98 protein-coding genes (2 of these 98 cut by a window edge) are annotated in these 115,343 nt (G+C 34.4%); 62 read left to right on the plus strand and 36 right to left on the minus strand.

The features are described from left to right. The 8 genes from C3L50_RS03555 to C3L50_RS03590 all read right to left on the minus strand — a co-directional run. Positions 1-742, minus strand: partial view of an MSEP-CTERM sorting domain-containing protein gene (locus C3L50_RS03555; protein WP_103804771.1) — the 5' end (the start) only. It extends 2,075 nt beyond the left edge of the window; 742 of the gene's 2,817 nt are visible here — the first part of the coding sequence; it begins with the start codon at positions 740-742; the stop codon falls past the left edge of the window. Beyond that, positions 726-1,262, minus strand: a complete 537-nt coding sequence (gene xrtK, locus C3L50_RS03560) for an exosortase K (RefSeq protein ID WP_103804772.1) — start codon at positions 1,260-1,262, stop codon at positions 726-728. Before xrtK ends, C3L50_RS03555 begins: the two co-directional genes overlap by 17 nt. A gap of 43 nt (positions 1,263-1,305) precedes the next feature. Next, complete coding sequence (locus tag C3L50_RS03565; protein WP_103804773.1) at positions 1,306-2,694, minus strand: DUF4153 domain-containing protein; 1,389 nt, start codon at positions 2,692-2,694, stop codon at positions 1,306-1,308. 54 nt (positions 2,695-2,748) lie between these two features. Next, entirely contained in the window at positions 2,749-3,042 is a 294-nt protein-coding gene (locus tag C3L50_RS03570) for a winged helix-turn-helix domain-containing protein (protein ID WP_103804774.1), read from the minus strand. Positions 3,043-3,051: 9 nt separating this feature from the next. Then, entirely contained in the window at positions 3,052-3,666 is a 615-nt protein-coding gene (locus tag C3L50_RS03575) for a hypothetical protein (protein ID WP_103804775.1), read from the minus strand. 142 nt (positions 3,667-3,808) lie between these two features. Next, on the minus strand, positions 3,809-4,690 hold the full coding sequence (locus C3L50_RS03580) for a bifunctional 5,10-methylenetetrahydrofolate dehydrogenase/5,10-methenyltetrahydrofolate cyclohydrolase (RefSeq protein ID WP_103804776.1): 882 nt from the start codon (positions 4,688-4,690) through the stop codon (positions 3,809-3,811). Positions 4,691-4,757: 67 nt separating this feature from the next. Next, positions 4,758-6,116, minus strand: coding sequence for a signal recognition particle protein (gene ffh / locus C3L50_RS03585; RefSeq protein WP_103804777.1), 1,359 nt, complete (start codon positions 6,114-6,116; stop codon positions 4,758-4,760). A gap of 142 nt (positions 6,117-6,258) precedes the next feature. Continuing rightward, complete coding sequence (locus C3L50_RS03590; RefSeq protein WP_103804778.1) at positions 6,259-7,293, minus strand: hypothetical protein; 1,035 nt, start codon at positions 7,291-7,293, stop codon at positions 6,259-6,261. Between the two features lie 288 nt (positions 7,294-7,581). On the opposite strand from C3L50_RS03590, the gene C3L50_RS03595 reads away from it, so the two are divergent. The 3 genes from C3L50_RS03595 to C3L50_RS03605 are packed head-to-tail and all read left to right on the plus strand — an operon-like array spanning position 7,582 to position 11,580. Next, positions 7,582-8,100, plus strand: a complete 519-nt coding sequence (locus tag C3L50_RS03595; RefSeq protein WP_103804779.1) for an RNA polymerase sigma factor — start codon at positions 7,582-7,584, stop codon at positions 8,098-8,100. Between the two features lie 45 nt (positions 8,101-8,145). Further along, a complete protein-coding gene (locus C3L50_RS03600) occupies positions 8,146-9,045 on the plus strand; it encodes a FecR family protein (RefSeq protein ID WP_103804780.1) in 900 nt (299 codons plus the stop codon). After that, positions 9,046-11,580, plus strand: a complete 2,535-nt coding sequence (locus C3L50_RS03605) for a TonB-dependent receptor (RefSeq protein WP_103804781.1) — start codon at positions 9,046-9,048, stop codon at positions 11,578-11,580. A gap of 111 nt (positions 11,581-11,691) precedes the next feature. Here the strand turns inward: C3L50_RS03605 and C3L50_RS03610 are convergent, their stop codons facing one another. Next, a complete protein-coding gene (locus tag C3L50_RS03610) occupies positions 11,692-12,153 on the minus strand; it encodes a hypothetical protein (RefSeq protein ID WP_133158843.1) in 462 nt (153 codons plus the stop codon). 105 nt (positions 12,154-12,258) lie between these two features. After that, positions 12,259-13,344, minus strand: coding sequence for a hypothetical protein (locus tag C3L50_RS03615; RefSeq protein ID WP_103804783.1), 1,086 nt, complete (start codon positions 13,342-13,344; stop codon positions 12,259-12,261). Between the two features lie 475 nt (positions 13,345-13,819). Here C3L50_RS03615 and C3L50_RS03620 point away from each other — a divergent pair, with 475 nt between their 5' ends. From C3L50_RS03620 to C3L50_RS03640, 5 genes are all read left to right on the plus strand, one after another. Further along, positions 13,820-14,212: an OB-fold protein gene (locus C3L50_RS03620; RefSeq protein ID WP_103804784.1), complete on the plus strand. Its 393-nt coding sequence runs from the start codon at positions 13,820-13,822 to the stop codon at positions 14,210-14,212. Positions 14,213-14,256: 44 nt separating this feature from the next. Next, positions 14,257-15,117, plus strand: coding sequence for a DUF5777 family beta-barrel protein (locus C3L50_RS03625; RefSeq protein ID WP_103805115.1), 861 nt, complete (start codon positions 14,257-14,259; stop codon positions 15,115-15,117). Positions 15,118-15,135: 18 nt separating this feature from the next. Then, positions 15,136-15,480, plus strand: a complete 345-nt coding sequence (locus tag C3L50_RS03630; protein ID WP_103804785.1) for a hypothetical protein — start codon at positions 15,136-15,138, stop codon at positions 15,478-15,480. Positions 15,481-15,496: 16 nt separating this feature from the next. Beyond that, the gene (locus C3L50_RS03635; protein ID WP_103804786.1) at positions 15,497-16,042 is read left to right on the plus strand and encodes a YceI family protein; all 546 of its coding nucleotides are present in this window, start codon (positions 15,497-15,499) and stop codon (positions 16,040-16,042) included. Between the two features lie 102 nt (positions 16,043-16,144). Continuing rightward, entirely contained in the window at positions 16,145-17,002 is an 858-nt protein-coding gene (locus tag C3L50_RS03640; protein WP_103804787.1) for a T9SS type A sorting domain-containing protein, read from the plus strand. Between the two features lie 66 nt (positions 17,003-17,068). Here C3L50_RS03640 and C3L50_RS03645 read toward each other — a convergent pair whose 3' ends face one another. Continuing rightward, complete coding sequence (locus tag C3L50_RS03645) at positions 17,069-18,076, minus strand: FAD:protein FMN transferase (protein WP_103804788.1); 1,008 nt, start codon at positions 18,074-18,076, stop codon at positions 17,069-17,071. A 236-nt stretch (positions 18,077-18,312) separates the two neighbouring features. On the opposite strand from C3L50_RS03645, the gene C3L50_RS03650 reads away from it, so the two are divergent. Further along, on the plus strand, positions 18,313-19,179 hold the full coding sequence (locus C3L50_RS03650; RefSeq protein WP_103804789.1) for a T9SS type A sorting domain-containing protein: 867 nt from the start codon (positions 18,313-18,315) through the stop codon (positions 19,177-19,179). 83 nt (positions 19,180-19,262) lie between these two features. Here C3L50_RS03650 and argS read toward each other — a convergent pair whose 3' ends face one another. After that, on the minus strand, positions 19,263-21,041 hold the full coding sequence (gene argS, locus C3L50_RS03655; protein WP_103804790.1) for an arginine--tRNA ligase: 1,779 nt from the start codon (positions 21,039-21,041) through the stop codon (positions 19,263-19,265). A gap of 236 nt (positions 21,042-21,277) precedes the next feature. Here argS and C3L50_RS03660 point away from each other — a divergent pair, with 236 nt between their 5' ends. Beyond that, entirely contained in the window at positions 21,278-25,546 is a 4,269-nt protein-coding gene (locus tag C3L50_RS03660) for a T9SS type B sorting domain-containing protein (RefSeq protein WP_103804791.1), read from the plus strand. Positions 25,547-25,669: 123 nt separating this feature from the next. Here C3L50_RS03660 and C3L50_RS03665 read toward each other — a convergent pair whose 3' ends face one another. Beyond that, positions 25,670-26,677, minus strand: coding sequence for a 3-oxoacyl-ACP synthase III family protein (locus C3L50_RS03665; RefSeq protein WP_103804792.1), 1,008 nt, complete (start codon positions 26,675-26,677; stop codon positions 25,670-25,672). 67 nt (positions 26,678-26,744) lie between these two features. Here C3L50_RS03665 and C3L50_RS03670 point away from each other — a divergent pair, with 67 nt between their 5' ends. From C3L50_RS03670 to C3L50_RS03695, 6 genes are all read left to right on the plus strand, one after another. Next, positions 26,745-27,731, plus strand: coding sequence for a T9SS C-terminal target domain-containing protein (locus C3L50_RS03670; RefSeq protein WP_243400331.1), 987 nt, complete (start codon positions 26,745-26,747; stop codon positions 27,729-27,731). Positions 27,732-27,909: 178 nt separating this feature from the next. Then, positions 27,910-29,772 carry an ABC-F family ATP-binding cassette domain-containing protein gene (locus C3L50_RS03675; protein WP_103804793.1) on the plus strand — a complete coding sequence of 621 codons (1,863 nt, stop codon included), beginning with the start codon at positions 27,910-27,912 and terminating at the stop codon, positions 29,770-29,772. Positions 29,773-30,028: 256 nt separating this feature from the next. Continuing rightward, positions 30,029-30,664, plus strand: a complete 636-nt coding sequence (locus C3L50_RS03680) for a hypothetical protein (protein WP_103804794.1) — start codon at positions 30,029-30,031, stop codon at positions 30,662-30,664. Positions 30,665-30,821: 157 nt separating this feature from the next. Next, a complete protein-coding gene (locus C3L50_RS03685) occupies positions 30,822-31,448 on the plus strand; it encodes a hypothetical protein (protein ID WP_133158844.1) in 627 nt (208 codons plus the stop codon). A 160-nt stretch (positions 31,449-31,608) separates the two neighbouring features. Then, entirely contained in the window at positions 31,609-32,562 is a 954-nt protein-coding gene (locus C3L50_RS03690) for a Fic family protein (protein ID WP_103804796.1), read from the plus strand. A 164-nt stretch (positions 32,563-32,726) separates the two neighbouring features. Then, positions 32,727-34,160, plus strand: coding sequence for a glycoside hydrolase family 88 protein (locus C3L50_RS03695; protein ID WP_103804797.1), 1,434 nt, complete (start codon positions 32,727-32,729; stop codon positions 34,158-34,160). Positions 34,161-34,317: 157 nt separating this feature from the next. On the opposite strand, the gene C3L50_RS03700 is transcribed toward C3L50_RS03695, so the two are convergent. After that, a complete protein-coding gene (locus C3L50_RS03700) occupies positions 34,318-37,797 on the minus strand; it encodes a hypothetical protein (protein WP_243400332.1) in 3,480 nt (1,159 codons plus the stop codon). 234 nt (positions 37,798-38,031) lie between these two features. On the opposite strand from C3L50_RS03700, the gene C3L50_RS03705 reads away from it, so the two are divergent. Both C3L50_RS03705 and C3L50_RS03710 read left to right on the plus strand, forming a co-directional pair. Next, positions 38,032-38,493 (plus strand): FKBP-type peptidyl-prolyl cis-trans isomerase, encoded by a 462-nt coding sequence (locus C3L50_RS03705; RefSeq protein ID WP_103804798.1) that lies wholly within the window; start codon positions 38,032-38,034, stop codon positions 38,491-38,493. Between the two features lie 228 nt (positions 38,494-38,721). Further along, entirely contained in the window at positions 38,722-39,975 is a 1,254-nt protein-coding gene (locus C3L50_RS03710; RefSeq protein ID WP_103804799.1) for a BamA/TamA family outer membrane protein, read from the plus strand. Between the two features lie 121 nt (positions 39,976-40,096). Here C3L50_RS03710 and C3L50_RS03715 read toward each other — a convergent pair whose 3' ends face one another. Further along, on the minus strand, positions 40,097-41,647 hold the full coding sequence (locus C3L50_RS03715; protein ID WP_103804800.1) for an SDR family NAD(P)-dependent oxidoreductase: 1,551 nt from the start codon (positions 41,645-41,647) through the stop codon (positions 40,097-40,099). A gap of 204 nt (positions 41,648-41,851) precedes the next feature. Here C3L50_RS03715 and C3L50_RS03720 point away from each other — a divergent pair, with 204 nt between their 5' ends. The 7 genes from C3L50_RS03720 (at position 41,852) to C3L50_RS03750 (ending at position 50,223) form a co-directional block, all read left to right on the plus strand. After that, the gene (locus C3L50_RS03720; protein WP_103804801.1) at positions 41,852-42,631 is read left to right on the plus strand and encodes an O-methyltransferase; all 780 of its coding nucleotides are present in this window, start codon (positions 41,852-41,854) and stop codon (positions 42,629-42,631) included. Between the two features lie 123 nt (positions 42,632-42,754). Beyond that, positions 42,755-43,441, plus strand: a complete 687-nt coding sequence (locus C3L50_RS03725) for an ABC transporter ATP-binding protein (RefSeq protein ID WP_103804802.1) — start codon at positions 42,755-42,757, stop codon at positions 43,439-43,441. Positions 43,442-43,512: 71 nt separating this feature from the next. Beyond that, positions 43,513-44,082 (plus strand): cob(I)yrinic acid a,c-diamide adenosyltransferase, encoded by a 570-nt coding sequence (locus tag C3L50_RS03730; RefSeq protein WP_103804803.1) that lies wholly within the window; start codon positions 43,513-43,515, stop codon positions 44,080-44,082. 180 nt (positions 44,083-44,262) lie between these two features. Beyond that, a complete protein-coding gene (locus tag C3L50_RS03735; RefSeq protein WP_007138072.1) occupies positions 44,263-44,484 on the plus strand; it encodes a DUF2795 domain-containing protein in 222 nt (73 codons plus the stop codon). 85 nt (positions 44,485-44,569) lie between these two features. After that, positions 44,570-47,911 carry a preprotein translocase subunit SecA gene (secA, locus tag C3L50_RS03740; RefSeq protein ID WP_103804804.1) on the plus strand — a complete coding sequence of 1,114 codons (3,342 nt, stop codon included), beginning with the start codon at positions 44,570-44,572 and terminating at the stop codon, positions 47,909-47,911. A gap of 123 nt (positions 47,912-48,034) precedes the next feature. Further along, the gene (locus C3L50_RS03745) at positions 48,035-49,312 is read left to right on the plus strand and encodes a phospholipase D-like domain-containing protein (RefSeq protein WP_103804805.1); all 1,278 of its coding nucleotides are present in this window, start codon (positions 48,035-48,037) and stop codon (positions 49,310-49,312) included. A 215-nt stretch (positions 49,313-49,527) separates the two neighbouring features. Further along, positions 49,528-50,223 carry a hypothetical protein gene (locus C3L50_RS03750; protein WP_103804806.1) on the plus strand — a complete coding sequence of 232 codons (696 nt, stop codon included), beginning with the start codon at positions 49,528-49,530 and terminating at the stop codon, positions 50,221-50,223. A gap of 652 nt (positions 50,224-50,875) precedes the next feature. Here the strand turns inward: C3L50_RS03750 and C3L50_RS03760 are convergent. Continuing rightward, positions 50,876-52,336, minus strand: coding sequence for an aminoacyl-histidine dipeptidase (locus C3L50_RS03760; protein WP_103804808.1), 1,461 nt, complete (start codon positions 52,334-52,336; stop codon positions 50,876-50,878). 108 nt (positions 52,337-52,444) lie between these two features. On the opposite strand from C3L50_RS03760, the gene C3L50_RS03765 reads away from it, so the two are divergent. The 3 genes from C3L50_RS03765 (at position 52,445) to C3L50_RS03775 (ending at position 54,768) form a co-directional block, all read left to right on the plus strand. Then, positions 52,445-53,506 carry a DUF3810 domain-containing protein gene (locus C3L50_RS03765; RefSeq protein WP_103804809.1) on the plus strand — a complete coding sequence of 354 codons (1,062 nt, stop codon included), beginning with the start codon at positions 52,445-52,447 and terminating at the stop codon, positions 53,504-53,506. A gap of 159 nt (positions 53,507-53,665) precedes the next feature. Continuing rightward, positions 53,666-54,160, plus strand: coding sequence for an RNA polymerase sigma factor (locus C3L50_RS03770; protein ID WP_103804810.1), 495 nt, complete (start codon positions 53,666-53,668; stop codon positions 54,158-54,160). 5 nt (positions 54,161-54,165) lie between these two features. After that, complete coding sequence (locus tag C3L50_RS03775; protein ID WP_103804811.1) at positions 54,166-54,768, plus strand: hypothetical protein; 603 nt, start codon at positions 54,166-54,168, stop codon at positions 54,766-54,768. Positions 54,769-54,782: 14 nt separating this feature from the next. Here the strand turns inward: C3L50_RS03775 and C3L50_RS03780 are convergent, their stop codons facing one another. Further along, entirely contained in the window at positions 54,783-55,592 is an 810-nt protein-coding gene (locus C3L50_RS03780; RefSeq protein WP_103804812.1) for a lysophospholipid acyltransferase family protein, read from the minus strand. A 53-nt stretch (positions 55,593-55,645) separates the two neighbouring features. Then, positions 55,646-56,284 (minus strand): NUDIX hydrolase, encoded by a 639-nt coding sequence (locus C3L50_RS03785; protein WP_103804813.1) that lies wholly within the window; start codon positions 56,282-56,284, stop codon positions 55,646-55,648. Between the two features lie 142 nt (positions 56,285-56,426). On the opposite strand from C3L50_RS03785, the gene C3L50_RS03790 reads away from it, so the two are divergent. The 3 genes from C3L50_RS03790 (at position 56,427) to C3L50_RS03800 (ending at position 60,818) form a co-directional block, all read left to right on the plus strand. After that, on the plus strand, positions 56,427-56,870 hold the full coding sequence (locus C3L50_RS03790) for a DUF4268 domain-containing protein (protein ID WP_103804814.1): 444 nt from the start codon (positions 56,427-56,429) through the stop codon (positions 56,868-56,870). A gap of 64 nt (positions 56,871-56,934) precedes the next feature. Further along, on the plus strand, positions 56,935-58,848 hold the full coding sequence (locus tag C3L50_RS03795; RefSeq protein ID WP_103804815.1) for a DUF3857 domain-containing protein: 1,914 nt from the start codon (positions 56,935-56,937) through the stop codon (positions 58,846-58,848). Beyond that, positions 58,848-60,818, plus strand: a complete 1,971-nt coding sequence (locus C3L50_RS03800; protein WP_103804816.1) for a DUF3857 domain-containing protein — start codon at positions 58,848-58,850, stop codon at positions 60,816-60,818. Before C3L50_RS03795 ends, C3L50_RS03800 begins: the two co-directional genes overlap by 1 nt. 141 nt (positions 60,819-60,959) lie before the next feature. Here the strand turns inward: C3L50_RS03800 and rho are convergent, their stop codons facing one another. Continuing rightward, positions 60,960-62,750: a transcription termination factor Rho gene (gene rho, locus C3L50_RS03805; protein ID WP_103804817.1), complete on the minus strand. Its 1,791-nt coding sequence runs from the start codon at positions 62,748-62,750 to the stop codon at positions 60,960-60,962. Between the two features lie 179 nt (positions 62,751-62,929). Between rho and C3L50_RS03810 the strand changes: the two genes are divergently transcribed. After that, the gene (locus tag C3L50_RS03810; RefSeq protein ID WP_103804818.1) at positions 62,930-63,343 is read left to right on the plus strand and encodes a DUF4293 domain-containing protein; all 414 of its coding nucleotides are present in this window, start codon (positions 62,930-62,932) and stop codon (positions 63,341-63,343) included. Between the two features lie 132 nt (positions 63,344-63,475). On the opposite strand, the gene C3L50_RS03815 is transcribed toward C3L50_RS03810, so the two are convergent. Continuing rightward, a complete protein-coding gene (locus tag C3L50_RS03815) occupies positions 63,476-63,970 on the minus strand; it encodes a metallophosphoesterase family protein (RefSeq protein WP_103804819.1) in 495 nt (164 codons plus the stop codon). Positions 63,971-64,200: 230 nt separating this feature from the next. On the opposite strand from C3L50_RS03815, the gene truA reads away from it, so the two are divergent. From truA to C3L50_RS03840, 5 genes are all read left to right on the plus strand, one after another. Further along, positions 64,201-64,938 (plus strand): tRNA pseudouridine(38-40) synthase TruA, encoded by a 738-nt coding sequence (truA, locus tag C3L50_RS03820; RefSeq protein ID WP_103804820.1) that lies wholly within the window; start codon positions 64,201-64,203, stop codon positions 64,936-64,938. A 90-nt stretch (positions 64,939-65,028) separates the two neighbouring features. After that, positions 65,029-66,786 (plus strand): ABC transporter ATP-binding protein, encoded by a 1,758-nt coding sequence (locus C3L50_RS03825; RefSeq protein ID WP_103804821.1) that lies wholly within the window; start codon positions 65,029-65,031, stop codon positions 66,784-66,786. Between the two features lie 39 nt (positions 66,787-66,825). After that, positions 66,826-67,371, plus strand: a complete 546-nt coding sequence (locus C3L50_RS03830; protein WP_103804822.1) for an adaptor complexes medium subunit family protein — start codon at positions 66,826-66,828, stop codon at positions 67,369-67,371. Positions 67,372-67,526: 155 nt separating this feature from the next. Continuing rightward, positions 67,527-68,915, plus strand: coding sequence for a dihydrolipoyl dehydrogenase (lpdA, locus tag C3L50_RS03835; RefSeq protein WP_103804823.1), 1,389 nt, complete (start codon positions 67,527-67,529; stop codon positions 68,913-68,915). Between the two features lie 288 nt (positions 68,916-69,203). Continuing rightward, positions 69,204-69,698 carry a YybH family protein gene (locus C3L50_RS03840; RefSeq protein ID WP_103804824.1) on the plus strand — a complete coding sequence of 165 codons (495 nt, stop codon included), beginning with the start codon at positions 69,204-69,206 and terminating at the stop codon, positions 69,696-69,698. 68 nt (positions 69,699-69,766) lie between these two features. Here the strand turns inward: C3L50_RS03840 and C3L50_RS03845 are convergent, their stop codons facing one another. Continuing rightward, positions 69,767-70,072 (minus strand): hypothetical protein, encoded by a 306-nt coding sequence (locus tag C3L50_RS03845; protein WP_103804825.1) that lies wholly within the window; start codon positions 70,070-70,072, stop codon positions 69,767-69,769. A gap of 415 nt (positions 70,073-70,487) precedes the next feature. Continuing rightward, complete coding sequence (locus C3L50_RS03850; RefSeq protein ID WP_103804826.1) at positions 70,488-72,260, minus strand: MutS-related protein; 1,773 nt, start codon at positions 72,258-72,260, stop codon at positions 70,488-70,490. Between the two features lie 180 nt (positions 72,261-72,440). On the opposite strand from C3L50_RS03850, the gene C3L50_RS03855 reads away from it, so the two are divergent. The 4 genes from C3L50_RS03855 to C3L50_RS03870 all read left to right on the plus strand — a co-directional run bounded on the left by C3L50_RS03855 (position 72,441) and on the right by C3L50_RS03870 (position 75,641). Then, the gene (locus C3L50_RS03855; RefSeq protein WP_103804827.1) at positions 72,441-73,391 is read left to right on the plus strand and encodes an isopenicillin N synthase family dioxygenase; all 951 of its coding nucleotides are present in this window, start codon (positions 72,441-72,443) and stop codon (positions 73,389-73,391) included. A 166-nt stretch (positions 73,392-73,557) separates the two neighbouring features. Further along, positions 73,558-73,887 (plus strand): translation initiation factor, encoded by a 330-nt coding sequence (locus C3L50_RS03860; RefSeq protein ID WP_103804828.1) that lies wholly within the window; start codon positions 73,558-73,560, stop codon positions 73,885-73,887. Positions 73,888-73,972: 85 nt separating this feature from the next. Beyond that, complete coding sequence (locus C3L50_RS03865; protein ID WP_103804829.1) at positions 73,973-74,839, plus strand: nucleoside phosphorylase; 867 nt, start codon at positions 73,973-73,975, stop codon at positions 74,837-74,839. Between the two features lie 271 nt (positions 74,840-75,110). Next, positions 75,111-75,641, plus strand: coding sequence for a GNAT family N-acetyltransferase (locus tag C3L50_RS03870; protein WP_103804830.1), 531 nt, complete (start codon positions 75,111-75,113; stop codon positions 75,639-75,641). 21 nt (positions 75,642-75,662) lie between these two features. On the opposite strand, the gene C3L50_RS03875 is transcribed toward C3L50_RS03870, so the two are convergent. Both C3L50_RS03875 and ung read right to left on the minus strand, forming a co-directional pair. After that, positions 75,663-76,802 carry a serine hydrolase gene (locus tag C3L50_RS03875; RefSeq protein ID WP_103805118.1) on the minus strand — a complete coding sequence of 380 codons (1,140 nt, stop codon included), beginning with the start codon at positions 76,800-76,802 and terminating at the stop codon, positions 75,663-75,665. Positions 76,803-76,812: 10 nt separating this feature from the next. Further along, a complete protein-coding gene (ung, locus tag C3L50_RS03880) occupies positions 76,813-77,484 on the minus strand; it encodes a uracil-DNA glycosylase (RefSeq protein ID WP_103804831.1) in 672 nt (223 codons plus the stop codon). Positions 77,485-77,655: 171 nt separating this feature from the next. On the opposite strand from ung, the gene C3L50_RS03885 reads away from it, so the two are divergent. Both C3L50_RS03885 and C3L50_RS03890 read left to right on the plus strand, forming a co-directional pair. Continuing rightward, the gene (locus C3L50_RS03885; RefSeq protein ID WP_103804832.1) at positions 77,656-79,821 is read left to right on the plus strand and encodes an endonuclease MutS2; all 2,166 of its coding nucleotides are present in this window, start codon (positions 77,656-77,658) and stop codon (positions 79,819-79,821) included. Between the two features lie 173 nt (positions 79,822-79,994). Then, positions 79,995-80,408, plus strand: a complete 414-nt coding sequence (locus tag C3L50_RS03890; protein WP_103804833.1) for a thiol-disulfide oxidoreductase DCC family protein — start codon at positions 79,995-79,997, stop codon at positions 80,406-80,408. A gap of 280 nt (positions 80,409-80,688) precedes the next feature. Here the strand turns inward: C3L50_RS03890 and ettA are convergent, their stop codons facing one another. The 3 genes from ettA to holA form a co-directional block, all read right to left on the minus strand. Next, positions 80,689-82,383 carry an energy-dependent translational throttle protein EttA gene (gene ettA, locus C3L50_RS03900; RefSeq protein WP_103804835.1) on the minus strand — a complete coding sequence of 565 codons (1,695 nt, stop codon included), beginning with the start codon at positions 82,381-82,383 and terminating at the stop codon, positions 80,689-80,691. 74 nt (positions 82,384-82,457) lie between these two features. Then, positions 82,458-82,640 (minus strand): CAL67264 family membrane protein, encoded by a 183-nt coding sequence (locus tag C3L50_RS03905; protein WP_103804836.1) that lies wholly within the window; start codon positions 82,638-82,640, stop codon positions 82,458-82,460. A gap of 48 nt (positions 82,641-82,688) precedes the next feature. Then, positions 82,689-83,693, minus strand: coding sequence for a DNA polymerase III subunit delta (gene holA / locus C3L50_RS03910; RefSeq protein WP_103804837.1), 1,005 nt, complete (start codon positions 83,691-83,693; stop codon positions 82,689-82,691). Between the two features lie 48 nt (positions 83,694-83,741). Between holA and C3L50_RS03915 the strand changes: the two genes are divergently transcribed. From C3L50_RS03915 to C3L50_RS03925, 3 genes are all read left to right on the plus strand, one after another. Continuing rightward, positions 83,742-84,191 (plus strand): type I restriction enzyme HsdR N-terminal domain-containing protein, encoded by a 450-nt coding sequence (locus C3L50_RS03915; protein WP_103804838.1) that lies wholly within the window; start codon positions 83,742-83,744, stop codon positions 84,189-84,191. Positions 84,192-84,264: 73 nt separating this feature from the next. Beyond that, on the plus strand, positions 84,265-85,251 hold the full coding sequence (locus C3L50_RS03920) for a glycosyltransferase family 2 protein (RefSeq protein WP_103804839.1): 987 nt from the start codon (positions 84,265-84,267) through the stop codon (positions 85,249-85,251). An 80-nt stretch (positions 85,252-85,331) separates the two neighbouring features. Beyond that, the gene (locus C3L50_RS03925) at positions 85,332-86,162 is read left to right on the plus strand and encodes an OmpA/MotB family protein (protein WP_103804840.1); all 831 of its coding nucleotides are present in this window, start codon (positions 85,332-85,334) and stop codon (positions 86,160-86,162) included. A 99-nt stretch (positions 86,163-86,261) separates the two neighbouring features. Here the strand turns inward: C3L50_RS03925 and C3L50_RS03930 are convergent, their stop codons facing one another. The 3 genes from C3L50_RS03930 to C3L50_RS03940 are packed head-to-tail and all read right to left on the minus strand — an operon-like array spanning position 86,262 to position 89,754. Next, the gene (locus C3L50_RS03930; RefSeq protein ID WP_103804841.1) at positions 86,262-86,882 is read right to left on the minus strand and encodes an L-threonylcarbamoyladenylate synthase; all 621 of its coding nucleotides are present in this window, start codon (positions 86,880-86,882) and stop codon (positions 86,262-86,264) included. 39 nt (positions 86,883-86,921) lie between these two features. Next, positions 86,922-87,401, minus strand: a complete 480-nt coding sequence (locus C3L50_RS03935; RefSeq protein ID WP_103804842.1) for a hypothetical protein — start codon at positions 87,399-87,401, stop codon at positions 86,922-86,924. Positions 87,402-87,420: 19 nt separating this feature from the next. Next, a complete protein-coding gene (locus C3L50_RS03940; RefSeq protein ID WP_103804843.1) occupies positions 87,421-89,754 on the minus strand; it encodes an ATP-dependent helicase in 2,334 nt (777 codons plus the stop codon). A 220-nt stretch (positions 89,755-89,974) separates the two neighbouring features. Here C3L50_RS03940 and C3L50_RS03945 point away from each other — a divergent pair, with 220 nt between their 5' ends. Then, positions 89,975-90,544: a pentapeptide repeat-containing protein gene (locus tag C3L50_RS03945; RefSeq protein WP_103804844.1), complete on the plus strand. Its 570-nt coding sequence runs from the start codon at positions 89,975-89,977 to the stop codon at positions 90,542-90,544. Positions 90,545-90,805: 261 nt separating this feature from the next. After that, complete coding sequence (locus C3L50_RS03950; protein ID WP_103804845.1) at positions 90,806-92,938, plus strand: elongation factor G; 2,133 nt, start codon at positions 90,806-90,808, stop codon at positions 92,936-92,938. 70 nt (positions 92,939-93,008) lie between these two features. On the opposite strand, the gene C3L50_RS03955 is transcribed toward C3L50_RS03950, so the two are convergent. The 5 genes from C3L50_RS03955 to C3L50_RS03975 form a co-directional block, all read right to left on the minus strand. Then, positions 93,009-94,178, minus strand: coding sequence for an OFA family MFS transporter (locus C3L50_RS03955; RefSeq protein ID WP_103804846.1), 1,170 nt, complete (start codon positions 94,176-94,178; stop codon positions 93,009-93,011). Between the two features lie 202 nt (positions 94,179-94,380). Beyond that, on the minus strand, positions 94,381-95,157 hold the full coding sequence (gene pflA / locus C3L50_RS03960) for a pyruvate formate-lyase-activating protein (RefSeq protein WP_103804847.1): 777 nt from the start codon (positions 95,155-95,157) through the stop codon (positions 94,381-94,383). Positions 95,158-95,254: 97 nt separating this feature from the next. After that, entirely contained in the window at positions 95,255-97,489 is a 2,235-nt protein-coding gene (gene pflB, locus C3L50_RS03965) for a formate C-acetyltransferase (RefSeq protein ID WP_103804848.1), read from the minus strand. A gap of 503 nt (positions 97,490-97,992) precedes the next feature. Continuing rightward, complete coding sequence (locus C3L50_RS03970) at positions 97,993-98,487, minus strand: GNAT family N-acetyltransferase (protein WP_103804849.1); 495 nt, start codon at positions 98,485-98,487, stop codon at positions 97,993-97,995. Then, positions 98,488-99,528: a GMP reductase gene (locus tag C3L50_RS03975; protein WP_103804850.1), complete on the minus strand. Its 1,041-nt coding sequence runs from the start codon at positions 99,526-99,528 to the stop codon at positions 98,488-98,490. 291 nt (positions 99,529-99,819) lie between these two features. Between C3L50_RS03975 and C3L50_RS03980 the strand changes: the two genes are divergently transcribed. Beyond that, the gene (locus C3L50_RS03980) at positions 99,820-100,524 is read left to right on the plus strand and encodes a hypothetical protein (RefSeq protein ID WP_133158845.1); all 705 of its coding nucleotides are present in this window, start codon (positions 99,820-99,822) and stop codon (positions 100,522-100,524) included. A gap of 186 nt (positions 100,525-100,710) precedes the next feature. Here C3L50_RS03980 and glyA read toward each other — a convergent pair whose 3' ends face one another. Continuing rightward, positions 100,711-101,985, minus strand: a complete 1,275-nt coding sequence (gene glyA, locus C3L50_RS03985) for a serine hydroxymethyltransferase (protein WP_103804852.1) — start codon at positions 101,983-101,985, stop codon at positions 100,711-100,713. Between the two features lie 108 nt (positions 101,986-102,093). Here glyA and fahA point away from each other — a divergent pair, with 108 nt between their 5' ends. From fahA to argH, 13 genes are all read left to right on the plus strand, one after another. Continuing rightward, on the plus strand, positions 102,094-103,377 hold the full coding sequence (gene fahA, locus C3L50_RS03990) for a fumarylacetoacetase (RefSeq protein WP_103804853.1): 1,284 nt from the start codon (positions 102,094-102,096) through the stop codon (positions 103,375-103,377). A 128-nt stretch (positions 103,378-103,505) separates the two neighbouring features. Beyond that, positions 103,506-104,687, plus strand: a complete 1,182-nt coding sequence (locus C3L50_RS03995) for a hypothetical protein (RefSeq protein WP_103804854.1) — start codon at positions 103,506-103,508, stop codon at positions 104,685-104,687. 441 nt (positions 104,688-105,128) lie between these two features. Further along, positions 105,129-105,758, plus strand: a complete 630-nt coding sequence (locus C3L50_RS04000; protein ID WP_103804855.1) for a GNAT family N-acetyltransferase — start codon at positions 105,129-105,131, stop codon at positions 105,756-105,758. A 62-nt stretch (positions 105,759-105,820) separates the two neighbouring features. Beyond that, positions 105,821-107,020, plus strand: coding sequence for an argininosuccinate synthase (locus C3L50_RS04005; protein WP_103804856.1), 1,200 nt, complete (start codon positions 105,821-105,823; stop codon positions 107,018-107,020). A 79-nt stretch (positions 107,021-107,099) separates the two neighbouring features. Continuing rightward, positions 107,100-108,077: an N-acetyl-gamma-glutamyl-phosphate reductase gene (gene argC, locus C3L50_RS04010; RefSeq protein WP_103804857.1), complete on the plus strand. Its 978-nt coding sequence runs from the start codon at positions 107,100-107,102 to the stop codon at positions 108,075-108,077. Positions 108,078-108,148: 71 nt separating this feature from the next. Then, on the plus strand, positions 108,149-109,288 hold the full coding sequence (locus tag C3L50_RS04015) for an aspartate aminotransferase family protein (protein ID WP_103804858.1): 1,140 nt from the start codon (positions 108,149-108,151) through the stop codon (positions 109,286-109,288). A gap of 58 nt (positions 109,289-109,346) precedes the next feature. Next, a complete protein-coding gene (locus tag C3L50_RS04020) occupies positions 109,347-110,543 on the plus strand; it encodes a glutamate-5-semialdehyde dehydrogenase (RefSeq protein ID WP_103804859.1) in 1,197 nt (398 codons plus the stop codon). A gap of 89 nt (positions 110,544-110,632) precedes the next feature. Next, entirely contained in the window at positions 110,633-111,394 is a 762-nt protein-coding gene (gene proB, locus C3L50_RS04025; protein ID WP_103804860.1) for a glutamate 5-kinase, read from the plus strand. Between the two features lie 61 nt (positions 111,395-111,455). Then, positions 111,456-111,836, plus strand: coding sequence for a GxxExxY protein (locus C3L50_RS04030; protein ID WP_103804861.1), 381 nt, complete (start codon positions 111,456-111,458; stop codon positions 111,834-111,836). A 138-nt stretch (positions 111,837-111,974) separates the two neighbouring features. After that, positions 111,975-112,925, plus strand: coding sequence for an N-acetylornithine carbamoyltransferase (locus C3L50_RS04035; RefSeq protein WP_103804862.1), 951 nt, complete (start codon positions 111,975-111,977; stop codon positions 112,923-112,925). Further along, on the plus strand, positions 112,915-113,700 hold the full coding sequence (gene argB / locus C3L50_RS04040) for an acetylglutamate kinase (RefSeq protein WP_103804863.1): 786 nt from the start codon (positions 112,915-112,917) through the stop codon (positions 113,698-113,700). The genes C3L50_RS04035 and argB overlap by 11 nt, the downstream gene beginning before the upstream one ends. Positions 113,701-113,773: 73 nt before the next feature. Further along, positions 113,774-114,844: a M20 family metallo-hydrolase gene (locus tag C3L50_RS04045; RefSeq protein WP_103804864.1), complete on the plus strand. Its 1,071-nt coding sequence runs from the start codon at positions 113,774-113,776 to the stop codon at positions 114,842-114,844. An 89-nt stretch (positions 114,845-114,933) separates the two neighbouring features. After that, a protein-coding gene (gene argH, locus C3L50_RS04050; protein WP_103804865.1) for an argininosuccinate lyase crosses the window boundary here: on the plus strand, positions 114,934-115,343 show its start. 871 nt of this gene lie beyond the right edge of the window; 410 of the gene's 1,281 nt are visible here — the first part of the coding sequence; it begins with the start codon at positions 114,934-114,936; its stop codon lies beyond the right edge, outside the window.

Genomic DNA, 115,343 nt, shown 5'->3' on the forward strand with positions numbered 1-115,343 from the left:
CCGAATCAGTTGTTTCAAACTTATTGAATAGAATTCCGTTGTTTATTGCTAAACCTAGTAATGGTAGTACAATTGTAATTGGTATTTTCCAAGCCAATTGGTATTTCTGCCAAACAGTAGCTTTTTTGATCGCAAGAACATAAACAGCTCGAATAATAAAAAACAGAAAAAGTAAAGTTCCAACAATAATAAGAATTAGTAAACTGTGAATTCCAAAAATACCGCTATTTAGTCTCCAAAGTGGTAAAACAATTTGAGAAAATAAATAGCCAGCTAAAGGAATAATAAATGCTATCAAAAAATTATTCCACGATTGATGTTCTTTAGCGTCAGATGTAAAATGATAAACCAATACAAATAATGAATACGCTAGTGTGGGCATCAAAAATGTACCAACATACACTATTATGTTTCCAGACATCATCCATTGCGGAATACTATTAGGAAATATATCATCAATGTGATAACCATATATATAAAGGAATGGTATATAAAGCAACAAAGCTGCTACCCCATACCAAACGGATACACTTTGTTTTTTAATGGTTAGATACAAAGCGTATGCGAAATTTAGGAATCCTAAAATTCCTAAAGTCAAACCAAAGGTTTTCCAGAAATATAAATTTTCATCCTTTAATAAACTCTTAATAATATTGAATTCTCCAGCAAAAAGAAAAAACAACACAACAATTGGCAATGTGTTGATGATAAAAATCCATTTGGGATTAAGTACGTTTTTCATAGTTAGTGTTGTTTTTAAAAAATCGTTCTAATAAGTAATAACCTAGAAGTAAAAAGGATAAATTTGTTATGATTCCAATAGTTTCGTGAACTACTAATTGAGCGTTTTGGGGCAAAAATTGATTTGTTTGATGCTGCAAAACAATGGAAGCAAATATTCTGGACACATTCACAAAAATTGTCATTAGGTAAGCTGACACCAATGCTATCGGAGTTATCAAGGTTTTGCACAAAGGATTCCTAACATATTTTAAACCCAAAATACAAATCATAGAGAAGCATAAAAGCAAAAAATTGAAACCTGAACACGATTTTTCAATAACAACATTTAAGTTTCGATAATAGAACCCTTTATCAGCAAAATAAACCGATTTCGAACTTGTTAATAAACCAACCAATTTGTCGGTTGGTTTAAGTAAAAAAAATAAGTCGTTAGTGTTGGCAATTGTATAGCCAAATTTCAATACGATAAAAAGTCCTATGGCTGTCAGATAATAAAATATGTTTCTATTTGCTATCATATATTTTTTATATGGTAATACGAAAATTTCGAAAAACTAAATATTACTTATTTTTGCTTAACATCTCATAATACAAAGCCTTAGACAAGAATGATTTTTCTTTATAGTCTTCAATATTTTCCTCACGACTCACTTCTTTATCTTCCCCATCTAAATGCTGCAATAGAAAATAATTTCTTCGAGCTTCATCATTAAAATTTAGTTTGCTTAAAAACATAGGCTCTACACCTTTGTTAACCGAAATATTATAAGTAGTAACCAGATTGCCCCAATTGACGTAACTGCACAAAAGTATTGTTCCATAAAAATACCAAACCATTCGATTGAATAAATAAGCATTTGCTTTTTGTTTTGTGATTTTTAAAAAGGTAAAAAACAAACCTATAATGGCCAAAACCAAAAACGCATAAACCCCTAACCTTTTGTAAGTTAATCCAAAGAAAGAAACGTATTCAGAATTTTTAATAAGAGTACAAATTATTAGAATTCCGTTCAATAAAATCCAAATTTTAGATAATTTCTTAAGTCCATTTGCCTTTTCATCAAAATTAAAACCTCCTTTGAAGTAAAACATAATTACACCAACAGCCATCACAATCGAGAAAATTACCGCATTGACTCTTTCGTGAGTAGCAGCACTCAATTTTGATTTTTCGACTACTTCAAAAAATTGCTCGTAATTATAAGTCACGATAAAAACCAAAATCAAAACATTTAAAAGAAACAATGTGATCTCCCCGCTTTTTCGTTCGAAATCAATATCTAAGAACGAAAAAGTCCTATCATTCCTGATTGCATTTTCATCTTGAAAATCATTAGCTAACAGCGAATTCTTTTCATAAAAGACCTCTGGAACCCAATAATTCCAAAAAGTAAACGAGATATAAAATCCCAAAAGAGTAATTAAAATGAGCTGCCAAATATTCAAATCTAAAGTGTAATCTGTAAATAGAGAAGAAAAATGATCACTTCCGAAGGCGTAAACTGTAAAAAACAAAGTCACAAAAACCGTTGGAATAACGAAATAAGCGATTAGTTTCTTGGCAAAATTGCTTTTAACTTCTCGTTTCGGAAGCCATTGGCTAAACATCAGCATACGACCTAAAGATGTGATTCCGTTTATAAAAGCAATCGGAAAAACTTGCAGTATTTTAAGTTCTTTTTCTTGCGTTTTGAATTGTAAAAAACAGACTGACAAGGCTAAAGCCAAAAAAGACACGAAATCACCATACCAAGCAAATGAAATACAAGAAAGTATTGAGGTCACCACAAGAACCAAATGCGTCCGACTCGTGAATCGGTCTTGAAAAAAATAGCAGATGAATCCCGTTAGGACTAATCCAAAAATAGACATATTCAGTCCTACTGATTGATCGTAAAAAAGCAGTGTAAAAATCAAACTGCACACAAAAATGAATTGATGTTTTTTCATAATTTAAAATTTAAAAGTACTTTGTATTTCAAAGTGAAAGGTTAAAAAAAAGGGTTATTTAGTTTTGAATAATTTTTCTAAGCTGTTGAGATGTGAGACAAATGAAACTCTTCCTAAATTAGTCACACGGTAAGATGTTTTGGGTTTTTTGCCCACAAATTCTTTTTTAATTTCGATATAATCGCCCTTCTCCAATGCCGAAGAATGACTCGCTAAATTGCCATCAGTAATATTCAATAGTGCTTTCATTTCGGTAAAATCAACCCAATCATTGACCATCAGAATAGACATAATACCTAATCGGACACGGCTTTCAAAATCTTTATTTAGTTTATCGATAATTCCCATTCGGATGGATTATTTATATTTTTTGAAAACTAGTATTCCGTACAAAATATGCAAAACACCAAATCCCATAATCCAAAATAGCAAACCGTAGCCTAAGAAGAAAAGCGAAATACATCCTAATATTAATTCGCAAAATCCCAAATATTTAATATCCGAAAAAGTATATTTCTCAGCATTAACCAATGCTAAACCATAAAACAACAAAGTAGCTGGAGCGATCAAAACATAGATTTGATGATACAAAAGTGCCAAACAAAACACACCACCAACACTTAAAGGAATAGCCAAATTAAATAGCATGTTCTTCGTAGCCGAAGTCCAAATCGGCAAATTGTACTTTCTACTTTTTCGAATAGTAAAAAAGATTCCAAAGGTCAACGCAAAAAATAAAATTATCAAAGCTATCCAAACCAATTCTGAAACCAAATTGCCAGAATAGATTTTGTGCTCACCGTCAAAATAATCAAGTCCATTGGCTTTAAACAATAGATACACATACAATCCGCCAATCAAGGCAGATAAACCTGCAAATACTCCTGAGAGTCCGCTTAATGAAATAAATCTGGAAGAACGTTCCATCATAGAACGAATGTGTGATAAATCTTCTTGATGCTTCTGATTCATATTTAAAGTACTTTGTAATGCAAAGTTAATTTATATTTTGAATTGACAAACAAATAATTAAAAAAAAATTATGGAAAAGTTTTAAAACAACAAAGCCTATTCGGTTGAATAGGCTTGTTTATTGGCTTAAAGTAAAAATAATTTATTTTCTACTTCTAATTTTTCTAGCTAAAAGTGTATTTTTCAACAACATTGCAATGGTCATTGGTCCTACTCCACCCGGAACTGGCGTGATGAAAGACGACTTTGGACTCACGCTTGCAAAATCAACATCCCCTTTAATCGCGTAGCCTTTTGGATTGGAAGCATCCTCAACACGAGTAATTCCCACGTCAACAATAACCACACCCTCTTTGACCATATCTCCTTTTAAAAATTCAGGAACTCCCAATGCTGTAACAATGATGTCTGCATTTTTGGTAAATTCTTCCAAGTTTTTGGTACGGCTATGAGTCAAAGTGACGGTTGAATCTCCAGGATATCCTTTGCGACTCAACAAAATACTCATTGGTCGTCCTACAATGTGACTGCGCCCAATAACCACGGTATGTTTTCCAGCAGTTTCTACTTTATAACGCTCTAATAATTCCATTATCCCAAAAGGAGTGGCTGGTAAAAACGTTTCCATATCCAAAGCCATTTTTCCAAAATTGGCAGGATGAAAACCATCTACATCTTTGTCAGGATCAATAGCCATTAGTATTTTTTGCTCATCGATGTGTTTGGGTAAAGGCAATTGAACGATATAACCATCTAAATCATCATCTTCGTTGAGTTCTTTGATTTTATCTAACAATTCCTCTTCAGAAATATTTTCTGGTAAAGCCACCAAGGTAGATTCAAAACCAATTTGCTGACACGATTTTACTTTGCTCCCCACATAAGTCAAACTGGCACCGTTTGTACCCACAATAACTGCTGCTAAATGAGGTACTTTTTGCCCATCGGCCTTCATTCTTTGTACTTCGGCAGCGATTTCGTTTTTAATATCTTCCGATGTTTTTTTTCCGTCTAGTAGTTGCATTTTTTCTAGCTTTAGGCTTTAAGCTTTAGGCTTTAAGCTGCATTATTACTGTATTTTTTTAACTTAATTATCTCATTCCTGGCATTCCACCTGGCATTCCCTTCATATTCCCCATCATTTTCATCATATTCTTTCCGCCTGGGCCTTGCATCATTTTCATCATTTTGCTCATTTGATCAAACTGTTTCATCAACTGATTCACTTGTTCGATTTTTGTTCCTGAACCTTTGGCAATTCTAGCTTTTCTTTTAACGTCAATAATAGCAGGTTTTGATCTTTCGATTGGAGTCATCGAATGGATAATAGCTTCAATATGTTTGAAGGCATCGTCTTCAATTTCTACATCTTTCATCGCTTTTGAAGCTCCTGGTATCATTCCAACCAAGTCTTTCATATTACCCATTTTCTTTACTTGCTGAATTTGGGAAAGGAAATCATCAAAACCAAATTCATTTTTGGCGATTTTCTTTTGGATTTTTCTGGCTTCTTCTTCGTCATAATGCTCTTGTGCTTTTTCAACCAAAGACACCACATCTCCCATTCCGAGAATACGTTCAGCCATACGTTCTGGATAGAACACGTCGATGGCATCCATTTTTTCGCCAGTTCCTACGAATTTAATTGGTTTATTGACAACTGTTTTAATCGAAATGGCAGCTCCACCACGAGTATCACCATCTAATTTGGTTAAAACAACTCCGTCAAAATTTAGAATATCATTGAAGGCTTTTGCAGTATTTACTGCATCTTGTCCTGTCATCGAATCAACTACAAACAAAGTTTCGTGAGGTTTGATCGCTTGATGAACATTCGAAATTTCGGTCATCATCGCCTCATCAACAGCCAAACGACCAGCAGTATCGATAATCACAACATTCAATCCTTGATGTTTTGCAAAACTGATGGCGTTTTGGGCAATAATCACTGGATTTGTATTATCGGGTTCTGAATATACATCAATTCCTAATGACTCTCCAACTACGTGCAATTGTTTTATAGCCGCTGGACGATAAATATCACAAGCCACCAAAAGTGGTTTTTTATTTTTCTTAGTTTTAAGATAATTAGCTAATTTTCCAGAAAAAGTAGTTTTTCCAGAACCTTGCAAACCTGACATTAAGATAACGGTTGGATTTCCAGAAAGATTGATTCCAGACACATCTCCGCCCATTAATTCAGTTAGTTCGTCTTTGACTAACTTTACCAATAATTGTCCCGGTTGAAGGGTTGTCAAAACATTTTGACCAATGGCTTTATCCTTTACTTTGGTAGTAAAATCTTTGGCAATCTTAAAGTTGACATCGGCATCCAATAAAGCACGACGAACTTCTTTTAGGGTTTCGGCAACGTTTACTTCGGTTATTTTTCCGTGCCCTTTTAATATATGAAAGGCTTTGTCTAATTTATCGCTTAAATTATCGAACATAATGGTAATTGTCTTTTATTGAGCTGCAAATATAAACTAAAGTTATAAAGTCACAAAGTTACCAACTTGTAAAATACAGCGTATCTTAAAAAAAATAAACCAGTCAATAGACTGGCTTTATTCTTCAATTTATTTATTTAGATTATATTTTTTCTAAATAAAGGTAACTAGCAATATTATTGCTATCTGTATCTCTAAAACGCAACTGTGAATTATTAAATTCGAATACTTTCCAATCTTCGTCCAGTTTTTCTAATACAGGTGCATCCAATTTTATTTTAAACTCCCGAACCCCATTGTCTAATTTAGACGACCAAGTTCCATAATAGGTAACTCCCGATTTTGTGGCAATAACTTTATAGTAAGAATTAAAAACAAAAGTATAGCCATTATAATCCGAGGTTTTTCCGCTTTCGTGAGAATAATAAGAAATTTTCCAAGTATTGGTTGTAAGTATTTGAATAAAATTCAAATTAGCATTTACATTATCTGGACAAGTATCAATAGCGTGTTTGATTGCATTTTCAAATTGTGAATTGTTGGCAATAGAGATAGGAACACTATTATTATCAGATATTGAAATAGGATATTTTAAGGCTATAAACTGGCTTTCGTTTAAATTATTTATAAAACTAAAAAAAGAGGAATCGCTTTCTATTTTTACTGAACTTGCAATTTGATTAGCACTATTATAAATATCAATTGTTATCGGATAATTGATATTTACGCAATTAATTTTAGACAATAAATCAGGGTATTTTGACCAATAAGACAACAATGATTCAAATTCAGTTTGATTTGTAATAACTTTTTCAACATAATTATAGTAAATCATTGTTACAGGAAAAGTTATTTTGACAATATCATTATCATTCGTATAGGCATTGATGTTGTCCAATACTTTTTGATAATCGGCAGCGGTGTTTATTGAAATAGTTGCGTAATTAACTGTAACTTTATAAGGCAATTTTATGGTACAATAACTCGATTTGTCAATAATATTATCTTGAATAGTTTGCACCATCGCAACTCTTTGCAGGTAAGACGTAATTGGAGAAGATTTTGTAATTGTTTCCTGTGTATTATAAACCTGTTCTTCTATTTCACTTTGACAAGAGAAGAGAAGAAACAAACTGACTAGAGACAAATAGAGTAACTGTTTTTTAAAACTTAACATGGTAGTTTTTTAATCAAATGTAATAAAATTCAAATTTAAAGATTTCTTTTTACAATTTATGCATTTGTTATAAGTGCAATATTCATTCAACAACTTCAAAAATAAGTTCGTTATTTTTAACCCAAAACATTAATTTTCTAATCAAAAATATTGTGTCAAAAAACTGATTTTAAATTTTCTAAGCAAACATTAAGCTTGGTCAGACCTCTATAAAACAATTTAGTTTACTTTTACCCTACTTATTGAAAAATAAATATATTTGCAAAGCCCAAACTGTATTTTATAAAAATGTCAAACTACTTAAAATCAAATACTTGTGATGAAATTGTTTTTTCATCTTTTTTTAAAACCCATGCAAAATCTTTGCGAAATTTCCTTTTTTACAAATTTGGCAACAAGGATCAAGCCGAAGATTTAACCCAAGAAGCATTTATAAAACTTTGGCAAAACTGCGCATCTGTTCCTGTCGAAAAAGCTAAATCTTATATTTACACCATTGCCAACAATAGTTCGTTAAACGAAATTAAGCATAAAAAAGTAGTTTTGGAGTATGAGAATAATTTTACTGGGGCGGATAAAACCAATGAAAACCCTGAATTTATTTTAGAAGAAAAGCAGTTTAAAAATAAGCTTCTAAAAGCAATTGAAGACTTAAACGAGACCCAAAGAGTCGCTTTTTTGATGCACCGAATTGACCAAAAAAAATACAGTGAAATTGCCGAAGAATTAAATATTAGTGTTAAAGCAGTCGAAAAACGGATACACTTGGCATTAGTCGAATTAAGAAAAACAATTGATTTTAAGTAGGGTAAAAACAGTGTTGCTTGTTCTATTCATAATAAGATTAAAAATATGGAAAAAAATTACATCTTAACGAAATGGCTCAATGATGAATTGACTGATGCGGAATTAGCAGAATTTAAAGCCGATCCTGATTTTGAAAAATACGAAAAAATAAAAAATTATTCTGCTCAACTAAAAGTCACCGATTTTGATGAAGCAAAAGTTTTAAAAAACATTCTTCAGCATAAAAAAACAACACCTAAAGTGATTCCGTTGTACAAAAATTGGATTTTTAGAGTGGCTGCAATTTTAGTGATAGCATTAGGAATAACATTTACGGTTCAAAATTTTTCGAGTGAAACTCAATTGGCGCTCAATGGAGCTAGAACTACTTTTTCGCTTCCTGATCATTCAGAAGTAGTTTTGAACGCTGGTTCAGAAATTGAATATAAAAAATGGAATTGGGACAATAACAGAAACCTGCAATTAAAAGGTGAAGCCTACTTTAAAGTAGCAAAAGGTGAAAAATTTGAAGTAAAGACTACTCTAGGAAAAGTAACAGTTCTTGGAACTCAATTCAATGTAAAAGCCAGAAAAAATCGTTTTGACATTACTTGTTTTGAAGGAAGAGTAAAAGTCAATTACAAAGACAAAGAAATTATTTTGACACCCGGAAAAAGTGTGGCTTTCGAAAACGGGAAACAAATCAACTTGTTGGTGGACAATCAAAAACCAGAATGGCTAGAAAACAAAATTGCTTTTAGTAAAGAAAATTTACGCAACATATTAGATGAAATTCAAAGACAGTACAACCTAACTATCGAGGTTCAAGCAGATTATCCAAGTGAATTGTTTACCGGAAAAATCCCGCTCAACAACCTTGATGTCGCTCTAGAAATTATTGCAACAACGTATCATTTAGAACCAAATAAAATTAGCCCAAATAAAATAATTTTTGAAGGAAAATAAATGTTTTTTATAAAACGTAATTGTGTTTTGTTTTTTTGCTTTGTTTTTGCCTTGAATCTAAAAGCTCAGGACGGAAGCAAAGCAATTGCATTAAAAACAATCCTGCAATCTATTGAAAAACAACACCATGTTTATTTCAATTATATAGAAAACGAAATTGTTGTTATTAAAATTGAACCACCCAAAAGATCATTATCATTGAATGATAAGATTGTCTATCTCGAAAAAAAAACCAATCTTTTATTCGATAAAGTCGATTCACAGTTCATCACGATTTCTTCAAAAAAAGAAGTCGAACTCATTTGTGGTTACGTATTTTCGAAAAATGACAACTTACCCCAAGAAAGTGCCAACATTCAAATCCTAAATGGCAGTCATACTACCACCGATAAAAAGGGCTATTTTGAAATTAAAAAAGAAAATGCAACTGAAATAGAAATAAGCCATGTTGGTTTTAGATCTCAAAAAATTGCTGTAGCCAATTTAAAGAATAAAAATTGTCTCAAAATTTTTCTGGAACTTGATGTGTTAGAACTTGACAATGTGATGGCCAACCATTATTTAGCTTCTGGAATTTCAAAAACTACAGAAGGAACATTTGTGGTAAAACCCAAAAAGCTTGGAATATTACCCGGCTTAATTGAACCCGACGTATTGCAAACTATGCTACAAATTCCGGGAATCTACACCGCTGACGAGAGTTTATCAAGCATCAATGTTAGAGGTGGAACTCACGACCAAAACCTATTCTTATGGAATGGAATAAAAATGTACCAAACGGGACATTTTTTTGGTTTAATATCGGCATTCAATCCTAATTTGCCTAGTACGGTTTCTATTTCAAAAAATGGAAGTTCAGCTTTTTATGGCGAAAGTGTTTCGAGTGTAGTGGATATTTCTTCTGATCCAAATAAGTTCGAAAAACCACAATTTAGTGCTGGAATTAATATGATTAATGCTGATATTTATTCTAAATTTAACATCAATAAAAATGGTTTTTTAGAAATTGCTGCAAGAAAATCTATTACTGATTTAATAAAAACTCCCACTTATACCAAATACTATAACAAGGCTTTTCAAAACACAACCGTTTCTGATTTTGCCACCAAACAAAATATAGATTACCAGAATGATGAGAAGTTTAATTTTTATGACATTACGCTTAAATATTCCCAAAAAATAGGAGAAAAAGACCATCTAATTTTAGATCTCATTGCCATTAATGACCAACTCGATGTGAATCAAAAAGCAACGATTAATGAAATTGTTCAATCTGAAAACAACCGTTTATATCAAAAAAATCACGGAGCAAATCTTTTGTGGAAACGAAACTGGAACACTAACAATAGTAGTAAAATCAGCGTTTTTAGTTCCTCATACGAGCTAGATGCAGAGAAAAATAAAATTCAGGACAACCAAATTGTAAAACAAGAAAACACACTATTAGACAATGGTCTAAAAATCGAAAACAACCACAGCATCACTTCCAAATTTTCTTTTAATAATGGCTACCAGTTTAACGAAATTGGCTCTACGAATCTCGACCAAGTCAATACTCCAGCATTTTACCGAAAAATCAAAGAAGTTTTGCGCACGCACGCACTCATAGTGGAAGGAAAATACAACGATACACTTTCTAAAATATATTTGAATGTTGGAATGCGTCTAAACTATATTGAAAAATTCAAAAAATATTTGTTTGAGCCGAGATTACAATTCAATTATGGAATTTCAAGCAGCTTGAGTTTGGAAATATTGGGAGAATTTAAAAGCCAAAACTGCTTTCAGGTTATAGATCTTCAAGGCGATTATTTTGGTGTTGAAAAACGACGTTGGATTCTATCAAACAACAGTACAGTTCCCATCCAGAAAAGCAAACAAGCCTCGATTGGGCTTTCTTACAACAAGAACAATTGGTTGATTACTTTAGATAATTTTTATAAAAAAGTAACTGGAATCAACAGTTCGGGGCAAGGGTTTCAAAACCAATTGGAGTTTGCCAAAATAAATGGCGACTATGAAGTTTTTGGTTCTGAAATACTGGTTCAAAAGAAAATAAATCATTTCATCACTTGGTTGAGCTATGCCTATAATGACAACAATTACAACTTTCCAGGCATTGAACAAACTGAATTTTCGAACAATTTTGAATTGAATAATGTGGTGTCTTGGGCTGGAACTTATGATATAGGCAATCTAAAAATAGCATTAGGGTCAAAATGGTATTCTGGAAGACCTGAAACTACTCCAATAGGAATTGACTATAGCGATTCTTTAAATCCTACAATCGAATACAACACTCCCAACAATAAAAATCTTGAGAATTTTTTTCAAGTTAACTTTTCGACAACATACAGATGGGAAAGTTCAAATAATACTCAATATAAACTGGGATTATCTATAATAAACGTTTTCAACAAACAAAATGAAATTAGCGAATATTACAGGATTAATACCCATACCAACTCTATTGAAGATGTAAAAGCCTACTCGCTTGAACGAACTCCTAATTTGAGCTTTAGAGTGATTTTTTAATCCCAACTTTTTAAAAAGAATCATTCGTTTTCCCATAAAAAAAACTGCCTCGAACTAAGAGACAGTTTCTTTTTTAATGCTATTTTCACTATAAAAAGCAAAATACCTTTTCTAGTTAGTCCATATTTTACTTTTAATCACCCCATTGTGACAGCTGTTGCAAGCGCCAGTTTCAATAGGAGTTGACATAGAATACGTTGAAGTGGCTCCTGTAACTGAAGGATACAAACCTCCTGTAAAATCGATAGCTGAAGTGGTATAAAAGTTTCCTTTGGCATCTACTTGAATCGTATATTTCAATATTCCTGTTTCATTTGGACCTGTATAAAGTTTTACAGTAGCATTCGAATTGGTAGCCGTCAATGCTTCGTTATATACCGTTCCAGCAACTTTCCAAGCAGGAGCTTCTCCTCCTCCAGGCTTGTGACAATTCATACAGTTTTGCCCCATATTATGACTTTCAGTACTCCCAGATTTACTATCTGTTATTGAGCCATATTCATTTTCTGTACATGACTGCATTGTAGTAAGCATTAGCATTAATGCAAAAAGCGTAATTGTTTTTTGTTTCATTTTATTGTTTTTAATTATTAATTATTGAAATTATTTTTTGCTATAAAACATAATAAGCAGCAATCAACATACTTTGTATTACTGCTTATTTTTCATCTATTTTAATTAGTTAGCCCAAATTCTGGAAGTCCCTGAACCTCCCGTATGGCAACTGTTGCAAGCTCCATTTGTTATAGGGGAACCCATATATTTTGTGGTCGTTGCTCCAGTAATTGCTGGATATAAGCCTCCCGTAAAATCAACCGAATTGGCAGAATATAGATTTCCAAGTGCATCGCTATTTAGTATATATTTTAAAGTCCCTGTTCCGTTTGGCCCTGTATAAAATTTAATAACCAAATTTTTGGCAATTGAAGACCCAGCAGAACTAGTATAAACCGTCCCTCCAATTACCCATACTCCTTTACTACCTGCCGAAGTCCCGGGGGTATGACAACTCATACAATTTTTCCCTGCATTATGGCTTTTTGTTGAGCCAGAAGAACTACCTGTAAGCGTTATTGCATTTGTAACTGGTGGAGTTGGGTTAACAGTAATAGTATAAGAAGAAGGAGTTCCTTTAAGTCCGTTGACCGTTGGAGTAACCGTAATTGTAGCTACAATAGCTACGGTTCCTGTATTTGTTGCCGTAAAAGAAGGCACATTTCCAGTACCACTTGCGGCTAAACCAATAGCTGTATTTGAATTGGTCCAAGCAAATGTTCCGCCAGCTGGTGTACTAACAAAACTCGATGCAGGCACAATCCCTTTATTGATAACCGTACTGTTTACTGGAACTGTAACTGTTGGTGTCGTAGAACTAGGTGTTGACGGTGTTACTGTAATTGTGTAATAAGAAGGCGTGCCCACAGTTCCACTCAAGGTTGGTGTAACTGTAATGGTTGCTACTAGAGCTGTAGTTCCAGTATTTGTTGCCGTAAAAGAAGGAACATTTCCAGAACCACTGGCAGCCAAGCCTATAGCAGAATTAGAATTTGTCCAAGTGAATGTAGCTCCAGTTGGGGTACTTACAAAATTAGTTGCAGCCACACTACTTCCTTTAACAACTTCAAAATTTGCAGGAACGCTAACTGTTGAAACAGTTGGTGTTGGTGTTGGAGTAATTTCCTCATAGGGATTTGAAACGGTGCAAGATTGCAAAAAAAGTACACTAATAATTGCAGAAATTGTGATTACTTGTTTGATTTTCATTGTTTTTTTTAGATTAAGTTTTTAAATTATTTATGGAACAAGTAATTTTCTTTCAACATACTATTTTTTAAGGTTTCTATACTAAAAACATCCTTAGCGCAAACTACCCTACTTAAATTAAATAATTTTTAGAATTACTGATTTATAACAAACAGGAAAAACTTAAACTGTAGTTTTCCTTTGTTATCCAAAACAAAATTTTAATCCAACTCTATTTTGGATTCATAGAAAAGATTAAAACAATTGATTACTATTTTAAAGTCAGTTGAAAATCAGCTAGATAAAATAGAATAGTATTCTTATATTAATAATTTCACTATTCACTTTGTCGATAATTATTACCCTTAATAGATTGTTTTTAATAAACTTTTGAATTTTTAGGTAGGGTATTCCCTTTTAGAAATGTTTTAATAACAATTAGAGTCAAATAGAGACTTCATTTGTCTTTAAAAACCAAAACCTAAAATCAATAATTATGAACAAAAAATTTAGAATTATTCTTTTTTCAATCGCAGTGGTTGGAATTCTGTCCTTCACGGGATACAATTATATTATGCACGGTGGAGCAAGAAATTTATCTTCAGAAGAAACGGCTTATACGGTTTCCTCAAAAAGCATTGCTAATGAATTTGCTACCAATATTGAAATGTCAAATAAAAAATATCTTGAAAAAGCAATCGCTATCAAAGGAACCATTACCAAAATAACTGGTACCGAAGTGATTATTGATAATTCTATTATTTGCAATTTAAAAGAATTAGACCCTTCTATAACTAAAGACCAAGTCATTACTCTAAAAGGTAGAGTTGTAGGTTATGACGACTTAATGGGCGAGTTAAAATTGGATCAATGTTTTAAAGCTTCTTAAATACAGTTCAAATCAATTAAAATCAAAACAACTAAATTATGGGAATGAAAAAGTTTTTTTCTTTTGTGTTAGTGTTATTCACTATTGGCTATGCCTCAGCACAAGATGATTTATTAAATCAATTAAATGCCGAAAAAACGGACGTAAAAGACAAAGAGAAAACCGCTTTCAAAGGGTTGCAAATTTGCAATATTCAATCTACAAAGATGACGGCAAAAGGCGAATGGTATATGGTGATTTCACACCGTTTTGGTAATTTGACTGAAGGATTAGATAACTTTTTTGGATTAGACAATGCGCTAACAAAAATTGGCGGTATCTATGGTGTTACAGACTGGTTATCGCTGGGTGCATCTAGACATACTTATAATAAAATATATGAGGTGACCGCCAAATATAAATTAGCAGACCAAATCACAAATGGTTTCCCTGTTACTATTGTGGGTTACAACACGATGGACATAAATACAGCGCTAAGTACCGATTTGTATCCTAATTTACAATTCAACAATAGATTGGCCTATTCAACACAATTGTTAGCTTCTAGAAAATTTTCGGAAGGACTTTCTTTTGAAATAGGTGGAGTTTATGTACATAAAAATCTTTATGATGATGCTCAAGAACTAAAAGATCAATATCTGGTAGCTGCTGGAGGAAGATGCAAATTATCTAAAAGATTAAGCGTAAATCTTGATTATGCCTACAAAATAAATCAATTGGAGAATGCTCCTTTGTTTCAAAATCCATTGACTTTAGGATTGGATATAGAAACAGGAGGACACGTTTTTCAGATGGTTTTCTCCAATAGCCAACCGATGAATGATGTTGCTGTTTTCACAAATGCTACTGGAAAATGGAATGGAGGAAGTTTGTATTTTGGATTTAATATGTACCGAGTTTTTTAAAAGATAAAGAAATTAATTATGAAAAAAATAAATATCGTATTGCTAATTATGATTAGTGCATTCATCGTTTCTTGTGAATCAAACACTTATACTGAAATAGCTGAAGTAACCACAAATCCAACCTATACCAAGAACATTGCTCCAATTGTAAAAGCAAATTGCCTCAGTTGTCACTCAGGAAATTCACAATTTCCAAACTTGGAAACATATGCCGAAGTAAAAGAATCAACTCAAAATGGCGACTTAATATGCAGAATAGATCAAACCCAAGCCTGTGGTAGAGTAATGCCACAAAGCGGTCCAATGTCAAAAACCTCAATAGATTTATTTTTGCTTTGGCAACAACAAGGATGTCTCAATTAATTCAAATAACTACATTATGAAAAAAAGAATTATAATAGCAATTGTTTTATTAATGGGTAATGTAATTTTTTCCCAAAAAATGATAACTCGATCAGGAGAAATTAAATTTGAAGCTTCAATGCCAGCTTTTGAAGAAATAGCAGGTACAAACAGTACCGTTTCTAGTATTCTTGACAAAACAACAGGAGATTTAGTCGCTTTGGCTTTGATAAAATCTTTCAAGTTTAAAGCTCCTTTAATGGAAGAACATTTTAACGAAAATTATATGGAATCATCCAAGTTTCCTAAAGCCACTTTTAAAGGCAAGATTGTAAATTTTGATGCTAAAAAATTATCTGCTGCAAAAACAAGCTATGATTTAGAAGGAGATTTAATGATTCACGGTGTGACCAAAAAGATCAAATCGAAAATCAACCTTACATTGAATGGAACTAAAATAATTGCAACAAGCTCAATTTTAGTTAGACCACAAGATTACAACATTGAAATTCCAAGTCTTGTAAAAGGAAAAATTGCTGAAAACGCTAAAGTCAACATCAATTTAGTCCTTGAAGCTAATTAATTAGTCAATGTAAAACTCTATCAATAATTCATTATAGAGTTTTACATTTTTGAACTATTTCTAAATAGTTCTTTTTAGAAACAACAATAAAAATAAAATGAAATGATAACAAAATTACACAACCTAGCAGGAATTGCATTTTTACTTTGCTTTTCGACAATTGTATCAGCACAAACAACTGGTACGTTGACCTTTTCTTTCAACCAACCCGTACCCACTTCTCCAGCACCAACATATACAGGATTTTGTGTAACGGCAGTTTGGATTGAAAACAGTGCAGGAACATTCATCAAAACCAAAATGCGTTATGTAGGAAGCAGCACTCAAGACCATCTACCCACTTTTGCAGTAAAAGCAGGAGGAACAGCATCGAATGCATTAGCTGCTACTGTAAATGTAACTGATGCAGCAACTGGAGCCACTCGAAAAAACACGACAACACCTACAGGTTTTGGTACAAAAAGTTTTGTATGGGATGGCAAAAACGTGGTTGGAGCAACTAATGGCACTACTGTAGCCGATGGCGTTTACAAAATTTGGATAGAAAGCACTTGGGTTGATTCAGGAGCTAATAATCATCAAGAACTTTCCAGTTATTCTTTCACAAAAGGTCCAACTTCTGCAACAACCACTGCCGTAGGAGATACTTATGTGAATACCATTGTAATGAATTGGGTTGCGACTGGACTAGGGTTTGAAGATGTTCAACACAAAGAACCTGCAGTAGTCATTTATCCTGTTCCTTCAACAGGTTTATTCAACCTTGATTTAAAAAATGATATACAAAATATTAAAGTTTATAACTTATTGGGAGAAACAGTCTATTCTGAATCTTTAAGCACTAATAATGCTGAGACCACTAAACAAATTAATCTTTCAAATTTTTCCAATGGTAATTATGTTATTAGCTTATCTAATGATAATGGTGTTTCAAATTATGAAGTTATTTTGAAAAAATAAAGAGAATTGGTTGAATTAGTTTAATTAGTAAAAAAGTACTAGTCAAAATTTGGCTGGTATTTTTTTTTATTCTCCAATTTCAGAAATAATTGCTTTAATACCTGAAGTTTCATAAACCTGATAATTCCCTTTTTCGTCAGAATAAATCAAATATGCTTGCAATTCTGGATGTTTCTTCAAAAACACTTTGGCTTTATCAAGACCCAAGACCAAAACACCCGTTGCATTGGCATCAGAAGAAATACATTCTTTGGCAAATATCGATGCACTCAACAGATTATTTTTTGTGGGATAGCCCGTTTTTGGGTCGATATGGTGCGCATATTTGACACCATCTTCAACAATAAACCGGCGATAATTTCCCGAAGTAGCAATGGCCAGATTTTCTAGTTTCACCATAGCCTTGAATGGATTTTCTGATTCCTTGTTGTCAATGGGTTTTTCAATTCCGATAGTCCAATTTTTTTCGTTGGGTTTCTTTCCTTTGGCATATACTTCGCCTCCAATTTCCACAATGTAAGCCGTTATTCCTTTTGAATTCAAGAAATCCGAAACTACGTCAACGGAATAGCCTTGGGCAAAAGCATTAAAATCCAAAGCCACTCTTGGGTCTTTTTTGACTATTTTGTTCCCTTTTAATTCAATCAATTGAAAACCCACAAATTTAAGGATGCTATCAATCTTCGATTTTTCGATTTTTTGTTTTTTTCCAGGACCAAAACCATAAGCATTGACCAGTGGGTAAACCGTTGGGTCGAAAGCGCCGTTGGTGTTTTTCCAAACTTCCTTGGCTTTTTTGAAACAAGCCGTGAAGTATTTATCGACAATTACATTTTTTTCATTAGCATTGATTCTCGAAATAATCGAATTGGGAATATAAGTCGAAACCGATAAATCAAAATCCTTTAATAGTTGAACAATTTCGGGTTGAAAATCCCTATTTTGAACATCAAAATAAGTGATATGATAGGTGGTTCCTTGTGCTTCTCCAAAAACTTTAATCGGATCTTGTTGTGAATATGTTGTATCCGAAAAGAACAATAAATAAACAATTATACAGCTAATTCTTCTCATACTTTCTGTTTTTTTAATATAGTTAAAGATAGAATTTTTAATTCTAAAGACTTAAAAAACATAATTTTATTTAAGCATTATAAAACTTTAAATCAAAATTCTTTTCTTAAGGAAAAATTAAGGTAATTAATTGATTATATGATAATTATCATAATCTATTTTGATGCTTTTTTCGAAATTTGTAAATATATAATTATAGTGCCCCAATTTTTAAATTAACAACTAACAAAAAAATTATGAAAACAAAATTACTTTCTTTAGCTGTTCTCGTTACAGTTCTACTGTTTTCCGCAAACACATTTGCTCAAACTACTGGTTCAATGACATATACTTTTACAACTGTAAAAATAGGTAGTTATACCAAGCAGGTGATGGGAGTATGGGTTGAAAATGCCACAGGTACATTTGTCAAAACAAGATTACTCTACACAACCTCTACAAAAACAGATGATCATTTTCCTATCCTAAGTGCAAAAAATGGCGCAACTGAAGCTAGTACAGCTGATACCGCTGGAATGGATGTTACTTCCGGTAATAATGTTGGAGCTATTAGTGGTGCGACTCGTTCAGCCACAACTTCCCCAGTTGCTTGGGGTGCTTATTCGGTTTCTTGGGATGGTACCAATTCTTCATCAGTAGCCGTTCCAGATGGGGTATATAAAGTTTGGGTTGAGTTGACTGCGGATGGTAATGCCTCATCCGACACTCATGATTTTATCAATACTGGGTACTCATTTACAAAAGGAGCATCTGTTTATGACACAAATATTTCAGCTCCTATTGCAAATAACACTGTTTTGAATTCAAATAGAATTGTTTGGACACCATCTGCTTTGAGTATTGACAGCGTTTACAAAACAAAAATAGCTATTTATCCAAACCCAAGTAATGGAGTATTTAATGTACAGTACAATGATATTCCTGTTAGTAAAATAGATGTAGTAAACGTTTTGGGGCAAGTAGTAAAATCAATAAAACTAGATGTTTCTCCCTCAAAAACTTTAGAAAGTATTGATATGAATGGAAATGCAAATGGACTTTATATCATTAATGTTTCTACTAATGAAACTTCATCTAGTTATAAAGTAATTTTGGATAAATAATATACACCAAAAATTTAACAAAAAAGCATCTCATAACTTTGAGATGCTTTTTTTATATACATAATTTTCAATATCAACTATAACTACATCCTTTCTGGAACATCAATTCCTAAAAGTTGAAAAGCTAACGCAATAGTTTCGGCCACCTTTTTTGAAAGTTGTACTCTAAATATTTTCTTTTGCAAATCTTCTTCTCCCAAAATAGAAACGGCTTGGTAAAACGAATTGTATTCACGAACCAAATCATAAGTGTAATTGGCAATCAAAGCGGGACTATGATTTTGAGCCGCATTTTGAATTACTTCTGGGAACAATTCGAGTTGTTTTACCAATTCTTTTTCCTTTTCGTGCAAAGCTTTTACAGTGCTTGCAGAAGTAAAATCAAAATTAGCTTTGCGAATAATCGACTGGATTCTCGCATACGTATATTGAATAAACGAACCTGTATTTCCTGCAAAATCAACCGATTCTGCTGGGTCAAAAAGAATTCGCTTTTTAGGATCAACTTTCAAAATGTAATATTTCAAAGCACCCAAACCAATGGTTTTGTACAATTTAGCTTTCTCTTCAACTGAATATTCGTCTAATTTCCCTAAATCTTCTGCAATTTTTTGAGCCGTATCGGTCATTTCTTGCATCAAATCATCAGCATCGACAACGGTTCCTTCACGAGATTTCATTTTTCCAGAAGGCAAATCGACCATTCCGTAAGACAAATGATATAGACTAGAAGCCCAATCGAAACCTAATTTTTTCAAGATTAAAAACAATACTTTGAAATGGTAATCTTGTTCGTTACCTACGGTATAAACCATTCCGCCCACGTCTGGAAAATCCTTTACGCGCTGAATGGCTGTTCCAATATCTTGGGTCATATAAACAGCAGTTCCGTCAGAACGCAAGACAATTTTTCTATCCAAACCTTCGTCAGTCAAATCAATCCAAACCGAACCGTCAGGATCTTTTTCGAAAATGCCTTTTTCTAAACCTACTTGAACGACATCTTTCCCCAACAAATAGGTATTGCTTTCGTAGTAATATTGGTCAAAATCGACTCCTAAATTTTTATAAGTGGTGGCAAAACCATCATAAACCCATTGGTTCATGGTTTTCCAAAGGGCAATTACTTTTTCATCGCCAGCTTCCCAATCCAAAAGCATTTGTTGGGCTTCGAGAATAATTGGTGCTTGTTTTTTGGCTTCGTCTTCGGTTTTTCCTTGAGCAATTAAACCATTAATTTCTTCTTTATACGCCTTATCAAAAGCTACATAATAATTCCCAACTAGTTTATCTCCTTTCAATCCTGTACTTTCTGGAGTTTCTCCGATTCCGAATTTTTGCCAAGCCAACATCGACTTGCAAATATGGATTCCCCTGTCGTTGATGATTTGGGTTTTATAAACTTTTTTACCCGATGCTTTCAAAATTTCGGCAACAGAATAGCCCAAAAGATTATTACGAACGTGTCCCAAATGCAAGGGTTTATTGGTATTTGGAGAAGAATATTCGACCATAATCGCTTTATCTTCTGGACTTGGCGTAACGAAACCGTATTTTTCTTCTTTTCTAATTTCGTTGAAAAAATTCAAATAATATTCGTCAGCAATAACGATATTCAAAAATCCTGAAACTACGTTAAACCGACTTACTTCAGCAACATTTTCGACTAAATAGTTGCCAATTTTATTCCCTAATTCTACAGGATTGCTTTTGATTACTTTTAATAATGGAAAAATTACCATTGTAATATCGCCTTCAAATTCCTTGCGTGTAGTTTGAAATTCAACTTTGTCAAGAGTAACATCAAATAAGGCTAGAATTGCTTTTTCGATAGAAGGCGTAAGAATCTGTGATAAGGTCATTTTTGTACTGATTTTTAAGGCTGCAAATATAGGGATTTCAGCCGAAAATTGATTGCCGTTTTAGTTGAAATAATTTTAATTAAATACCGTTCTATATATCAATGAAGTCTCTAAAAGAATTGAAACTAATTTACATTTTTATCTTTAAACACTTTGTTTGCTGAAAATATGTATTTCATCGATTAAATTAGTCTTTTTGTCGATAAATTTATATTTTTGTATAAAATAAATCTCTAATGAAAAAAATCCTTTTTTTATCATTTTCATTGTTTTGGATAGGATGCTTTTCGCAGGCAATAAAGGTTGATACTAATACATTTACTGTTCCACAATTAGTTACCGATGTTTTAGTTAATAAAGCCTGTGTTCCTGTAAACAACATCACTTGGCGAACAGGTAATACTAATGGATTTGGCTCTTCGAACGGAATTGGTTATTTTACAAATACAAATCCTAATTTTCCATTGACTAGTGGGGTTATTCTGAGTACTGGAAACGTAGCAAACTCATCTGGGCCAAATTCAAGCCAACTCAATGATGGAAATGCCGTTTGGACAGGTGATACTGATTTAGAAGCAGCACTTTTGGCTGACGGAATTACAATGAATTCGACAAATGCGACCGTTTTAGAATTTGATTTTGTCCCATTTTCCTCCAATTTTGACTTTCAATTTTTATTTGCATCGGAAGAGTATGGTAATTTTCAGTGTCAGTTTTCAGACGCATTTGCCTTTTTATTAACCAATAAATCTACTGGTGTAACAACAAATCTTGCGGTTGTTCCTATTACAAATGAACCGATTTCAGTAGTTACAATTCGAAATTCACTATACAATTCTTCTTGTACATCTGAAAATCCTGCCTATTTTGGAGCTTTTAACGGAGGGTCAAATGCTGCTAGTTCGGCAATTAATTTTAATGGTCAAACTGTCGCTATGAATGCTACATCCAACAGTTTAATTCCAAACACTCCGTATCACATTAAACTTGTAATTGCCGATAGACAAGACAATCAATCGGATTCGGCCATTTTTTTGGGTGCCAACAGTTTCAATGTGGGACAAGACGTTTTAGGTCCCGATTTGACCATTACCAGCAATACCGCAATTTGTGACAATGGTTCTCAAGTACTTAGTTCTGGATTGAATCCTGCGATTTATTCTTTTGCTTGGACGTATAACGGAAACCCAATTGGAGGAAATACACCCGACCTTACTGTAACACAACCCGGAGTTTACGGACTTACTTATACCATTATTGCAACGTCCTGTCCTGTAACTACTGATTATATAAACGTAGAATTTTATAATCCAATTACAACTCCAAACCCTGTAGATTTATACAAATGCAATTCCGGATTAGCCAGTTTCACCTTTGATTTATCCTATAATACTCCAATTGTAACGATTCCAGGAACGCAAATAAGCTATCATTCTTCTTTGTCAGATGCCAATTCAAACAGCAATCCGTTACCGAATAATTATGCGGTGGCTGCTGGAAATTTTCCTGCTACAATTTGGATAAGAATTGAGAACACAACAACCAAATGTTTTACAACTAAATCATTTCAATTACTCCTTACCAATGCCCCAATTGCAAACAAACCCTCAGATCTAAGCTTGTGTGAAACTGCTCCGGGAACCAATACAGCCAATTTTGACATTGACACTCAAACTTCTACAATTTTAGGAGGACAAGCCGCAGCAGTTTACTCTGTTAGCTTTTATTCTAATCCCGCTGATGCTAATGCAGGAACTAATCCCATAAATCCTACTATTCTTTACACATCAGGGAACACAACCTTATATGCACGAGTTCAACTACTAACCGATTCTAGTTGTTATTCAGTAACTAATTTTAATCTTACGGTTGTTCCAAGACCTATTCTAGACCAAAAAGCCAATCAAAACGTTTGTACGAGCTATACCTTGCCTCCTCTTATTAATCCCGGAAACTATTATTCAGGATCCAATCAAGGTTTGCCCATACTCAATGCTGGTGATGTTATCTCAACCGACCAAACCATATATATTTATAGTACCACTGCTGGAACTCCAAGTTGTCCTATTGAAAGTAGTTTCAACGTAAAAATAGTTACACCTACAGAAATAAAACCTACAGATGTAATTGCTTGCGACCAATATATAGTACCCGCTTCAGGTTTTGGGCTTCGCTATTTTTCACGTCCTGGAGGACCAACTGGTGGCGGAACCGAAATTATGGGAGGATCAATTATAACAACACCCGGAACTACTACTATTTACACCTATTTTTCATCAACCGATCTTGTCAATCCGTGTATCCTTGAAAGCCAATTTAATATAACTATTAACATCACCCCAACCATAGTACCAATAGCCAATGTTTTTGATTGTGTTTCCTATAATTTACCTCCTCTGGCTGTTGGAAATTATTATACTTTTGATGCATTAACTGGAATTTATACTCCAGCGGTTTCTCCAATTACCACAACTACAACACTATATGTTTTTGCAACTAATAATGGCTGTAGAACACCCGATACTATTTTCACCGTTTACATAAACACTCTTGGAATTGCAGATGAAGTCCACTGTGTTTCCTATAATCTCCCTCCAGCACCTATTGGAGAATATCGTGATGCTCCAAATGGTGGCGGAAATATTATTTTGCCGGGAATAATTTCACAAACGACTAGGGTTTATTCTTACGTTCCCGGAGCTGGAACACCCAATTGTACAGACGATGATTTTTTTACAATTACCATAAATGCTCCGTTTCTAAGCACTCCAACAGATGTAACTAGCTGTGAAAGTTTCTTGTTGCCTATTCAAGTCGATGGTGGCGAATATTATACTTTACCCGGTGGCCCAACAACTGCTGGAAACGTAAACTTGATTCCAAATGCCGATACAATAACCACTACTACAACTGTTTATATTTACAAACCATCAACAACAGTGATAGGTTGTTACAATGAAAAACCTTGGTTGATTACCATCAATCAAAAACCAATAATCGATTCGAGAGCCAATGTAGAACAATGTGATGTTTATGTGTTAACACCGCTTTCAAACGGAAATTATTATGATGATCCCAATGGAGTAAACCCTCTTGCGGCAGGAACTTCTATCAACACCAACAACCGAATTTACATCTATGCAGCTCATCCAAATGACCCAAGTTGTTTCAGCGAAAACTTTTTCGACATTTCTATAAATGGAGTTGAAGCCGATCCTATTCCAACTCAATTATCGTATTGTGATAGTTTCACTTTTCCGCCTTTACCAACACCCAATAATTTTTATTATGATGCTCCTGGAGGACCTTTGGGTGGTGGAAATATAATTCCTTTTGGCACTGTTGTTACCCCTGCAACTGTATTACCCACTTATTACATTTATTATGAAACTGGAAATAGGTTGAATTGTAGCGATGAAAATCCGTTTAGTCTTACCATCGTTCCTAAACCCGTTGCAAATCCTGTAAATCCATTAGAAACCTGTGATACATTTGGTGCAAATGACGGTATTTTCGAATTCGATTTGACTAATTTATCCATTCGAAATCAAGTCTTAAACGGGCAATCTCCTGACACTAATTTTACACTCACCTTTTATACTTCTTTGGCTGCAGCCAATGATATAAATGCAGTTCCAATTGCCAATCCTGCTACTTACCAAAACGACAATCCATTTACGGATAGCGTTTGGATTCGAGTGGCCAACAATATCGTAACAGCTTCTTGTATTGACGTTGTCGAATTAAAATTGATAGTGAATCCGTTACCCAATCCACAATTAGATGCAGAATATTTCATTTGTGAAGATTATCAAACGGGTACATTATTGAATCCAGCCACTTTAAATACTGGAATATTGGCTACCAATAATTTGTTTGAATGGACATTGGATGGAAATCCTTATGGAGGCAACACCGCTTCGATTACAACAAGTCAGATAGGGAATTACACTGTAAAAGTAACCAACATCATTACAAATTGTGTAAATACCGCTGCAACTAAAGTCTCTAAATATGCGCCTTATCTTGAAATTACCTATAGTGATGCTTTCGAAAACCCCACTTTTATTACAGTGACTGTTTTAGGTGCTGGTTCTGGAAATTACGAATACAAACTAGATGATTTTCCGTATCAAGACAGCAATCAATATAATAATATAAAACCTGGAGATCATATTATTGCTGTAAGAGATAAAAACGGACATTGTAATCCAGCCCCAATCAACGCAGTAATCATCAATTATCCCAAATTTTTCACTCCAAACGGTGATGGGTATAATGAAACTTGGAATATTCCCCATTTGTTGTCAACGAATCCAAATGCGCCCATATTCATTTTTGACCGTTACGGAAAATTACTCAAGGAAATAACGCCTGCAACTGCGGGCTGGAACGGAATGTACAATGGACAACCATTGCCCTCTACCGATTATTGGTTTACGGTAGATTATGACGAGAAAGGAACTTCAAAAGTCTTCAAATCGCATTTTACTTTGAAACGATAACAATGAATTAAGCTTGTTATTTTGGCTAACAAACTAAACCAAAAATAAACCGCAAATTCGCAAATTAAACAGACTGGATCTGCATAAATAATTTGCGAATTTGCGGTAAATTAAAACAATTAACTACCACCTAATAATCACGCTTCCCCAAGTGAATCCGCTACCAAAAGCGGCCAAAACCACCAAATCTCCCGATTTGATTTTTCCTTGTTCCCAAGCTTCGGTCAAGGCAATCGGAATAGATGCTGCGGTAGTATTTCCGTATTTTTGGACGTTATTGTACACTTGGTCATCAGTCAATCTGAATTTCTTTTGAATGAATTGCGAAATCCTCAAATTCGCTTGATGCGGAATCAATAAATTGATATCGGAAACCTGCAAATTATTGGCTTCCAAACCTTCATTAATCACTTCAGCAAAACGAACTACGGCATTTTTGAACACAAATTGCCCGTTCATATACGGAAAATAACTTTCGTCATCAGGATTATTGTCTGCCAAAATATCCGTAACCCAACGACCGCCCATTCCCGGAGCTTTTAATACTAATTCCTCAGCGTGCCCCCCTTCTGAATGCAAATGCGTTGATAAAATTCCTTTGGTTTCGTCTTCTTCTCGACTCAAAACGGCTGCTCCTGCCCCATCGCCAAAAATCACCGAAACCCCACGACCTCGTGTTGTCATATCCAATCCTGAGGATTGCACTTCAGAACCAATAACCAAAATATTCTTGTACATTCCAGTTTTGATGTATTGATCAGCCACCGAAATAGCATACACAAAACCCGAACATTGACAGCGAACATCCAAAGCGCCAACGGTTTTCAAGCCCAAATCACGTTGCACCAAAACGCCTGGTCCAGGAAAATAATAATCCGGACTCAAAGTGGCAAAAACTATAAAATCGATATCTTCTTTGGCAATTCCAGAGCGTTCAATGGCGATTTTGGCTGCTTTTACTCCCATTGTTGTGGTGGTATCTTCTCCAGAAATGATGTGTCTTCGTTCCTGAATCCCGGTTCGTTCCTGAATCCATTCGTCGTTGGTATCTATAATTTTCGACAAATCGTTATTGGTGACCACATTTTCTGGAACATAAAATCCCAATCCCGCTATTTTTGAATGATACATATTTTATTATTTTTATTTAAACTGATAGTTCTTCAAAATCAAGTCTAATATAATAATTATTTTTATAATGAACGTTTTAAAACTTACTTTTGACGAAATGAAAAAAGCAATTTTATTTTTCTTTCTGTTCTGCATAACTTCAATCTACAGTCAAATTTCGGGTTGTATGGATTCAAGTGCCAAAAATTATAATCCAAATGCAACTATTGATAACGGAAGTTGTCGTTACAATTCTACCAAAACAAAACCTGAAACTTCAATAAAACTCAGTGATAGCTTAGTAGAAACTTCGGGTTTGATTGCTTTCGACCATTTATTATGGACACACAATGACGACCACGACACCACCATTTACGGATTGGATGCCAATGGAAAAATCCAAAATAAAATCAAACTCGAAAAAGTAAAAAATAATGATTGGGAAGAGATTTCGCAGGACGAAAACTATATTTACATAGGCGATTTTGGCAACAATTATCAAGGCAATCGAAGAAATTTACATATTCTTAGAATCGAAAAAAACTCTTTTTTATCGAATAAACCTCAAATAGATTCTATTTCATTTTCCTATTCCAATCAAACGGATTTTAGCGTTCAAAAACAAAACACGACTGACTTTGATTGCGAAGCTTTTGTGGTTTCGCAAGACAGTATATATTTGTTTACCAAACAATGGAGCCAAAACAAATCGAGCATTTATGTACTTCCAAAAATCCCTGGAAACCACATCGCCCAATTAAAAGAAACCTTGAATATTGATGGTTTAATTACTGGTGCAACCTTATTAACTTCTGGAAAAAGAATTGTGCTTTGTGGATATTCAAAAACACTCCAGCCGTTTTTATATCTTTTATACGATTATAAAAACAATGATTTTTCGACTGGAAACCAGCGAAAAATAAAGCTTTCCCTGCCATTTCACCAAATAGAAGGTATCGCTACTTTTAATGAAAAAATCTTCTATTTAACCAATGAATCCTTTGTTAGAAAACCCATTATCAATACGCCTCAACAAATGCATACGGTAGATTTGAGTTTGTATTTGAAGGATTGAAAAGAGTTAATTTTACCACAAATTACACAAATTCTCACAAATTATTTTTTGACCAATTTGTGAAATAGTACGTAATATAAAATTTGTGGTAATTTGTGTAATTTGTGGCTTTCTTTAATTCAATAAACAATTCGCTTTTAGTCTTATAATAGCTTACTTTTGCCAAAAAATTAGCCTTGTGAATTACCTATCAGTCGAAAATATCTCAAAATCTTTTGGAGAGCGCACGCTTTTTAAAGACATATCCTTCGGAATCAACAAAGACCAAAAAATTGCCTTTATAGCCAAAAACGGTTCGGGAAAAACCACCATTATGAACATCATCAATGGTTTTGACGAACCCGATACGGGACAAGTTGTGCTTCGCAAAAGCATTCGAATGGCTTTTCTTTCGCAAGACAATAATTTGCAAGACGAACTGACGATTGAGGAAAGTATTTTTGCTTCGGACAATGAGACTTTGAAGGTGATTGAAGCCTATGAAAAAGCATTGGAAAACCCAGAAGACGAAGAAGCCTACCAAAAAGCTTTCGACGGAATGGACCAACACAATGCTTGGGATTTTGAAACCCAATACAAACAAATTTTGTTCAAATTGAAGTTGGAAGACTTCAAACTGAAAGTCAAAAATCTTTCGGGTGGACAAAAAAAACGTTTGTCATTGGCCATCATTTTGATTAACCGTCCCGACTTATTAATTCTGGATGAGCCCACGAATCACCTGGATTTGGAGATGATCGAATGGTTGGAAAGTTATTTTGCCAAAGAAAATATCACACTGTTTATGGTGACGCACGACCGTTTCTTTTTGGAGCGTGTTTGCAACGAAATCATCGAATTGGACAACGGAAAAATATACCAATACAAAGGAAATTATTCTTATTATTTAGAGAAAAAAGAAGAGCGCATTGCCTCCGAAAATGCTAGTGTGGACAAAGCTCAAAACCTATTCGTGAAAGAACTAGAATGGATGCGCCGTCAGCCGAAAGCGAGAACGACCAAATCGAAATCGCGTCAGGATGATTTTTATGTGATTAAGGAAAAAGCGCAAAGTCGCCGAAAAGAAAACAAGGTCGAGCTCGAAATCAATATGGAACGAATGGGAAGCAAGATTATCGAACTTCACAAGATTTCCAAGAAATTCAAGGATCACGTGATTTTGGACAACTTCAGTTTCGATTTTCAGCGTGGCGAACGCATCGGAATTATTGGAAAAAATGGAACCGGAAAATCGACTTTCTTGAATTTATTGACCGGAACTATTCCTTTAGATTCGGGAAAAGTAGTCGTTGGCGAAACCATCAAAATTGGCTATTACACCCAAAGCGGAATCAACCCAAAACCGGGACAACGCGTGATTGACGTCATCAAGGAATACGGGGAATTTATTCCGTTGACCAAAGGGCGATTGATTTCGGCTTCGCAATTGTTGGAGCGTTTTCTTTTCGACTCCAAAAAACAATACGATTATGTCGAAAAACTGAGCGGTGGCGAGCTGAAACGTTTGTATTTGTGTACCGTTTTGATCCAAAACCCCAACTTCCTGATTCTGGATGAGCCCACCAATGACTTGGATATTGTAACCCTAAATGTCTTGGAAAGTTTCTTGATGGATTATCCGGGTTGTTTGCTTGTGGTGTCGCACGACCGTTACTTTATGGACAAAATCGTGGATCAATTATTTGTTTTTAGAGGTCAGGGCGAGATTGAAACTTTCCCGGGGAATTACTCCGATTTCAGATCTTACGAAGACAGTGCCGACGTTGCCCAAAAAGAAGACAACAAAGCCGAAAAGAAAGACTGGAAACAAAACAATCCTACAGGAAACCTGACGTTCAACGAGCAAAAAGAATACCAAAAAATCGAGCGTGAAATCAAAGATTTGGAAATTGAAAAAGCCAAAATCGAACAACTATTTTCCGAAGGAAAAGTAGCCGATGCTGATATTGAAAAGAAAGCAAAAGAACTGGAAAACATCATTAAAAAATTAGAAGAAAAAGAAGAACGATGGTTTGAGCTTTCTGCTAAAATAGAAGGGTAGAACCTGCTATTTGTCATTTCTGATAAAACAAAAACCCCAACACTTTTAGCGGTAAAGCTGAAAATGTTGGGGTTGTTTTTTTAAATAAAAACCTATCGATGATTTGTAGGAAAAAAATTTATATATTTGAAGTGTAATACGCTACTCAAAAGCGATAATCTACCCGACCTTGGGTATATAGTCGTTACTTTATAGCTAGAATATACAAGTTAGCAGATAGCTTGAGTGACGAGAATGAAAAGCAAAAAATTAATTGATGAAAAAAATACGAGGAAATAAAAGAAGAATAAAAAAAATTGAAAATTGGAGAATTAATAATCTAAAAATTGATTTAGATTATCCAGAAAAAACTAATAAAGATTATGTAAAAATTAGAATTTTCCCTTGGAATCCAGTTGCAATGTCTATTCATAATTACCCAAATCCAAAAGGGAAAATCCGAAAGAAAATTATTGAATCGTTTTTTGATATTTATGAAAGTTGGAACATTCAACTAAAAGAACTTGGAAAACCATTTTACTTAAAAATTTGGTTATTTGAACCAAATATTTATGACTCACAAGTAGTTTGTGCAATAAATGATAAAATTGAATATTACGAAAATATTTTTTACAAACCAAAAATAGAAAAAAATATCGCGAAATCACATTTTGAGAAAATTTCAAACAGATTGAATAACTTCAATTGGAGTTATAGTATTGAAGAATATCCAATTTTTGAAAACGAATATTTACGTGAAAATTTCACTTCAGAAAAAGATTATTTAGAAGAACAAAAATGTTTAAAACGCGAATTGAAAAAACCTTACAGAGAAATTAACCAAGTAAGAGAAGGAATTAAAGAAAAATTATTTTTAATAAAAGGAAGCGAAGTTTGGCTTGGAGAAAAATAAAAGCCTAGTCAAAGCCCTATATAGTGCATGAAATTAGGTAATACTTATGTTTTTTATAATCAAAAACTTATAAAAATTTCATTCTGAATAATCCCCCAAGCTAGCGCAAGCGTCACGCTTGTGCCTACAAACAAAGCCAACAAACAAATTAAACTTTATGAATAAAACTATTTTTATCCTTACAATTGGCATATTGACAATGCTAACTTCTTGCGGAAAGTCTGACCCAAATAAGACTGTTGACGAAGGAAAAGTTGAAAAAAACACTTACACAAGTGCGGAAATTGGATGGACAATTGAAATTCCTAAAGGTTGGACAGTCATTGATAAAGAAAAAAAGCAAGCAGCAAATGAAAAGGGATTAAAAGCCATAGAAGAAACTATTGAAAGTAAAGTTGATTATAGTGGACTTAAAAATTTGATTGGTTTTCAAAAAAATCAATTCAACATTTTTCAATCTACTTCGGAACCATTTGAACTGGAATATGAAGGAGAATGGGAAGAAAACAATAGCAAATTGAAAGAAATATTGTTTGCTACATACAAAAATCAAGGAATAAAAGCGGACTCCTCTGCCACATCAATTGAAAAGATTGACGGTTTAGATTTTTATACTTTCTCATTCACAATTTACAGTCCAAAAGGAGCAGTTATTTTGAAACAGTTATTGTACAGCCGACTCATAAATGGCTATGCCTTTAGTGCAAATCTAAATTACAATAACGACAAAGATAGAGACGAATTATTAAGAGTGTTTAGAAACTCAAAATTCAAGATAAAATAAATTATATATCAACCAAGCTGTACAAAATCACAGCTGGCGCAAGTGTCACGCTTGTGCCCACAAACAAATTCAACAAACATCTATTAAACTACAATAGTTCCAAACAATTGTCATTTCAAATAAAAAAAACTACTTTTGATACTATCAAATGATACTATCAATGAAACCGCCTTACGATATTAGTCCCAAAATATTAAAATTGATTACTGCCATTTCTGAAAAGATTGGAGAAGTAAACGCCAATTATCTCACGAAACAATCGCCTCAATTAAGAAAACAAAACCGAATCAAAACCATTCATTCGTCTTTGCAAATTGAGGGAAATACGCTGACCGAGGAACAAATTACCGCTTTAATAGAAAACAAAAGAGTAATTGGTCCTGAAAAAGAAGTATTGGAAGTATTAAACGCCATTCGAGTTTATGAAAAATTGGAAGATTATAAATTGGATTCGGATAAAAGTTTCTTGAAAGCGCATCTTGAATTGATGCAAGGTTTAATCGAAAGTGCGGGTAAATACCGGAAGCAAGGTGTTGGCATAATGAAAGGGTCGAAAGTGGAACACGTTGCGCCTCCTTATGAAAATGTTCCGTATTTGATGAAAGACTTATTCGAATATGTGAAAGATTCCGAGGAACTGACTTTAATAAAAAGCTGCGTTTTTCATTATGAAATGGAATTCATTCATCCTTTTCTGGACGGAAACGGCAGAATGGGAAGATTGTGGCAGACTTTAATTTTAATGTCCGAATACCCCGTTTTTGAGTTTTTGCCTTTTGAAACCCTGATTAGCCAAACACAAAATGAATATTACCAAGCCTTGGCAATGAGCGACAAATCAGGAAAATCAACTTTCTTTATAGAATATATGCTTCAGGTAATTGATAAATCGTTGGGCAATTTACTGAATTACAACAACAGGGTTTTGAAAGACATTGACAGACTGGACTATTTCTTGAAACTAGGCATTAAAGAATTTACTCGAAAAGATTATATGAATACTTTCAAGGATTTATCATCGGCTACAGCCAGTAGAGATTTAAAAAAAGGAGTAGAATTACAACTTTTTGAAAGTTCTGGAACTCAAAACAAAACACAATATAGTGTAAAATAAAGTCCTTCGAAAACCTTGTTCCCAAGTCAAAAAAACTGCAGAAATTAAAGCACGTATAAAAGACAGAAATTTATAATAACCATCTACTAAATTTCCTGAATTTGTATTAATCCTATGCGATTTATTACATTTTTTAACTTTCTTTGTAACAAGAAATTAAAAAAATGAAAAGACTATTACTTCTTGCTTTTATACTAATACCGTCCCTTTTTTCAACGGCTCAAACCACTAATTATGGTGTGCAATTTTCGAATGCCATTATTTCACGTTGGCCTTCTGGAATTAACAGTATGACGGGCAAAGGCTGGGAATATTCGAACAGCATTGTACTTTTAGGAATGGCTGACATTTACGACAAAACCAACGATGCTAATTATCTGACTTACATCAAAACTTATGTTGATGGTTATATTGGCGCAGATGGCACAGGAGTTTCATCGGTATTGGCGCAAACTCTTGACAATATGCATCCTGGTATTTTATGTTTGTGGCTGTACGAAAAAACAGGAGCCTTAAAATACAAAACTGCCGCGACTACCATCCGAGATTACCTTCTAAAAACAGGTTTAGGAGCTTATCCTCGTACACCTGAAAATGGTTTTTGGCATAAAAATAATTCCTCTTACACCAACGTAATGATGGTGGACGGAATTTATATGGCTTCGCCTTTCTTAGTAAAATACGGCGCACTTTTCAACGATACGGTCGCCATTGACGAAGCGGCTTTTCAAACGATGATTCTTTATTCGCACGTGTATAATGCGTCCAACAAATTGGTGTATCACGCTTGGAATTACGACAAAACAACTTACTCGTGGTCGAATCCTACAACAGGTGTTTCTTCACAAGTTTGGTCCCGCGGAATGGGTTGGTATATGATGGCTTTGGTCGATATTTTGGAATATTTACCTACCAATCACGCGCGTTATCCCGAAATGAAAACGGCTTTGCAAAATCTTTGTGAAGGTTTGAAAAACTACCAAGATCCAACTACTGGACTTTGGTTTCAAGTGGTTCAAAATCCATCAGGTGTGGGTAACTGGATTGAAACAACAGGTAGTGGAATGTATGTTTATTCGATGAAAAAAGCCATCAACAAAGGACTTATAGACAGTGCTATCTACACTCCTGTGATAAATAAAGCATGGACAGGATTGAAAACTTATGTAACCACCCATACCGACGGCAAACCCAAAATTAACAGTTTTGCACCCGCAATGGGAGTGCTGGCTACTTACAACAATTACACTTCCATAACTCCAACAACTTGTCCCGGAAGTGCCCATCCGCACGGCTATTGTGCTATTTTAATGGCAAGTGCAATGATGGAATACACTGCTTTAGGAACTGAGCCTTATAATAAATCTAATGGCGTTCAACTCTTCCATAACGAAAGCCAATTAAATATTGTTATTACTGATGATATATCAGTCAATACAACTATTAAAATTTATGATTTAAATGGCAAAAATTTAATTTCTAAAACCACTACAGAGCAAAACATTATTATAAATACCGCTTTCTTGGCAAAGGGAGTTTATGTTTGCGCCATCGAAAAAGCAGGAAAAACAATGGTTGAGAAGTTTATTAAAAAGTAGTTGTATCATTTATTCTTGCTATTTGTCATTCCGTAGGAATCTCAAGTTAGATGCTCTCGCGTGCAAGGACTCTTTTAGCGAGACAAAAAATAATTCCATAAAAAAATCGTCTAAAAATTTCTTCTTAGACGATTTTTTTTATAGATAAACTTTTGGATTATTTTTTATACAACGGATCAGCTCCGATGGTGCCTACCAAACTGTTGATGTAATCAGGAGAACTGGCCGTTGCCAACATATTTTTTACGTTTTGCAAACGCATATTCAAATCCATTTCGGCAACTAACAGATTGTTTTCGGCATTAGAAATAAATTGCTCCAAATAGCTAATTTGATTGGTATAAAACTGAATGTCTTTTTGTTGTTTCAATTGCAATCTTTCTTTGTACCAATCGCTATTGATGACATAGTTTCTTTCGAAATAGCTTCGCAATTCTGGATCGCTCATTTCTTTGCCTTCATAATGACCATATGCCATCATATGCAATAATATTTTCAATGGCGGAATAGCTGCTTCGATGCTTCCGTCTTCAAAATAACTCAAAGCCACTTTTTGTTGAGCTTCGACAATATTGGCAATACCATCTACATAATCTTCAATTCCTTGTAGTTCTGGTTTCAACATTTTTTCGTTGAAAACGGCATTGGGTTCATCGAATAGGCGATTCAAACATCTCAAAGAGAAAGTACTCGTAATTCTATACCCTAATCTACTGGCCAATACTTTTTTGCCTTGGTACTCGAAATCTTCTAATTTTTCTAATGAACCATTGGCCATCAAAACCTTTGGATCACGATCTTTAGGGTCTAAACGTGCCCAGATTTCAGGAATCAAAAGACTGATGTCGTGATCTACTTTATTTTCTCCACCTACATAACCTGCTGCGGTGCTAAACGCATTCGATTCGGTCAAAATATGAGACAACAAAGCATTATTCAAATCGGATGTTGGTGTCAACATATTAAATGGGCCTTTGGTCAAAGCGCCTTCCGATCCAGCTCCTGTTGTTGATGGTGATTTACCCGTTAGGCTGCAAATAAAATCCATAAACAATTCAGGAGTTTCCTGATAATGAATGGGGTTATAAACCGCCAACGGTCGAATTCCTGCTTTCTTGTCGATTGGATTGTTGCGTCTTCCTGGCAAAACTGCATTAACTACATTGATAACGGGATCTTCTGATTTTATTTTTCGGTACAAACGAACTCCAATTTCGCCTAAATAACTGGCTTCGGTTTCGTCTATAAAAATATTGCGCTCTAAATAACGAGGGTTTTTGGTGGGTTCACCATCTACAATTCTTGTATGTGAAGGCAGTGAAAAATATTCCTCTTCATTAGGACTGTTTACAATCCTTAGAATCAAATCCTTAACCGGTTGGGTGTATTTGTCGAAATTGATAGTGTCTTCAAAAATTTCGATAGCATCTTTCTTTCTTAACAATTCATAGTTTGTCAAAAACACATTGTCTGATACAATATCCAATTCAGCACCTTTGTCATAACCTCGAACAATAGCTTCGTCAGGTCTTTGAAACAAATGCGATTCACAGTTAGCAACAACTTTCAAACTTTGGTTAGTATATTCTGGATTTAAATTTTTAATCTGATGGCTTGGCAAAGTAATGGATGCCGAGATATCATCTTCCATTTGAATTTTTTGACTAGCCGAAAAATCCGACCTCAATTTATTCAATAACCAAGTTCCTTTTTGATTGAAACCAATTCGAACATAACTTCCCACAACTGGAGTGTTATTGTATTGCAAACCTGTACCGTTTTTTCCATTGATGATTTCAACTGACATACAATCTTTCCAGTTCAAAGCTCCGTGATCCTGACGATACAAACGTTTTACAAACAACACCAACGATCGAATGTGAACCGGAATGTTTTTGATAAATTCATTGTATTCATCAGTATTTCTATCTGAAGGAGTTAGCAATTTTACTGCCGAACCTAGCGTTCTTCCTTTATCTAAAAACGATCTTGAGGGTGGTAATGAGGGATCAGAATCTTTCCATCTTTTAGAATAATTGTATTCGATTATCTCATCAGCTTTTTTGAAATCTTCGTCAATATCTAAAATATTAAAAGCACTATAGGTAATGGCATTTTGCATCGATTTAGAAATTTCGGATTTTCCACCACCCGAAACGGTACATGGTTTATGGCAAAAAACACCCTCTGGCGAAGTATTTACAATTCTCCAAAGCGCAATGGCATTGTGTTTCTCTAATTTGAATTTATTTCCAGTAGGATGAATGTACGTTTTATTTGGAGACAAAATTAGTTTTTGCTCCTTGCCATCAAAAGTCCAAGTAATACTATTAGTATTGGTATTGATATAGGCATTCTCTGGAATATAAACTAAGTTTGGATATTTCTTATCTACTGCATAGTTTATTGGTTTCACCTCAATTCTATCGCCTAGAAAAGCTTTAACACCTTCAAAATTATATTGATTCCCGAACTTTTCAGAAAAAGCACTTCCATCAACAATATCGCCCATTACACCTCTAGGATATGCGATCGCTCCACCCGAATGTTCTTCCTCAACCAAACCAAATAAATTAGCCGAATAACTAATTTGAGTTTTAATTTCTTTTTTAGAATATCCAAAATAATTATCGGCAATAATGGTGACCACTACGCCTCTTTCGTCTCTACAAGTTACTTTAAAAGCGCCACCGTTGTTATACAATTCGTTCTCGTCTTTCCAGCACATTCCTTCCCTTTTTTGACGCTCTGTGGCATCATCAAAATGAGGCAAACCAATGTCTTTTTTCTTCAACAAACGCAATTGTGGAGCCAGAATCACACAGCCTGTATGGCCTGTCCAATGTTCTGTGTCTAATGCAGCATCATTTTGAGCTAGATAAGGATCGCCTGCGTTTCCAAAAATAGCTTCAACGAAATCAAGGTTGCTCACCAAACTTCCTGGTGCAAAAAAGCGAACTTCCATCGACTTTTTAGAAATAACTCCTTTTACTTCTGGACAAACCATAGGTCGCATCAACAACGAAACCATCAATTTGGCTTTTTCTTCTTGATTGGATGTAAATGGCAATAATTTCAGTTTGTCCGAAGGGTTGAAAGCAGCATTCAAAAAATAGGCGAAAGCAATTTTAGGAACTTCTTTTTTATCTAAAGGTGCTGGCAAATTGCCTTCTACAATATGAAAAGTACCTATCGTGGTTCGCTTGTCATTTACTGGATTATTTAAAATCCCTTGCCTGATGCGATAAGAAGTAATATCATCACTTGCAAAAGTGGTTCCGTTAGGTGGCAAACTCAATTCTCTTGCATGACCACTTTGGGTTAAAATCAAAGTATCATTTGGTAAAACATAAGGTTTATTGAAAGGTACATCTTTGAGATAATCGTTCAAAAAGTTTTGAATTCTGTTGTCGGCTGGCGAAAGATGATTGGATAATAATCTCGATTTTTCGCGAAAACTTTTGATTAATCCATTAGTCAATGTTTGGAATTTGGGATTGCAAAAAGGCTCTGCCGAATTCTCATCATCTCGATAAATGGGTTGTCCAAGTGATGCCAATTGAAGATTGATGTATTGAACAGTATCTTTTCTGCTTTGCTTAATTTTTTCCTGATTTACTTTATTGTCTGTAGTCATTTATAAAATAGTATTTGTCAATGTGTGTTGCTGTCTGTATAAATAATAAATTATTATTTTTTATTTCGTACAAAGGTGGCGAAAACCGACTTAAAATTAAAGAAAAAAAGAGGCTATTTTTCAAAGAAATACGATTTGTGAAATCGATTACACTAAAACGATTTCACAACCAAAAAATTTGATAAAAACATAACAAATAGTATTATATTTGCGTTTTTTAAAACATTTTTAAGTATGAAAAAATTATTGCCACTATTACTCCTTTTCACCCTTTTTATTTCTTGCTCTAAAGACGATGCTCAAATTGTTGATTATACCGCTCAAAACGAAAAAGAAATTACCGATTTTATAGCACTCAATAAATTAAACGCTCAAAGAAGTGCTAGTGGTTTGTATTATGTGATTAATAATCCCGGAACTGGAACCCAACCCACTGCAACTTCAAATGTAACGGTTGCTTACAAAGGTACATTTACCAACGGAACAATATTTGACCAAAGCACTAATGCTGGAATTTCAATTGGATTAAATCAAGTTATTAAAGGTTGGACCGAAGGGATTCAACATTTCAAACCGGGAGGAAGTGGTTTGCTTTTGATTCCAGCCCATTTGGGTTATGGAAGTTATAACTATCGAGGTATTCCTGGAGGTTCGGTACTAATTTTCGAAATTAGTTTAATTTCAGTAAATCAATAAAGATTGTTTTTATACCTTCTTCTAAATTATAATAAAATGCCACAACAGAATTTATTTTGTTGTGGTATTTTTTTGTCTAAATAAATCCATTTTGATTAAATAGCAGCCCTAAAATTTATTTTGGCACAAAACGAAATCATTAAAAAATTTTTCTATTTTTATACCTTTTAAAAATGAATTGATTGAAAAAACCTGCCAAACTATTTTGGATAAAACATAGAGCTTCAAATGGATACTAAAACTATTCTTGAAGCAAAATCTATTTGTTTCTTGCTCATTTTCACTTTCTATTTTCAGCTTAGCTTTTCACAAGAAGAAGGTGAAAAAAAACAACCCCTACGCACGATTCTTGATTTGTTTACTAAAGAAGACACTCTTAAAATTAAACTACCAAAAACCAAAACCAAATTAATTGCCTTCCCTACTTTGGGCTATCAACCCGCTAATGGTTTTACACTTGGATTCATTAGCCAATATAGTTTTAAAGAAAAAGAAGAAAACAAAATTTCGCTCATTTCGGGTGGCGCTTCTTTAAGCACAAAAAAGCAACTCCTCACCTATTTAAAAAACTATATGTACCTTGATGATGACCGCTATTTTTTTAGTGGTGATTTTCGTTATTACATTTTTTCGCAATCCAATTATGGATTAGGAACTGACATTGTTCCCTGGGGAGCCGAATTCAAAGACTTTGATTACAAGTCAATTGAACAACCAATGAATTATAATTACTTCAAATTTCACGAAACAATCTCTTTCAATATCTTTCCTTCTTTTTTTATTGGCACAGGAATTCACATCGACAGTTATAACAACATTAATGATAAACTTTTGGATGTCTTCCAAGAAGAATACACTTATCATTATAATTATTCAAAGAAATATGGCTTTAGCAACAAGAATTATGCAGTCAATGGTTTGAGCATGAATTTAATTTATGACACTCGAGACAACCTCATAAACACAAACAACGGTCTATATTTGAATTTAAATTACCGTTATAATCCAAAACTATTTAAAGGTCAACAAAAAAGTTCCTCCCTCTTGCTCGAAAGCCGCTATTTTATTCCCATCAGTAAACGGAATAAACAGCACGTTATTGGTTTTTGGGGCTATAGTCAATTCGTAACCAGCGGACATTTGCCTTATTTAAACCTACCCGCTATAGGTTGGGATCAAAATAGTCGAAGCGGAAAAGGATACATACAAGGCCTTTTTAGAGGCAATAATTTGATGTTTCTTGAAAGCGAATACCGTTTTCCCATCACCAAAAATCAAATGATTAGCGGAACTGTATTTACTAATGCCACAACAGCCAGCGATGCAAACAAAAACCTCAGTTTATTCGAATCCATTCAGCCAGCAGTTGGCATTGGTTTGCGATTCTTGTTGGACAAAAACACACTGACCAATTTTGTAGTTAATTATGGTATGGGACGCGATTCTCAAACCTTCTATTTTAATGATGGCGAGGGGTTTTAAAGAATTTATTTGAATTGTTTTTTTAAGTCATCACATTTAAAAGTTCCAACCACAAATTGCACTAATAAACACAAATTACATTTTTAATACAAACCTAATTTTAGGAGAAAACCTTTGATTTCTACCACCCAATCGGTCGATAATCCTTCAAAAACTTTCCGCTCCAATGTTTTCCTGAATTGATTCCGTCAAACAACGGATCCATCACTCTCGCTGCTCCATCCACAATATCTAATGGCGGTTGAAAATCTTGTTCTTCTTGTTTTCTCTTGGCCAATTCGGCTGGGTCTTCATCGGTCACCCAACCGGTATCGACAGCATTCATAAAAATTCCGTCTTTGGCTAAAGTTCCAGCAGCCGTGTGCGTCAACATATTCAAAGCAGCTTTCGCCATATTGGTGTGCGGATGACGGTCTTCCTTGAAATCACGATAAAACTTCCCTTCCATCGCCGACACATTGATGATGTGTTTTTTGCCAGTATGATCCTTTTTCATCACTTCCGAAAGGCGGTTGCACAACACAAAAGGCGCCACCGAATTTACTAGCTGCACTTCAATCATTTCGGTCGTTTCTATTTGTCCTAATTTCAAACGCCAGCTGTTTACTTTTCGCAAATCGACTTGTTGCAAATCGGCATCGAGTTCGCCTTCTGGAAAAACTTCCTGCGCCACCAAAGCATTATCAAACGAATAGGGAATTTGTGATAATTTGGCGGAAGCCCGCAAACCAATTCCAGGTTCTGGTCCGTGCCAAGTTACTGGCATATTTTCATTCGACGATGCGCCTAAAGTCAAAACTTTCAACTCCTCCAAACAATTGGTGTGATCCAATAATAATTCTTGTGCTTTTTGGGGCAAAGAAGCAATAGGACGCTCTTCATTTTCTATCAAATGGGTATAAAAACCAGCTGGTCGTCGCACAGTTTGAGCAGCATTATTGATTAAAATATCCAATCGACCGTATTTTTGCTCAATGAAATTACAAAAAATCTCCACACTCGGAATGTGCCTTAAATCCAATCCGTGAATTTTCAAACGATGTCCCCATTCGTTAAAATCGTCTTCTTTAGAAAATCGCAAAGCCGAATCGACAGGAAAACGAGTCGTAGCAATGACAGTTGCTCCACCACGCAAAAGCATCAAGGTAATATGATAACCAATTTTCAGGCGAGAACCTGTAATCACGGCTATTTGCCCATTAACATCGGCGGTTTGAAAACGTTTGGCATAATTAAAATCGCCACAATCGCAGCACATTGTATCATAAAAATGGTGCATTTTGGTAAATTCTGTTTTACAGACATAGCACTTTTTGGGCGTTTCGAGTTCCAATTGTTCTTTGTGTTCCAAATCGTGCGAAGCCAATAATTTGGGTGCTACAAAAACACTCGCTTCCCGAGCCGAACGAATTCCGGTTTCCTTGCGAGCCGTTCGATCTTTTTTTTCCTGTTTGCGTTTGGCAACTGCTTTTCCGTCTTTTTTTCTTTTGGCAAATTCATCTCTATCCGGACGTGAAAATTGTCCTGCCGCTTTGATTAAAGCAATTCGTTGCTCTTTTGGAATTTCGAATATTTGGTCAGTATCGGTATTTAATTGTGCCAAAATAGCAATGCATCGGTCAATTTCTTCCGAACTTATTGTAGTTTTATTTTCTATTTCTTCGTTTACCATTGTAAAAAAGCATTTTCTTTAGGAAAATTACAAGGCTGCAAATATAGTGTTTAAAGTTATATTGTTTTCAAAGTCAAAAGCTATTTCATAGTGACTCTCAAAGCAAACGCAAAGCCTCACAAAGTTTATTTTTTGTTTTTCAAATTTTAAAAAATCTCCATGTATCTTTGTGTTTTTAGTTTGCGAACCTTTGAGTAATAAAATATGTTATTCCAAATCCAGTCTTATCTTAAATTCCTTTGGCATTCCAAAAACGAACACGCTGTGCATTCGCCATTTGTTTTTAATTTGATAACCAAATGCTTTTATGACAAAAAATCAAAACCACAATATGCAGTTTTAAAAGAATATAGAAATTCGCTTTTAGCAAACAAAAACACGATTGAAGTTACCGATTTTGGTGCTGGTTCTAAAGTTTTCAAATCCAATACTAGGCAAATTAATAAGATTGCCAAAACCGCTGGAATCTCGCCAAAACGTGCTGAATTATTGTTTAGAATTACGAATTATTTCAAACCTAAAAACATTTTAGAAATTGGCACTTCATTAGGATTAGCGACTTCTGCGCTAGCCTTGGGGAATCCAAAAGCTAAAATCACAACACTCGAAGGCTGTTCACAAACTGCCAAACAAGCACAATTGCAATTGCAAAATTTCAATATTAATAATGTAGAAAGTATTACTACCGAATTTTCAAGCTACCTCAAAACCCAAAAACCAAAACCCAAAACCCACGACCTTATTTACTTCGACGGCAACCATTCCAAAAGCGCCACTTTAGACTATTTTGAATTGCTTTTACCAACCATAACCAATGACTCTGTTTGGATTTTCGATGACATTCATTGGTCTCCCGATATGGAAGAAGCTTGGGAAATTATAAAAAAAAATCCAAAAGTAACCGTGACTATCGACACTTTTCAATGGGGATTGATTTTCTTCAGACAAGAACAACCGAAGGAACATTTTGTGATTCGGGTTTAAAATAGTTTAAAAGTTTAAGGGTTTAAGAGATTAAAGTTATTTAAATTTGTTGTAACATTACTAAACATTAGTAGTCCTATTTGGCATTAAACCATTTTAAACTCTTTAACCATAAACCAATAAATGGCAAACCCACTCATAAAAATAGAAAGCATCAAACGAGATTTTGCTCTAGGAAACGAAATCGTTTATGTGCTTAAAGGAATTGATTTAGAAATAGAAAAAGGCGAATATGTAGCTTTGATGGGGCCTTCTGGTTCTGGAAAATCAACTTTAATGAATCTTTTGGGATGCTTGGACACACCCACTTCTGGAAGTTATATCCTTAACGGAAAAGATGTGAGCCAAATGCAAGATGATGAATTGGCCGATATTCGCAACAAGGAAATTGGTTTTATTTTTCAAACCTTCAACCTTTTGCCAAGAACAACTGCGCTTGATAATGTGGCCTTGCCCATGATTTATGCTGGGCATTCTAAATCGGAACGAAACATTCGAGCAACCGAAGTTTTAAAACAAGTGAATCTAGCCGACAGAATGGACCATCAACCCAACCAACTTTCGGGAGGTCAAAGACAAAGAGTTGCAATTGCGAGAGCTTTAGTCAACAAACCTTCCATCATTCTTGCCGATGAACCTACAGGAAATTTAGACAGTAAAACTTCTGAAGAGATTATGGCTCTTTTACAAGAAATTCACGAAAAGGGCAACACCATTATTGTAGTAACCCATGAAGAAGACATTGCTGCTCACGCCAAAAGAATCATCAGAATGCGTGATGGAATGATTGAAAGCGACACTTCTAAATAATTTTAGATTGCAGATTTTAGACTGCAGATTGCAAATCTAAAATCAGAACTCTAAAATCTAAAATCCTTAAAATGAAAATTTATACTAAAACCGGCGACAAAGGAACTACCGCACTTTTTGGCGGAACTCGGGTTCCTAAAGACCATATTCGCATTGAAAGTTACGGCACCGTTGATGAATTAAATTCCTATATTGGATTAATCCGCGACCAAGAAATCAATTCACATTACAAAAACATACTCATTGAAGTTCAGGATCGATTGTTTACCGTTGGTGCCATTTTGGCTACTCCACCCGAAAAAGAAGTGAAGAAAAACGGCCAATTGCGCTTGCAAAAACTCGGAATTATAGACAGCGATATCGAATTACTAGAAAACGAAATCGATGTTATGGAAGAATCGCTTCAGCCAATGACTCATTTTGTTTTACCTGGCGGACATACTACTGTGTCATATTGTCACATTGCTCGTTGTGTTTGCCGTCGTGCCGAACGAATAGCAGTGCATTTAGACCATAATGAACCCGTTTCCGAAATCGTAATTAGGTACTTAAACCGACTTTCTGACTACCTTTTTGTCTTGGCACGAAAGTTGTCGAGTGATTTAAACGCTGAGGAAGTAAAATGGATTCCAAGAAAATAATATTTTCTAAATTCATCTAAAAAATAACAAAATATTAAATCTTTTTAAGAAGAACTTCAATAAATTCGGCTTTTAAAAAATCAAAAAAACACGTTCTTAAATTTAATTAAAAATAAATGATTTTTTACTTGTATTTTTCAGTAAAAAATTTATTTTTGCACAAAACTAAACAGACATAAGATGTATTGGACATTAGAATTAGCATCCTACTTAAGTGATGCGCCGTGGCCTGCTAACAAAGACGAACTTATTGACTACGCGATTAGAGCTGGAGCACCATTAGAAGTAGTGGAAAATCTACAGTCTATAGAAGACGAAGGAGAAATATATGAGTCAATGGAAGAAATTTGGCCAGATTATCCTACTGACGAAGATTATCTTTGGAATGAGGATGAATATTAAAAAATATCTCAAGAAAAAAGTCTCGTATGAGGCTTTTTTTTTGGTTAAATTTACGCACTTTTATAAATAGAAATAAAAACACATTATGAGTTTCATAAACAGTATTATCAAAGCCTTTGTAGGTGATAAATCTCAAAAAGATGTCAAGGCTTTGCAACCTTATTTAGCCAAAATTAAAACTTTCGAAACTGCTTTGGCCGCTTTATCAAATGACGACTTAAGAGCTAGAACAACTTCTTTTAAAGAAAAAATAAAACAAGCTCGAGCCGATAAAGATGCTAAAATCGCAACACTGCAGCAACAAGCCGAAAATACAGAAGATATCGACAAAAGAGAAGATATTTATGTAGAAATTGATGCTTTAGAAAAAGAAGCTTACGAAATTTCGGAAAAAACATTAATGGAAATTCTTCCTGAAGCTTTTGCTGTGGTTAAAGAAACTGCCAAACGTTTTAAAGAAAACACTCAAATACAAGTCACTGCAACACCATTAGATCGAGAACTTTCGGCAACGAAATCGTATATAACTCTTGATGGTGAAAATGCTATTTGGGCCAACTCTTGGAGTGCTGCTGGTAAAGCAATTACTTGGGATATGATTCATTATGATGTCCAACTAATTGGAGGAATGGTTTTGCACGAAGGTAAAATTGCCGAAATGCAAACAGGTGAAGGAAAAACATTAGTAGCGACTTTGCCTATTTATCTCAACGCTTTGACTGGAAACGGAGTGCATTTGGTAACTGTAAATGATTACTTGGCCAAACGTGATAGTACTTGGAAAGCGCCTCTTTTCGAATTTCACGGCTTGACTGTAGATTGTATCGACAACCACCAACCCAATTCAGAAGGTAGAAAAAAAGCCTATAATGCCGATATTACCTATGGTACAAATAATGAATTTGGTTTCGATTATCTGAGAGACAATATGGCGCATTCGCCAGATGATTTGGTGCAACGCAAACACAATTATGCCATTGTCGATGAGGTCGATTCGGTTTTGATTGATGATGCGAGAACACCATTGATTATTTCTGGTCCAGTTCCAGAAGGTGATCGTCACGAATTTAATGAGTTGAAACCAAAAATCGAAAATTTGGTTGCCCTACAGCGTCAATTGGCCAACGGATTTTTGTCGGAAGCAAAAAAATTAATCAAAGAAGGCAATACTAAAGATGGTGGTTTCTTATTATTGAGAGCGCACCGAAGCTTGCCTAAAAACAAAGCATTAATCAAGTTTTTGAGTGAAGAAGGAATCAAACAATTGCTTCAAAAAACCGAAAACCAATACATGCAAGACAACAATCGCGAAATGCCAAAAGTAGATGAAGCATTGTATTTTGTGATTGAAGAAAAAAACAATCAGGTAGAATTGACCGATAACGGAATCAAATTCCTTTCAGGAGATACCGACAGCAATTTCTTCGTTTTACCAGACATTGGAACGGAAATAGCCATTATCGAAAAGCAAAATCTTGAAAAAGACAAAGAAGCCGAAGAGAAAGAGAAATTATTCCAAGATTTTGGTGTAAAAAGCGAGCGTATTCACACTTTGACTCAACTTTTGAAAGCCTATACGCTTTTCGAAAAAGATGTCGAATATGTAATTATGGACAATAAAATTATGATTGTCGATGAGCAAACGGGTCGTATTATGGATGGTCGTCGTTATTCAGACGGACTACACCAAGCTATTGAGGCTAAAGAAAGTGTAAAAATTGAAGATGCTACTCAAACATTTGCAACAGTAACACTTCAAAACTATTTCAGAATGTACAGCAAATTAGGCGGTATGACTGGAACTGCAGTAACTGAAGCTGGTGAGTTATGGCAAATCTATAAATTGGATGTTGTAGAGATTCCTACTAACAAACCAATGTTGCGAAAAGACAAAGAAGATTTTATTTATAAAACTACTCGTGAAAAATTCAATGCTGTAATTGACGATGTTACAGAATTATCCAACTCAGGAAGACCCGTTTTGATTGGAACAACATCAGTAGAAATTTCGGAATTATTGAGCCGAATGTTGAAAATGCGTGGCATTACCCACAACGTTTTGAATGCCAAAATGCACAAACAAGAAGCCCAAATTGTTGAAGAAGCAGGAAAAGCTGGAGTAGTAACTATTGCAACCAATATGGCTGGTCGTGGAACCGATATTAAATTGACTCCCGAAGTAAAAGCCGCTGGAGGTTTAGCCATTGTTGGTACTGAGCGTCACGATTCGCGTCGTGTGGATCGTCAGTTGCGTGGTCGTGCTGGTCGCCAAGGAGATCCAGGAAGTTCACAATTTTATGTTTCGCTTGAAGACAACTTGATGCGTTTGTTTGGTTCTGAAAGAGTGGCCAAAGTAATGGACAGAATGGGATTACAAGAAGGTGAAGTGATTCAACATTCGATGATGACCAAATCTATCGAACGTGCACAGAAAAAAGTGGAAGAAAACAATTTTGGAGTTCGTAAACGTTTGTTAGAATATGATGACGTAATGAATGCACAACGTGAAGTGGTTTACAAACGACGTCGTCACGCATTGCACGGAGAACGTTTGAAACTCGATATCGCCAATATGTTGTATGACACTTGCGATTTGATCGTGACCGAAAATAAAGCATCGAATGATTTCAAGAATTTTGAATTCGAATTGATTCGTTATTTCTCTATTACTTCTCCAGTTTCTGAAAGTGATTTCAATAAATTGACCGACATAGAATTGACTGGAAAAGTATATAAAGCCGCTTCTCAATTCTATGCTGAAAAAACTGAACGTAGTGCCAGAGAAGCATTTCCTATCATTAGTAATGTTTATGAAGATAAAAACAACCAATACGAACGCATCATTGTTCCGTTTACCGATGGAATAAAATCATTGAATGTGGTTACTGATTTGAAAAAAGCGTACGATTCAAAAGGAAGTCAATTGGTTGCCGATTTTGAGAAAAACATCACTTTGGCCATTGTAGATGAAGCTTGGAAAAAACATTTACGCAAAATGGACGAATTGAAACAATCGGTTCAACTAGCAGTTCACGAACAAAAAGATCCTTTGCTTATTTATAAATTCGAAGCCTACAATTTGTTTAGTTCTATGCTAAATGGCGTGAACAAAGAAGTGATTTCGTTCTTGTTTAAAGGTGATTTGCCCCAACAACAAGCTCCAGCGATTCAGGAAGCAAAACAGGTTCGTCAAAAAGAAAACTACACAGAAAGTAAAGACGAAATTGTTAGCAGCGAAAGCGCCAATCGTGAAGCGGGACAAACCCAACAACGACAAGTGACAGAGACTATTGTTCGTGATCAGCCGAAAATTAATCGCAACGATACCGTAACCATTCAAAATGTTGCCAACGGACAAATACAAGAAATGAAATACAAAAAAGCCGAAAGTTTGATTGCTAACGGAACTTGGGTTATCGTTTCATAATTAGAAAATAAATTTAATTTCATCCCCAATTGCTAAAAAGTAATTGGGGATTTTTTTTACATTTGAGAAAAAAATTAAGTTTATACTAAACACAGGTATTACAATATATTAAAAATAAAACTAATGGACAGCGAAGTACTTTTTAATAATATCAAACCCAAAATTCGAGAAGAACTTAAAAAATCAAGAACTTCTGTTTATTTAGCAGTTGCTTGGTTGACCGATGACGAATTATTTTCTGATTTAATTCAATTATCAAATAAAGGAATTGGAATAAAAATAATTTTAAATGATGATGAAATTAATCGAAAATCTGGATTGAATTTTTCTCAACTTTATCAAAATGGAGGACTCATATACTTTGTTGATTCTTTAATTAATTTAATGCACAACAAGTTTTGTATTATAGATGAAAAAGTAACAATTAACGGATCATTTAATTGGACAAGAAAAGCGAGTAATAACCTAGAAAACATCACTGTCATTCGGGATGAAATCATTAGCAAACAATTTCTAGTTCAATTTAATGAACTAACAAAAACTACCTATCAAAGCCTTGAATATCTTAATTTAGAAAATTCGGAAAACCTAAAAATACAGTTAGATAAAGACCTCTCGTATGATGAATTAATTTTAAGGGCAGAAAAAAGAAAAGAAAATGAGAGTTACATAATGGCAATTCACGATTATAGAAATGCTCTAAAGATTAACAACGAAGACAAAAACATACTTTTTGATTTAGCATATTGCCAATCAGAAGTTGGAGATAATAAAGCTACTATTGAAAATTATAGCGAATATTTAGAACATTATCCCAACTCCTCAGCTGCATATAATAATAGAGGAGTTGCTTATGATAAACTAAAAGAAGTTAATAAAGCTATTGAAGATTATAGTTCTGCAATATTAATTGATGAGAAACTACTTTATTATGAAAATAGAGCAATTTCATTTAGTTCATTCTTACCAGACAATGGAAATATATATTTAGTACAAGAAAATATTAATGAAAATGAATCCAATTATTCACTAATAGATTTTCTGAAAAAACAAGGAGAAAATGCAATTCAAGATTATCTGACCATTTTAAAAAAATTTCAGGACATTGACAGAAAACATTACTACAGAAAAATAGCAGAAATAAGCTGTATTATTTCAGAGTACGAAATGTCAATTGAATATTATTCAAGAGCAATGGCGGGTAAAGAAGAAGATCATTCTGATTATTCTAGAAGAGCTTTTTTGTACTTAATAACCGATAATTTTGAAAAAGCATTGTTTGACATTAACAAGGCATTGTCTTATGATCCTAACAATAGCACTTACAAAGAATTATTAAAAGAAATAAAACACGAAAAACTCAAACCTAAAAATTGGTTCAAAAAAAATAACGTGTGGTAATTAAAGATAAGAAAGAGTATGTTGCAAAAAAAACAACTCTTCGAAAATTTCAAAAAATTTTTATTAAAACAATAAATATATCAGACTATGTACATTTTTTTATCGTGTATTATCAACGAAATCATCATTTCTAAAATTAAAAAAAATTAAACATCATAAATTCAATAACTCTAGTAGTTTTAATAAGTTATAAATTATTACCAAAAACTAATCTTATGAATTCTACATTACTTAAAATAATTAAATCACGTGAAGACATTTCTGATTATCTTTTTCATTTCACAAAAAGAAATAATGCTAGAGAAACATTACATAAAATAATAGATAATAATTCTCTAAAAGACATTGAAGAAAAAGGGTTTCTTTGCTTCACAGAATCACCAATAACTTTACTTATCGGAATGTTTAAAATATTTGAGGAATATCCCGATCCAATGTATTCACCATATGGAATTGCCGTGAAAAAAGATTATTTTTTTAATTTGGGCGGCCGAACTGTTGTCTATGGAAGTTCTAATGATAAAAAAGAACTTTTACCTACATCTCAATGGCGGTTTGAAGAACATAACCCAAAAATAAGAGACTTTAGTTGGCTGAGGGAATGGAGACTAAATATAAAAGAATTAAAACTTGATAAAGAAAATTTCTTTGTAATTACTAAAACAAAAAAAGAATTAGAAGAAATTGCATTTGATAAATCTAACATTATAGATATCGAATTTGATGGAGATGTTTCAGATGGACAATTTTGGGGTTCTGCTACTGGAATAATAGGTAGAAGTTTTAAAGGCATTTCAATGGAAGATTTAGAAGAACTAAATAAATTATCAAAAGAAGAACTTGAAATAATTTTATCTAAGCAAAATTTTGATGAAATATCTGGCACTAATTTAGGATCATTTGTAATGTAATCTGCTAGTTAAACCATAAAATTTTCAAAATGGAACTCGTTTTCTCTTCGTTACATAATATTAGATTGTATCAAGTAACTTAAACAAAAGACAAGTTACAGTGTTCTACCTAGCTTTTCTATGAAGTGTTCAATAAAAAAGTTGTCGTTCACTAAATAAATAATATTCTGTTTGCAGACCAAATAGAAAATAGAAATTCCTCAATTACGAAAGTAGTTGGGGATTTTTTTTTATAAATCTGGGTAGAATAAAGAAAGAATTTCTAGTATTATAGTAGCTCCATCTTTGTCAGTTCGAGCGCAGTCGAGAACCATTATTTCATCTCGACTGCGCTCAATGAGACAGAAAAATAGTATCTTACTATTGGTATAATCCAAAGCATGAAAAATGCCTGAAATCTTTTTCTTCAAAAGAATTTTCTTTATATTTACTCTATTAAAAAACAGAAAAGTTAACCTTTAAATATACCTATTATGGCAAAAAGTCAAGACGCAAAGAAAAACGTAAAAAAAGAACCTCTTAAAACCGCTAAGGAGAAAAAAGAGGAAAAAAGAGAAAAGAAAAACAGTCCTAAAAGAGACTAGTTTTTAGTAATCAGTGTTCAGTACATAGTGTTCAGTTTTAGTACTGAACACTATTTTTTTTCTGAACACTATTTCAAAGGTATATTTTCCAGAATTTTCAATACAAATTTCCAGAATTTTTGAGAAGATTGAATCGAAGCTCTTTCGTCTGGTGAATGGGCTCCTTGAATCGTTGGTCCAAAAGAAATCATATCCATATCAGGATAATTCGTTCCTAAAATTCCACATTCTAAACCAGCGTGACAAGCCACCACTTTTGGTTTTTCGTTATTTTGTTTTTCATAGATTTTAACCAGTAAATCTAAGATTTCAGATTTTACATTGGGTGTCCAACCCGGATAAGAACCCGACAAATTCACTTCGCAACCGCATAATTCAAAAGCAGAACGCAAAGCATTTGCCAAATCAAACTTGGAAGTTTCCACCGAAGAACGCGTCAAACAGCTAATAGAAATTTCACCATCTTTGATGATAACGCGAGCCACATTATTCGAAGTCTCTACCAAATCTTCCATATCGGCCGACATTCTGTAAACACCATTGTGAGCGGCATAAATCGAACGAAGAATCCCTTCCTGAACGCCCAAATCCATTACTTTTTTAGGCAAATCGCTTTTTACTATTTCTATACTTAAATTAGGTTCAGTGGTTTTGAATTCGTTTTTGATGTCGTTGATAATTTCTTGCATATCAAAAACATAGGCTTCATCATACATTCCGGCAACAATTACTTTGGCTACACTTTCTCTCGGAATGGCATTGCGTAAACTTCCTCCGTTGATTTCAGCAACTTGTAGGCCAAAATTTTCGAAAGCGTCGAACAACAAACGATTCATTATTTTATTGGCATTACCCAAACCTTTGTGAATATCCATTCCAGAATGTCCTCCATTCAGGCCCTTAACAGTAATGGTATAACCAACAGAACCTTCGGGAGTTTCTTCTTCGTAGTAACTTCTGGTTGCTGTAACATCAATTCCTCCAGCACAACCAATGTCAATTTCATCGTCTTCTTCAGTATCCATATTCAAAAGAATTTCTCCTTTCAGGATGCCACCTTTTAGGTTCAAAGCGCCTGTCATTCCAGTTTCTTCATCAATGGTAAACAAAGCTTCAATGGCAGGATGTGCAATTTCTTTAGATTCTAAAATTGCCATAATCATCGCCACTCCAAGACCATTATCTGCTCCAAGTGTGGTTCCGCGAGCACGAACCCAGTCGCCATCGACATACATATCAATTCCTTGTTTATCGAAATCAAAAACAGTGTCGGCATTTTTTTGATGTACCATATCCAAATGGCCTTGCAGCACAACGGTTTTACGATTTTCCATTCCAGCAGTGGCAGGTTTGCGGATAATCACGTTTCGGATTTCGTCTTCAAAGGTTTCTAATCCCAATGAATTTCCAAAGTTTTTCATAAACTCGATTACTCGTTCTTCTTTTTTTGATGGACGAGGAACGGCGTTCAAATCGGCAAATTTGTTCCAAAGTGCTTTGGGTTCTAGGTTTCTAATTTCTTGGCTCATTTATTTTTGTGTGAGGTTTAACATTTACAAAGCTCAAAGTTACAAATATTAAAAACTTTTTGAATACTAATTGATATTGTAATTATATTTACATTCAAAATATTTTCAGTGCAACGCAAATACATCCTTCCCCTATTCCTCCTAATTCAAATTCTATTTCTGAAAATAATTGCCTTTTTTCCTGGATGGGTAGAACGCTTTTACAGCAATGGTTTGTATGTTTTGATTTCGAAATTTTCACGGATAGTTTTAGGGATAATACCTTTTTCTGTCGGAGATATTATGTATGGAATTCTGATTTTTTATCTTTTAAAGTCGATTTGGAAAGCAAGAAAAACTTGGAAAACAGAATGGAAAAATAATCTTTTAAAAGTTTTGAATGTCCTTTCGGTTGCGTATTTTCTGTTTCATTTGTTGTGGGCTTTGAATTATTACCGTCAACCGCTGTTCGAAAAAATGCAAATCGAAAGAGATTATAACAATGCTGATTTATTCGATTTTACTAAAAAACTGATTGCCAAAACCAATCAAATTCAAAGTCAGATTACCAAAAATGATAGCAAGAAAGTAGTTTTTCCTTATTCGCAAAAACAAGTTTTTGAGATGAATTTGAATGGATATAAAACGCTTTCAAACGAATACCACTTTTTTGAATATACTAATCCTAGTATCAAGAAATCACTTTTTAGTTTGCCATTGACTTATATGGGTTTTGGCGGTTATTTAAACCCGTTTACCAATGAAGCTCAAGTCAATTATTTGGGACCAATGTATGGTTTTCCTATGACAACAAACCACGAAATGGCACACCAAATGGGATTTGCCAGCGAAAGTGAATGCAATTTCATCGGATTTCTGGCATCTGTGAAAAACGAAAATTTATACATTCAATATTCGGGATATAGCAATGCTTTGCGTTATTGTTTGGGCAATTGGTATGTTCGAGACGAAAAAGTGTATGATCAATTATTGAAAACGATTCATCCCGGAATTTTGAAAAACTATCAGGAAAACGAAGATTTTTGGAAACAATATGAAACACCAATCGAAACTGGTTTTCATATTTTCTATGACAATTTCTTGAAAATAAACCAGCAAAAAGACGGAATGGATAGTTATAGCAAATTTGTGAATTTGATGGTGAATTATTATAAAGGAAAGAAATTATAAAAGATGGAACGCTAATGACACAGATTTAAGCGGATATTTTTTCGTTTATCAACTAACTTGTAATTAACTTCAGGATTTGAATATATGTTCAAATCTTGAACACCTGATTTAACGCATTAAATTTGTAACAAAATCTTCTTTTTGACCACTAACTTAAATATGAGCGACGATTTACAACAATCTTTTGTGCTTCAATTGAAGACCAATCAGAATATAATCCACAAGATTTGTAGGTTATATACGAATGGTGAGGATGCGCATAAGGATTTGTTTCAGGAAATCACGATTCAGTTGTGGAAAGCCTTTCCGAAGTTTCGTGGCGACAGCAAATTTTCGACTTGGGCCTATCGAGTCGCCTTGAATACGGCCATTACTTTATACCGAAAAAGCACTCGCTCAGTCAAAACGGTAGATTATGAAACTCAACAATATTTTATTAGCAATGAAGATTATAATTATGAAGAAGAAGAACGATTAAAATTAATGTACAAAGCAGTTTACCAACTGAATGACATTGAAAAGGCTTTGATTTTTATGTATCTTGAAGATAAGGATTATCAAGAAATTTCAGAAACTTTGGGAATTAGCGAAGTGAATGCAAGGGTGAAAATGAATAGAATTAAAGGGAAATTAAAAAAAATACTAAATCCATAAAAAATATGAAAGAGCTGGATTTATTAAAAAGAGATTGGCACAAAAACGATGCCTTCGAACAGGTTTCTGAAGTAGAAATTTATAAGATGTTGCACCAAAAATCGTCTTCGATTGTGAAGTGGATTTTGATTGTGAGCCTTATAGAATTTGTAGTAATAAATGGTATTTCATTATTACTCAATGATCCAAAATACGATGAATTTATAAGCAATCACCCTTATATCAATTATTTAGAGAAATTTAATTATGTTGTAATTGTAGCTTTTATCTATTTGTTTTATAGAAATTTCAAAAACATTTCGGTCTTGAATTCTTCAAAAACATTGATAAAACACATCCTAAAAACCAGAAAAATTGTTACTTACTATATTTACTGGAACATTTTTATAGGCGGAATTACAGGAGCTTTGAGTGGAATTGAAGGTTTCAACGAAGGTTTTAAATCTGGAGGAGGAGATAACGCTGTTTTAGCCACAAATTGCCTTACAATAATTATTATGGCTGCATTGATAATGGGCTTTATCTGGTTGTTTTACAAACTATTATATGGCAGTTTCCTACGCAAACTTAAAGATAATTATACCGAATTAAAAAAAATAGATCTATAATTCGGAATTTCTTTTTAATAATCCCATTGTCTTAATTTGTTCAATTCCTCAGCTGCTTTTAATTCTTCGGCAGGAATTACTTTCAAAAAGGAAGGATGTTGCTCGATAGCATACTCAATTTTTTCAACAATTTGTTCGATGGTATCGTTGTCATAATCAATTTCCATTGGTGGTTTGATGATGAAAGATTGAAGAATGTCTTTCTTTTTCATTCGCAATCCTTTTTTATCAAACGAACGTCGGAAACCGTCAATCACAATGGGAACTACAATTGGTCGATGCTGTTTGATGATATGTGCAGTTCCTTTTCGAACGGGTTTAAATGATTTTGTGGTGCCTTGCGGAAAAGTAATTACCCAACCATCATTCAATGCGATTTTAATATTTTCGGTATCATTAGGATTTACATCTCTTTTTTCGGTAACGTCTTTTCCACAAGAACGCCAAGTTCTTTCTACTGTAATTGCTCCTATATAAGCTAAAATTCGGGGTAATAATCCGGCTTGCATAGTTTCTTTGGCAGCTACATAATAAATATTCAACTTGGGTTTCCAAATGTATCCAATATTTTTTATTGAATCTTGACGACCGCTCAAACTGGCATTAAAAACGTGAAACATGGCAACCACATCAGCAAAATAGGTTTGATGATTGGATATAAAAAGTACATTCGCATCAGGTAATTTGGTAATTATTTCTGATCCTTCTATTTGCAAACTATTAAAACCACGATAGCGTCTGTGAGTTAAAACCGCAAAAACGTGTATTAAAAATCTTTTAACAACAAGAATATGTCCAAAAGGATTTCTCTTAAATAGCGCCATAAAATAGTGTGTAATAAATAAATTAGAAAGGCAAACATACAAAAACTTATAATTTATAGCACTTTTTTCAGGACTTCTTTCAACTCGCTCAGCATCATCGCTGTAGCACCCCAAACGATATGCTCGTTGATTTTGTATGCAGGAATTTCAATATCTTTGGCGTAAGACGTTGTCATTATTGCACTTACAATTAAATTATCATTCAAAAAATCAGATAATGGCAATTCTATAATTTGAGCAACTTCATTACTATCTGGAATAAAAACAATTTCTTCTTTGCTGATTCCTAAAAAAGGATACACCATAAAATTACTGGCTTGAATGTACAAATTCGTAAAAGGCATAATAATTTGGATTTGCTCAGGATGAATGCCAATTTCTTCTTGAGTTTCTCGCAAAGCAGTATTGACATAGGTTTGGTCTTTGGGTTCAAATTTCCCTCCTGGAAAAGCAATTTGAGCCGAATGAATTCCTTCATATGAATTTCGAACGATGAGTACCAAATGAGTTCTTCCATTTTTAGGATAAAACAACATCATCACTGCTGCATTTTTGGGATTTATAGAGTCAAAATTCATATTTTTCAAAGTTTTTATCCGTTCTAAAGGAGCCATTTTAAAATGAGCTTCACTTGCAGGAAGATTTACTTCTAAAAATTTGGGAACATATTCTAAAAAAACTTGAAAATCCATAATCAAACCCTATTTTTGTAAATTGGAAACTGTTATAAATATAATTCAAAAATTTCTAAAAACAAATTTTAAAAGCAATTCCAAAGGCTACATCAATAAGCCAAAACACATAAACCATTAAACTCTTAAACCCTAAACTGTAATGTATAGCAAAGAGGAATCGCAACGATTAAAACGAGAATTCTGGATAGAATTTGCCGAAAAATATCCCCGAAAATGGATTTTGTATGACACAAAAATCAAGGATTTTTCGTTTAAATTTTATGTCGATAATAAAAAAGCACAAGTCCTAATAGACATTGAACATCGCAATGACGAAAAACGAATTGTTTATTTTGAAAAATTAGAATCTTTAAAAACCGTTTTGGAAGATGATTTTGTCAAAGATTTGGTTTTTGAGAAAAACTTTACTCTCGAAAGTGGCAAAACTATAAGCAGAATTTGGGTCGAAAAAACAGGTATAAGCGTCAGCAATAGAAAGTATTGGGACGAAATATTCGACTTTTTCTACGAAAAAATGAATGCATTAGAAATGTTTTATTTTGAATATGGAGATTACATTCGAGATTTGGAATTAAATACTTAAAATTTATTTAAATTCTTACATTCCTTTTTACAAAAAATCTATATTTGAGCAAATTATAATACATATGAAAAAAATATATTGGGTCTTTTTTGTGGTACTTTTTACCTTTACTTCATTAGCCCAAAATTCGTTGGAAGATTACAAAAAAAAATATCCCGATTTTAATGAATTAATTCTAAAAGATCAGCAAGCCTATGATTTTTCAATAGAAAACGACAAATTAAAAGTCATTGAAAACAGTCAATATGAATCTTTAATAATGACTGACAACGGCATAATCAACAACAAAGAATCTTTCAGTTATTCGGAATTAGTCAAACTTATGGGCTATGATGCCTATTCGGTGGTTACAGAAAATGGCAAGGAAAAGAAAATTAAAGTTACCCAAACCAACGAAGTGCAATCAGAACAAAGTTCGGTGTTTTATGATGATGTGAAAGTGCGTCAACTTATTTTTCCAAATCTAGAAGCTGGAGCCAAAAAAGTATATCATTATCAAACTGAAATTATAGATCCATTCTTGCTTCATAAATATGTTTTCGGAAGCAATTTGCCCATAAAAAACGCTGTTTTAGAAATCAAAACAGACAAAAACATCAATATTGGCTACAAAATATTTAATGATCCAACAAATTCAATCGAATTTTCAAAAACCGAAAAAAAAGGAAAATGGATTTATCAATGGACTCTAAAAGAGGTTAAACCAGTAAAGTTTGAATCGAATTCGCCAGGTTTTTTACACCTAGTTCCTCACATAAATGTGTATATTAAAGACTATACCATAAACAACAAAAAAGTGGAAGTTTTAGGAGATATAGACAAGTTATATACCTATTACAAAGGTTTTACAAAGAACATTAACCAAAAAGAAGATGCAAACTTAAAAGCGATTACTCTCAAATTGATAGAAAATCTAACCACTGATGAAGAGAAAATTAAAAGTATTTTTTATTGGGTGAAAGACAACATCAAATACATTGCTTTCGAGAATGGTTATGAAGGTTTTATTCCAAGAGAAGCCAGCCTAATTTGTGAACGAAAATTTGGCGATTGCAAGGATATGGCAAGCATAATTACCACAATGGCAAAATATGCCAATGTAAAAGACGTATTTCTTTCGTGGATTGGAACACGTGAAATTCCTTATTCTTATAACGAAATGCCAACTCCAGCAGTAGATAATCATATGATTGCTGTGTATAAAAAAGGTGACAATTATATCTTTCTGGATGCTACTGACAAAGAAACACTGTATGGAATTCCAACATCCTTCATTCAAGGAAAAGAAGCTTTGATTGGCGAAGGCGAAAACTATAAAATTGTAACTGTTCCTGTTGTAGTTGCCGAAACAAATGAAATAAACGAACAAGTAAAATTAAGTATCGAAAAAGACAAACTCGTAGGTTCTGGAAAAGTACAATTCAAAGGGTATAGCCGCAGTAATATTACCCTTCGAATGGGAGATGCTACGAACAAAACTAGATTCGAAATGATAAAAAGTTTGGTTCTTAAAGGCAATAACAAATTTAACCTCAAAGAATATTCCGAAGAAAATCTTACTGACAGAGACAAACCTTATCAAATAAACTACAATTTCGATTTGCAAAATTATATAGTCAAAGCCGATAAGGAAATTTATATCAATCTTTTTTTGGAAAAACCATTTGAAAAATTAACCATCGAAAAAGACCGATTTGCACCATTTGAATTCGAGCATTTAACATTTGTAAACAGCCAATACGAATTAGAAATCCCTAAAAATTGCAGCTTAAAATACCTTCCTAAAAATTTTAGTTTGGACAATGATTATGTAAAAGCAAATTTCACCTATCAAAATCAAAACAATAAAATAACATTGTCAATCAAGCTGCAACAAAAGAAATTATTGATTGCAAAATCTGATTTTGAGCTTTGGAATAAGACCATAAAAGAACTAAAAAACAATTACTCTGAAACCCTAATTTTATTAGAAAAATAATGAAAATCAATCCATTAAAAATCATTTTTACACTAGTTGTATTGTTCAACTCATCGGCATTTTTAGCCCAAGAATATTCGTTTAAATCCTATGATTGGAATGAAAAAGAAACTACAGTTAGCGTTCCTGAAAAATACAAAAACGAAAACGAAGTCATCCTAAATCGAACTGAAAAAATTGAATTTGTGATTGTCGGAAAGACAGCCAAACAATATCACTTGGTTCACGAAAAAATCTTCATCAACTCAGACGATGCTATCGAACGTAATAATAAAATTTACATTCCCTTTAGTCTAGACGAAAGTGTACTGGCCAACAAAGCACGAGTAATTCTTAAAAACGGCACAACTATTCTTTTGGATAAAAAAGATATCAAAGAAGATATTGACCAAGAAAAAGGAATGAAATACACCTATTTTGCAGTAAATGGACTTGAAAAAGGCGCCATTATCGAAAAATTGTATGTCCTTGAAGAAAGTCCAGAATTTACTGGACAAACTATCAAAATGCAAGACGAATACCCAATTGCTGATTTGAATTTTGAATTAATTTATCCGAATTACTTAGTGTTTAAAACCAAATCCTATAACAAATTACGTGAACCTACAATTGATGAAAAAAAGATTCAAAACACCAACGTTTTATCAATTATCGAAAAAGACATTCCAGCTTTAGACAATAATGAACAATATTCAAATTGGGCTTTGCAGCTAAAATTATTCCGATACAAACTCGATGAAAATCTATTAAGTGGCGGTAGAAATTTAAATAATTTCAAGGAGTTTTCTAATAATTTATACACAAGACTTAACCCAGAATTAGACAAAAAACAACAAAAAGCAATCGACGATTTTTGTGCTACAATTCCAAAATCGAATGATGAACAAGAGCAAATTTGGAACATCGAAAACAAAATCAAAAAAACCATTGGCTATGATAGATATATCGATTCTAAAGAAAATCTATCGGATGTAATTGTAACCAAACAAGCCAATCAATCTGACATACTAAAATTTTATTCGGCTGTTTTCAAATACTTTTCTATTGAAAATAATATGGTTTTCACTTCAAATAGGTATAAAATTCCATTTGATAAAGACTTTGAAAGTTTTGAAAATCTAAACGAACTTTTGTTCTATTTTCCAACCATCAAAAAATATTTAACACCAACAGAAATTGAATATCGAATTCCGCTTTTTCCCAATACTATCGCCAATAACAACGGTTTATTCATCAAAGAAAAAACGTTTGGAGGAGTAAAAATGGGAATTGGTGAAATTAATTTTATAGAAATTCCAGGAAATGACATCTCTCACGATATAATGAATATCACCATCGATTTTACTCAAGATATTGAAAATCCATTAATTACAAGCAATCTAACTTTTGGTGGTTATTCAGGTTTGAATTTTCAACCCATAAAAGATTTTGCTTCGGCTGATCAATATAAAGCGGTTTTGAAAAGCATTGCCGAAAATTATACGGTAGAAACAGAATACAAAACTCTTACCACAGAAAATGATGGAATAGAATTTATTGGCAAAAAATCGTTTGTGTTAAATGTAACGTTCGACGGAAAAGAATTGACCAAAAAAGCGGGTGAAAATTACTTGTTTTCAGTTGGTGAAACCATCGGAAAACAAATGGAATTCTACCAAGAAAACAAAAGAACATTGCCCGTAGAAATTGACTATCCACATCTTTATACCCGAAATATCAAAATCATATTGCCAAAAGGGGCTTCGGTAAAAAATCTAGATAAATTTGTAATGGATTATAAAACCCAAGTAAATGGCAAAACTGAAGCTGGTTTCAACAGTAAATACACTAAAACTGGTGATGAAATTTTAATCGAAAACAATGAATTTTACAACATTGTCAATTATCCTTTAAACCAATTTGACGATTACAAAGCAGTAATCAATGCAGCAGCCGATTTTAATAAAATTGTGATTATCGTTACAAAATAAACAAGTAGTCTAAAAAAATCAGACCGCAAATTCGCATATTATTTTCAGATTCAATCTGGAACTTGCGAATTTGCGGTCTTTTTTTGGGATGTATTTTTAAGATAATGTACTAAAAAATGATTGGTGATTTTTCATTTTAAATTAATCATTCATCGAAATCAAAAACTCTTCGTTATTTCTAGTTTTCTTGAAACGATCGTTGATAAAATCCATTGCTTCTACTGGGTTCATGTCTGAAAGATATTTTCTCATAATCCACATTCTTTGAAGCGTTTTTGCATCTAACAATAAATCATCACGTCTGGTGCTTGAAGAGGTTAAATCAATGGCTGGGAAAATACGTTTGTTGGCAATTTTACGATCCAATTGCAATTCCATATTACCCGTTCCTTTGAATTCTTCAAAAATAACTTCATCCATTTTGGAACCTGTTTCGGTCAAAGCTGTGGCGATAATACTCAAAGAACCGCCATTTTCAACATTTCTAGCGGCTCCAAAAAATCGTTTTGGTTTCTGTAACGCATTCGCATCTACACCTCCACTCAAAACCTTACCAGACGCAGGTTGAACTGTATTGTAAGCTCTTGCCAAACGGGTAATCGAATCCAATAAAATCACTACATCATGACCACATTCAACCAATCGTTTTGATTTTTCGAGAACGATATTAGCAATTTTCACGTGTTCTTGTGGTTCTCTGTCAAAAGTCGAAGCAATTACTTCACCGCGAACACTTCTAATCATATCAGTCACCTCTTCTGGACGTTCGTCAATCAATAAAACAATCAAATACACTTCAGGATGATTGGCTGCGATGGCGTTGGCAATATCTTTTAGCAACATCGTTTTACCAGTTTTAGGCTGTGCTACAATCATACCACGTTGACCTTTTCCAATTGGAGAAAATAAATCGATAATTCGGGTAGAAATGGTACTTTGTCTTTCAGCTAATTTGAATTTTTCAGAAGGAAAAACAGGAGTTAAATGTTCGAATGATACTCTATCACGAACTACTTGTGGGTCGTGTCCATTAATTTTTAAAACACGAACTAATGGAAAGAATTTTTCACCCTCTTTTGGAGGACGCACAACTCCTTTTACGGTATCTCCGGTTTTAAGTCCAAATAATCTAATTTGGGATGTCGATAAATAAATATCATCTGGTGAAGCCAAATAATTATAATCTGAAGATCGAAGAAATCCATACCCATCAGGCATCATTTCCAAAACGCCTTCGCTTTCTATAATTCCATCAAATTCAAAATCAGAATCTCTAAAGTTGTTTTTCTTGTTTTTGAAATTTGGATTTGCATTTCCGTTTCCATTTTGATTTGCATTTCCATTTTGATTTGGATTTGCATTTTGATTTGGATTTTGGTTGTTTTTTTGCTTATTGAGTTGGTTAGGATTTATTTTTTTTGAAGGAATTTCAATCTCATTATTTTCGGCAGTTTCTGCTTCTAAATTTGCTTGACTAACTTCGTTTGATTCGCTTCCTACACTAGCTAATTTTGCTTCTTCTTTTTGCTTTTGCAAAGCAACTTTCTTTTCGTAAGCTGATTTATTAAATTTAATCACTTTACTTGCTTTCTTTTCAATTGGATTTACTTCAACCGAAATTTCATTTTTAACGGGTTCAACTTTTGGTTCAATCGCTATTTCCTCTTCAGCAAAAAGTGAATTTGTAGCATTCTTTTGGATGGCAACTTTTTTGGGAGCTATAATTCGAGTGCGTTTAGGTTTTTCAACTTCTTCTTTAGGTTCAGCTGGCTTACTTCCTGAATTTGAATCTGTAGTTTTAGCTTGAAGTTCTAAAATTTGATTGATTAATACCTCTTTTTTTACACCATTAAATTTTATTGTTTTAGCCGCTTTAGCTATTTCTTGAAGCTCAGAAAGCTTCATTTCTTTTAATGCAGAAATGTCAAACATAAATGTTCTATGAGTTTAAATAATTGGGGAATACTATAAAAGTGTGTAGTAAAATTTGATTTTGAATTGGCCGAAGAATGAAGTACTTACGGATTTGTTATGCAATATTACGAATAAATTTTAATCTACAATAGTATTTATTAAAAAGAAAATATATTTTTGTCAAACAATTTAAGACAATGTTACAAAGAATTCAGACCATTTATTTACTTCTAGCCTTTGTTGCAACTGGAGTTTTACCCTTCTTCTTGCCGCTTTGGACAATGAGTGATGGCAAAGACTACCTATTTATGCAAAATCAAGTATATGTTGTATTACTTGGATTGAGCACAACACTTACGATTGTGAGTATTGTTTCCTATAAAAAAAGACAAAATCAATTTGTTTTAGGCAGATTGAATATAATTTTAAATTTAATTTTATTAGGCTTGTTTGTATATCGTTCACTAAATGTATCTGGAGAAACACTAGCTGTTTCTGAGAAAGGTATTGGGATGTTTCTACCTATTGTTGCTATCGTGTTGTTGGTTTTAGCCAACAAGGCCATCAAAAAGGATGAAGATCTTGTAAAATCTGTGGACCGTCTGAGATAATCCTATAAACTTAGTTTATTAGTGCGAAGGAAACCCGAATGTAATAGTTCGGGTTTTTTTGTGGTTAGATTTTTTTTCAACCGCTGATTGGCAGAATATTCAATATTTATAACTTGCAAATTTGCGGTAATCTTACTTCTTCCCTATTTCAACAATCTCCAAATCCTTAATTTTATCGCCATCAATAACAAACCGAAGCATTGTTCTGACTTGGTGAAAACCACTTTTTCCTACAGCTCCAGGATTCATATGCAAGAGATTGTTTTTCTTGTCAAACATCACTTTCAAGATATGAGAATGCCCGCAAATAAATAATTTTGGAGGATTCGTCATTATTTCAGCTTTAATACTAGCATTGTATTTTCCGGGGTAACCGCCGATATGTGTAATCCAAACATCTACACCTTCGCACATAAATCGATTGTGCAACGAAAATTCCATTCGGGCTTTGTCGTCATCAATATTACCATAAACTCCTCGCAAAGGTTTGATTTTTTTTATTGTATCGGTCACCACTAAATCGCCAATATCACCAGCGTGCCAAACTTCATCGGCTTGTTCTACATATTTCAAAATGGTATCGTCGATATGACTGTGTGTGTCTGAAAGCAGGAGAATTTTTTTCATATTTGTTTTTAACAGTAAAATCGCAATGATGCAAAGTTATAATTTCATCCCGAAGCTTCGGGAGAAAAATTAACTGTTTTTAATTTACTTTGTCGTTGTGTTAGTTTTGGGAAAATTTTAAAAGTATAATCAACTTAAATCTTTGTAAATTTGCCGATATTAACTCATTCACTGATCACTTTTTCGGCATTATTGACTAAATACTGAACACTGAATACTGCATACTAACTTTGAGGTATTTTATAAAACTAGCTTACAACGGAACCCATTATCACGGATGGCAATGTCAACCCAATGCATCATCGGTACAAGAAACTTTGAACAAAGCCATTTCGGTCATTTTGAACAACGAAATAAGCCTTATGGGAGCAGGCCGCACAGACACTGGTGTTCACGCCAAAGAAATGTATGCTCATTTTGATTTTGAAAACCCAATTGATTCCTCGAGTTTAGTTCACAAACTCAATTCCTATTTACCCAAAGACATTGTAATTTATGATGTTATTCTGGTTCACGATGAAGCTCATTCTCGTTTTGATGCTATAAAACGAACATATGAATACCATATCAATACTTTTAAAGATGCTTTTTTGCAAGATGGAAGTTGGTATTTCCACCAAAAATTGGATTTGGACATAATGAACCAAGCTTCGAAATTATTATTCAACCATATTGATTTTCAATGTTTTTCTAAAGTAAATACCGATGTAAATACTTTTGACTGTACTATTTTTGAAGCCTATTGGAAGCAAGAAAATAACCAAATTATATTCACCATTTCGGCCAATCGTTTTTTGAGAAATATGGTTCGCTCTATTGTAGGAACTTTAATTTATGTAGGTTTGCACAAAATTACATTAGAAGATTTTAACTCAATTATAGAAAGTAAAAGTCGCGAGAAGGCAGGATTTTCTGTGCCAGCACACGGTTTATATTTGACTCAAGTTACTTATGATTACCTAAAATAGCCCCGATAGCAGTGAAAATCCTTTTTTGTTTTTGCTGCCAAAAACAAAAAAGATTGCAACGAATAGCGGGAAACAGCTCCTAAAAAATATATGAAAGCAAAAGCATTCGATACAAGATTATTCAAAAGAATATTAAAATATACCAAACCTTATCAATTCCGATTTAATGGAGTGATTTTCTTTGCTATTTTCTTATCCGTTTTTGCAGCAGTACGCCCTTTCATTTTGCAGGGAACTGTTGATACTTACATCAAACCTAAAGACACTTATGGTTTATTGATGTATGTAACTTTGATGGGAGTTACACTAATATTAGAAGTTGTATCTCAATTTTTCTTTGTTTATTGGGCTAACTGGCTTGGACAAGATATTGTGAAAGACATTCGAAATAAAATGTTCAAACACATTCTGAGTTTCAAAATGAAATATTTTGACAATGTTCCGGTTGGACAACTTGTGACACGTTCTGTTTCAGATATCGAAGCTATTGCTCGCATTTTCAGTCAAGGATTATTTATGATTGCTAGTGATTTGATGAAAATGGCGGTTTGTTTATTGATCATGTTTTGGATGAATTGGCAACTTTCGTTTATTGTAGTTATAGCCATGCCAATATTAGTTTTCTTCACCCGAATTTTTCAAAGGAAAATGCAAGTTGCTTTTGAAGAAGTGAGAACACAAATTGCCAATCTTAACACTTTTGTACAAGAAAGAGTTACCGGAATGAAAATCGTTCAACTCTTTAATCGAGAAGATATTGAATTCGAAAAATTCAAGGCTATCAATCAAAAACACAACAAAGCTTGGATTAAAACCATATTATACAACTCTATTTTCTTTCCAATTGCCGATATTATTTCATCCTTAACACTTGCTTTTATTGTTTTATATGGTGGAATTCAAATACTAAATGGAAGCACATTTACTACCCTAGGTCAAATGACGGCTTACACGATGTTTATTGCAATGTTATTCAATCCTTTACGTCAAATTGCGGATAAATTCAACGAAATGCAATTGGGAATGATTGCTGCCAATCGTGTTTTTGATATTCTCGATACTCAAGACCAAATCCAAGATACAGGAACTGTTGAAGCTCCTGTTTTTAAAGGAAATATTCAATTCAAAGAGGTTCATTTTGGTTACATTGCTAATGAAGAAGTAATAAAAGGTATTGATTTAGATGTAAAAGCAGGACAAACTATAGCCATTGTTGGAGCAACTGGAGCTGGAAAATCGACAATTATTAACTTATTAAATCGTTTTTATGAAATCAATAGCGGAACGATTTGCATTGACGATCACAACATCGAAAACTATACTTTAGGTTCATTGCGCAAGCAAATTGCAGTAGTTTTACAGGATGTTTTTCTTTTTGCCGATACCATTTTCAACAACATAACGCTTAATAATCCTGATATTTCTCGGGAACAAGTTTTGGCAGCAGCCAAAAAAATTGGCGTTCACAAATTCATTATGAGTTTGCCCGATAATTATGATTTTGATGTAAAAGAACGCGGAGTAATGCTATCTTCTGGCCAACGCCAACTGATTGCTTTTCTTCGTGCCTATGTGAGTAATCCGAGTATTTTAATATTAGACGAAGCCACTTCTTCAATCGATACCTATTCGGAAGAATTGATTCAAAAAGCTACTGAAACCATTACAAAAGGAAGGACTTCTATCGTTATCGCCCACCGATTGGTCACTATTCTTAAAGCCGATAAAATTGTAGTGATGGACAAAGGGTTAATTGTAGAACAAGGAACCCATCAAGAATTAGTAGAAAAAACAGGTGGTTATTACAAAAATTTATATGATTCGCAGTTTGTAACAGACGACAATTAAATTTATATACTTAAATCTTCCAAGTAACTTTACAAATTCATGAAAAAATTCATCAGTTACCTAATCATTATAATAACTTATTCTTGTATTCCATTGAAAATTGCCCCAAGCATAGAAGGTGAAAAAATAACAAACGCAAAAAAATTTAAAAAAGACCTTCCAAATTTTTACGGATTTATTTTTGAAGACACCAAAAAGGCCAATGAGTTTTACAATTTTATCAATACTAAATATAATTTAAAGCATATTAATGTTGAATCAAATGTTCCAATTATCATTAATAACAATACCTATTATTTATCTTTTTTTGAGCGAGAAAGAACCACAAAGACTTTAAATTTGGTTCCAATAGCAATTGATGCAGATAGAAACAGCAAAGGAAAAGATCCAATACTAGAAGATCTTTACACCTCTAGAACTGGTTCTTGGTATCTAGTTCTCACTGTAACAGACCCCGAAATAAAAGATTGCCTTAATCCAAATTATCCGCAACGTGAAGAAATAATAAAACATTTGAAAATGTTAAGAGATGAATATTTTACAACCAGCAATTATATGGAATCCTATTTAAAAATGAAACCGTAAGTTTCTAAATAATTAACAAACTTATGCAAGAGTGGAAGTTTTTTTTAAAATAAATCCTTAATTTTGCCAACTGAAATTAATTTTGATAGCTGATCAAAAATGGCACGAGCTTTTGCGACTGCATTTTTACCATAATTTAAATAATAAGAAAAAAAATGAAATACGATGTTATAGTTTTAGGAAGTGGGCCAGGCGGATATGTAACTGCCATTAGAGCTTCTCAATTAGGCTTTAAAGTTGCCGTAATCGAAAAAGAAAATTTGGGTGGAATTTGTTTGAACTGGGGTTGTATCCCTACAAAAGCATTGTTGAAATCGGCTCAGGTTTTTGATTACTTAAAACACGCTTCGGATTATGGATTGACTGTTTCATCATTCGATAAAGATTTCCCTGCTGTAATTCAACGTAGCCGTAATGTGGCTGCTGGAATGAGCAAAGGCGTTACTTTCTTGATGAAAAAAAATAAAATTGACGTTATTAATGGTTTTGGAAAAGTAAAACCAGGTAAAAAAATTGACGTTACCGATGCAGCTGGAAAAGTAACAGAATATTCTGCAGACCATATTATTATTGCAACTGGAGCACGTTCTCGTGAGTTACCTAACTTACCACAAGATGGTGTAAAAGTAATTGGATACCGTCAAGCAATGAGTTTACCTACACAACCTAAAAAGATGATTGTTGTAGGTTCGGGAGCCATTGGAGTAGAATTTGCACATTTTTACAACTCAATGGGAACAGATGTTACTATTGTGGAGTTTATGCCTAATGTAGTTCCGGTTGAAGACGAAGATATTTCAAAAGAATTTGAAAAATCCTTGAAAAAAGCAGGAATCAATGTAATGACAAATTCCTCTGTAGAAAAAATTGACACTTCTGGAGCAGGTGTGAAAGCATTCGTTAAAACCGCTAAAGGTGAAGAAATTTTAGAAGCTGATATTTTATTATCTGCTGTTGGAATCAAAACCAATATCGAAAACATTGGATTGGAAGAAGTAGGAATAGCTGTTGATAGAGATAAAATCTTGGTAAACGCCTACAACCAAACCAATATTCCGGGTTATTATGCCATTGGTGACGTAACTCCAGGTCAAGCTTTGGCACACGTTGCTTCTGCTGAAGGAATTAACTGTGTGGAGAAAATTGCTGGTCTTCATGTGGATCCAATCGATTACGGAAACGTTCCGGGTTGTACTTATGCTACACCAGAAATTGCTTCTGTTGGTTTGACTGAAAAAGCAGCAAAAGAAAAAGGATATGAATTGAAAATTGGAAAATTCCCATTCTCAGCCTCTGGAAAAGCTAAAGCTGCCGGTGCTGCCGACGGATTTGTAAAAGTAATTTTCGATGCTAAATACGGAGAATGGTTAGGTTGCCATATGATTGGTGCTGGTGTTACGGATATGATTGCAGAAGCAGTTGTAGCTCGTAAACTAGAAACTACAGGTCACGAAATCTTAAAATCGATTCACCCTCACCCAACAATGAGTGAAGCAGTTATGGAAGCCGTTGCTGCTGCTTATGGAGAAGTAATTCACTTGTAATATCAGATTACTTAAAATATTGAAATCCGTTTTGTTAAAGCAAAGCGGATTTTTTTTACGGCAAATTTTCTTGTTATTAAATATAATTCAGTAAATTTGATAGACCCTAATCACTTAATTAAAACAATATATACCAATAAGTTATCAAATCCCCCCACTCTTTTGATTGTATTCCTATTAATTGATTTCGTATTGCATTTTTAGTTTCATAAAAAAAATAAATCATTATTTGAGAGTCATCAAATTCTCAAACTATTAAAATAATTTATTAACCCAAAAAACTTTATTATGAAAAAAATGAATTTTATCAAAATCATTTTAGCTGCACTGATTTTAATTAGTTTCAGTTGTAAAAAAGCAGCAGAATCTATTGAAACTGCAAAAACCACCTTTGATTTGGAAGCAGCAAAATCAGCGATTGAATCTGCAGGCGAAAACTTTGTTATTGCTTTTAACAAAGGAGATTCTATTGGGCTTGCAAATTGTTATACCACCGATGCCAAAATGATGGGGCCAAACGAAAAATCAATAATTGGAAGACCAGCCATTCAAAAGGTATTCAGTAGTTGGATTAAATCAGGAACGCCTACTTTCACCATGAAAACAATTGAAGTTTGGGGCAATGAAGACCTAATGGCTGCCGAAGAAGAATGGACTTTTTCAGATAAAAATGGAAAAATTCTTGACTCTGGAAAATCAATTGAACTTTTTAAAATGGAAGATGGAAAATGGCGTCTCTACCGTGATTGCTATAATTCTGACATGCCAATTCCTAAAAAATAAGAAAATTTGACATAAAAAAATCCGTTTTGTTTGGTTACAAAACGGATTTTTTTTGAAATACGAAATGATTAAGCCATAAACAAAACTTTCTTCTCATGGCTGTATAAAACCAAATCATAAGGAACATATTCAGAAATTATTTTTTCTGAAGCATCATCAAATACCATTTGATTGTATTTTCTAAACAAGTAAATTTCTTTTAGACAATTATACAAACTCTGATGAATTAATGTTGTAAAAGTTGGTATTTGCTTGTCACCTACCAATAATTCTAATTGATAATTTGAACTACTTTTCGAAAGATTGTTCCCGATAATTCTTATCGAAAATTTTGTTGGAATTTCTTTTTCCTTCCCTTGATACTGTACTATCATAATTAAATAAATTTTAATGTTATTAAATTAAAAAACCAAAATTTTATTGGTTGAATGCTACTCAAACTACTCAAAAAAAAATATAAGAAAATCAAAAAAAAAGAGCTCCTTAAATAATTCATTTGAAACAAAACTACTAAATAAATCATTTCAAAACTCACATAAAAGAATAAAACTTTCACAAATAATTTCGAACTTTATAAATAATCTAGACTACTAATTCTACTAAAAATACTTTATAATTATTTTTAAATTAATTGATTTCAAAAAACGCAATTTATCATTTCAATTTTTAGGACTATTGTGGATTTATACCGTTAAATCGCTATTTTTTTTGAATGCCAAATAAAATTTAATAACTCATGAAAATTTTATGTTTTAACATTGATTTTCGATTCTATTTTTAACCAAAACATTAAATCACCCCCATTTTTTGCATCAAAAAAGTAGCACTTTTATTTTTACAAATACCGTTTCTTAGTTTATAGTCAAAAAACAATTCATTGTCTCTAATTTCGACTTCAAAGCATTGATTGGTCAAAATTTCGGGATAAGAATTGGTGGTCAAACACACTTCAATATCGTGGGTGGCAATGGCTCCAATGGCTTTTTGGGCAATTATCTTTTTGACCACTTCAATCGTTCCGTTGCGCTTGTCGTCGGAATTGGTGCCACGCAAAATTTCATCCAACAGGACAAAAGCCGGTTTTTCTTCCAAGACGTTCATAATTTGTTTTAAGCGTTTAATTTCCGCAAAAAAGTAGGATTCGCTGTCGGACAATGAATCGGATAATCGCATTGAAACTAACACTGGCAAAGGATGAACCGTAGCTTTCGAAGCACAAACTACCGAACCCATTCCGCTCAAAACCATATTGATGCCCAAACTCCTCAAAAAAGTACTTTTACCAGACATATTCGAACCCGTCAAAATCACAAACGATTGAGGATAAAAATACGTATCATTGCCTACTCTAGTTGCTGGATTCAACAGTGGATGTCCCAAATCTTTAAACCCTATTTTATACTCTGAATTGATTTCAGGAAAAACAAAATCGGGATTGTTGTGCGCCAAATTCGCCAAACTATTGAGCATCTCGAATTCACCAATTACAATAACCCATTGTTCCAATTGAGTTGAATAATTGATTTTCCAATTCAAAATTGATTTCAAAACATGTAAGTGATACAAAAAAGTTCCATTAAACAAGGTAGCTACAACAATATTTGCGATAGTGTCCATACTCGAAAACAGCTCTGACAACTTTTTTAAATGTGTACTTGCTGTAGTATGATTGCTTATTAACTGCCTTCTTAGATCGTTCAGTTTTTTTGACTGAAACGTTTCGCCTTCAATTTTCTTTAGCAATAAACTATACTGTTTAATGACTTTATCCACCCTATCTGCTTTTGCAATTTCAGATTGAATTCGTTTAAGTAGCTTTCCAACAACCATTAAATTAGCAATAAAGACATAAGCAAGAAAAGACAGCAAAATGGTTTTCGATGTCAGGTAATAACCTACTGAAAGTCCTAAAAACAAAGTGGGCAACGCAAACGAAAGTACTAGTATAAACTTAGACAAGCTATTGTTTTTAAACGAATTCCAATGCAATAAAGATTCATAAACATTTTTTGAATCATTGCTTATTGTTGCCAAAGCAAAAAATTCCTGACGCCAATCCAATTTGGTTTTGAGTTCGTTTATGGCTTCCTGATTTTCGAGAATAGCTTCATTACTATTCAAAATCAATAATTGATTGGCCAATGTTTTTTTACCAATAAAAGTAGCCGTCCTATTCAAGTTTTGAAACAAGGAATGTTCCCCAAAAATATCCAAATCATAAGCATATGGATGATGAAAATCATTGAATTCTATTCCGTTTTCAAATGGGATTTTTTCTCTTTTCAGATACAAAATTTCATTTTTATTGATGGTTAAAAGAGTCGAAGTCAATTGTTTTTGAAAAGACAAACGGCTATGAATTCGCATCAAAAAAACAAAGCAAACAAAAGATAAAAACGCAGCAATAGCATAGAAAATCTCGCTATTTTTGATATAATTAAACAAGAAAAACAAACTAGCAAAAACACTTAAAATCCGTAAAATGCTAATGGTATTGTATTTGGTATTAATTTTTTCGAGAGCTTGAGAATAATGGGTAATTTTATTTTGATAGAGATTCATTTTCTTGATTTCAATGGAATACAAATATAGGTCTCATTCTGCTTAAATCAGTTACATATTTTCAAATAATCGTTTTTAAACTTATGCCTAATCATCATATAAAACGAATGTTTTTATTAAAATTATTTTCTACATTTGTATGGAAAGGCCAATGCTTTTCGTGTTTAAAAAAATAAAACTATGCAAAACATTCCCAGTGTTGACTTGCGTGATTTCCTTTCGGATGACCCGAAACGTAAACAAAAATTTGTAAATGAAATCGGAAGTGCCTTTGAAGAAATTGGCTTTGTAGCCTTAAAAGGCCATTTTTTAAACGACCAATTGGTCGAAGAGTTGTATGGCGAAATCAGAAACTTTTTTGCCTTGCCATTAGAAACCAAACACGGTTATGAAATCCCCGGTATTGGCGGTCAAAGAGGCTATGTTTCTTTTGGTAAAGAACACGCCAAAGGCCGAAAAGAAGGTGATTTGAAAGAGTTTTGGCACTTTGGACAATATGTAGAAAAAGATTCTAAATACGCTTCGGAATATCCTGACAATGTGGAGGTAAAAGAACTGCCACGTTTTAACATCGTTGGTAAAGAAGCCTACCAAATGTTGGAGAAAACAGGCGTTTATGTATTGAGAGCATTGGCATTACACCTTGGTTTGGGCGAATTTTATTTTGATGAATATGCCAAAGAAGGGAATTCTATTTTACGTCCCATTCATTATCCTCCCATTACTACGGAACCTGAAAATGCAATTCGTGCAGCAGCCCACGGCGACATCAACCTGATAACCCTTTTGATGGGTGCACAAGGTCGAGGTTTGCAAGTGCAAAATCACGATGGCGATTGGATTGACGCCATTGCAGAACCTGATGAATTGGTAATTAATGTAGGTGATATGCTATCTCGCCACACCAACAACAAATTGAAATCTACGATTCATCAAGTGGTCAATCCGCCGAGGGAATTGTGGGGAACGTCCCGTTATTCCATTCCGTTTTTTATGCATCCCGTGAGCGATATGAAATTAGATTGTTTAGAAAATTGCATCGATGCCGAAAATCCAAAAAAATTCGAAGATATAACTGCTGGTGAATATCTTTACGAAAGATTGGTAGATTTGGGATTAATCAAAAAATAAAGATTGTAACGCAGATGACGCGGATTCGCTAAAGCGAAAACACAGATATAAGCGGATTTTTATTTGATTTCTATTTGAAAATCAGTTTTTATCCGTGTCTTTACGAAGTAAATCCGTGCCATCTGCGTACCAAAACTATGTTGAGTTTTACATTAAAAATAAAAAAATGGACTTACAAGAACAATTAAAAAACTTATTTCCAGATCACATCGAATCGGAACCCGAAGAAATTCAGGAAGAAGAGCACACGCTTTTCATTCAAAAAGAACCTATGATTTGCAAATTCGAAAAGCGAAAAGGCAAAGCCACCACTATCATCGAAGGATACGAAGGAACGGACGAAGATTTTAAAATTCTGGCTAAAGAAATCAAAACCAAATTGAGCGTTGGCGGTACTTTCAAAGACGATTCCATCATCATTCAAGGTGATTATCGCGATAAAATTATGCAAATACTCAAAGAAAAAGGATTCAAAGTAAAACGCGTTGGAGGATAGAAATAGAGTGTTCAGTATTCGGCTTTTAGTGTTCAGTTAAACAACATTAAACTTTTAAACCTTAAATATTTTAAACTACCTACCAATGATACAATCCTCAGAACTAATACTCAATCCAGACGGAAGCGTCTATCATTTGAACCTGTTGCCGGAAAATATTGCCCACGACATTATTTTTGTGGGTGACCAAAACCGTGTCGAAAAAATCACGCAATTCTTTGACAGCATCGAATTTTCGACCCAAAAAAGAGAATTCAAAACCCAAACCGGACTTTTCAAAGGCAAACGAATTACTGTAATGTCCACCGGAATTGGTCCCGACAATATCGACATCGTGATGAACGAATTGGATGCTTTGGTCAACATCGATTTGAAAACCAGAACGCCAAAAGAAAATCTAACTTCATTAAATATTATCCGAATTGGAACTTCTGGCTCATTGCAAGCCGATATTCCCGTGGATAGTTTTGTGATGGGGAAATTCGGATTGGGATTAGACAATATGCTCCGCTCCTACCTAATTGACGCTATTTCGAATCCAGAAATGGAAGACGCTTTCATTGCACACACTAACTGGGATTTAAGAAAAGGACGTCCCTACATCATCGCTTGTTCCGAAAAACTAGAAAAACGAATGGAAAGCAGCCGAATTTTCAAAGGAATTACAGGAACTGCTGGCGGATTTTATGGCCCACAAGGAAGAATTTTGCGTTTGAATATTCAAGACGAAAATCTAAATTCCAAAATGGACAATTTCAATTATAACGGCACTCGAATGACCAATCTCGAAATGGAAACCAGCGCCATTTATGGACTTGGAAAATTACTCGGCCACAATTGTTTGTCTTTAAACGCCATCATTGCCAATCGTGCCAACGGAACTTTCAGCGATGACCCCTACAAAGCTGTTGATGAATTGATAACTTATGCTTTGGGAAAATTAGCGGAGTAAAAATATTAAATATGATTAGTATAATAGTTCATTTATTTGTTGGAATAATACAGCATTTTTTTTAGGAATTGGAGGGATTACACGCTGGTTTATTTTTCAAATCTATAATGAATGTTTTACAGAAAAATTTCCCAGAAATATAGATTATTATATAGACAACGAGAGTACTAAAAAAGATAAAAAAGGTTTTTTCAGTACAAAACAAAAACTTTTTTTTAGGAATAATTGTTATTGTATTAATAATAATATTGCTTGATAATTTTGAAAACAAATGAAATTAATCCTCGAAACCGACAGACTCATTCTTCGTGAATTTCTACTTTCAGATGCTGAAGCTTTTTTTGCTATGGATAGTAATCCAAATGTTCATCAATATTTATGGAATAAGCCTGTTCAGAAAATGGAAGAAACGATTGAAATTATTGAGTTCGTCAGGAAACAATATACAGAAAATGGCATTGGAAGATTTGCAATGATTTTGAAAGAAACCAATGAGTTTATAGGTTGGGCAGGATTAAAATTCAATACCGAAATAGTAAATAATAAAACTAATTTCTATGATATTGGCTATCGATTGGACGAAAAATTTTGGGGGAAAGGGTATGCAAGCGAAGCAACATTTGCTTGGTTGAAATATGCTTTCGAAACTATGAATATCAAAACTATAGAAGCTGCTGCACATACTGAAAATGGAGCATCCAATAGAATTCTTCAAAAAATTGGAATGCAAATGACCGAACAATATCTAGAAGATGGTATTTCTTGGAATTGGTATCAATTAGAGAATAACAATAGTTTCTAAAAACCATTCTTACTCCAATTTTCATTTTTTTAACTTCAAATTTTTCGCATAAAGTTGTCTTCCCAATTCTCCTAAAAAAGGCAAACCAATGGTGTCATACTCATATTTATCATCATTGAAAACACCGTCTTTGTTGACTAAAAGCGTTGCCGAAACCATAAATTCAACTTTGTTTTCGGCATCCACAATATAGGCACAATCGATCATTGTTCCGTAAGCATCGCCTACTTTATTATAAATTTTTATATTGGTTGGAATAGTATCTTTGGTATCACCAAACATAAAAAATTTACAATACCCATCGTAATATTCGGTTGAATTATAGCCTGCATTTTTAGGGAGATTTTGCATCGAAAACAGAATAAATTGTCTATCCTTTTCAGTCAATTTAAACCGTTCCGATTCTTTGAAAGTTTCAGGAAATACAATTCTTTTCATTGTATTGTGAAGTGTTTCCAAAGGATAATAATTCTTACTCGAAAAATCAAAAGAACCATTCACCAACGAATCGTTTTTAATATAACCAATTCCTTTTTTGATGTTTTTTAAATTCAAAGGAATGGAAGGTTGGCTTGAAACAGCTGGAATTTGGAGCTTTGATCCATCATTTTTATAAAGTAGTATTGGTTTTGTTGCCAAACTCCTTGGATCAGAACCCGAAACGCGGTGGGAAAGTCTAAACGGTTGCAATCCCTTGGCTTTCATACTTTCGTTCACAGAATCGAAACCTAAAAACTCCAATAAATTAGTACTGGCTTCGTTGTCACTAACGGCAAAAACTTTCGAAATTTCTTTCGAAAACTGAAGTTTTTCGGGATTTCCTTCAATCGTATATTGCGAGTCTTTTGAAGTATTTTCAATCGTATTCAACTTTTCTAAAGCCAAAATCGCAATTGGAAATTTGATGGTACTCGCTGGATAAAAGTAATTCTTAGCATTCAGACGATAAGTGAAATCTTTGAAACTCACTTTATTTTTTTTATCTCGAATAATCTGAGTATAAATAATTTGAAGTTCGAAAGCTTCAGGATTTGACATCACGTTTTTAATCTTCAGATTATCCGAAGCCAAAGTTTCTTGCAGGATGTTTTTCTTTGTTGTAGAACATCCGAACTCCAAAAAAACTAATGCAATTAGGATAAAAACTCGAATACTTTTCATCTTTAATTGGTTAAAAATTCCATTCAATAGGTACTATTCCTTTTTCTTCCAAATATAAATTTGTTAGGCTAAAATGCTTGTTGCCAAACCATTTTTTGTGAACACTTGCAAATGAAGGATGTCCAGATTCCAAAACGAGGTGTTTGGCTCGGTCAATTTTAGCTCCCTTTTTTTGGGCAAAAGCACCCCAAAGTAAAAAAACAACATTCTCTTTTTCGTCTGAAATTTTCTGGATTATAGCATCTGTAAAAGCACTCCATTTCAAATGTTTGTGACTGTTGGGAGCATCCATTCGAACTGAAAGAGCTGCGTTCAAAAGTAAAATTCCTTGTTTTGCCCAAGGTTCTAAATTTCCTGAATTAGGAAAGAAAATAGTACCCAAATCATCGTTCATTTCCCTGAAAATATTGCGTAAAGATGGCGGGATTTTGATTCCATCATTCACCGAAAAACACAAACCATTCGCCTCATTAACTCCGTGATACGGATCTTGACCAATAATGACGACTTTCAAATCTTGGAACGAACAATAATCAAAAGCGGCAAATAGCAGTTCTTTTGGAGGAAAACAAGTGTAGTTTTGGTATTCTTCATCAACCGAATTCATCAAATCCTGGAAATAAGATTTCTGGATTTCGTCCGATAAAATAGTCTGCCAAGAAGGATTGAGGTTGGGTTGCATATTCAAAAGTTATTTCACAAAGATACACGAAGAACACACAGAGATACACAAAAAAAATTTGAAAGTTTTGTGTGACTTTGAGTTTTTGCCTTTGTGAATCTCTGTGAAATAAACATTATGTTTCTCTTTGAAATAATCCTATTTTTGTAACTAAAAGAATTCAAGAATTAAATGATATCCATTACCCAAAAAACGCTTCAAGATTTACAATTTCCAACCGTTCTCGAAACCATTTCGGAGATTTGTAATACTGATATTGGCAAGCAAAAAGCACTCGAAATCACTCCTTTCCGGGACAAGGAAACCTTGATAAATGCCTTGATGCAAACCTCGGAATATGTTTCGTCTTTCCAAAACAACAATGCGATTCCCAATCACGGATTTGATGCAATTACGTATGAAATCAAGTTTTTGGCCATTGAAGACAGCTTTCTGGAAGTAGGTGGATTCCGAAAAATTGCCACCATTTCGGATACCACGAATTTCTTGTTGAATTTCCTAAAAAAATTCGATGATTATTATCCTTATTTAAATAGAAAAGCCTCCGAAATTCAAATCACCAAGGAAATTAGCAGTTTGATTGATGTTGTGGTCGATAAATATGGAGAGATTCGAGACAATGCTTCTCCGCAATTATCAGAAATTCGCAAAAGTATGAATCTCGTTCGCGGCAAAGTCAATCAGAGTTTTGGAGTGGCTTTGACACAATACAATTCTTTGGGTTATTTGGACGATATCAAGGAAAGTTTTGTTCAAAATCGTAGGGTTTTAGCCGTTTTGGCAATGTATCGCCGAAAAGTAAAAGGCTCTATTTTGGGTAGTTCAAAAACAGGAAGTATCGCTTATATCGAACCGGAAGCCACCCTGAGATATTCCCGAGAATTGAGCAATTTAGAATACGAAGAGAAAGAAGAAATCACTCGAATTCTGAAGCAATTATCGAATCAGATTCGTCCGTTTTTGCCTTTGCTAATCCAATACCAAGATTTCTTGAGTGATATTGACGTGGTGGCTGCCAAAGCAAAATATGCCAATCGAATCAATGGAATTTTGCCAACAATTACCGAAGATAGACGATTGTTTTTTAGGGATGCTTTCCATCCTATTTTGTATTTGAACAACAAACAGAAAAACGAAATCACGCATCCGCAAACCATCGAATTGAGTCAAGAAAACCGCATCATCGTAATTTCTGGACCTAATGCTGGGGGAAAAACCATATCTCTAAAAACTGTTGGATTATTGCAATTGATGTTGCAATCTGGGATGTTGATTCCCGTGCACGAACGCAGCGAAACCTTTTTATTCGATAGAATCCTAACCGATATTGGCGACAATCAATCTATTGAAAATCATTTGAGTACCTACAGTTACCGATTGAAGAATATGAACTACTTCTTGAAGAAATGCAACAAGAAAACAATGTTCTTGATTGATGAATTCGGAACGGGTTCTGATCCAGAATTAGGTGGTGCTTTGGCTGAAATTTTCTTGGAAGAATTCTACCATCGGGAAGCTTTTGGAATTATTACCACGCATTATTCGAACCTAAAAATTCTGGCGAACGAATTGCCTTTTGCCACCAATGCCAATATGTTATTCGACGAAAAAACGTTAGAACCAATGTATAAATTGGTTTTGGGACAAGCTGGAAGTTCTTTCACCTTTGAAGTCGCCTTGAAAAACGGAATTCCGTATGGATTAATCAATCGGGCGAAAAAGAAAATCGAAGTGGGAAAAGTGCGATTTGACAAAACCATTGCCACGCTCCAAAAAGAACGTTCCAAATTGGAAAAAACTTCCATCAATTTGAAAGAAGAAGAAACTCGAGCTCGTGAGGAAGGCAAGAAAATGGAAAACATCAACCTGAAAATAAAGCAAAAACTGGAAAGCTATCAGGAATTGTATGACAGCAACCAAAAAACCATTTACATCGGCCAGAAAATAGAAGATATTGCCGAGAAATATTTCAACAACAAAAACAAGAAAGACTTGATTGGCGAATTTATAAAATTGGTCGAAATCGAAAATTCGAAACGCAAAAAAACGACGCCAAAAGTGGCCAAAGCCATTATCGAAAAGAAAAAAGAAATCATCAAGGAAGTCGAAATCAAGGTCGAAGAAATTAGAATCGAGAAAAAGGAAAAGAAACTCAAACCTGTTATCGAAAAACCAAAACCCATCCTAAAAGTAGGCGACCGAGTGAGAATGATGGACGGAAAAGCGGTGGGAAGCATTGACAAAATCGAGAAAAACAAAGCTGTGGTTAATTATGGCTTATTCACTTCGAAAGTGAGTTTGGAGGAATTGGAATTGGTGGAAGCGGTGAAAAAATAAGAGTCATTGAGTTAAAAAATGGAACACGGATGACACAGATGCGACGGATAAAATACGGATTTTATAAATCTATTTTTATATAAAAACCTGTGTAAATCAGTCCAATCCGTAAAATCTGTGAGCTAATTTTTTATTTTACTAGGCTCCTAGCAATAACATAATTAACAAACAGAATGCAAAACTTACCCAAAAACAAAAAAATAATTCTCTTTGACGGCGTTTGCAATTTGTGCAATTCGGCGGTGCAATTCGTGATTCGGCACGACAAGAAAGACGTGTTTCGATTCGTGGCTTTGCAATCGGAATTGGGTCAAGATATTTTGAATCATATTGGAATTAATCCAAAAAACATCGACAGCATTATCCTGTATGAACCAGGAATTGCTTATTATTATAAATCACAAGCTGCTATTGAAATTGCCCGAAATTTGGGTGGATTTTGGCATTTTGGAACTATTTTCAGAATTATTCCAACCCCAATTGCCAATCAGCTTTATGATTACGTTGCCAAGAATAGATATAAATGGTACGGCAAAAAAGAAAGTTGTATGATGCCAACTCCGGAACTAAAATCAAAATTTTTATAAAAAATGGCCAACTATGATATTTATCATATTAAATGATTGACAATACCTGTAAATTTGACCAATCTTAATAATAAATAATTATGGGAAATATACCACTATATTCATGGGGAAATGGGTCATTTATAATGATTTTTGTTTTTGGTTTAGTAATAATTGGTTTAATTGCAGCTGTTTTCTTTATGATGAATTCCGATAAGAAAAAAAAATAAGATTATAGGATTATTAAAAAAAGAGGATAACTAATTAGTTATCCTCTTTTTATTTTCAAAAAAACCAGTTCTTAACTTCGAATTAATTTTCTGTATTTCAAACGTTTTGGAGTTAAATCACCACCTAAACGTTTCTTTTTGTTTTCTTCATAATCAGAAAAACCACCTTCAAAATAATATACTTCTGAATTACCTTCGAAGGCTAGAATATGAGTACAAATTCTATCCAAGAACCATCTGTCGTGCGAAATCACTACAGCACATCCAGCAAAATTTTCTAAACCTTCTTCTAATGCTCGAAGGGTGTTCACGTCCAAATCATTTGTTGGCTCATCTAATAAAAGAACGTTTCCTTCTTCTTTTAATGTCATTGCTAAGTGCAAACGGTTTCTTTCTCCACCCGAAAGCATCGATACTTTCTTGTTTTGTTCTCCGCCACCGAAGTTAAACCTTGACAAATAAGCGCGAGAATTTACTTGTTTTCCGCCCATCATCACCAATTCCTGTCCGTCAGCAAAGTTTTCCCAAATGGATTTGTTTGGATCAATATTAGAATGCGCTTGATCTACGTAAGCAATTTTCACAGTATCACCAATTAAAAATTCACCTCCATCTGGTTTTTCCTCACCCATAATCATTTTGAAAATGGTAGATTTACCAGCTCCGTTTGGTCCAATAATTCCAACAATTCCAGCCTGTGGCAAAGTGAAATTTAAGTTATCATACAATAATTTGTCTCCAAAAGCTTTGGCTACACCTTTAGCCTCAATAACATTAGTTCCCAATCTTGGCCCGTTTGGAATGTAGATTTCCAAGTTTTCGTCCAATTGTTTTTGGTCTTCATTCAACAATTTATCGTAATTTTGTAAACGCGCTTTTTGCTTAGTTTGACGCCCTTTCGCTCCTTGACGAACCCATTCTAACTCACGCTCCAAGGTTTTTCTACGTTTAGAAGCTACTTTTTCTTCCTGAGCCATACGGTTTGATTTTTGATCTAGCCAAGACGAATAATTTCCTTTCCAAGGAATACCTTCTCCTCTATCCAATTCCAAAATCCAACCGGCAACATTATCCAAGAAGTACCTATCGTGAGTTACTGCAATTACAGTTCCAGAATATTGTGCCAAATGTTGTTCTAACCAAAGCACGCTTTCTGCATCCAAGTGATTCGTTGGCTCATCTAAAAGTAAAACATCTGGCTGTTGCAACAACAATCGACATAAAGCTACACGACGTCTTTCTCCTCCAGATAAATTTTTAATTGGAGTATCACCATCTGGAGTACGCAAAGCATCCATTGCAATTTCTAATTTGGTATCGATTTCCCAAGCACCAAGAGCATCAATTTTGTCTTGCAATGCGGCTTGGCGATCCATTAACTTATCCATTTTATCGGGATCTGAATAGTTTTCTTCCAAACCAAACAAATCGTTTATTTTATTGTATTCATCTAAAACCGCCATTGTTTCAGCAACTCCTTCTTGAACAATTTCAAGAACCGTTTTGGTATCGTCTAATTGTGGATCTTGTTCCAGATACCCCACAGTATAACCTGGTTGAAAAACCACATCGCCTTGGTAATTTTTATCAACTCCTGCAATAATTTTTAAAAGAGATGATTTTCCAGAACCATTTAGTCCCAAAATTCCAATTTTTGCTCCGTAAAAGAAACTCAAATAGATATTTTTAAGAACAGGTTTGTCTGCTCCCTGATATGTTTTACTCAATTTTTGCATTGAGAAAATTACTTTTTTATCGTCTGCCATTATTTTTTGTTTAAAGTTTTATTTGTTTAAAGTTGTTCTAAATACAACTTATCACTATTTACTAATTACTATTTTTAAACCCTTCCTTTCAGCGAACTAAATACCCATGCATTGGCCAAAAATCCTACGCCAACAGCTGCAAATCCCCATCCAGCTACATCATCATATCTAAACGCTCCTAATCCAATCAATAACAATCCCATTAAAATCATTATTAAGGTAGCCCATCCTAAAATAGTGTTTTTATTCATCCCCATAATTTTTGTTTTTTATTTTAGAAGTGCAAATATCGTAAAATTTAAATGCTAATTAAATATTTTAAAAAGCATTTCTCTCAGCAAATCCGATTGTGGCAAAGCATTCGCCCCCACTCCCTTGCTTTTTACGTCAACATCTCTCAAAGAGGTAACAATCTGACTCACTTTTCGCATCGGATAATTTTTGAGTGCAATGTCATAATCTTTTAGAAAAAATGGATTAACACCCAATACTTTCGCCACGTTATTGGGATTTTTGTCTTTCAATCCGTGGTATTTTAATAATTGTACAAAGAAACCAAAAACCAAACTCGTAGTCATTACAATTGGATTGTCTTTTGGGTTTTGTGCAAAATTATCGGCAATGGTGTAAGCGCGTAATTGGTTTCGGTCACCAATGGCTTTTCGCAATTCGAATACATTAAAGTCTTTGCTAAAACCGATGTTTTCCTCAATATGATGTGGCGTTATCGTGCTGCCTTTCGGCAAAATAATTTGCAGTTTTTCTAATTCATTATTGATTTTACTCAAATCGGTTCCCAAAAACTCCACCAACATCGCATTGGCTTTGGGTTCGATGGAATATTTTTTGCCAGCCAAAACCCGTTTAATCCAATCGCCCACTTGGTTTTCATATAATTTTTTGCTTTCGTAAACGATGCCGTTTTTTGCCAATAATTTGGTTACTTTTTTCCGTTTATCTAAGGTTTTGTATTTGTAACAAATAACCAAAACCGTTGAATTCATTGGATTTTCGGCATAACTTTCAATTTTATCAATAGTTCTTGACAAATCTTGGGCTTCTTTTACAATTACCACTTGTCGTTCTGCCATCATTGGATAGCGCTTGGCTGTCGAAACAATATCTTCTATCGTCACATCACGACCGTACAAAACGGTTTGGTTGAAGCCTTTTTCGTCTTCCGACAATACTTTGTCCTCAATATAATCGGATAATTTGTCAATATAATAAGGCTCCTCACCCATCAAAAAATAAATAGGTTTAATGTTGCCCGCCTTGATATCGTTGACTATTTTTAAAACTTCGTCCATTTTGTCTATTCTCTTTTATCTATTATCTAAAAGTCTTACTTTTGTTTTATGCAACAACTCAATTTTCCTTCTTATTCTTTTCGCTTCAAAAATAGCGAAAATAAAGTGTCTATTTTCGACGAAATCAGGAAAAAATTCATCATTCTCACTCCCGAAGAATGGGTTCGTCAACATGTGGTTCGATTTTTATTGGAAGAAAAAAAATACCCCAAATCCTTGATCAATGTAGAAAAAGTATTGAACGTCAACGGATTGCGAAAAAGATACGATATTGTGGTTTTCAATCCTGACGGTTCCATCTTTGTTTTGGTAGAATGTAAAGCTCCCGAAATTAAAACCGCACAGGCCACTTTTGACCAAATTGCCCGCTACAACCTGACTTTGAAAGCCCAATATTTGATGGTAACGAATGGTTTGAATCATTACTTTTGCCAAATGGATTTTGAGAACGAGAAATATGAGTTTTTGAGGGAATTGCCGGATTATGAGAAGAGATGAAAGATGAAAGATGAAAGATGATAGACGAAAAGAAAATAGAATTAAGAAAATAGAGTAAATCTAAAAAGTATAAATGAAAATAGCCGTAGTAATCCTCAATTGGAATGGAACCAAATTATTGGAACAATTTTTACCTTCCGTTGTCGAATTTTCTCCCGAAGCCGATATTTATGTCGCCGACAATGCTTCGACCGATGATTCTATTGCGTTTGTAAAAGCGAATTTTCCAACGGTGAAAATAGTGGTAAACGAAAGTAATTTTGGTTTTGCCCAAGGCTATAACGAAGCTTTAAAACATATTGATGCCGAGATTTATGCCTTGGTCAATTCGGATATTGAAGTGACCGAAAACTGGTTGAAACCCATCATCGACACTTTCGAAAACGAACCCAAAACAGCCATAATCCAACCCAAACTTTTGGATTTTAAACGCAAGGAATACTTTGAATATGCAGGTGCAGCAGGAGGATTTTTAGATAAATATGGCTATCCTTACTGCCGTGGCCGTGTTTTCGAAACTTTGGAAAAAGACAACGGACAATATGATGATAATCGGGAAATATTTTGGGCTTCGGGAGCTTGTTTTTTTATAAGAAGTTCGGTTTACAAGGAATTACAAGGTTTCGATGCCGATTTTTTTGCGCATCAGGAAGAAATTGATTTGTGTTGGCGCGCCTTCAATAAAGGACATGTTATTAAATTCAACTCACAATCGGTGGTGTATCACGTAGGCGGAGCGACTTTACAACAAGGAAATCCAAAGAAAACGTTCCTGAATTTCAGGAATTCTTTGTTGATGTTGCTGAAAAACCTTCCCAATAAAAAATTAATTCCCGTAATTTTCTGCCGTCTGGTTTTGGATGGAATTGCAGGAATACAATTTTTATTTCAAGGAAAATTTAAACATTTATTAGCAATTCTGAAAGCTCATTTCTCCTTTTATTCACTTGTTACTGAACATTATAAAAAAAGAGATGCATTCCAATCTGCAAAATACTATAAAACAGAGAGTATTGTATTTCAATATTACGTTAAAGCTGGCACCATTTTTGAAAAATGATTTTAACAAAGATTTATACCCGAATTCTAAATTCAAAAAACTAACTTTGTAATTAATGTTTAATTAAAATTTTATCATTTATGAAAAAAATTGTTTTAACCTTATCGGTAATGATGCTTTTAACTTCTTGCGTTTCTAAGAAACAATATGCTGCTTTAGAAGCTAAAAACAAAGAAACACAAGACTTATTAAATACTTGCACTGTAAAACTGAACTCTTGTTTAGAAGAGAAAGCAGGTCTTAAAGCCAGTGTTGATGGATTAAGAGAGCAAAACACACATTTAATTTCTCAGTCTAAAGACATGACTGTTTTGACAACAAAAGGTGCTGAAAACATTGAAAAAGCATTGGAATCAATCAAAGAAAAAGATTTAAAAATTAGCAGAATGCAAGATGCTTTAACTAAAAAAGACAGTGTTACACTTGCCGTTGTTACTAGTTTGAAATCAGTTGTAGGATTGAATGACGAGGATATCGAAATTAACGTAGATAAAGGAGTGGTTTTCATTTCTATTTCTGATAAAATGTTGTTCAAAAGCGGTAGCTATAACGTAACTGACAAAGCAAAAGGAGTTTTAGAAAAAGTTGCTAAAGTGGTAAATGACAAACCTGATTTTGAATGTATGGTAGAAGGTCATACCGACAATATTCCTTATAACGGAAAAGGTGATCTTGTTGACAACTGGGATTTGAGTGTTAAGCGTTCAACCTCTATCATCCGCGTATTGTCTGAGCAATTGGGTGTGAATCCAGCTCAATTGATCGCAGCAGGTAGAAGTTCATTTGTACCCTTAGTTGCTAATGATACTCCCGAAAACAGAGCAAAAAACAGAAGAACTCGTATTTATGTTTTGCCTAAAATTGACCAATTTTATGAAATGGTTGAGAAAGAAATGAAAAAACAACAATAGTAATTAGTGTTCAGTATCCTGTGAGCAGTATTCAGTTTGTTTAGCATATAAAAAACGTCTCGAGAAATCGGGACGTTTTTTTGTATATTGCTCTTAGTACTAAAAAATATCAATATCTCCTTTTCCTTCACGTACTACAACAGGTTCATATCCAGATAAATCGACAATAGTTGAAGCCACATTATCGCCATAACCACCATCAATAACCATATCGACAAGATTTTGCCATTTCTCGAAAATAAGTTCTGGATCGGTGGTATATTCAATCACTTCATCCTCATCCCGAATGGAAGTAGAAACTATTGGATTTCCTAATTGTCTAACGATTTCCAAAGCAATAGAATTATCGGGAATACGAATTCCGACCGTGTTTTTCTTCTTGAATTCTTTGGGTAAATTGTTATTTCCCGGTAAAATAAAGGTGTAAGGTCCAGGCAAAGCTCTTTTTAAAATCTTAAAAGTTGCGGTATCAATTTGCTTCACATAATCCGAAAGATTGCTCAAATCGGAACAAATAAAAGAGAAATTAGCTTTTTCTAATTTAACCCCCTTAATTCTTGCAATGCGTTCCAAAGCCTTACTGTTGGTAATATCGCATCCCAAACCATAAACGGTATCTGTTGGATAAATCACCAAACCTCCGTCTTGCAAAACCTTCACGACTCTGGCAATTGCCGCTTCGCTGGGTTTGTCTTCGTATATTTTTATGAATTGTGCCATTTTATTTTAGAATAAAGAGTATAGAAAATAGAGAATAGACTAGTATTTTATTTTTTGAAAAACTTTTGAAACGTAAAACATCATTGCAATGGATACTAAATTAATTTTTACAATAAAAACATCATCAGAATTGAACATTAATAAAAAATGAGATGGATGAAAATCAAATCCAACAAGAACGTCCTTAGTCAAATCTAGGGTTAATTTAATTCCTAACCCATTAATTGCGGAATAAAATAACCCAAAAACATCAAAAGCAACTAACTGCATTATCAAAGAAATAAAGACAAATTTAAATCCTAAATCGTAATTTTTTTTATTCAATAAAATCCCGGAATAGATGCAAAACCCAAAAAATAAAAATGGAGTCAGTATTGAAACATAACCCATCCAATTTTGACTTTCAGATAAATTAGTGGTAAAAAACAAATAAGATGTAATCAACAAACCTATTACACCTCCAATAATCTGGTATATTTCAATAAAATTAATTTGTTTTAAAAGTCTTTTATCTTGCATCTATTTTCTTTGTTCTATTTTACCCTATCACATCCAATTTAGCAAAACGCAACAACAATTTCTTGATGCCGCCCACTTCAAACTTGATTTCGGCTTTTTTGTCTGCTCCAACGCCTTCCAAATTTAATACTTCGCCTTTGCCAAAACGTTCGTGCATCACGATATTTCCAGCAACCAATTTATTGTCAAACAAATTGGCAGCTCCCGAAGACGGGTTGCTTGAAACGGGTTTCAGTTTCCGAATATTGAGGTCTGGTTTAGGTTCGTTATTAGTAACATAACTTGGCGGCGTTCCCGCGACGGGTTTTGCTAAACGCAATTTCGATTTATCCACATCGCCAAAAATATCGCTGTCAATCATTGGTTTGTAGCGGTAATTATTTTCAACTGGAGTCAGGTATTCCAAATATTGACCATCTATTTCTTCAATAAAACGGGATGGTTCGCTATCGGTCAGTTTTCCCCAACGATAGCGCGATTGCGAATACGTTAAATACGCTTGATGTTCTGCTCTGGTCAAGGCCACATAAAACAAACGGCGTTCTTCTTCGAGTTCGCTTCTTGTACTCATACTCATCGCACTTGGAAACAAATCTTCCTCCATTCCCACCACAAAAACGTGTGGAAATTCTAATCCTTTGGCCAAGTGAATAGTCATCAACGCCACGCGGTCTTCATCGCTGGTGTCTTTGTCCAAATCAGTTGCTAGAGCCACGTCTTCCATAAATTCGGACAAAGCGCCACGAGCTCCGTCAATTTCTCTTTGACCCTCTGTAAAATCCTTGATACCGTTGAGTAATTCTTCGATATTCTGGATTTTTGCCATTCCTTCCGGCGTGGCATCTTTCTTTAATTCTTGAACCAATCCCGTTTTTTTAGCCACGTGGTCGGTGATATAAAAAGCATCCTGATTTTCGTTAATGACCTGGAAACTCTCGATCATCATCACAAAATCTTGCAGTTTTTGCTTGGTTCCCGAGTTCAATTTCAAGTCGATTTTATCAATGTTTTTCATCACTTCAAATATGGAACGTTTGTAGTGATTGGCGGCTACGGTCAATTTTTCGACTGTGGTATCCCCTATTCCTCTGTGCGGATAATTGATTACCCGAACCAAGGCTTCCTCGTCTTTTGGATTCAAAACCAATCGCAAATAACACAAAACATCCTTGATTTCTTTTCTTTGGTAAAACGACAAACCACCATAAATTCGGTACGGAATATCTCTTTTTCTGAGCGCATCCTCCATCGCACGGGATTGCGCATTGGTACGATACAAAATAGCAAATTGCCCATTCATCATTTGATGTTGCATCTTTTGCTCGAAAATCGTGCTGGCAACGAAACGTCCTTCTTCGGCATCGGTCAAACTGCGATGGACTTTTATTTTAGGTCCAAAATCATTGGCCGTCCAAACCACTTTATCCAGCTTGGTTTTGTTCTTGTCGATAATCGTGTTGGCGGCTTCCACAATATTTTTGGTCGAGCGATAATTTTGTTCCAATCGAAAAGTTTTCACGCCATCATAATCTTTTTGGAAATTCAGGATGTTGTTGATATTGGCGCCACGAAAAGCATAAATACTTTGGGCATCATCCCCTACCACACAAATATTTTGAAATTTATCCGACAAAGCTCTCACAATCAAATACTGCGAATGATTAGTATCTTGGTACTCATCGACCAAAATATAACGAAAACGGTTTTGGTATTTGGCCAAAACTTCTGGAAAACGAGTCAACAATTCATTGGTTTTCAACAATAAATCATCAAAATCCATTGCACCCGCTTTGAAACAACGATCGACATAATTTTGATAAATTTCGCCCAAACGAGGTTTTTTGCTCATAGCATCTTGCTCTTGCAATTCGGGATTGTTGAAATAAGCTTTTACGGTAATCAAGCTATTTTTATAAGAGGAAATTCTACCTAAAACCTGTTTGGGTTTATAAACATCGCGATCCAATTGCATTTCCTTGATAATGCCCGAAATCGCTCTAACAGAATCCTGAGAATCATAAATGGTAAAGTTAGAAGGATAACCTAATTTATCGGCTTCAGAACGTAGAATTCGAGCAAAAACAGAGTGAAAAGTTCCCATCCAAAGATTCTTGGCCTCATTGGAACCTACAATATCGGAAATACGCTTTTTCATTTCACGTGCCGCTTTGTTGGTAAACGTCAACGACAAAATACTAAAAGCATCGATTCCTTGACTCATCAAATAAGCAATTCGAATGGTTAGTACACGAGTTTTTCCAGAGCCTGCACCAGCAATAATAATCATTGGCCCGTCTTTTTGTAGTACGGGTTCGCGTTGGGCTTCATTAAGTTGGTCGATGTATTTCTGCATAAAATTTTTCTGTTGAATGCAAAAATAAGGATTTAAGTCTTAGAAATTTGATTAATAATCGAATGAAAAACTGTTTTTTTTAACCAACAAATTTTAGAATTTGAACAAAATAATCCCAAAATGCTAAAGTTACAAATGATTAAAAACAGTAACAAAATTCTATATTTTTTGTATAGATTTGCCGCCTGCGACAATACTCAAACTATTTCAGAATTCATTTATGAGCAATTATTTTCTTGACATCGAATACAACCATCTCGTTTATGATGAACAAGAAGTCAATTTAAAGGAATTTGAATGCTGCACTTTTAACCACTGTGATTTCTCGAACTGTAATTTTATTGGAGTTGTTTTTATTGATTGCACTTTTAACGATTGCCTTTTTAGTGGAGCCAAAATCAATCATGTTGCCCTTAGAACCGTTTTGTTCAACAGATGCAAAATGGAAGACGTCAATTTTGCAATGTGTGACAAACTCATTTTTGAAGTCCATTTCAAGGAATGTGTACTGGATTTTTCTAAATTTTATACACTAAAAATTAAAGGAACTACTTTTGTCGATTGTAGTATTATTGCCGTAGATTTTATGAGTGCCGATTTGACCGAAGTCGTTTTTGATAATTGTGACCTCTATCGTTCAGAATTTATGAAAGCTAATGCCAATAAAGTCAATTTCAAAACGAGTTATAATTATACTATCGACCCATCGAAAACAAAAATAAAAAAAGCCGTTTTTTCATTGAACGAAGTAAAAGGACTACTATACAAGCACGATATTATTGTGACTTAAATTCCTCGATTCTTTATACCATTTCCTTTAAACCATCATCTTCAAATTTATCTATATTTTTAAAGTACGAATCAGAGAATTTAGTACTTTTAATAGATTAAAATACGAAACCAATACCATCTCAAAATCGGTGCTTCACAAATAAATATTTTCTTCCAAAAAATAGCTTTTTTATACTATATAAAATATGATATAAATCATATTCGAAATAATTTTTTTTTTTGAAATTTGATACTCTAATCTAATTTAAATCAAAGAGATATGGCAAATTTTGATATCAAACACATTAAAAATGTTGTTCTAGTTGGGCATACCGGAAGTGGCAAGACGACTCTGATTGAATCGATGTTATTTGAAGCTGGATTAATCAATCGAAGAGGTTCAATTCTGGAAAAAAATACAGTAGCGGATTATTCGGAAATTGAACATGAAAAAGGTAAATCTTTTTTCTCAAAATTAGTCAATACAAAATGGAGAGGTTACAAAATAAACCTTTTAGACACTCCTGGATACGATGATTTTGCTGGTGAAATTATTGGTGCGATGCGTGTAGCCGATTGTGGTTTAATGCTTTTGAATTCTTCAATGGGTGTCGAAGTGGGAACTGATATTATTTGGGAATATGCCAATGATTACAAATTGCCTATTTTATTAGCCGTAAATCAATTAGACAATGAAAAATCGGACTTTGACAAAACCATTCAAGAAGCCAAAGATCATTTTGGACAAAGCGTGGTTGTGGTTCAATATCCCTTGAATCAAGGGGCTAATTTTGATGCTGTTGTTGATGTGTTGAATATGGTGCTGTACAAATATCCAAAAAATGGTGGCAAACCAGAAAAACTGCCAATTCCTGAAAATGAAATCGAAAAAGCCAATCGTTTGCATCAAGAATTAATAGAAACTATTGCTGGAAATGACGAAACATTGATGGAACTTTATTTCGAAAAAGGCGAATTGAATGAAGATGAAATGAAATTAGGCTTGCATCATTCGTTGATAAAACACGAAATTTTTCCAGTATTTTGCGTTTCTGCCAAGAAAAATATGGGAAGCGGTAGAATTATGGGCTTCATTGACAATGTTTGCCCATCGGCTTATGAAATGCCCAAACAAAAAACTATTGACGGTAAGGAAATTGAATGCAGCGAAAACGCTCCAACTGCCATATTCATTTATAAAAACCTCTCAGAGCCTCATATTGGCGACTTAAGTTTCTTCAAGGTTCTTTCGGGTAAAATTAAAGTGGGAGATGAATTGACCAACGAAAACACAGGTCAAATCGAACGCATCAATCAATTGTATGAAGTAGAAGGAAGTAAACGAACTCCTGTAAATGAATTGACCGCTGGAGATATTGGAGCGACTCTAAAATTGAAAGATACTCACATCAACAACACGCTTCACGAAAAAGGAAAACACATCGAAATTACTCCAATCGTATTTCCAAATTCGACTTATTCTATTGCTGTTGAAGGCACAAAAAAAGGGGAAGAAGAAAAATTATCTATGGCTTTACATCAATTGGTCGAAGAAGATCCAACTATTAGAATCGAAGTTTCTCCTGAATTAAATCAAACCATTATTCATTGCCACGGCGAATTGCATTTGGCTATCATTAAATGGAAATTAGAAAAACAATATAAATTATCGGTAGAATTTCGCAGTCCAAAAATTCCGTATCGCGAAACCATTCAAAAAAGTGCCGAAATCACCTATCGCCATAAAAAACAATCGGGAGGTTCAGGACAATTTGCCGAAGTTGCAATGAAAATAGAACCTTGGTATGAAGGAATGGACGAACCGAAAGGCTATAATATTCGTGGAAAAGAAGAAATTAATTTGCCTTGGGGCGGAAAATTAATCTATTACAATTGCATCGTGGGTGGCGCTATCGACACTCGTTTTCATCCTTCAATTTTGAAAGGAATTATGGAAAAAATGACCAAAGGACCACTTACAGGTTCTTATGTTAGAGATGTTCGAGTGATTTTGTACGATGGGAAAATGCACCCAGTTGACAGCAACGATTTGGCCTTTAAAACGGCTGGAATGATGGCTTTTAAAGAAAATTTTATCAAAGCTGATCCGCAATTATTAGAACCATTTTATCATATCAAAATTCAAGCGCCTGAGGAACTTACGGGTGCAATTATGAGTAATATTCAAACCCATAGAGCCAATGTAGAAAGTATGGATGCCGAAGGACAATTTACGCTGATTACAGCTTTTCTGCCTTTTGCAGAAATGCAGGAATTTGGCAGTGATTTGCGTTCCATAACGCAAGGAAGAGCGCGATTTACGGCTAAATTCGATCATTATGAATCGGTTTCTTTTGAGATGCAGAAAAAATTAGTTTCGGAATTTAAAAAAGAAGAGGAACTGGTTTATTAAAGTTATTTGATCAAAAAAGAGTCTCACATCATTTGCGAGACTCTTTTTTTGTTAATCAATATATTTACTTTTAAGTCGTTTTTACCAACAATCCTTTTAGCCAGATTCCAACAATCAAAGCGATGATTAGTAATCCTGCGAAAAAATAAAAAATGGTAATTTCAGTACTTATCCCCAACAATAATGGCCCTGCAAAAGCTGCTGCTGACCAAGCAGTCAGAATATAACCCAAAACTTGCCCGTATTTTTCAGTTCCATAAATGCTTTTCACAAAAGAAGGCATCGTAGCAAAACCAGCGCCGTATCCTGCAATAATAACATAAGTCAATATTTGAAAAGAAATTGTACTAGTCGAAAAACTAGGTATCAAAGCAAAACAAAGAGCATTGATTCCAATAAAAATCATAAAGGTAGTCCAACATCCAATTTTATCTGAAATACTAGACCAAAACAAACGTCCAAGTCCATTAAATAAACCAATAATAGCAACAAACATCGTGGCCTGTGCTGCAGACATTCCTGCTACTTCTTCGCCCAAAACTGCCGCTTTTGAGATAATGGCAATTCCGCCGCAAACATTGAGAAACAACAACAACCACAGCGCTATAAAACGTTTGTCGGTGATGATTTGTTTGGGAGTCAAATCGATATGAGCGTGATGAACGTTGCTTGTAATTTCAGGATTGGACAAATACAAAGCGCTCAATAACATACAAATTCCATAGCCAACGGCGAGTGTTTCAAAGGCTCCTGACAAACCCATAGAAGCGATTAATGGGCCAATCAAAAAAGAAGCCAACAACGATCCTAAAGCAAAAGACATGATGATAATTCCTGAGGCCATTCCAGGTTTTTCTGGAAACCATTTTACAACCGTGTAAACAGGAACTACGTAGCCAAAGCCTAAACCAATTCCTTGCAAAACACCAAATGTTAAATAAAATAAGTAAATATTACCAACACTCACAGCATAAGCAGTTCCTAATAATCCGATGGTTAAAAATAGTGTTGCAATTATTCCAGCTTTAGTCGGTCCTACTTTTTGTGCAAATTTGCCCATAAAAGCAGCGGTTAATCCTAGAAAGCAAATGGCTAAACTAAAACCTGTTTTCGTGTCGTGAGCATCCCAATTTAATGCTGTGGTTAAAGGTTCGATCCATTTACTATAGGCATAAATAGACCCGATGGACAGTTGCATAACCATTCCTGCCAACACGATTAAATATTTATTCTTTTTCATTATTCTAATTTCTTAAATGCGGTGTAATTTGAATTATTTTATGATCATCTGTAACCAATACTAATTTTGAAAATGGAACACGGATGACACTGATTTAAACTGATAAAAACGGATTTTTATATAATATATGCGAAAATCCGTCTAATCCGTTTCATCTGTGTTTTTTTTTGAGTTATTAGTCCGCTTAGCGGACGGTCATAATTTATTTTATAGTAACATTATCTAAATACTGACTAAAAATAGCTTTAGCATTTTCTAATGCTTCTGTAGTTGGCGAAGGCGTTTCTGCAAGAGCATATTGCATATTCATCAACTCCCATTTGTGTTTTCCCAATTGATGAAAAGGGATAATTTCTACTCTTTCAATTGTTTTATAACCCGAAAAATGTTTCGCCCATTCGTGCAAATATTCTTCTTGATCGGTCCAACCGGGAACAAAAACATAACGCAACCACATTGGTTTGCCAGTACTTTCGCGGTGTTCTGCAATTTTTAAAGTAGTAGCATTATTCAAACTAGTGAGTTTTTTGTGCCATTCGGGATTGATGTGTTTTACATCCAAGAGCAACAAATCGGTTCGGTCTAAAAGTTCTTTGGTGTGATCGTCTAAAACCCTTCCATTCGAATCCAAACAAGTGTTGATTCCGTTTTCGTGCAAACGGTCGAAGAAGTGAATTAATTTGGCTCTTTGCAACAAAGGTTCGCCACCAGAAACGGTTACTCCGCCTTTTTTTCCAAAATAAGCCTTTTGTTTTACTGCTTTCGAAACCAGTTCATCGACAGTTACTAATGTTCCGCCGTGAATGTCTATCGAATCTGGATTTTGACAATACAAACATCTAAATTGGCAACCTTGAACAAATACCACCATTCGAATTCCGGGACCATCGTGAGTTCCGAAGGTTTCTAAAGAATGAATTCTTAATAAGTCAATTTCAGATTCGTTTAATAAATGGGTATCTTGTTCTGGAAAATACATAGGTTAGGAATGATTAAGATTAAATTCTATTTCTTTAGGTAAAACTAAAGAAATAGAATTTATAAAACACTTTGCTTTTTTGAATTATTGAATTCAATTACATAGTGCTATGGAAAGTTCTGCTAATCACTTCTAATTGATGTGCTTTTGACAATCTCACAAAATTTACTGCATAACCAGAAACACGGATGGTCAATTGAGGATAATTCTCAGGGTGATTGTAAGCGTCTAACAAGGTTTCTTTGTTCAGAACATTCACATTCAAGTGATGTGCATTTCTTCCAAAATAAGCATCAAGTGTAGTAGTCAAATTACCAACTTGCTCTTCTAAATTGTTTCCTAATGATTTTGGAACCATTGTAAAAGTATAAGAAATTCCATCTTGAGCATCGTTATAATTCAATTTACTCACTGAGTTTAAAGAAGCAATCGCTCCATTTTCGTCTCTACCGTGCATTGGATTTGCCCCAGGAGCAAAAGCTTCGCCTGCTTTACGACCGTCAGGAGTTGCACCAGTATTAGAACCATACATTACATTGGATGTAATGGTCAACAAGGAAAGTGTTGGTGTAGAATTTTTATAGGTTTTGTGTTTTCTCAACTCATCGATAAAAATCTTAGTAACTTCTTTAGCGATGTCATCTACTCTATCGTCATCGTTACCAAATTTTGGAAAATCACCTTCGATATTGAAATCTGTAGTCAATCCAAATTCGTTTCTAACTGGAGTTACTTTAGCATATTTAATAGCTGAAAGTGAATCGGCAATGATTGAAATTCCGGCAGCACCATATGCAATATCAATTTTGGGATTACTATCAATTAATGACATTTGAGCTCTTTCGTAGTAATATTTATCGTGCATATAATGAATGATATACATTGATTTTGCATAGACACGAGCTACTTCGGCTAATGTTTTCTTGAATGATTTCATTACAGTATCATAATCCAATACTTCGTCATCCATTTCAGAAATTCCTCCTACTACTTGAACACCTTCTGATTCTTCTCTTCCACCATTCAATGACAATAAAAGTGCTTTTGGCAAATTGGCACGAGCACCAAAATGTTGAATTGATTTTCCAATTTCTTGGTAAGAAACGCAACAAGCAATTCCATAATCGTCTGAACCACGGTTGTCTCTCATTAAATCGTCATTTTCATATTGAAGTGATGAAGTGTCGATTGAAACTTGAGCACAAAAATCTTTGAACCCTTGTGGTAAATTTTCAGACCATAAAACCGTTAAATTAGGTTCTGGTGAAGCACCTAAATTATAAAGCGTTTGCAAGAAACGGAAAGATGTTTTGGTCACTTTAGTTCTACCATCGTGAAATTGACCTCCGATAGCTTCGGTAACCCAAGTTGGATCTCCACCAAAAATAGCATCATAAGCACCTGGACGCAAGTGACGCACCAAACGCAATTTCATTACAAATTGGTCTATATATTCTTGAGCTTGTTCTTCGTCAATGATTCCAGCTTCGATATCGTTTTGAATATAAACATCCAAAAATGAAGAAACATTTCCAAGAGACATTGCAGCTCCATCTTGTTCCTTAACAGCACTCAAATACCCTAAATATGTAAACTGAACAGCTTCTTGAGCATTTGTTGCAGGTTTAGAAATGTCAATTCCATAAGAAAGAGCCATTTTTTTCATATCCTGCAAAGCATTAATTTGTTCGGCAATTTCTTCACGCAAACGAACTTTAGCATCGGTCATATCGCCAGACACTTTTCCTTTGTCTGATTTCTTCTCTGCAATTAATCTGTCAATTCCATAAAGAGCCACTCTCCTAAAATCACCAATAATTCTTCCTCTTGCGTAATTATCAGGCAAACCTGTTAATACGTGTTTAGATCTAAAGGTTTTGATTTCGCCATCATAAGCATCAAAAACGGCTTGATTATGATTTTTGGCGTAATTAAAAATATCTACTACTCTATCAGAAACTTTCAAACCTTTTTCAGCAACTGCCGATTGTACTAATTTGATTCCTCCAAAAGGTTTCATAGCTCTTTTTAAAAGCTCATCGGTTTGAAGTCCAACAATAGTTTCATTTTCTTTTTGAATATAACCAGGTCCGAAAGAAGTAATATTCGAAATAACTTCGGTGTCAATGGCAAGACAACCATCATTTTGTCTTTCTTTCAAAAGTGATTCTTTACAAACATTCCAAAGTTGAGTGGTTTTATAAGAAGGCCCTACAAGAAAACTAGCGTCGCCTTCATATGATTTAAGGTTTTGTAAAACAAAATCGTGTACATTAATACTATCTTTCCAAACTCCTACTTTTAACTCTAAACTTTTTACTAAATTTTCCATTTTTATATTTCTTAGTTTTTCTTTTTTAACTATCTTTTTTCTATGTTTAAATTTACGATAAATGTAAATAGAATGTGTATTTCGCTGATTTTTTAGGAATGTATCAATTACACACTTAATTTACAGACAATACAACAACTTTACGGTCACAATAATTTATTATGTGAAATTTTTATATGTTTTTGAAAGAAAATTGTAATATTTACGATAACGGTATAGTTTTTTTTATTTTTCAAAATTTGCTCATTTTCTTCTGAAAAACGTCCTTAGTCTATTTTTTTTATTCAAAAAATCACAACAAACAGTCCTAAAACCCTAATAGTATTTATCATTTATTCAAGTTTATTGATCAAAAAGTAATAATAAATCATTTTATAGATTTGGTCTGTAAATCAAAAAATTACAAAATAAGACTGCTTATTTGCAAAAAATTCACAGACTAAACTGAATTAATCTGTGAATCGAATCTTAAAATTTTAGAACTTAAAACTATTTCAAAAAAGCTATAGTTTCAACTCCATTTTATAATCTTCCATCAAATAACCATCTCCAATATCTAAATCTTCTTCGGAGGCAATTTCGAAACCTATTTTTTGGTAAAACGAAACCGCTTTATTAAATTTATTCACATTCAAAGAGACCACCTCCGATTGATTTTCTTTAGCTAAACCAACTACTTTTTCAATCAATGCATTTCCAACTCCTTTGCCTTGGGCTTCAGGTAAAATATAGATTTTATGAAGTCGAGTTACTTTCGTATTGAGATAATTGTTTTCGCAACTCGTAAAACCCAAACACATATCATCTTCATAAGCCAAGAAAAACAAGGGTTTTACTTTAAATTGTTCCAATAAAGATTCGTCGGAATACATTAAATCCAGCATATAATCCAATTGTTCCTGCGATAAAATAGAACCATACGTATTCGGCCAGGTTTTATGTGCAATTTCTTGAATTAAAGGTATATCGGTAATTGTAGCTTGTAAAATTCTAATCATTTATTTGGTATAAACGGTATTTTCCTGTTCAGAAACTCTAATAAATGTGGTTCTTTTGGTCAATTCTTTCAACCTCGAAGCACCAACATAAGTACAAGCACTTCGCAAACCACCCAAAACATCTTTCAAAGTAATTGCAACATCTCCTCTAAAAGGCACTTGAACTGTTTTTCCCTCGCTGGCTCTATATTCGGCAACACCACCTACATATTTATCCATCGCAGTCGATGAACTCATTCCGTAAAATTGTTTGAATTTTTCGCCATTAATTTCGACCATTTCACCACCACTTTCGGTATGACCGGCGAGCATTCCTCCTAGCATTACAAAATCGGCTCCAGCACCAAAAGCTTTGGCCACATCACCTGGAGTTTTGCAACCGCCATCGCTAATAATTTGTCCTCCAAGACCGTGAGCCGCATCGGCACATTCTATAATAGCCGAAAGTTGCGGATAACCTACCCCTGTTTTTACTCTGGTCGTACAAACTGAACCGGGACCAATTCCTACCTTAATAATATCGGCTCCAGCCAACAATAATTCCTCAACCATTTCGCCCGTAACTACATTTCCAGCAATAATCACTTTGTCGGGATATTGCTTGCGAGTTTGCTGCACAAAATTGACAAAATGTTCCGAATAGCCATTGGCAACATCAATACAAATGAATTTCAATAACGGATTGGCTTCGAAAATTTGAGCTATTTTTTTAGAATCGTCTTTTCCGGTTCCGGTACTTATGGCGATGTAATTATACATTTCTGGTGCTAAATCACGCAAAAAATCATTCCATTCTTGTACGGAATAATGTTTGTGGATGGCGGTGAAAAGTTGGTCTTCGGCCAAAGCTTTTGCCATTTCAAAAGTTCCTACAGTATCCATATTGGCGGCCATAATAGGAACTCCTGTCCACGCAGTAGTGCTATGTAAAAATTTGAATTCTCTTTCTAAACTGACATGAGAACGGCTCTTTAAGGTAGATCTTTTAGGTCTAATCATTACATCTTTGAACCCCAATTTCATTTCTGTTTCTATTCTCATTCGGTAGTGATTTTAATTGTATAAATATCTTTCAAAATTACAAAATAATACCAAATGATTTTAAGTTATTAGCCGAAGAATTCTTGTATAATACCATTGCTTTTTTTTTAAAATAACAACCAACAAAACATATCTTTTTATTCGACAATTTTACAATTATCAGATTTTTTTTATATATTTCATCGACAAACCCTTTAAGGGCGCAGGCTATTTGGGGGTAAAAAAAGTAAGTTTTTTTTCTCCAACTAACAGTATAATTAACTATATTTGAAGTTATTAAAAAATCAACCTATGAAAAATATAATATTTTTATTTGCAATAGTACTTACATTAACGTGTTGCACAAAAGACGATGCAGACTTGATGTCCGAGGGAATTGAAACCAGAATTTCAGGTAGAATTACAGATTTTAATAATTCGCCAATTTCAAATGTTAAATTAAAAGTGTTGGAATATAAAAGTACGTCAAGCTCTTGGAGTTTATATGGAAATTTTCCTGATTTCATTCAAGATATAACCTCAAGTGAAACAAATGCAAATGGAGAGTATGATTTTACTTTTAAAACCAGCGGAAAAGGCAATATTTATCAAATAGAAATACAGCCATCTCCAATTAGCGAACAAAAGTATTCGAATTGTTGCCATTCCGAGCGTATCACTACAATTGGCAGTCCTTTTATTTTCAATTACAATCAACTAATAAAGTTATACCCTTGCGATGTAACAATAAACTTAAATAATGTTTCTAATTTTCCATTTCAAGTTTATCACGAAACGACTTTTAACCCCAATAACAATTCCAATGATATTGTTTCGAACAACCAAGTTATTAGAAGGATTTACATTGCTAAATATAGCCCACAAAAATTATACATAAATAGAATGAAATCAAACGGAATTAAACAAGTGGCAACTTATACATTTCCAGCATCTAATGTTGAAACACTTACTATTCAAAGCATAACAATTAACGAAACAGATTTTAAAGATATTTAACTAATGACGACTGTTTAATTTAATAAATTTTGAGATAATTTTTTTCACTCCTTCATCATCCGACATTTTACCAAAAGTGTCGGATTTTTTTTTGGATTATTTTAGGCTATAAAACACAAATTTCACTAATTAACACCGAATATAATGGTGAAAATTAGTGAAATTTAAATTTTAAAAAAGTTCTAATTAGAAAACGAATATGGCTCTTTCGCTCATCATTTCGTTTACTTCCTCAGCTACTGCTTCAATAACAGCTTCGTTAGTATGATCCGATAAAACTTTATCAATCATTGCTACAATGGTTTCCATATCTTCTTCGACCAATCCACGAGTGGTGATAGCAGCAGTTCCAACACGAATTCCAGAAGTTACAAATGGTGATTTATCATCAAATGGAACCATATTTTTATTTACAGTGATTTCTGCTTTTACCAAAGCGTTTTCAGCATCTTTTCCTGAAATACCTTTATTTCTCAAATCAATCAACATCATATGATTGTCTGTTCCTCCTGAAATAATATCATAGCCTCTTTTTACAAAAGCATCGGCCATAGCGTTGGCATTCTTTTGCAATTGCAAAGCATATCTAAAGAACTCATCGCTCAAAGCTTCACCAAAAGCTACGGCTTTTGCAGCAATAATGTGCATCAAAGGACCACCTTGATTTCCTGGAAAAACAGCTAAATCCAATAAAGAAGACATCATTCTGATTTCGCCTTTTGGAGTAGTCAAACCCATTGGATTTGGAAAATCTTTACCCATCAAAATCAAACCACCTCTTGGTCCACGCAAAGTTTTGTGTGTAGTGGTAGAAACAATATGACAATGTGGAATTGGGTCATTCATCAAACCTTTGGCAATTAAACCAGCAGGATGAGAAATATCGGCAAATAAAATAGCTCCAACAGAATCAGCAATGACTCTGAAACGCTCAAAATCCATATCACGAGAATAAGCAGAAGCTCCTGCAATAATTAGTTTTGGCTGCTCTTTGGTAGCAATTTCTTGAATTTTATCATAATCCAATCGTCCAGTTTCTTTATCTACACCATAAAATACTGGATTATAAACACGTCCCGAAAAGTTAACAGGTGAACCGTGAGTCAAATGTCCTCCATGAGATAAATCAAATCCTAATATTTTGTCTCCTGGTTTCAAACAAGCATGAAATACCGAAGCATTCGCTTGAGAACCAGAGTGAGGCTGTACATTGGCATATTCGGCACCAAATAATTCTTTAGCTCTATCAATTGCAATTTGTTCGATAACATCAACCACTTCGCAACCTCCATAATATCTTTTGCCAGGATATCCCTCGGCATATTTATTAGTCAAAACAGAACCAGCTGCTTCCATTACTTCGTCACTTACAAAATTCTCAGAAGCGATAAGTTCTAATCCGTGAATTTGTCTTTCTTGTTCCTCTAAAATAAGGCTAAAAATTTGTTTGTCGCGTTGCATTTCTTTGTTTTTAGTTAATTTGGCGCAAAAATACAAAAAAACGTTTGGTAAATAGTAAGATTATGATATATTTGATGAGTAATTCTTAACAATATAATTAACAATCGTATGCCAATATCAGCTAATAATACAAACAGAAAATCTTGGATAGAAGTTCCTGCCGACAGTGATTTCCCTATTCAAAACATTCCATTTGGGGTTTTTATTACAAAAGACGACGTGATTACAATTGGCACTCGAATAGGCGATTGTGCCATAGATATGGGGGCTTTGCAGCAATTAAATTATTTTGAAGGAATCGAATTGACCGATGATATGTTCATGCAAGACACCTTAAATGATTTTATTTCGGACGGAAAAAAAACTTGGAGATTGGTTCGAAATCGCTTGGCTGAATTGTTTGACGAAACCAATCCAAAACTTAGAGATAATAAAGAACATAGAGAAATTGTAATTTTTGATGTAAAGGACATCGAAATGCAATTGCCCGTTTTAATTGGCGATTATACTGATTTTTACACCAGCAAAGAACATGCTATCAATATAGGTAAAATAATTAATAATCCCGAAAAGGCCTTACCACTGAATTGGTTTCACATGCCCGTTGGCTACCACGGAAGAAGTTCCTCCATAATTCCTTCTGGCATCCCAGTTCACAGACCAATGGTTCAATCGCTACCAAATGGCGAAACCACGCCTGTTTTTGGGCCATCAAGAATGGTTGATTTTGAATTAGAAACCGCTTTCATTACTACCGATGCTAATATTATGGGAGAAAACATTCCCATTAACGAAGCCGAAGATTATATTTTTGGCATGGTTTTAATGAACGATTGGAGTGCTCGTGACATTCAAAAATGGGAATCATTATCATTTGGTCCTTTCTTGGCTAAAAATTTCGCTACTTCCATCTCAGCTTGGATAGTAACAATGGATGCCTTAGAACCATTCCGAATAAAAGGTCCTAACCAAGACCCTGCTCCGTTTCCTTATTTACTTTTAAAAGGAAAACACAATTTTGATATCAATTTAGAAGTTTCCATCCAAACGGAAAAAGCAATAAATACCATTGTTTCTAAAACCAATTTCAAATACATCTATTGGTCGATGATACAACAATTAACCCATCACACCTCTAATGGTTGCCGAGTAAATTCAGGTGATTTGATGGGATCAGGAACTATTTCAGGACCAACTCCCGATAGTTTTGGCTCAATGCTAGAATTGACTTGGGGAGGAAAAACCCCAATACTCCTCAACGATGGAACCGAACGAAAATTCATCAGCGATGGTGATACTGTAATCATAAAAGGATTTTGCAAAAACAATGGTGCCCGAATTGGTTTTGGCGAAGTTTCAACTAAATTACTACCTCCTTTCTTGAGAAAATAAAAACTTTTTTACCTTATATATAATCCGACATTTATTTAAAGTGTCGGATTTTTTTTGGCATTATTTTAGCCTACAAAAAACTCAAAATACAGTTCAAAATTATTGTAAATTCGCAAAAAAATTTAAAGATGAAAAAACACTACTTTATATTCGCTTTTCTACTACTAACTGCCTGTGGGGTCAAACAAACTCAAAACTTGTTGAGTTCCGGGAATTATGACGAAGCCATCAACAATTCCATATCGAATTTACGTTCCAACAAAGACAAAAAAGGAAACCAAGATTACGTTTATTTGCTGGAAGAGGCTTTCGCCAAAGCCAAAGAACGCGATTTGAATGCCATCAATCTTTGGGAAAAAGAAAAAAATCCGAACAATTTCGAAAAAATATACAATACTTATATTCAACTGAACAACCGACAAGAAAAAATAAAACCATTGCTACCTTTGAGATTACTAAAAGAAGGCAGAAACGCCATTTTCCCTTTCGATAATTACAATGACGCAATGGTGTCCAGCAAAAACAACTTGTCCGATTATCTGTATGCCAATGCCAAATCCTTGTTGTCCACTTCGGACAAAATGAATTTCCGCAAAGCATTCGACGATTTAAGTTACCTGAACGAAATCAATCCCAACTACAAAAACGTGGTTAGTTTGATGGACGAAGCACATTACAAAGGAACCGATTACGTATTTGTCAATGCCAAAAACGAAACCGACAAAATTATTCCTATCCGTTTGCAAAATGATTTATTGGACTTCAACACCTATGGATTAAACAACAAATGGACCGTATTTCACGGCAACAAAGAAAAAGGAATCAATTATGATTACGGAATGACTATTCGTTTCCAGAACATATTGGTTTCGCCAGAACAAATCAAGGAAAAAGAATTTATCAAGGAAAGACAAATAAAAGACGGTCAAAAAAGACTGTTGGACGCCAATGGAAAAGAAGTAATAGACAATACCGGAAAAGTGGTAATGGTAGACAATATGATAAAGGTGACGGCACGAATATTCGAATCTAGGCAATTCAAGTCCAGCCAGATTCAGGCAAAAGTAGATTATATAGATTTTCGAAGCAATCAATTAATACAATCGTTTCCACTAGTTAGTGAGTTTGTTTTTGAAAATATTTATGCCACTTGCAAAGGCGACAAACGTGCCTCGGACGACAATTATTATTCGTATTTCGACAAAAGGGCCATTGTTTTTCCGTCGAACGAGCAAATGGTTTACGACACGGGCGAAGACTTGAAAATCAAGCTGAAAGAGCTTATCAACCGAAATAGTTTTAGAAATTAACCCACAATACGGAAATGATGCCGTTTGAAGAAGGCTGTTTTTGAAAAATTAACAATTAATTCCAAAATTGTTAAGAAAAAAAACGAACGAGTTAATAAAATAATCGTAAATTTGCGCCAATGAAAAAAACAATTATACATATAATTTCTCTTTCACGGATAAACAACCCAACCGCTTCGCCCGAAGTACGGATGCTGTAATATAAAGCTCCGGCCGTGTTTCGTTGTATTTATCCATTTTTCATTTTTGTCATTTTGAAATTATTAGTATCATCCATCGGATTATTTCATCCTGAAAACATCATTTCTTTCATTTTTTTATCCTGTAGCCTGATTTTAGGGGTGATTTTTTATGGCACTTACGCAACGAAAAACTCGATCAAGAACAGTTTTTCGGAATCAATGAATTTTTTATTTTTTAACCCAAACTTTAATTTTTGAAATGAAAATATCCATAGTTATAGCAACGGAAGAACATTATAAATATGCGCAAGAAATTTGCGACACTATAGAATCTTCGGCTTTATTAAGAGGTACTGGAATTGCAAAAAGAACACCGGAATACATCCACAAAAAGATGAAAGCCGGTGATGCCGTTATTGCCTTGGACAAAAATGGTGTTTTTGCCGGTTTCTGTTACATCGAAAGCTGGCAACACGGCCAGTATGTCGCCCACTCTGGATTGATTGTGCATCCTGATTTCAGGAATCACGGTTTGGCCAAAAAGATAAAAACCTTCGTTTTCAATTATTCCTTGAAAAAATATCCGGGAGCCAAAGTTTTTGGTATCACGACCGGTCTGGCCGTAATGAAAATCAATTCCGATTTGGGGTACAAACCAGTTCCTTTCTCGGAATTGACGAGCGACCCTAGTTTTTGGAAAGGATGTCAAACCTGTACCAATTACGAAATTTTGAAAAGCAAGGACAACAAAATGTGTTTGTGTACAGGAATGCTTTACGACCCGGCCGAAAAACCGAAAGATCCGCCCAAACATCCTTTCAATGTGAGAATTTGGAATCGATTGAAAGAAATTAAAGCAGCCTTGTTCTTGGAAAACAAAGAAAAATAAACAACACACAGTTCAAATAAAATGAAATCGGAGCTTTACAAACTCCACAAAATCGAAATAAAATGTCAAATAAAAAAGTAGTATTAGCATATAGCGGAGGATTAGACACATCTTACTGTCTAAAATATTTAAAAAACGAACAAGGATACGAAGTGCATACTGTATTAATCAATACAGGAGGATTTGACGATGCTGAATTGCAAGCAATCGAAGACAGGGCTTATGAATTGGGAAGCGCTCAACACGCCAACCTTACCATTTTAGATAAATATTACGACAAAGCCATCAAATATTTGATTTATGGAAATGTATTGAAAAACAATACGTACCCTTTATCGGTAAGTGCTGAACGTGTTTTCCAAGCCATTGAAGCCATTAAATACGCTAAATCGGTTGGTGCTACTGCCATCGCTCACGGAAGTACCGGTGCCGGAAATGACCAAATCCGTTTTGATTTGATTTTCCAAACTATCGCTCCCGAAATTGAAATCATCACTCCTATTCGTGACTTGAAATTATCTCGTCAGGAAGAAGTAGATTATTTGGCCAAAAACGGTGTACACTATTCTTGGGAAAAAGCACAATACTCTATCAACAAAGGACTTTGGGGAACAAGCGTTGGAGGAAAAGAAACTTTGACTTCAAGTCAACCATTGCCAAGCGAAGCGTACCCATCACAATTGCAAAAAGAAGGCGAAGAGAAAGTAACTTTAGAATTCCTTAAAGGTGAATTAGTTGCCGTAAACGGTGTGGCTGACAAACCTTCAAACAATATTGTAGTTCTTGAAAAACTGGCCAGTGCTTATGCCATTGGTAGAGATATTCACGTGGGAGATACGATTATCGGAATCAAAGGAAGAGTTGGTTTTGAAGCTGCTGCACCTTTAATCATAATCAAAGCACACCATTTGTTGGAGAAACACACGCTTGGAAAATGGCAACAATACTGGAAAGAACAACTAGGAAACTGGTACGGAATGTTATTTCACGAAGGTCAATTTTTGGATCCTGTAATGCGTAACATCGAAACTTTCCTAGAAGACACTCAAAAAACAGTAAACGGAACCGTGACCGTTTCTTTGAAACCATACCACTTTTCATTGGACGGAATCGAATCTAAAAATGATTTGATGAACACCGGTTTTGGACAATACGGAGAAATGAACAATGCCTGGACATCAGACGATGCCAAAGGATTTATCAAAATTTTGGGTAATGCCCAAAACATATTTTCATCGGTAAACAATGAAACTTACGAGTAAATAAATTGACAATTTTAGATTTCAGATTTGGTAGGAATACCTTACTTCTAAAATCTAAAATCTAAAATCTAAAATAATTATGATTTCAATAGGTATAATTGGCGGTTCAGGTTACACGGCTGGGGAATTAATCAGAATATTGATGTTTCACCCCAATGCCAAATTGGATTTTGTTTACAGCACGACCAATGCAGGAAAACCTCTTTCGATTGCGCACCACGATTTGCTGGGTGATATCGAAATGAATTTTACCGACACCGTTAATCCAAATGTGGATGTTGTTTTCTTGTGTTTAGGACACGGAAAATCAATATCCTTTTTGGAGAGCAATCAATTTTCAGCCCAAACCAAAATCATCGATTTAGGAAATGATTTCAGGTTGATAAAAGACAAAGATTTCAACGGAAAATCTTTTGTTTACGGCTTGCCGGAATTGAATAAAACCGACATTAAAAAAGCACAATATATCGCCAATCCGGGTTGTTTTGCAACAGCCATTCAATTGGCATTATTACCATTGGCTTCCCACGGATTGTTGAATGACGATGTGCATATCAATGCCACAACAGGAAGTACCGGAGCTGGAGTTGGTTTGGCAGCTACATCGCATTTTAGCTGGAGAAACAACAATATGTCACATTACAAAGCTTTCAATCACCAACATTTGGGAGAAATCAACCAAAGCGTGAATCAGTTGCAAGAGGATTATAGCGATGAATTGATTTTTGTTCCCAACAGAGGCGATTTTACCAGAGGAATTTTTGCCACTTTATATACTAAGACAGAAGAAAGTTTAGAAGATTTGGTTGCCAAATACGAAGCTTTTTATGCTGACCAACCCTTCGTAACCGTTACTACTACCGACATAAATATGAAACAAGTGGTGCAAACGAACAAATGTATCATCAGTTTAATGAAAAAAGGAAACCGGATTTTGATTACTTCGGTAATCGATAATTTAGTAAAAGGTGCTTCAGGACAAGCGATCCAAAATATGAATTTGATGTTTGGACTTGAAGAAACTACAGGGTTGCACCTGAAACCAAGCGGATTCTAAAAAAGTTTAATCGGTGAATCGTTTAATCGATTAACCGAATAAGCAAATAACCAATTAAACAAAAAAACAAAATGAACTTATTTGACGTTTACCCATTATACCCTATTACGCCTGTAAAAGCATTAGACTGCACCATTACAGACGATAAAGGAATCGAATATTTAGACTTATACTCTGGTCACGGAGTAATTTCTATCGGTCACACCCAACCGGATTATGTGGCCAAAGTAAAAGCACAATTGGATAATTTGAGTTTCTACTCGAATGCCATCCAAAATCCATTGCAGGTAGAATTGGCTGAAAAACTAGGAAAAGCTTCTGGCTTAACTGATTTCAGTCTGTTTTTATGCAGTTCTGGAGCTGAAGCCAATGAAAATGCTTTGAAACTGGCTTCTTTCCACAACGGAAAATCAAGAGTAATTGCTTTTGACAACTCTTTCCACGGAAGAACTTCGGCTGCTGTTGCAGTTACCGATAACAAAAAAATTGTTGCTCCATTAAACGCGCAACAAGTCGTTACTTTCCTGCCTTTGAACGAAATTGAATTGGTGGAAGCAGAATTGAAAAAAGGAGATGTTTGCGCCGTAATCATCGAGCCTATTCAGGGAGTTGGTGGTTTAGACCAAGGAACAACCGAATTCTTTCAAGCTTTGGAAAAAGTCTGTAAAGCCAATGATGTCGTTTTAATCTTAGACGAAGTACAATCGGGTTACGGAAGAAGCGGAAAATTCTTTGCTTTCCAACACCACGGAATCAATCCTGATATCGTAACCACTGCCAAAGGAATGGGGAACGGTTTCCCGATTGGCGGGGTTTTGATTTCACCAAAATTCAAAGCAAGTTACGGATTATTAGGAACTACTTTTGGTGGAAGCCATTTGGCTTGTGCTGCCGGTATTGCCGTTTTGGATGTGATGGAAAAACAAAACTTAATCGAAAACACGAACAAAGTATCCGAATACTTTTTTGAAGCCATCAAAGCCATTCCTGAAATCACAAAAGTGAAAGGAAAAGGATTGATGCTGGGCGTTGAATTTGATTTTGACGTGAGTGCTTTGAGAAAGAAAATGATCATTGAAAAACATATATTTACAGGTGGAGCCAACAATAAAAATCTATTGAGAATTCTTCCTCCGTTGACCATTACCACTGATGCTATTGATACTTTTATTGTAGCATTACAAGAATCGCTGGCTGAATTAAAATCATAAAAATCAATAAATATTTGTCAAAGTTTTGAACTTTGACAAAGATTATAATTTTATAAAAATGAACACATTATTATCCATAGAAAAAAGAAATGCTGTTTTAAGCCGAATGGCTGAACTTTTGGAACAAGAAAGAGCCAATCTTAAAAGTATTAATCAGCAGGATATGAGCAATTATTCCGGTGATGATTTGGCTATGGAAAAACGCTTGTTGGTGGATGATGCCAAAGTTGATGCAATGATTTTGTCGATGCAACAATTGGCAAGCCAGGAAGATCCCGTTGGAGTGGAAAGATTCCATTTTGTACACGACAACGGTCTTAAAATCACCAACAAAACAGCGGCTTTTGGGACAATAATGATCATTTATGAATCCAGACCTGACGTAACGGTTGAAGCGGGTGGAATCGCATTCAAATCTGGAAACAAAATCTTGCTAAAAGGCGGAAAAGAATCCTTGTTATCGAATTTGAAAATCGTTTCGCTATGGCACCAAGCCTTGGAAGAAAACAATATTTCCAAAGATTGGGTGGAATATCTGAATTATGACCGTATTCAAACCCAGGCTTTCCTGGAAAATCCGACACAAAGAGTGGACTTGATTGTTCCTCGTGGTGGCGAACAATTGATTGCTTTCACCAAAAAACACGCTACTTGCCCGGTTATTGTAAGCGGTCGCGGCAATAACTTTGTTTACATCAACAAAGAAGCCGATTTGCAAAAAGCAATGGACATCATCATCAACGGAAAAACAACCAACATCGGCGTTTGCAATGCTTTGGACAAGGTTTTGATTGATTCCAAACTGCCTAATTGGGAAGATTTTGCCGCTAAATTAGTAGCTGAATTGCAAAAATACAAAGTTGAAATATTAGGAGACGAACGTTTTTCAAAAGCAACAAATCTTCCTCAAATCGAATCGGATTTGATTTGGTACGAAGAGTTTTTGAATTATAAAATTGTTGTTGGAATTGTGGATTCCAACGAAGAAGCTGTTGCCAAAATCAATAAATATTGTGGCGGACATTCGGCTTCGATAATCACGACCAATGATGCCGTTGCCCAAGAATTTATGGAGCAGGTAGATTGTGCAGCTGTTTATCAAAATGCATCGACTCGATTTACCGATGGCGGGCAATTTGGTTTGGGAGGCGAATTGGCGATAAGCACGGACAAATTGCACCAACGCGGACCAATTGGTTTGCAACACCTTGTTACAAATAAGTGGTATATTTACGGCGAAGGACAAATCAGATAAATCAATTACGAGTTAAAAATTACGAATTACGGGCAATAAAAATCTCTAAATTCGTAATTTTTAATTTGTAATTCGTAATTGAATAAATAATGGCAAAAAAAAGAATATTATTAAAGCTCGGTAGCAACACGCTCACCAAAGAAACCAATCACATTTCGAGAGGAAAGATTGAGGATATTGGAATGCAGATTGCCGCTCTTAAAGACGAATACGAGTTTATAATCGTGAGTTCCGGTGCCATTGCGGCTGCCAAACAATTTGTGAAACTCGACAATCACGACAAAGACGTTTTTGTCAAACAAGCCTTGGCTTCTATTGGACAGCCTCATTTGATGCGGATTTACCACGAAAACTTCAGTGATTTGGGTTTGCACACTTCCCAATGTTTGCTTTCCTATTCTGATTTTGAAAAAAAACAAACCAAGGTGAACATCGTCAACACGATAAACGTCTTGGTCAAAAACAGTTATATTCCAATTATCAATGAAAATGACACCGTTGCCACGGACGAAATCAAGTTTGGCGACAATGATAAATTGGCCGCATTGACAGCCGTTTTGTTGAATGTTGACATCCTGATTATTGCCACCAACACCAACGGAATATACACTAAAGCATCCATCAATAATGAGTTTCCTGAAACCATTGAATTAGTGAATGATTTAAGCGTATTGGAAAAAGAAATTGGCGATTCCAAATCTTCCCACGGAACAGGCGGAATGCAATCCAAAATAGATTCGGCGGCAATTGCCAAAGCAGCGAATATCGAAACCTGGATTATCAACGGTTTGGAAGATAATTTTATTTTGAAAGGGTTGAATAATGAAATTGCGTTTACCAAAATTGTATAGATTGGGACACGGATGATGCGGATTCGCTATCGCGAAAACGCAGATAAAACGGATTTTTAAAATGGAATTATTACACGAAGAATTAACAAACGTAATTATTAAAACTTTTTATGAAGTTTATAATGAGTTGGGTTATGGCTTTTTGGAAAAAGTGTATCAAAATTCTTTATATCTGGAATTAAAAAATAAAGGGCTTAAAGTTGAAGCTCAAAAGAGGATTGCAGTTTTTTATAAAGGAACTGAAGTTGGAGAATATTACGCTGATTTAATGGTAGAAGATACAATTATACTCGAATTAAAAGCAGCTGATTATATTGTAAAAGATTTTGAAAATCAAATTCTAAACTATTTAAGGGCTACAGACTGTGAAGTTGGTTTGCTTTTAAACTTTGGAAAAAAACCTGAATTTAAAAGAAAAATATTTGAAAATGACAGAAAATAAAATCCGATCTTATCCATATTTTTGCTTAAGCTAATCTCTATAATCAAATTAAACAATAAATAAAATACAAAAATCCGTTCTTATCCGTGTCTTCGCGATAGCGAATCCGTTTAATCAGCGTACAAATTATTTACAATTATGAACTTTATATCCATACAAAACATAGATTCACTCGATAAATGGGTGAAACAAGCGTTAAAAATCAAAAAGAATCCGCTTAAAAACAAAAAACTGGGCAAGAACAAAACATTGGTAATGTTGTTTTTTAATTCTAGTTTGAGAACGCGTTTGAGTACCCAAAAAGCGGCCTTGAATTTGGGAATGAACGTAATGGTGATGAACTTTGGCAGCGAAGGTTGGACATTGGAATATGAAGATGGGGCTATTATGGATCAAGGCGCTTCCGAGCATATCAAGGAAGCGGCTGCAGTGGTTTCGCAATACGCAGACATCATCGCTATCAGGGCTTTTGCAGGATTGGTGGACAAAGAAAAAGACAATGCCGAAACCGTGATTTCAGGATTTTTGAAACACGCCACCGTGCCTATCGTAAATATGGAAAGTGCCACGGGGCATCCAATGCAATCCCTTGCCGATGCTATCACGATGGCGGAACACAAAACACCACACAGAGCAAAAGTGGTCTTGACTTGGGCGCCACATCCAAGAGCTTTGCCGCAAGCAGTTCCCAATTCCTTTGTGGAAATGATGCAAAAACAGGAAAATATGGATTTCGTGATTACGCATCCAGAAGGTTACGAACTGAATCCAGAAATCACGAAAGATTCCATAATCGAATACGACCAGAATAAAGCTTTCGAAAATGCCGATTTTATCTATGCCAAAAACTGGAGCAATTATAACGAATACGGAAAAATCACGAACACCGACCCCAATTGGACGGTTACTGCCGAAAAAATGGCTTTGACCAATAATGCCAAATTTATGCACTGTTTGCCTGTTCGTAGAAACGTAATTGTTGCTGATGAAGTGATTGACAGCGAAAATTCAGTGGTTATCGAACAAGCGAACAATAGAACCTATTCAGCCCAATTAGTATTGCAAAAAATATTGGAAAATGTCAAATAAACCATCTTTATCCATTATAAAAATTGGTGGCAACATCATCGATAATCCAACGGAATTGTCCCAATTCTTGGCTGATTTCTCCAAGATTGAAGGCAACAAAATTCTCGTTCACGGAGGCGGAAAATCGGCTACCAAAATGGCGCAAAGTATTGGTTTAAGTCCCGTTATGATTGATGGGCGAAGAATTACGGACAAACCAATGCTGGATGTAGTCGTGATGATTTATGCCGGAGAAATCAATAAAAATATTGTGGCCCAATTGCAAGCCAACAACACCAATGCAATGGGTTTTTCAGGTGCTGACGGCAACTTGATTCAATCCACCAAAAGAAACCATCCAACCATCGATTACGGTTTTGTGGGCGATGTCCAAAAAGTGAATACTCCATTATTGGAAACCTTGATCAACAGTGGAATTGTTCCAGTTTTTTGTGCCATCACGCACGACAAAAGCGGACAATTATTGAATACCAATGCAGATACAATCGCCAGTGAATTGGCTATTGCCGCTTCGGAAGTTTTTGAAGTAACCTTGAGTTATTGCTTCGAAAAAGCAGGAGTGCTGACAGATGTGGAAGACGAGAATTCGGTAATCCAACAAATCAATTCGGCTCTTTATGCTAAATTAAAAGGAGAGGGAGCGATTCACTCAGGAATGATTCCTAAATTGGACAACTGTTTCAATAGTTTGTCCAAAGGAGTCCAAAAAATAAAAATTGGACATCACAAAATGTTGAAAGACGATAAGGCTATTTGTACGAGTATAGAATTATAACTAATTTGTCACAAAGACTCTAAAACACAAAGAAATAATTTAAAACTTTGCGCCCTTGCGCCTTTGCGGTAAAATGAAAAAAACGGAAACCCTGATACAAGAAGCCATAGCGTTGTTAAAATCGCTGATTGAAACACCTTCCTTTTCGAGTGAAGAAGAGCAAACATCGCTTTTAATCGAAAATTGGTTCAACCAAAACAACATCCCTTTCGAAAGAGAGAACAACAACATTTGGGCTTACAATAAATATTTTGACAAATCCAAACCGACACTTTTACTCAATTCGCACCACGATACGGTGAAACCCAACCAAGGTTACACAAAAAATCCATTTGAAGCGATTGTCGAAGACGGCAAATTATATGGTTTAGGAAGTAACGATGCCGGCGGTTGCCTGGTTTCCTTAATTGCCACATTTACTCATTTTTATGCCGTAGAAAATCTGCCTTACAATATTGTAGTAGTAGCTTCGGCAGAAGAAGAAAGTAGCGGAAAACTGGGATTGAACAGCGTTTTGAAACATTTGCCGGAATTGGAATGTGCCATCGTTGGCGAACCAACATTAATGCAATTGGCGGTAGCCGAAAAAGGATTATTGGTCTTGGATATTGTCGTGAAAGGTACCGCAAGTCACGCTGCACACAACAATCCAGACAATCCGATTTACAACGCGATGCCCGTGATTGAGTGGTTCAAAACCTATCAATTCGAAAAAATATCGGAGGTGTTAGGTCCCGTAAAAATGACCGTAACCCAAGTTACCGCAGGAAAACAACACAATGTCGTGCCGGCCGAATGCCATTTGGTTGTCGATATTCGGGTGAACGATTGCTACAACAATACCGAAATTTTGGAAACGGTAAGAGCCAACGTGAATGCCGAAGTTACACCGCGTTCGATGCACTTGAATGCTTCGTCCATTCCAGTTTCACACGGATTGGTACAAGCAGGAATCGCTTTGGGAAGAACGACTTACGGCTCGCCTACCCTTTCCGATCAATCGGTTTTGTATTGCAAATCATTGAAATTGGGGCCAGGAGAAAGCTTGCGTTCGCACTCAGCAGACGAATTTATATATTTACACGAAATAGAAGAAGGAATCCAATTGTATATCAAAATACTTGGTGATTTTCTTAAACAATAATTACAATAAATTTTAGTATTTCTAAATTTCAAATCCATTCGTTTTGAATCTAAAATCTAAAATCTAAAATCTAAAATCTAAAATTGACTATGAAACTTTGGGAAAAAGGAATACCAACCGATAAACAAATAGAACATTTCACCGTTGGAAACGACCGCGAATTAGACTTAGTTTTGGCCAAATACGATGCTTTGGGTTCTATCGCTCACGCCAAAATGTTGTGTCAAATCGGGCTTTTAACGGAAGAAGAAACCGATTTATTGGTTTTGGCTTTAGAAGACATCATTATCGATGCCGAAAAAGGCGAATTCGAAATTGAAGATAGTTTCGAAGACGTGCATTCCAAAATAGAATACCTTTTGACTATAAAATTAGGCGACGCTGGAAAGAAAATCCACACCGCTCGTTCTCGTAACGACCAAGTTTTGGTTGACGTGAATTTATATCTAAAAGATGTGGTAACCGAATTCAAATCGCAAGTAAAAACGCTGTTCGATTT

It is taken from the genome of Flavobacterium alvei (genome assembly GCF_002920895.1).
In the GTDB taxonomy this organism is placed as follows: domain Bacteria; phylum Bacteroidota; class Bacteroidia; order Flavobacteriales; family Flavobacteriaceae; genus Flavobacterium; species Flavobacterium alvei.

Coding starts and splice junctions, on each gene's coding strand:
- rho (WP_103804817.1), bottom strand. CDS start 62,750: ATGTTTGACATTTCTGCATTAAAAGAAATGAAGCTTTCTGAGCTTCAA.
- C3L50_RS03775 (WP_103804811.1), top strand. CDS start 54,166: ATGAAAGAGCTGGATTTATTAAAAAGAGATTGGCACAAAAACGATGCC.
- C3L50_RS03780 (WP_103804812.1), bottom strand. CDS start 55,592: ATGGCGCTATTTAAGAGAAATCCTTTTGGACATATTCTTGTTGTTAAA.
- C3L50_RS04020 (WP_103804859.1), top strand. CDS start 109,347: ATGAACACATTATTATCCATAGAAAAAAGAAATGCTGTTTTAAGCCGA.
- C3L50_RS03845 (WP_103804825.1), bottom strand. CDS start 70,072: ATGATAGTACAGTATCAAGGGAAGGAAAAAGAAATTCCAACAAAATTT.
- C3L50_RS03980 (WP_133158845.1), top strand. CDS start 99,820: ATGAAAAATATAATATTTTTATTTGCAATAGTACTTACATTAACGTGT.
- C3L50_RS03625 (WP_103805115.1), top strand. CDS start 14,257: ATGAAAAAGTTTTTTTCTTTTGTGTTAGTGTTATTCACTATTGGCTAT.
- C3L50_RS03870 (WP_103804830.1), top strand. CDS start 75,111: ATGAAATTAATCCTCGAAACCGACAGACTCATTCTTCGTGAATTTCTA.
- C3L50_RS03760 (WP_103804808.1), bottom strand. CDS start 52,336: ATGAGCCAAGAAATTAGAAACCTAGAACCCAAAGCACTTTGGAACAAA.
- proB (WP_103804860.1), top strand. CDS start 110,633: ATGGCAAAAAAAAGAATATTATTAAAGCTCGGTAGCAACACGCTCACC.
- ffh (WP_103804777.1), bottom strand. CDS start 6,116: ATGTTCGATAATTTAAGCGATAAATTAGACAAAGCCTTTCATATATTA.
- C3L50_RS03950 (WP_103804845.1), top strand. CDS start 90,806: ATGGCAAATTTTGATATCAAACACATTAAAAATGTTGTTCTAGTTGGG.
- C3L50_RS03635 (WP_103804786.1), top strand. CDS start 15,497: ATGAAAAAAAGAATTATAATAGCAATTGTTTTATTAATGGGTAATGTA.
- C3L50_RS03680 (WP_103804794.1), top strand. CDS start 30,029: ATGAAAAAAATACGAGGAAATAAAAGAAGAATAAAAAAAATTGAAAAT.
- C3L50_RS03615 (WP_103804783.1), bottom strand. CDS start 13,344: ATGAAAATCAAACAAGTAATCACAATTTCTGCAATTATTAGTGTACTT.
- xrtK (WP_103804772.1), bottom strand. CDS start 1,262: ATGATAGCAAATAGAAACATATTTTATTATCTGACAGCCATAGGACTT.
- lpdA (WP_103804823.1), top strand. CDS start 67,527: ATGAAATACGATGTTATAGTTTTAGGAAGTGGGCCAGGCGGATATGTA.
- C3L50_RS03750 (WP_103804806.1), top strand. CDS start 49,528: ATGAATTCTACATTACTTAAAATAATTAAATCACGTGAAGACATTTCT.
- C3L50_RS03925 (WP_103804840.1), top strand. CDS start 85,332: ATGAAAAAAATTGTTTTAACCTTATCGGTAATGATGCTTTTAACTTCT.
- C3L50_RS03660 (WP_103804791.1), top strand. CDS start 21,278: ATGAAAAAAATCCTTTTTTTATCATTTTCATTGTTTTGGATAGGATGC.
- C3L50_RS03825 (WP_103804821.1), top strand. CDS start 65,029: ATGAAAGCAAAAGCATTCGATACAAGATTATTCAAAAGAATATTAAAA.
- C3L50_RS03595 (WP_103804779.1), top strand. CDS start 7,582: ATGTCAAACTACTTAAAATCAAATACTTGTGATGAAATTGTTTTTTCA.
- C3L50_RS03860 (WP_103804828.1), top strand. CDS start 73,558: ATGGACTTACAAGAACAATTAAAAAACTTATTTCCAGATCACATCGAA.
- C3L50_RS03930 (WP_103804841.1), bottom strand. CDS start 86,882: ATGGCACAATTCATAAAAATATACGAAGACAAACCCAGCGAAGCGGCA.
- C3L50_RS04035 (WP_103804862.1), top strand. CDS start 111,975: ATGAACTTTATATCCATACAAAACATAGATTCACTCGATAAATGGGTG.
- C3L50_RS03920 (WP_103804839.1), top strand. CDS start 84,265: ATGAAAATAGCCGTAGTAATCCTCAATTGGAATGGAACCAAATTATTG.
- C3L50_RS03630 (WP_103804785.1), top strand. CDS start 15,136: ATGAAAAAAATAAATATCGTATTGCTAATTATGATTAGTGCATTCATC.
- pflB (WP_103804848.1), bottom strand. CDS start 97,489: ATGGAAAATTTAGTAAAAAGTTTAGAGTTAAAAGTAGGAGTTTGGAAA.
- C3L50_RS03995 (WP_103804854.1), top strand. CDS start 103,506: ATGAAAAAACACTACTTTATATTCGCTTTTCTACTACTAACTGCCTGT.
- C3L50_RS03705 (WP_103804798.1), top strand. CDS start 38,032: ATGAAAAAATTATTGCCACTATTACTCCTTTTCACCCTTTTTATTTCT.
- C3L50_RS03570 (WP_103804774.1), bottom strand. CDS start 3,042: ATGGGAATTATCGATAAACTAAATAAAGATTTTGAAAGCCGTGTCCGA.
- ettA (WP_103804835.1), bottom strand. CDS start 82,383: ATGGCAGACGATAAAAAAGTAATTTTCTCAATGCAAAAATTGAGTAAA.
- C3L50_RS03580 (WP_103804776.1), bottom strand. CDS start 4,690: ATGCAACTACTAGACGGAAAAAAAACATCGGAAGATATTAAAAACGAA.
- C3L50_RS03690 (WP_103804796.1), top strand. CDS start 31,609: ATGAAACCGCCTTACGATATTAGTCCCAAAATATTAAAATTGATTACT.
- C3L50_RS03670 (WP_243400331.1), top strand. CDS start 26,745: ATGAACGTTTTAAAACTTACTTTTGACGAAATGAAAAAAGCAATTTTA.
- C3L50_RS03685 (WP_133158844.1), top strand. CDS start 30,822: ATGAATAAAACTATTTTTATCCTTACAATTGGCATATTGACAATGCTA.
- C3L50_RS03850 (WP_103804826.1), bottom strand. CDS start 72,260: ATGAATCTCTATCAAAATAAAATTACCCATTATTCTCAAGCTCTCGAA.
- C3L50_RS03600 (WP_103804780.1), top strand. CDS start 8,146: ATGGAAAAAAATTACATCTTAACGAAATGGCTCAATGATGAATTGACT.
- C3L50_RS03650 (WP_103804789.1), top strand. CDS start 18,313: ATGAAAACAAAATTACTTTCTTTAGCTGTTCTCGTTACAGTTCTACTG.
- C3L50_RS03575 (WP_103804775.1), bottom strand. CDS start 3,666: ATGAATCAGAAGCATCAAGAAGATTTATCACACATTCGTTCTATGATG.
- C3L50_RS03605 (WP_103804781.1), top strand. CDS start 9,046: ATGTTTTTTATAAAACGTAATTGTGTTTTGTTTTTTTGCTTTGTTTTT.
- C3L50_RS03770 (WP_103804810.1), top strand. CDS start 53,666: ATGAGCGACGATTTACAACAATCTTTTGTGCTTCAATTGAAGACCAAT.
- C3L50_RS03915 (WP_103804838.1), top strand. CDS start 83,742: ATGCAACAACTCAATTTTCCTTCTTATTCTTTTCGCTTCAAAAATAGC.
- argS (WP_103804790.1), bottom strand. CDS start 21,041: ATGACCTTATCACAGATTCTTACGCCTTCTATCGAAAAAGCAATTCTA.
- C3L50_RS03725 (WP_103804802.1), top strand. CDS start 42,755: ATGGCAAACCCACTCATAAAAATAGAAAGCATCAAACGAGATTTTGCT.
- C3L50_RS04030 (WP_103804861.1), top strand. CDS start 111,456: ATGGAATTATTACACGAAGAATTAACAAACGTAATTATTAAAACTTTT.
- C3L50_RS03790 (WP_103804814.1), top strand. CDS start 56,427: ATGTATAGCAAAGAGGAATCGCAACGATTAAAACGAGAATTCTGGATA.
- C3L50_RS03665 (WP_103804792.1), bottom strand. CDS start 26,677: ATGTATCATTCAAAAATAGCGGGATTGGGATTTTATGTTCCAGAAAAT.
- C3L50_RS03955 (WP_103804846.1), bottom strand. CDS start 94,178: ATGAAAAAGAATAAATATTTAATCGTGTTGGCAGGAATGGTTATGCAA.
- C3L50_RS03890 (WP_103804833.1), top strand. CDS start 79,995: ATGCAAAACTTACCCAAAAACAAAAAAATAATTCTCTTTGACGGCGTT.
- C3L50_RS03885 (WP_103804832.1), top strand. CDS start 77,656: ATGATATCCATTACCCAAAAAACGCTTCAAGATTTACAATTTCCAACC.
- C3L50_RS03975 (WP_103804850.1), bottom strand. CDS start 99,528: ATGAGAATAGAAACAGAAATGAAATTGGGGTTCAAAGATGTAATGATT.
- C3L50_RS03795 (WP_103804815.1), top strand. CDS start 56,935: ATGAAAAAAATATATTGGGTCTTTTTTGTGGTACTTTTTACCTTTACT.
- C3L50_RS03620 (WP_103804784.1), top strand. CDS start 13,820: ATGAACAAAAAATTTAGAATTATTCTTTTTTCAATCGCAGTGGTTGGA.
- argB (WP_103804863.1), top strand. CDS start 112,915: ATGTCAAATAAACCATCTTTATCCATTATAAAAATTGGTGGCAACATC.
- C3L50_RS03945 (WP_103804844.1), top strand. CDS start 89,975: ATGAGCAATTATTTTCTTGACATCGAATACAACCATCTCGTTTATGAT.
- C3L50_RS03720 (WP_103804801.1), top strand. CDS start 41,852: ATGTTATTCCAAATCCAGTCTTATCTTAAATTCCTTTGGCATTCCAAA.
- C3L50_RS03785 (WP_103804813.1), bottom strand. CDS start 56,284: ATGGATTTTCAAGTTTTTTTAGAATATGTTCCCAAATTTTTAGAAGTA.
- C3L50_RS03840 (WP_103804824.1), top strand. CDS start 69,204: ATGAAAAAAATGAATTTTATCAAAATCATTTTAGCTGCACTGATTTTA.
- C3L50_RS04045 (WP_103804864.1), top strand. CDS start 113,774: ATGAAAAAAACGGAAACCCTGATACAAGAAGCCATAGCGTTGTTAAAA.
- fahA (WP_103804853.1), top strand. CDS start 102,094: ATGCCAATATCAGCTAATAATACAAACAGAAAATCTTGGATAGAAGTT.
- C3L50_RS03865 (WP_103804829.1), top strand. CDS start 73,973: ATGATACAATCCTCAGAACTAATACTCAATCCAGACGGAAGCGTCTAT.
- C3L50_RS04015 (WP_103804858.1), top strand. CDS start 108,149: ATGAACTTATTTGACGTTTACCCATTATACCCTATTACGCCTGTAAAA.
- glyA (WP_103804852.1), bottom strand. CDS start 101,985: ATGCAACGCGACAAACAAATTTTTAGCCTTATTTTAGAGGAACAAGAA.
- C3L50_RS03745 (WP_103804805.1), top strand. CDS start 48,035: ATGGACAGCGAAGTACTTTTTAATAATATCAAACCCAAAATTCGAGAA.
- C3L50_RS03610 (WP_133158843.1), bottom strand. CDS start 12,153: ATGAAACAAAAAACAATTACGCTTTTTGCATTAATGCTAATGCTTACT.
- ung (WP_103804831.1), bottom strand. CDS start 77,484: ATGCAACCCAACCTCAATCCTTCTTGGCAGACTATTTTATCGGACGAA.
- secA (WP_103804804.1), top strand. CDS start 44,570: ATGAGTTTCATAAACAGTATTATCAAAGCCTTTGTAGGTGATAAATCT.
- pflA (WP_103804847.1), bottom strand. CDS start 95,157: ATGTATTTTCCAGAACAAGATACCCATTTATTAAACGAATCTGAAATT.
- C3L50_RS03710 (WP_103804799.1), top strand. CDS start 38,722: ATGGATACTAAAACTATTCTTGAAGCAAAATCTATTTGTTTCTTGCTC.
- C3L50_RS03640 (WP_103804787.1), top strand. CDS start 16,145: ATGATAACAAAATTACACAACCTAGCAGGAATTGCATTTTTACTTTGC.
- C3L50_RS03695 (WP_103804797.1), top strand. CDS start 32,727: ATGAAAAGACTATTACTTCTTGCTTTTATACTAATACCGTCCCTTTTT.
- C3L50_RS03810 (WP_103804818.1), top strand. CDS start 62,930: ATGTTACAAAGAATTCAGACCATTTATTTACTTCTAGCCTTTGTTGCA.
- holA (WP_103804837.1), bottom strand. CDS start 83,693: ATGGACGAAGTTTTAAAAATAGTCAACGATATCAAGGCGGGCAACATT.
- C3L50_RS03565 (WP_103804773.1), bottom strand. CDS start 2,694: ATGAAAAAACATCAATTCATTTTTGTGTGCAGTTTGATTTTTACACTG.
- C3L50_RS03935 (WP_103804842.1), bottom strand. CDS start 87,401: ATGCAAGATAAAAGACTTTTAAAACAAATTAATTTTATTGAAATATAC.
- C3L50_RS03940 (WP_103804843.1), bottom strand. CDS start 89,754: ATGCAGAAATACATCGACCAACTTAATGAAGCCCAACGCGAACCCGTA.
- C3L50_RS03815 (WP_103804819.1), bottom strand. CDS start 63,970: ATGAAAAAAATTCTCCTGCTTTCAGACACACACAGTCATATCGACGAT.
- C3L50_RS03905 (WP_103804836.1), bottom strand. CDS start 82,640: ATGGGGATGAATAAAAACACTATTTTAGGATGGGCTACCTTAATAATG.
- C3L50_RS03645 (WP_103804788.1), bottom strand. CDS start 18,076: ATGAGAAGAATTAGCTGTATAATTGTTTATTTATTGTTCTTTTCGGAT.
- C3L50_RS03830 (WP_103804822.1), top strand. CDS start 66,826: ATGAAAAAATTCATCAGTTACCTAATCATTATAATAACTTATTCTTGT.
- C3L50_RS03875 (WP_103805118.1), bottom strand. CDS start 76,802: ATGAAAAGTATTCGAGTTTTTATCCTAATTGCATTAGTTTTTTTGGAG.
- C3L50_RS03730 (WP_103804803.1), top strand. CDS start 43,513: ATGAAAATTTATACTAAAACCGGCGACAAAGGAACTACCGCACTTTTT.
- C3L50_RS03715 (WP_103804800.1), bottom strand. CDS start 41,647: ATGGTAAACGAAGAAATAGAAAATAAAACTACAATAAGTTCGGAAGAA.
- C3L50_RS03590 (WP_103804778.1), bottom strand. CDS start 7,293: ATGTTAAGTTTTAAAAAACAGTTACTCTATTTGTCTCTAGTCAGTTTG.
- C3L50_RS03800 (WP_103804816.1), top strand. CDS start 58,848: ATGAAAATCAATCCATTAAAAATCATTTTTACACTAGTTGTATTGTTC.
- C3L50_RS04000 (WP_103804855.1), top strand. CDS start 105,129: ATGAAAATATCCATAGTTATAGCAACGGAAGAACATTATAAATATGCG.
- argC (WP_103804857.1), top strand. CDS start 107,100: ATGATTTCAATAGGTATAATTGGCGGTTCAGGTTACACGGCTGGGGAA.
- C3L50_RS03855 (WP_103804827.1), top strand. CDS start 72,441: ATGCAAAACATTCCCAGTGTTGACTTGCGTGATTTCCTTTCGGATGAC.
- C3L50_RS03700 (WP_243400332.1), bottom strand. CDS start 37,797: ATGACTACAGACAATAAAGTAAATCAGGAAAAAATTAAGCAAAGCAGA.
- C3L50_RS03970 (WP_103804849.1), bottom strand. CDS start 98,487: ATGATTAGAATTTTACAAGCTACAATTACCGATATACCTTTAATTCAA.
- C3L50_RS04005 (WP_103804856.1), top strand. CDS start 105,821: ATGTCAAATAAAAAAGTAGTATTAGCATATAGCGGAGGATTAGACACA.
- C3L50_RS03735 (WP_007138072.1), top strand. CDS start 44,263: ATGTATTGGACATTAGAATTAGCATCCTACTTAAGTGATGCGCCGTGG.